The sequence below is a fragment of the Streptomyces sp. BPTC-684 genome, assembly GCF_030028635.1.
Taxonomy (GTDB): domain Bacteria; phylum Actinomycetota; class Actinomycetes; order Streptomycetales; family Streptomycetaceae; genus Streptomyces; species Streptomyces noboritoensis.
This window is the reverse complement of sequence record NZ_CP124863.1, coordinates 171112-284813: the sequence shown is the minus strand read 5'-3', so window position 1 is coordinate 284813 and position 113702 is coordinate 171112. Positions and strand designations below refer to the sequence as shown.

Annotated in this window: 105 protein-coding genes, 1 tRNA gene and 5 pseudogenes (1 of these 111 running past the window's edge); 75 read left to right on the top strand and 36 right to left on the bottom strand. The window is 71.6% G+C overall.

The window, feature by feature from the left end; genetic code table 11:
• Positions 1–104: 104 nt before the first annotated feature.
• Positions 105–589 (bottom strand): annotated as a pseudogene (locus QIY60_RS01285) (hypothetical protein); the annotation flags it as partial.
• A gap of 181 nt (positions 590–770) precedes the next feature.
• Here QIY60_RS01285 and QIY60_RS01280 point away from each other — a divergent pair.
• On the top strand, positions 771–1157 hold the full coding sequence (locus tag QIY60_RS01280; RefSeq protein ID WP_283145783.1) for a nuclear transport factor 2 family protein: 387 nt from the start codon (positions 771–773) through the stop codon (positions 1155–1157).
• Here QIY60_RS01280 and QIY60_RS01275 read toward each other — a convergent pair.
• Positions 1147–1950: a helix-turn-helix transcriptional regulator gene (locus tag QIY60_RS01275; protein WP_283140690.1), complete on the bottom strand. Its 804-nt coding sequence runs from the start codon at positions 1948–1950 to the stop codon at positions 1147–1149. The genes QIY60_RS01280 and QIY60_RS01275 overlap by 11 nt on opposite strands.
• A 3-nt stretch (positions 1951–1953) precedes the next feature.
• Positions 1954–3396 (bottom strand): glycosyltransferase family 87 protein, encoded by a 1443-nt coding sequence (locus QIY60_RS01270; RefSeq protein WP_349253891.1) that lies wholly within the window; start codon positions 3394–3396, stop codon positions 1954–1956.
• 112 nt (positions 3397–3508) lie between these two features.
• Here QIY60_RS01270 and QIY60_RS01265 point away from each other — a divergent pair, with 112 nt between their 5' ends.
• Both QIY60_RS01265 and QIY60_RS01260 read left to right on the top strand, forming a co-directional pair.
• The gene (locus QIY60_RS01265) at positions 3509–4669 is read left to right on the top strand and encodes a molybdopterin-dependent oxidoreductase (protein ID WP_283140689.1); all 1161 of its coding nucleotides are present in this window, start codon (positions 3509–3511) and stop codon (positions 4667–4669) included.
• Positions 4669–5073 (top strand): hypothetical protein, encoded by a 405-nt coding sequence (locus tag QIY60_RS01260; RefSeq protein ID WP_283140688.1) that lies wholly within the window; start codon positions 4669–4671, stop codon positions 5071–5073. Before QIY60_RS01265 ends, QIY60_RS01260 begins: the two co-directional genes overlap by 1 nt.
• A gap of 144 nt (positions 5074–5217) precedes the next feature.
• On the opposite strand, the gene QIY60_RS01255 is transcribed toward QIY60_RS01260, so the two are convergent.
• Complete coding sequence (locus QIY60_RS01255; RefSeq protein ID WP_283140687.1) at positions 5218–6045, bottom strand: helix-turn-helix domain-containing protein; 828 nt, start codon at positions 6043–6045, stop codon at positions 5218–5220.
• A 259-nt stretch (positions 6046–6304) separates the two neighbouring features.
• Between QIY60_RS01255 and QIY60_RS01250 the strand changes: the two genes are divergently transcribed.
• Complete coding sequence (locus QIY60_RS01250; RefSeq protein ID WP_283140686.1) at positions 6305–8338, top strand: putative Ig domain-containing protein; 2034 nt, start codon at positions 6305–6307, stop codon at positions 8336–8338.
• A 63-nt stretch (positions 8339–8401) separates the two neighbouring features.
• Here the strand turns inward: QIY60_RS01250 and QIY60_RS01245 are convergent, their stop codons facing one another.
• Genes QIY60_RS01245 through QIY60_RS01235 form a run of 3 tightly spaced genes read right to left on the bottom strand, consistent with a single transcriptional unit; the run spans position 8402 to position 10421 of the window.
• Complete coding sequence (locus QIY60_RS01245; RefSeq protein ID WP_283140685.1) at positions 8402–9061, bottom strand: methyltransferase domain-containing protein; 660 nt, start codon at positions 9059–9061, stop codon at positions 8402–8404.
• Positions 9058–9723: a TIGR04282 family arsenosugar biosynthesis glycosyltransferase gene (locus QIY60_RS01240; protein WP_283140684.1), complete on the bottom strand. Its 666-nt coding sequence runs from the start codon at positions 9721–9723 to the stop codon at positions 9058–9060. Before QIY60_RS01240 ends, QIY60_RS01245 begins: the two co-directional genes overlap by 4 nt.
• Positions 9720–10421, bottom strand: coding sequence for a glycosyltransferase family 2 protein (locus QIY60_RS01235; protein ID WP_283140683.1), 702 nt, complete (start codon positions 10419–10421; stop codon positions 9720–9722). The genes QIY60_RS01240 and QIY60_RS01235 overlap by 4 nt, the downstream gene beginning before the upstream one ends.
• 125 nt (positions 10422–10546) lie before the next feature.
• Here QIY60_RS01235 and QIY60_RS01230 point away from each other — a divergent pair, with 125 nt between their 5' ends.
• A complete protein-coding gene (locus QIY60_RS01230) occupies positions 10547–11284 on the top strand; it encodes a response regulator transcription factor (protein WP_283140682.1) in 738 nt (245 codons plus the stop codon).
• Position 11285: 1 nt separating this feature from the next.
• Positions 11286–12398, top strand: a complete 1113-nt coding sequence (locus tag QIY60_RS01225) for a HAMP domain-containing sensor histidine kinase (RefSeq protein ID WP_283140681.1) — start codon at positions 11286–11288, stop codon at positions 12396–12398.
• 7 nt (positions 12399–12405) lie between these two features.
• Here the strand turns inward: QIY60_RS01225 and QIY60_RS01220 are convergent, their stop codons facing one another.
• Positions 12406–13419, bottom strand: a complete 1014-nt coding sequence (locus QIY60_RS01220; RefSeq protein WP_283140680.1) for an NAD-dependent epimerase/dehydratase family protein — start codon at positions 13417–13419, stop codon at positions 12406–12408.
• Between the two features lie 78 nt (positions 13420–13497).
• Between QIY60_RS01220 and QIY60_RS01215 the strand changes: the two genes are divergently transcribed.
• Positions 13498–13809: a 4a-hydroxytetrahydrobiopterin dehydratase gene (locus QIY60_RS01215; RefSeq protein ID WP_283140679.1), complete on the top strand. Its 312-nt coding sequence runs from the start codon at positions 13498–13500 to the stop codon at positions 13807–13809.
• A gap of 36 nt (positions 13810–13845) precedes the next feature.
• Here QIY60_RS01215 and QIY60_RS01210 read toward each other — a convergent pair whose 3' ends face one another.
• Together QIY60_RS01210 and QIY60_RS01205 are read right to left on the bottom strand one after the other, a co-directional pair.
• The gene (locus tag QIY60_RS01210) at positions 13846–14724 is read right to left on the bottom strand and encodes a sigma-70 family RNA polymerase sigma factor (RefSeq protein WP_283140678.1); all 879 of its coding nucleotides are present in this window, start codon (positions 14722–14724) and stop codon (positions 13846–13848) included.
• Between the two features lie 178 nt (positions 14725–14902).
• Positions 14903–15775: an NmrA family NAD(P)-binding protein gene (locus QIY60_RS01205; protein WP_283140677.1), complete on the bottom strand. Its 873-nt coding sequence runs from the start codon at positions 15773–15775 to the stop codon at positions 14903–14905.
• 115 nt (positions 15776–15890) lie between these two features.
• On the opposite strand from QIY60_RS01205, the gene QIY60_RS01200 reads away from it, so the two are divergent.
• Both QIY60_RS01200 and QIY60_RS01195 read left to right on the top strand, forming a co-directional pair.
• Positions 15891–16877, top strand: coding sequence for an AraC family transcriptional regulator (locus QIY60_RS01200; protein ID WP_283140676.1), 987 nt, complete (start codon positions 15891–15893; stop codon positions 16875–16877).
• Positions 16874–17836 carry a class I SAM-dependent methyltransferase gene (locus QIY60_RS01195; protein ID WP_283140675.1) on the top strand — a complete coding sequence of 321 codons (963 nt, stop codon included), beginning with the start codon at positions 16874–16876 and terminating at the stop codon, positions 17834–17836. The genes QIY60_RS01200 and QIY60_RS01195 overlap by 4 nt, the downstream gene beginning before the upstream one ends.
• Positions 17837–17980: 144 nt before the next feature.
• On the opposite strand, the gene QIY60_RS01190 is transcribed toward QIY60_RS01195, so the two are convergent.
• Positions 17981–18820 carry an aldo/keto reductase gene (locus QIY60_RS01190; RefSeq protein WP_283140674.1) on the bottom strand — a complete coding sequence of 280 codons (840 nt, stop codon included), beginning with the start codon at positions 18818–18820 and terminating at the stop codon, positions 17981–17983.
• Between the two features lie 296 nt (positions 18821–19116).
• Between QIY60_RS01190 and pqqA the strand changes: the two genes are divergently transcribed.
• The 10 genes from pqqA (at position 19117) to QIY60_RS01140 (ending at position 31228) form a co-directional block, all read left to right on the top strand.
• Complete coding sequence (gene pqqA, locus QIY60_RS01185; protein WP_101390925.1) at positions 19117–19227, top strand: pyrroloquinoline quinone precursor peptide PqqA; 111 nt, start codon at positions 19117–19119, stop codon at positions 19225–19227.
• Positions 19228–19237: 10 nt separating this feature from the next.
• The gene (gene pqqB / locus QIY60_RS01180; protein ID WP_283140673.1) at positions 19238–20143 is read left to right on the top strand and encodes a pyrroloquinoline quinone biosynthesis protein PqqB; all 906 of its coding nucleotides are present in this window, start codon (positions 19238–19240) and stop codon (positions 20141–20143) included.
• Positions 20143–20883: a pyrroloquinoline-quinone synthase PqqC gene (pqqC, locus tag QIY60_RS01175; protein WP_283140672.1), complete on the top strand. Its 741-nt coding sequence runs from the start codon at positions 20143–20145 to the stop codon at positions 20881–20883. The genes pqqB and pqqC overlap by 1 nt, the downstream gene beginning before the upstream one ends.
• Positions 20880–21137 carry a pyrroloquinoline quinone biosynthesis peptide chaperone PqqD gene (pqqD, locus tag QIY60_RS01170; protein WP_283140671.1) on the top strand — a complete coding sequence of 86 codons (258 nt, stop codon included), beginning with the start codon at positions 20880–20882 and terminating at the stop codon, positions 21135–21137. Before pqqC ends, pqqD begins: the two co-directional genes overlap by 4 nt.
• Positions 21134–22237: a pyrroloquinoline quinone biosynthesis protein PqqE gene (pqqE, locus tag QIY60_RS01165; protein WP_283145781.1), complete on the top strand. Its 1104-nt coding sequence runs from the start codon at positions 21134–21136 to the stop codon at positions 22235–22237. The genes pqqD and pqqE overlap by 4 nt, the downstream gene beginning before the upstream one ends.
• A gap of 64 nt (positions 22238–22301) precedes the next feature.
• Positions 22302–23474, top strand: coding sequence for a glycoside hydrolase family 88 protein (locus QIY60_RS01160; RefSeq protein ID WP_283140670.1), 1173 nt, complete (start codon positions 22302–22304; stop codon positions 23472–23474).
• Positions 23471–26701, top strand: coding sequence for a glycosyl hydrolase family 28 protein (locus QIY60_RS01155; RefSeq protein ID WP_283140669.1), 3231 nt, complete (start codon positions 23471–23473; stop codon positions 26699–26701). Before QIY60_RS01160 ends, QIY60_RS01155 begins: the two co-directional genes overlap by 4 nt.
• 154 nt (positions 26702–26855) lie before the next feature.
• The gene (locus QIY60_RS01150; protein ID WP_283140668.1) at positions 26856–27857 is read left to right on the top strand and encodes a chitinase; all 1002 of its coding nucleotides are present in this window, start codon (positions 26856–26858) and stop codon (positions 27855–27857) included.
• 9 nt (positions 27858–27866) lie between these two features.
• On the top strand, positions 27867–29129 hold the full coding sequence (locus tag QIY60_RS01145; RefSeq protein WP_283140667.1) for a glycosyl hydrolase family 8: 1263 nt from the start codon (positions 27867–27869) through the stop codon (positions 29127–29129).
• Between the two features lie 20 nt (positions 29130–29149).
• On the top strand, positions 29150–31228 hold the full coding sequence (locus QIY60_RS01140) for a PQQ-dependent sugar dehydrogenase (RefSeq protein ID WP_283140666.1): 2079 nt from the start codon (positions 29150–29152) through the stop codon (positions 31226–31228).
• A gap of 59 nt (positions 31229–31287) precedes the next feature.
• On the opposite strand, the gene QIY60_RS01135 is transcribed toward QIY60_RS01140, so the two are convergent.
• Positions 31288–33087 carry a long-chain fatty acid--CoA ligase gene (locus tag QIY60_RS01135; protein ID WP_283140665.1) on the bottom strand — a complete coding sequence of 600 codons (1800 nt, stop codon included), beginning with the start codon at positions 33085–33087 and terminating at the stop codon, positions 31288–31290.
• Positions 33088–33329: 242 nt separating this feature from the next.
• Positions 33330–34814, bottom strand: a complete 1485-nt coding sequence (locus tag QIY60_RS01130; RefSeq protein ID WP_283140664.1) for an MFS transporter — start codon at positions 34812–34814, stop codon at positions 33330–33332.
• A gap of 114 nt (positions 34815–34928) precedes the next feature.
• Between QIY60_RS01130 and QIY60_RS01125 the strand changes: the two genes are divergently transcribed.
• Positions 34929–35897, top strand: a complete 969-nt coding sequence (locus QIY60_RS01125; RefSeq protein ID WP_283140663.1) for an AsnC family transcriptional regulator — start codon at positions 34929–34931, stop codon at positions 35895–35897.
• Here QIY60_RS01125 and QIY60_RS01120 read toward each other — a convergent pair.
• Entirely contained in the window at positions 35872–36741 is an 870-nt protein-coding gene (locus tag QIY60_RS01120) for a LysR substrate-binding domain-containing protein (protein WP_283140662.1), read from the bottom strand. The genes QIY60_RS01125 and QIY60_RS01120 overlap by 26 nt on opposite strands.
• Positions 36742–36913: 172 nt before the next feature.
• On the opposite strand from QIY60_RS01120, the gene QIY60_RS01115 reads away from it, so the two are divergent.
• Positions 36914–37957, top strand: coding sequence for a bile acid:sodium symporter family protein (locus tag QIY60_RS01115; RefSeq protein WP_283140661.1), 1044 nt, complete (start codon positions 36914–36916; stop codon positions 37955–37957).
• Here QIY60_RS01115 and QIY60_RS01110 read toward each other — a convergent pair.
• On the bottom strand, positions 37941–38873 hold the full coding sequence (locus QIY60_RS01110) for a zinc-binding dehydrogenase (protein ID WP_283140660.1): 933 nt from the start codon (positions 38871–38873) through the stop codon (positions 37941–37943). The genes QIY60_RS01115 and QIY60_RS01110 overlap by 17 nt on opposite strands.
• A gap of 107 nt (positions 38874–38980) precedes the next feature.
• Here QIY60_RS01110 and QIY60_RS01105 point away from each other — a divergent pair, with 107 nt between their 5' ends.
• Positions 38981–39436, top strand: coding sequence for a MarR family transcriptional regulator (locus tag QIY60_RS01105; protein WP_283140659.1), 456 nt, complete (start codon positions 38981–38983; stop codon positions 39434–39436).
• A gap of 118 nt (positions 39437–39554) precedes the next feature.
• Here QIY60_RS01105 and fdhD read toward each other — a convergent pair whose 3' ends face one another.
• Positions 39555–40403 (bottom strand): formate dehydrogenase accessory sulfurtransferase FdhD, encoded by an 849-nt coding sequence (fdhD, locus tag QIY60_RS01100; protein WP_283140658.1) that lies wholly within the window; start codon positions 40401–40403, stop codon positions 39555–39557.
• Position 40404: 1 nt separating this feature from the next.
• A complete protein-coding gene (locus tag QIY60_RS01095) occupies positions 40405–40605 on the bottom strand; it encodes a hypothetical protein (RefSeq protein ID WP_283140657.1) in 201 nt (66 codons plus the stop codon).
• A 180-nt stretch (positions 40606–40785) separates the two neighbouring features.
• Here QIY60_RS01095 and QIY60_RS01090 point away from each other — a divergent pair, with 180 nt between their 5' ends.
• From QIY60_RS01090 to QIY60_RS01075, 4 genes and pseudogenes are all read left to right on the top strand, one after another.
• Complete coding sequence (locus tag QIY60_RS01090; RefSeq protein WP_283145780.1) at positions 40786–41724, top strand: beta-ketoacyl-ACP synthase III; 939 nt, start codon at positions 40786–40788, stop codon at positions 41722–41724.
• Positions 41725–42089: 365 nt separating this feature from the next.
• Entirely contained in the window at positions 42090–43271 is a 1182-nt protein-coding gene (locus QIY60_RS01085; protein ID WP_283145779.1) for an ROK family protein, read from the top strand.
• A 74-nt stretch (positions 43272–43345) separates the two neighbouring features.
• Positions 43346–43564: pseudogene (locus QIY60_RS01080) on the top strand (ATP-binding cassette domain-containing protein); the annotation flags it as partial.
• 51 nt (positions 43565–43615) lie between these two features.
• A pseudogene (locus tag QIY60_RS01075) lies at positions 43616–43939 on the top strand (sugar phosphate isomerase/epimerase); the annotation flags it as partial.
• A gap of 18 nt (positions 43940–43957) precedes the next feature.
• Here QIY60_RS01075 and QIY60_RS01070 read toward each other — a convergent pair.
• Positions 43958–44182: pseudogene (locus QIY60_RS01070) on the bottom strand (MFS transporter); the annotation flags it as partial.
• Positions 44183–44488: 306 nt separating this feature from the next.
• Between QIY60_RS01070 and QIY60_RS01065 the strand changes: the two are divergent.
• Positions 44489–46024 (top strand): aldehyde dehydrogenase family protein, encoded by a 1536-nt coding sequence (locus tag QIY60_RS01065; protein WP_283140656.1) that lies wholly within the window; start codon positions 44489–44491, stop codon positions 46022–46024.
• A gap of 133 nt (positions 46025–46157) precedes the next feature.
• On the opposite strand, the gene QIY60_RS01060 is transcribed toward QIY60_RS01065, so the two are convergent.
• Positions 46158–46613 carry a peroxiredoxin gene (locus tag QIY60_RS01060; protein ID WP_283140655.1) on the bottom strand — a complete coding sequence of 152 codons (456 nt, stop codon included), beginning with the start codon at positions 46611–46613 and terminating at the stop codon, positions 46158–46160.
• A gap of 65 nt (positions 46614–46678) precedes the next feature.
• Positions 46679–47953, bottom strand: a complete 1275-nt coding sequence (locus QIY60_RS01055; RefSeq protein WP_283145778.1) for a DUF2254 domain-containing protein — start codon at positions 47951–47953, stop codon at positions 46679–46681.
• A 322-nt stretch (positions 47954–48275) separates the two neighbouring features.
• Here QIY60_RS01055 and QIY60_RS01050 point away from each other — a divergent pair.
• A tRNA-Leu gene (locus QIY60_RS01050) sits at positions 48276–48363 on the top strand.
• 88 nt (positions 48364–48451) lie between these two features.
• Here QIY60_RS01050 and QIY60_RS01045 read toward each other — a convergent pair.
• Positions 48452–49498 (bottom strand): tyrosine-type recombinase/integrase, encoded by a 1047-nt coding sequence (locus tag QIY60_RS01045; protein WP_283145777.1) that lies wholly within the window; start codon positions 49496–49498, stop codon positions 48452–48454.
• A 369-nt stretch (positions 49499–49867) separates the two neighbouring features.
• Here QIY60_RS01045 and QIY60_RS01040 point away from each other — a divergent pair, with 369 nt between their 5' ends.
• The 9 genes from QIY60_RS01040 to QIY60_RS01000 all read left to right on the top strand — a co-directional run bounded on the left by QIY60_RS01040 (position 49868) and on the right by QIY60_RS01000 (position 56653).
• Entirely contained in the window at positions 49868–50407 is a 540-nt protein-coding gene (locus tag QIY60_RS01040) for a hypothetical protein (RefSeq protein WP_283140654.1), read from the top strand.
• Between the two features lie 74 nt (positions 50408–50481).
• Positions 50482–51120, top strand: a complete 639-nt coding sequence (locus QIY60_RS01035; RefSeq protein WP_283140653.1) for a hypothetical protein — start codon at positions 50482–50484, stop codon at positions 51118–51120.
• Between the two features lie 16 nt (positions 51121–51136).
• On the top strand, positions 51137–51307 hold the full coding sequence (locus QIY60_RS01030; protein WP_283140652.1) for a helix-turn-helix domain-containing protein: 171 nt from the start codon (positions 51137–51139) through the stop codon (positions 51305–51307).
• Positions 51304–51771, top strand: coding sequence for a helix-turn-helix domain-containing protein (locus QIY60_RS01025; RefSeq protein ID WP_283140651.1), 468 nt, complete (start codon positions 51304–51306; stop codon positions 51769–51771). The genes QIY60_RS01030 and QIY60_RS01025 overlap by 4 nt, the downstream gene beginning before the upstream one ends.
• A gap of 461 nt (positions 51772–52232) precedes the next feature.
• Complete coding sequence (locus tag QIY60_RS01020) at positions 52233–52499, top strand: helix-turn-helix transcriptional regulator (protein WP_283140650.1); 267 nt, start codon at positions 52233–52235, stop codon at positions 52497–52499.
• A gap of 46 nt (positions 52500–52545) precedes the next feature.
• Positions 52546–53451, top strand: coding sequence for a P22 phage major capsid protein family protein (locus tag QIY60_RS01015; RefSeq protein WP_283140649.1), 906 nt, complete (start codon positions 52546–52548; stop codon positions 53449–53451).
• A 116-nt stretch (positions 53452–53567) separates the two neighbouring features.
• Positions 53568–53918, top strand: a complete 351-nt coding sequence (locus QIY60_RS01010) for a hypothetical protein (RefSeq protein WP_283140648.1) — start codon at positions 53568–53570, stop codon at positions 53916–53918.
• Between the two features lie 493 nt (positions 53919–54411).
• On the top strand, positions 54412–55176 hold the full coding sequence (locus QIY60_RS01005; protein ID WP_283140647.1) for a hypothetical protein: 765 nt from the start codon (positions 54412–54414) through the stop codon (positions 55174–55176).
• Positions 55177–55264: 88 nt separating this feature from the next.
• Positions 55265–56653 carry a DUF3987 domain-containing protein gene (locus QIY60_RS01000; protein WP_283140646.1) on the top strand — a complete coding sequence of 463 codons (1389 nt, stop codon included), beginning with the start codon at positions 55265–55267 and terminating at the stop codon, positions 56651–56653.
• Positions 56654–56710: 57 nt separating this feature from the next.
• On the opposite strand, the gene QIY60_RS00995 is transcribed toward QIY60_RS01000, so the two are convergent.
• The 3 genes from QIY60_RS00995 to QIY60_RS00985 form a co-directional block, all read right to left on the bottom strand.
• Positions 56711–57373: a class I SAM-dependent methyltransferase gene (locus tag QIY60_RS00995; RefSeq protein ID WP_283140645.1), complete on the bottom strand. Its 663-nt coding sequence runs from the start codon at positions 57371–57373 to the stop codon at positions 56711–56713.
• A gap of 84 nt (positions 57374–57457) precedes the next feature.
• Positions 57458–57940 carry a hypothetical protein gene (locus QIY60_RS00990; protein ID WP_283140644.1) on the bottom strand — a complete coding sequence of 161 codons (483 nt, stop codon included), beginning with the start codon at positions 57938–57940 and terminating at the stop codon, positions 57458–57460.
• Positions 57941–58215: 275 nt separating this feature from the next.
• Positions 58216–58458 carry a hypothetical protein gene (locus tag QIY60_RS00985; protein WP_283140643.1) on the bottom strand — a complete coding sequence of 81 codons (243 nt, stop codon included), beginning with the start codon at positions 58456–58458 and terminating at the stop codon, positions 58216–58218.
• A gap of 161 nt (positions 58459–58619) precedes the next feature.
• Here QIY60_RS00985 and QIY60_RS00980 point away from each other — a divergent pair, with 161 nt between their 5' ends.
• From QIY60_RS00980 to QIY60_RS00960, 5 genes are all read left to right on the top strand, one after another.
• Positions 58620–59798: a helix-turn-helix transcriptional regulator gene (locus QIY60_RS00980; RefSeq protein ID WP_283140642.1), complete on the top strand. Its 1179-nt coding sequence runs from the start codon at positions 58620–58622 to the stop codon at positions 59796–59798.
• Positions 59799–60084: 286 nt separating this feature from the next.
• A complete protein-coding gene (locus QIY60_RS00975; protein WP_283140641.1) occupies positions 60085–60480 on the top strand; it encodes a hypothetical protein in 396 nt (131 codons plus the stop codon).
• A gap of 255 nt (positions 60481–60735) precedes the next feature.
• A complete protein-coding gene (locus tag QIY60_RS00970; RefSeq protein WP_283140640.1) occupies positions 60736–60858 on the top strand; it encodes a hypothetical protein in 123 nt (40 codons plus the stop codon).
• A 198-nt stretch (positions 60859–61056) separates the two neighbouring features.
• Positions 61057–62766: a cytochrome bc complex cytochrome b subunit gene (locus QIY60_RS00965; RefSeq protein WP_283140639.1), complete on the top strand. Its 1710-nt coding sequence runs from the start codon at positions 61057–61059 to the stop codon at positions 62764–62766.
• 167 nt (positions 62767–62933) lie between these two features.
• Positions 62934–64991 carry a phospholipase C, phosphocholine-specific gene (locus QIY60_RS00960; protein ID WP_283140638.1) on the top strand — a complete coding sequence of 686 codons (2058 nt, stop codon included), beginning with the start codon at positions 62934–62936 and terminating at the stop codon, positions 64989–64991.
• Positions 64992–65055: 64 nt separating this feature from the next.
• Here the strand turns inward: QIY60_RS00960 and QIY60_RS00955 are convergent, their stop codons facing one another.
• Positions 65056–65961 (bottom strand): alpha/beta hydrolase, encoded by a 906-nt coding sequence (locus QIY60_RS00955; RefSeq protein ID WP_283140637.1) that lies wholly within the window; start codon positions 65959–65961, stop codon positions 65056–65058.
• Between the two features lie 123 nt (positions 65962–66084).
• On the opposite strand from QIY60_RS00955, the gene QIY60_RS00950 reads away from it, so the two are divergent.
• Complete coding sequence (locus QIY60_RS00950; RefSeq protein ID WP_283140636.1) at positions 66085–67506, top strand: FAD-dependent monooxygenase; 1422 nt, start codon at positions 66085–66087, stop codon at positions 67504–67506.
• A 99-nt stretch (positions 67507–67605) separates the two neighbouring features.
• On the opposite strand, the gene QIY60_RS00945 is transcribed toward QIY60_RS00950, so the two are convergent.
• Positions 67606–68067, bottom strand: a complete 462-nt coding sequence (locus QIY60_RS00945) for a MarR family transcriptional regulator (RefSeq protein ID WP_283140635.1) — start codon at positions 68065–68067, stop codon at positions 67606–67608.
• A gap of 190 nt (positions 68068–68257) precedes the next feature.
• Here QIY60_RS00945 and QIY60_RS00940 point away from each other — a divergent pair, with 190 nt between their 5' ends.
• From QIY60_RS00940 to pcaD, 5 genes are read left to right on the top strand one after another with little or no spacing between them, the layout of a single operon-like run.
• Positions 68258–69061 (top strand): CoA-transferase, encoded by an 804-nt coding sequence (locus QIY60_RS00940; protein WP_283140634.1) that lies wholly within the window; start codon positions 68258–68260, stop codon positions 69059–69061.
• Positions 69058–69825 carry a CoA-transferase gene (locus QIY60_RS00935; protein ID WP_283140633.1) on the top strand — a complete coding sequence of 256 codons (768 nt, stop codon included), beginning with the start codon at positions 69058–69060 and terminating at the stop codon, positions 69823–69825. Before QIY60_RS00940 ends, QIY60_RS00935 begins: the two co-directional genes overlap by 4 nt.
• Before the next feature lie 11 nt (positions 69826–69836).
• Positions 69837–70601 (top strand): protocatechuate 3,4-dioxygenase subunit beta, encoded by a 765-nt coding sequence (pcaH, locus tag QIY60_RS00930; protein ID WP_283140632.1) that lies wholly within the window; start codon positions 69837–69839, stop codon positions 70599–70601.
• A complete protein-coding gene (gene pcaG, locus QIY60_RS00925) occupies positions 70598–71119 on the top strand; it encodes a protocatechuate 3,4-dioxygenase subunit alpha (RefSeq protein ID WP_283140631.1) in 522 nt (173 codons plus the stop codon). Before pcaH ends, pcaG begins: the two co-directional genes overlap by 4 nt.
• Positions 71106–72251, top strand: coding sequence for a 3-oxoadipate enol-lactonase (gene pcaD / locus QIY60_RS00920; protein WP_283140630.1), 1146 nt, complete (start codon positions 71106–71108; stop codon positions 72249–72251). The genes pcaG and pcaD overlap by 14 nt, the downstream gene beginning before the upstream one ends.
• Before the next feature lie 7 nt (positions 72252–72258).
• On the opposite strand, the gene QIY60_RS00915 is transcribed toward pcaD, so the two are convergent.
• From QIY60_RS00915 to QIY60_RS00905, 3 genes are all read right to left on the bottom strand, one after another.
• Positions 72259–73020 (bottom strand): hypothetical protein, encoded by a 762-nt coding sequence (locus tag QIY60_RS00915; protein ID WP_283140629.1) that lies wholly within the window; start codon positions 73018–73020, stop codon positions 72259–72261.
• Complete coding sequence (locus tag QIY60_RS00910; RefSeq protein ID WP_283140628.1) at positions 73020–74294, bottom strand: VWA domain-containing protein; 1275 nt, start codon at positions 74292–74294, stop codon at positions 73020–73022. Before QIY60_RS00910 ends, QIY60_RS00915 begins: the two co-directional genes overlap by 1 nt.
• Positions 74295–74383: 89 nt before the next feature.
• Positions 74384–75061 carry a helix-turn-helix transcriptional regulator gene (locus QIY60_RS00905; protein ID WP_283140627.1) on the bottom strand — a complete coding sequence of 226 codons (678 nt, stop codon included), beginning with the start codon at positions 75059–75061 and terminating at the stop codon, positions 74384–74386.
• Between the two features lie 288 nt (positions 75062–75349).
• On the opposite strand from QIY60_RS00905, the gene QIY60_RS00900 reads away from it, so the two are divergent.
• The 5 genes from QIY60_RS00900 (at position 75350) to QIY60_RS00880 (ending at position 82721) form a co-directional block, all read left to right on the top strand.
• Positions 75350–76060 (top strand): hypothetical protein, encoded by a 711-nt coding sequence (locus QIY60_RS00900; protein ID WP_349253890.1) that lies wholly within the window; start codon positions 75350–75352, stop codon positions 76058–76060.
• A 40-nt stretch (positions 76061–76100) separates the two neighbouring features.
• A complete protein-coding gene (locus QIY60_RS00895; RefSeq protein WP_283140626.1) occupies positions 76101–79397 on the top strand; it encodes a BTAD domain-containing putative transcriptional regulator in 3297 nt (1098 codons plus the stop codon).
• 172 nt (positions 79398–79569) lie between these two features.
• Positions 79570–80598, top strand: a complete 1029-nt coding sequence (gene tdh / locus QIY60_RS00890) for an L-threonine 3-dehydrogenase (protein ID WP_283140625.1) — start codon at positions 79570–79572, stop codon at positions 80596–80598.
• 30 nt (positions 80599–80628) lie between these two features.
• On the top strand, positions 80629–81810 hold the full coding sequence (locus QIY60_RS00885; RefSeq protein WP_283140624.1) for a glycine C-acetyltransferase: 1182 nt from the start codon (positions 80629–80631) through the stop codon (positions 81808–81810).
• On the top strand, positions 81807–82721 hold the full coding sequence (locus QIY60_RS00880) for a LysR family transcriptional regulator (protein WP_283140623.1): 915 nt from the start codon (positions 81807–81809) through the stop codon (positions 82719–82721). Before QIY60_RS00885 ends, QIY60_RS00880 begins: the two co-directional genes overlap by 4 nt.
• Positions 82722–83060: 339 nt before the next feature.
• Here the strand turns inward: QIY60_RS00880 and QIY60_RS00875 are convergent.
• Positions 83061–83390, bottom strand: a pseudogene (locus QIY60_RS00875) (hypothetical protein); the annotation flags it as partial.
• A 95-nt stretch (positions 83391–83485) separates the two neighbouring features.
• Positions 83486–83950 carry an ATP-binding protein gene (locus QIY60_RS00870; RefSeq protein WP_283140622.1) on the bottom strand — a complete coding sequence of 155 codons (465 nt, stop codon included), beginning with the start codon at positions 83948–83950 and terminating at the stop codon, positions 83486–83488.
• 184 nt (positions 83951–84134) lie between these two features.
• On the opposite strand from QIY60_RS00870, the gene QIY60_RS00865 reads away from it, so the two are divergent.
• Positions 84135–84995 (top strand): helix-turn-helix transcriptional regulator, encoded by an 861-nt coding sequence (locus tag QIY60_RS00865; RefSeq protein ID WP_283140621.1) that lies wholly within the window; start codon positions 84135–84137, stop codon positions 84993–84995.
• Positions 84996–85232, top strand: coding sequence for a DUF397 domain-containing protein (locus tag QIY60_RS00860; protein ID WP_067166531.1), 237 nt, complete (start codon positions 84996–84998; stop codon positions 85230–85232).
• 66 nt (positions 85233–85298) lie between these two features.
• Here the strand turns inward: QIY60_RS00860 and QIY60_RS00855 are convergent, their stop codons facing one another.
• Positions 85299–87107 (bottom strand): FAD-dependent oxidoreductase, encoded by a 1809-nt coding sequence (locus QIY60_RS00855; RefSeq protein WP_283140620.1) that lies wholly within the window; start codon positions 87105–87107, stop codon positions 85299–85301.
• A gap of 166 nt (positions 87108–87273) precedes the next feature.
• On the opposite strand from QIY60_RS00855, the gene QIY60_RS00850 reads away from it, so the two are divergent.
• Both QIY60_RS00850 and phsA read left to right on the top strand, forming a co-directional pair.
• The gene (locus QIY60_RS00850) at positions 87274–87690 is read left to right on the top strand and encodes a YchJ family metal-binding protein (protein ID WP_283140619.1); all 417 of its coding nucleotides are present in this window, start codon (positions 87274–87276) and stop codon (positions 87688–87690) included.
• Positions 87691–87756: 66 nt separating this feature from the next.
• On the top strand, positions 87757–89589 hold the full coding sequence (gene phsA / locus QIY60_RS00845) for an O-aminophenol oxidase PhsA (RefSeq protein ID WP_283140618.1): 1833 nt from the start codon (positions 87757–87759) through the stop codon (positions 89587–89589).
• 32 nt (positions 89590–89621) lie between these two features.
• Here the strand turns inward: phsA and QIY60_RS00840 are convergent, their stop codons facing one another.
• Positions 89622–91700, bottom strand: coding sequence for an MDR family MFS transporter (locus QIY60_RS00840; RefSeq protein ID WP_283140617.1), 2079 nt, complete (start codon positions 91698–91700; stop codon positions 89622–89624).
• A 224-nt stretch (positions 91701–91924) separates the two neighbouring features.
• The gene (locus QIY60_RS00835) at positions 91925–92920 is read right to left on the bottom strand and encodes an urea transporter (protein ID WP_283140616.1); all 996 of its coding nucleotides are present in this window, start codon (positions 92918–92920) and stop codon (positions 91925–91927) included.
• A 238-nt stretch (positions 92921–93158) separates the two neighbouring features.
• On the opposite strand from QIY60_RS00835, the gene QIY60_RS00830 reads away from it, so the two are divergent.
• Positions 93159–95066: a long-chain fatty acid--CoA ligase gene (locus QIY60_RS00830; protein WP_283140615.1), complete on the top strand. Its 1908-nt coding sequence runs from the start codon at positions 93159–93161 to the stop codon at positions 95064–95066.
• Here the strand turns inward: QIY60_RS00830 and QIY60_RS00825 are convergent.
• Positions 95002–96285, bottom strand: a complete 1284-nt coding sequence (locus tag QIY60_RS00825) for a helix-turn-helix domain-containing protein (RefSeq protein WP_283140614.1) — start codon at positions 96283–96285, stop codon at positions 95002–95004. The two genes, QIY60_RS00830 and QIY60_RS00825, sit on opposite strands and share 65 nt — an antisense overlap.
• Before the next feature lie 724 nt (positions 96286–97009).
• On the opposite strand from QIY60_RS00825, the gene QIY60_RS00820 reads away from it, so the two are divergent.
• From QIY60_RS00820 to QIY60_RS00740, 17 genes are all read left to right on the top strand, one after another.
• Positions 97010–98479, top strand: a complete 1470-nt coding sequence (locus QIY60_RS00820) for a DUF6801 domain-containing protein (protein ID WP_283140613.1) — start codon at positions 97010–97012, stop codon at positions 98477–98479.
• A gap of 14 nt (positions 98480–98493) precedes the next feature.
• Entirely contained in the window at positions 98494–99543 is a 1050-nt protein-coding gene (locus QIY60_RS00815) for an ATP-binding cassette domain-containing protein (RefSeq protein WP_283140612.1), read from the top strand.
• Positions 99540–100361, top strand: coding sequence for an ABC transporter permease (locus QIY60_RS00810; protein WP_283140611.1), 822 nt, complete (start codon positions 99540–99542; stop codon positions 100359–100361). Before QIY60_RS00815 ends, QIY60_RS00810 begins: the two co-directional genes overlap by 4 nt.
• Before the next feature lie 73 nt (positions 100362–100434).
• Positions 100435–101232 carry an ABC transporter permease gene (locus tag QIY60_RS00805; RefSeq protein WP_283145775.1) on the top strand — a complete coding sequence of 266 codons (798 nt, stop codon included), beginning with the start codon at positions 100435–100437 and terminating at the stop codon, positions 101230–101232.
• A complete protein-coding gene (locus tag QIY60_RS00800; RefSeq protein ID WP_283140610.1) occupies positions 101229–102545 on the top strand; it encodes an MCE family protein in 1317 nt (438 codons plus the stop codon). The genes QIY60_RS00805 and QIY60_RS00800 overlap by 4 nt, the downstream gene beginning before the upstream one ends.
• Positions 102542–103576, top strand: a complete 1035-nt coding sequence (locus QIY60_RS00795; RefSeq protein WP_283140609.1) for an MCE family protein — start codon at positions 102542–102544, stop codon at positions 103574–103576. Before QIY60_RS00800 ends, QIY60_RS00795 begins: the two co-directional genes overlap by 4 nt.
• Positions 103573–104631 (top strand): MCE family protein, encoded by a 1059-nt coding sequence (locus tag QIY60_RS00790; protein ID WP_283140608.1) that lies wholly within the window; start codon positions 103573–103575, stop codon positions 104629–104631. The genes QIY60_RS00795 and QIY60_RS00790 overlap by 4 nt, the downstream gene beginning before the upstream one ends.
• Before the next feature lie 5 nt (positions 104632–104636).
• Complete coding sequence (locus QIY60_RS00785; RefSeq protein ID WP_283140607.1) at positions 104637–105674, top strand: MCE family protein; 1038 nt, start codon at positions 104637–104639, stop codon at positions 105672–105674.
• Complete coding sequence (locus QIY60_RS00780; RefSeq protein WP_283140606.1) at positions 105671–106816, top strand: MCE family protein; 1146 nt, start codon at positions 105671–105673, stop codon at positions 106814–106816. The genes QIY60_RS00785 and QIY60_RS00780 overlap by 4 nt, the downstream gene beginning before the upstream one ends.
• A complete protein-coding gene (locus QIY60_RS00775) occupies positions 106813–108048 on the top strand; it encodes an MlaD family protein (RefSeq protein ID WP_283140605.1) in 1236 nt (411 codons plus the stop codon). The genes QIY60_RS00780 and QIY60_RS00775 overlap by 4 nt, the downstream gene beginning before the upstream one ends.
• A 4-nt stretch (positions 108049–108052) precedes the next feature.
• A complete protein-coding gene (locus QIY60_RS00770) occupies positions 108053–108556 on the top strand; it encodes a hypothetical protein (RefSeq protein ID WP_283140604.1) in 504 nt (167 codons plus the stop codon).
• Positions 108557–108570: 14 nt separating this feature from the next.
• The gene (locus QIY60_RS00765) at positions 108571–109128 is read left to right on the top strand and encodes a hypothetical protein (RefSeq protein WP_283140603.1); all 558 of its coding nucleotides are present in this window, start codon (positions 108571–108573) and stop codon (positions 109126–109128) included.
• Between the two features lie 27 nt (positions 109129–109155).
• The gene (locus QIY60_RS00760; protein WP_283145774.1) at positions 109156–109731 is read left to right on the top strand and encodes a hypothetical protein; all 576 of its coding nucleotides are present in this window, start codon (positions 109156–109158) and stop codon (positions 109729–109731) included.
• Positions 109732–109745: 14 nt separating this feature from the next.
• Positions 109746–110444 (top strand): nuclear transport factor 2 family protein, encoded by a 699-nt coding sequence (locus QIY60_RS00755; protein ID WP_283140602.1) that lies wholly within the window; start codon positions 109746–109748, stop codon positions 110442–110444.
• Between the two features lie 5 nt (positions 110445–110449).
• Positions 110450–111019, top strand: a complete 570-nt coding sequence (locus QIY60_RS00750) for a hypothetical protein (protein WP_283140601.1) — start codon at positions 110450–110452, stop codon at positions 111017–111019.
• Positions 111009–111668: a DUF5819 family protein gene (locus tag QIY60_RS00745; RefSeq protein WP_283140600.1), complete on the top strand. Its 660-nt coding sequence runs from the start codon at positions 111009–111011 to the stop codon at positions 111666–111668. Before QIY60_RS00750 ends, QIY60_RS00745 begins: the two co-directional genes overlap by 11 nt.
• A complete protein-coding gene (locus tag QIY60_RS00740; RefSeq protein ID WP_283140599.1) occupies positions 111665–112918 on the top strand; it encodes an HTTM domain-containing protein in 1254 nt (417 codons plus the stop codon). Before QIY60_RS00745 ends, QIY60_RS00740 begins: the two co-directional genes overlap by 4 nt.
• On the opposite strand, the gene QIY60_RS00735 is transcribed toward QIY60_RS00740, so the two are convergent.
• On the bottom strand, positions 112890–113702 hold the 3' portion of the coding sequence (locus tag QIY60_RS00735; RefSeq protein ID WP_283140598.1) for a DUF6801 domain-containing protein. It continues 555 nt past the right edge of the window; only the last 813 of its 1368 coding nucleotides appear in the window; the start codon falls outside the window, past its right edge; it ends in the stop codon at positions 112890–112892. The genes QIY60_RS00740 and QIY60_RS00735 overlap by 29 nt on opposite strands.

Here is a 113702-nt window from a genome sequence, read left to right as displayed (position 1 = left end):
GCTGGATGGGGGACGGGAGTGGTCCGGGCGACGGGCAGCCCGCAGGCGCCCCGGAGACTCCCGCGTGCCGTTCTCGTCCGTCCCTGCGGGTCGGTTCGGTCGGCTCAGTCGGCGAGTTCGGAGAAGGTGAAGGTGAACTCGGCTGGTTCCGCGTGCAGTTGGTGCTGTGGCAGCGGACCCTGGCCGCACGACCGGGAGCCGATGCCGTGCTGGCGGTGGTCCAGCGTGACCCGGACCGTGTCGCCCGGGACGAGGTCGGTCAAGTGCCGGGCCGCGTCGAGCTGTTCGGTCGTCCAGCGCCGCGCGGTGAACCAGAACTCCGGGTCGCCCTCGATGCGCAGCCCCCGACCTCGGCCCAACGGACGTCCACCCGGGCCCCGTTCTCCTGCGGCCGGACGTACGGCGTCTGGAGGTCGTCGACGTCCGCCTGCCACCGCCCCACCGCCGACGCGGCCGCCGTGTCCGGGTGCGGCCCCAGCTCGCGCCGGCGCGGCGCGTACCGCAGATCGGGCTGCCGGGCCGCGCCCTCGTCGTTGTCGGTGGGCGCGCGCCACACGTCGAGGCGCAGCCCGGTGACCGCCACGGCACCGAAGGCCACGGGCGCCTCCGTCCGGGCGTGGCATTACCTCGCTGGTAATCGACCCCCACCACCCCCGCCGGGCAAGGTGGAGCCATCGGGTTCCGGGCGGCGCACTCCGGCCGGGGCCCGGGTTCCAGCACCGTGTTCGTCCACCGTGTTCGTCCTTGATCCAGATCCTTTCCGGAGGTTGATTTCCATGTCCGAGAACCGCTACGAGACCGCCGTCGCCCGCTACTTCGAGGCGTGGAACGCCACCGGCTCGGCCGAGGAGCTCGCCAAGGCCGTCGAGGCCGCCTGGAGCGCGGACGGCAGCTACACCGACCCGCTGGCCGACGTCACCGGCTACGAGGCCATAGCCGCGGTGATCGGCGGGGCCCACGCCCAGTTCCCCGGCTTCGAGTTCCGTCTGGACGGGGCCGTCGACGGGCACCACCACCTGGCCCGGTTCCGCTGGGAGCTGGTCTCGGTCGCGGACGGGTCCGCGCCGGTCGCCGGGTCCGATGTGATCACGCTCGCCGAGGACGGCCGGGTCGCCACCGTGGCCGGGTTCCTCGACCGCGTACCGCCTACGGCGTGAGCGACTGGAGGTAGGCGAACGTCTCCGGGTCGGCCGGCAGGAACGTCTCGATGGCCAGCTCGGAGACGGTCACGTCCATCGGTGTGTTGAACGTGGCGATCGTCGATATGAACGACAGGACCGTGCCCCGGTGTTCGACGACCAGCGGGAGCGCGAGCGGGCAGGCGGCCGGGTCGGGGCTGTCGTCCTCCCCCGCCTCGGGCACGGGGTGCGCCGCGACCTCCTCGTACAGCTCGCGCAGCGCGTCCGAGCGCATCAGGGCGATCTGGCGCTCCATCTGTTCCAGCAGATGGCCGCGCCACTGGCGCAGATTGCGGATGCGCGGCGCCAGGCCCTGCGGGTGCAGGGTCAGGCGCATCGCGTTGAGCGGGGGAGTCAGCAGCCGCTCGGGCACGCCTTCGAGGAGCATCGCGATGCCCCGGTTCGCCGCCAGGACCGTGTACGTGCCGTCGACTATCAGCGCCGGGAACGGCTCGTACCCCCGCAGCAGCCGCTCCATGGCCTCGCGCAGGGCGCTGATGGACGGGTCGTCCAGGGACGTCTCCGTGTACTGCGGGGCGTAGCCGGCCGCCAGGAGCAGGGCGTTGCGCTCGCGGACCGGCACCTCCAGGTGTTCCGCGAGGCGCAGGATCATCTCCTGGCTCGGGCGCGACCTGCCGGTCTCGATGAAACTGATGTGCCGCGCGGACGAGTCGGCGCGCAGGGCCAGCTCCAGCTGGCTGATCCTGCGCTGCTCGCGCCAGCCGCGCAGCATCGGCCCTACTCCCGTGTCGATCGCGGCAGTTGTCGTCATACCTCAGACACTAACCCGGGCCACTGACAACGCCCGGCGCCGCACTGCCCACCCGGCCAGCGCGATCGCCGCCGCCACCGCGTACGCACTCGTCCTGACGACGTCGAAGGAGTGCGGCATCGCCCACGCCGTCACGTAGCAGACGGCTCCCGCCGCGGCGACGGCCAGCCACTCCCAGCGGCCGTCCAGGGCCACCAGCGCGACGAGCAGCAGTGCGTACCACGAGTAGCCGGGCGTCATCAGGCAGAACGCCCAGCCGAGCACCAGCAGGGCGCCGCTCCAGGGGCGCTCCGGATCGCCCCGGCGCAGCACGTACAGCACGACCAGCGCCACCAGGGAAAGCGCCGCGGGCAGCGCCCAGGAGTCCGGGAGCACCAGGCGCAGCAGCCCGTACCGGCTGCGGGCGGAGGCGTCGTCGTACCCCTCCTCCTCCGCGTACCCGCCCAGATAGCCGAAGACGGACGCGTGCGAGACGAGGACGTACGGGAGGTAGGAGAGCGCCACGCAGGCGGCGGCCGGGACGAGGACGCCGGCCGCGCGCCGCCAGTCCGGGCGGCGCCCCGCGAGCACGCCCGCGAGGGCGCCCGGCAGCACCACGGCGGGCAGCATCTTCGCCGCGATCCCGGCGCCGATCAGCACGCCCCCGACCGCCCGGCGGCGCACCGCGACCGCGCCGAGCCCGGCCACCGCGAACAGCACCGCCAGCACGTCCACGTGAGCGTTGTTCACCCCCTCGATCGGCACCGCCGGGCACCACGCCCAGTACGCCGCCCGCCCCACGTCGTCCCCGCGCCGCCGCAGGACCAGCACCAGGACGCCCGTGGTGGCGACGGCGAGCACGGCGCCGCCGATCTGCAACGGCTTGTGGCGGGCGGCGGCGGGGGACAACCCGTGGACGCCGAGGAAGTAGGCCTCGGCCACCGGTGGGTAGATGGTGTGCACCTTGGGGCGGTTGAGGCGGGTGCAGCGGTCCGGCTCGCCGAACCGGGCCCGGTCGGGGCCCTCGCACGCCGCGCCCCTGGGGAACAGCCAGTCGTCGCGCAGCCCGGCCAGCTCCCGGTCCGCGGGCGTGTGGTCGTACGGCGAGATCCCGGCCGCCTGCACCCGGCCGTCCCAGGCGTAGCGGAACATGTCCGTGCTGGTGGTCGGCGGCGCCGCCAGGCCGGTCGCGGCGACCAGCACCCCGCCCGCCAGGACCAGACCGGCCCGGTGGCGGGCCGGGACCCGGCGCAGCGACCACGCGGCCGCCGCGAACAGCAGCCAGCAGGCCAGGTACCACCAGGAGAGCGTGCCCGGGTGGAAGTAGTAGCCGTCCTCGACGACCGTCAGGACGAGCACGGCGGCCAGCGCGGCAAGCAGCAGGGCGGTCGGGGCCGTGCGGCGCAGGGCGCCCGGTGCGGCGGTCGGCGGGGCGGCCGGGGCGGTGGCGGTACGCGGAGCGATCACCCGTCCACATTCGCAGGCCGACGGGCGCCCGGACGGCCCAGCGCACCACACGTCCGTGAACCGTAAGGTGTCAGGAGCCCTGTTCAGGGCCTTCCGGGGATGTCATGGAGACATGAAGTCACGACTCCCGCTCCCTCCGCCGCCGTCGGCGCTGCTGCCGTCCTTCCGGGGCGCGCTGCACGACCGGCGCACCGCGACGGCGATCGGCCGGCTGCTCGGTGCGGCCATGCTCATCTGCATGGTCACCGGCGTGCTGAGCCACTACCTCCAGCACCCGCCGAGCTGGCTGGCGAACGAGCTGCCCGCCCGCCCCACCTGGGGGTACCGGCTGAACCAGGGCCTGCACGTGGGGGTGGGCATCGCCGCGATCCCGCTGCTCTTCGGCAAGCTGTGGACCGTCTACCCGAAGCTGTTCGTGTGGCCCGCGCTCAAGGGCGTACGGCACGCGCTTGAGCGGCTCTCGGTGGCGGTGCTCGTCGCGGGCGCGGTCTTCGAGCTGCTGACCGGGCTGCTCAACACCGTGCAGTGGTACCCGTGGCCGTTCAGCTTCGTCCCCGTCCACTTCGCGGTCGGCTGGCTCCTCACCGGCGCGCTGCTGCTGCACCTGGCCGTCAAGTGGCCGGACATCAAGGCGTACTGGTGGCAGCGCTCGGCCGCCACGCGCGCGTTGCCGCAGGAGCCGGAGAACGCGCCCGACCGGCGCTCGCTGCTCACCGGGCTCGCGGTGGCGGTGGGCGCGGTCACCGTGACGACCGTGGGCCAGTCCTTCACCCCGCTCAAGGACGTCGACCTCCTTGCGCCGCGCCACCCCGACCACGGCCCGCTCGGCCTGCCCGTCAACCGCACGGCGGCGGCCGCGGGGACGACCCGGGTGGACACGGCGGCGTGGCGGCTGACGGTGGTGGGGCCGCGCCCGTACGAGCTGACGCTCGACGAACTGGCCGCGCTGCCCCAGTACGAGGTGGAGCTGCCCATCGCGTGCGTCGAGGGGTGGAGCAAGAACGCGCACTGGACCGGCGTACGGATCAAGGACCTGACGGAGCGGGCCGGGGCGCCCGGGGCCGCGCTGCGGGTCGTCTCGCTCGAACAGCACGGCGCGTACCGCGTGATGGACATGGGCCGCACCTACGCGCGCGACCCGCTCACCCTCCTCGCCCTGCGCCTCAACGGCCGGGTCCTCACCCCCGACCACGGCTACCCGGCCCGCATCATCGCCCCCAACCGGCCCGGGGTGCTCCAGACCAAGTGGGTCACGCGACTGGAGGTGCGGTGATGGCGGGCCGGTACGTGGTGGGCGCACTCGGGGTCGCCCTGATGGGCCTCGGGGTGTCGCTGGTGTGGGCGCAGTCGCCGTGGGACGTGGCGGTGTGGCTGGTGGGGTCGATCGTGCTGCACGACGGCTTGATCGCACCGCTGGTGCTGCTGGTGGGCGTGGGGGTTGCGGCGACCCGCCCGGGGTTGCGCGGCCCGCTCCGGGCGGCCCTGGTGACCGCAGGCTGCCTCACGGCAATCGCCCTCCCGGACATCCTGCGCCCGGGCCCGTCGAACAACGCGACGGTGCTGCCGCTGAATTACGTGCGGAACTGGCTGGTGCTGCTGGGGGTGGTCGCGGTGGGGGCGGGCCTGGTTCTGGCCGTCAGGCGCGTACAGGCCGGGCGACGGCGCCGCCGCCTTTAGGGGCGCGGGGCTGTGACATGTGCGGCTCCGCCGCGTGGGCGCGACAAGCCCCCACCGGCCCGCAGACGAACCCCGGGCCAAAGAGGGGCGCGGGGAACTGCGCGACCAGCCACCCATGGTCCGCAGCCGAACACCGCACCGCACCTACAAAGCCGCGCCACCGCGTACGCGCTGAATCGTCTCCGCCCCCTCCCACACCGAAAGAAACGCCAACCGCAAACACGCGGCCAGCGCCGCATGCTCGATGTACAGCGCGGTCGTCGCACCGGTCCCCGCCACCGGATCCGGCATGTCGCACAGCACCAGTGACGCGTCCGCGATCACCAGCTTGAGGGGGAGTTCCTCGGTGAAGCGCGCCTCCTCGCCCGCCTCGCCGAAGCGCGCGACGTTCTCCAGGACCTCCTCGTCGCGGAGCGCGTCGTACGTGTACAGCGCCCGCACCGTGCCCCCGCCCCGCCGCAGTCGCCGCGCGGCCTTGAGCCCGGGGAGGTTGGCGGCGGGCGCGACGAACGGCGGACGGCAGAACGTGAGGAGCTCGCTGTCCGCCTGGTCCTGGATGTCCGCGAACCGCTCGGCGATCGTCTTCGGGTCGCGCAGCACCTCGATGTAGTCGAGCGGGTCGGTGTGCGAGCGCCCGGCCTCCCACAGCGGAAGCAGCGCCGCCGCGAGCCCCGTCGAGACGTGTTCCAGCCGTTCCAGGGACTCTCTCTGACGGGCCATCAGGCGAGTCAGCGCGAGCTCCGGGGCCACCGCCCCGAACGTGGCCACCCGCCCCCGGTGCGCGACCGCCAGCTGCGCCCTGACCAGGCCGTCGAGCACGTCGTAGACCCGCTGGCGGGGCACCTCGGCCTCCCGCGCGACCTCGGCGGCCGTATAGGAGTCGCGCCGCACCAGCGCGAGGTACACGCGCGCCTCGTAACGCGAAAGCCCAAGGGCTACGAGGTTGTTGACCGACTCCTGCTCCGGCTCCATGGTCAACCACGGTATACGCGATCAGTGCGGTGTGATCCAGCCGAACCCCTAGAAGAATCCTGGGAATCCTTGCCTTTCGCTTTGCCCTACCGGAGTTGTCGGCACCCGGCGGCTGTCCTACCTTCAACCGTGCCACCACTCAGCAGGGTGGCACTTTCTCAGAGGCGATCTTGTCATGCACCCGCCATGCAGATCCACTGGCGGTCGCCTTCCGCTCGTCCGCATCCCGGCGAGCCAACCCCCCATGGAGGCCAGTTCCATGTACGCGAAGAGACCCCCGTACGCGAAGAAACCCTCGTACGCGAGGAGACCCCGGGGACTCAGGAAACCGACCGGCAGGGCCGCCGCCGCACTCGTGTCCCTGGTGGCGCTCGCCATCGGCGGGCTCCTGGCAGCCGCCCCGTCCGTCTCCGCCGCCCCCGCGCACGACGCCACCGCCCAGTCCGCCGCCCCCACCGAGCGGCTGTGCGCGCAGGCCACCCAGCCGGGCCGGATGTCCTGCCTGGCCCTGGCCCGTACCGACATGAAGCACCGCCTCGGCGTCGTGCCGGACGCAGCCCCCTCCGGCTACGGCCCCTCCGACCTGCAGAGCGCCTACGCCCTGCCGTCCGGCGGCTCCGGCGCCACCGTGGCGATCATCGACGCCTACGACGACCCCAACGCCGAGTCGGACCTGGCCACTTACCGTTCGCAGTACGGCCTGCCGGCCTGCACCACCGCCAACGGCTGCTTCAAGAAGGTGGACCAGAACGGCGGCACCAACTACCCGACGCCCGACTCCGGCTGGGCCGGTGAGATATCCCTCGACGTCGACATGGTCAGCGCGGTGTGCCCGTCCTGCCACATCCTGCTCGTCGAGGCGAACCAGCCCACCATGGAGGACCTGGGCGCGGCCGTGAACCGCGCGGTCACCATGGGCGCCAAGTACGTCTCCAACAGCTACGGCGGCGGCGAGGACTCCACCGACCCGTCCTCCGACGCCGCGTACTTCAACCACCCCGGCGTCGCCATCACCGTCTCCTCCGGCGACAGCGGCTACGGCGTCGAGTACCCGGCGGCCTCCCAGTACGTGACCTCGGTCGGCGGCACCTCGCTGAGCCGCGCGAGCAACGCGCGCGGCTGGTCCGAGTCGGTCTGGGGCACCAGCTCCGGCGGCCAGGGCGCGGGCTCCGGCTGCTCCGCGTACGACCCGAAGCCCTCCTGGCAGAAGGACACCGGCTGCGCCAAGCGGACCGTCGCCGACGTCTCCGCGGTCGCCGACCCGGCCACCGGCCTCGCGGTGTACGACAGTTACCAGGCCAGCGGCTGGAACGTGTACGGCGGCACCAGCGCCTCCGCGCCGATCATCGCGGGCGTCTACGCCCTGGCGGGCACCCCGGCGGCGGGCAGCTACCCGGCCTCCTACCCGTACGCCCACACCGCGTCGCTGTACGACGTGACGTCCGGCGCCAACGGCTCCTGCGGCACCTACCTCTGCAAGGCGGGCACCGGCTACGACGGCCCGACCGGCCTCGGCACCCCGAACGGCACCGCCGCGTTCACCGGCGGCACCGGCCAGGGCAACACCGTCACCGTGACCAACCCCGGCGACCAGAGCACCCAGATCAACACGGCGGTCTCCCTCCAGATCAAGGCCACCGACTCGGACAGCGGCCAGAGCCTGACGTACAGCGCCACGGGCCTCCCGGCGGGTCTGTCCATCAACTCCTCGACGGGTCTGATCTCCGGCACCCCGACGGCCGTGGGCACCTCCAGCGTGACCGTCACAGCCAAGGACACCACCGCGGCCACCGGCAGTACCTCGTTCAGCTGGAACGTCACCCAGCCCGGCGGCGGCTGCCAGCCCGCCCAGCTGCTCGGCAACCCCGGCTTCGAGACCGGCTCGGCCGCGCCCTGGACGGCCACCGCGGGCGTGATCGACAGCAGCAGCAGCGAGGCCGCGCACTCCGGCTCCTGGAAGGCCTGGCTGGACGGCTACGGGTCGACGCACACCGACTCGCTCTCCCAGACGGTGACCATCCCGCAGGGCTGCCGCGCCACGCTGACGTACTACCTGCACATCGACACCCGCGAGACGACCACCTCCACCGCCTACGACAAGCTGACGGTGACGGCCGGCTCGACCACCCTGGCCAGTTACTCCAACCTCAACAAGAACACCGGCTACGCGCTGAAGACGTTCGACCTGTCGTCGCTCGCCGGGTCGACGGTGACCCTCAAGTTCAACGGCACCGAGGACTCCAGCCTGCAGACGTCGTTCGTCGTCGACGACACGGCGCTGAACATCAGCTGATCCCCCCACGGTGAAAGGGGCCGGGCCCGGACTCCCACCCAGGGTCCGGGCCCGGCCCCGCGCTCACGTCCGGCGCAGCGCGACGAACGGGCGCCCGGCGGCCGTCCACCGCTCGGCCGCCCGCCAGCCGGTGGCGTGCGCGTACCGCAGCAGCGCGGCGGTGCCGAGGCGCGACCAGGGAAAGCCCGCCCCGAAGGCGCCCCGGCCGTCGGCCACCCGCACCTCCACGCGCTCGTCCACGTCGAAGGGCGCCGCCTCCACGAGCAACTGGCCGTCGGGGTCGACCAGTTGGGCCGCCCGTTCCAGCAGGGCGGCCGGGTCGCCGCCGATGCCGACGTTGCCGTCGAGCAGGAGCGCGGTGTGCCAGCGGCCCTCGCCGGGCAGCGGGTCGAAGACCGACCGGCACAGCGCGCTGCCGCCCGTGCGCTGGGTGCGGCGGACGGCCTCGGGGCTGACGTCGACGCCGAGCGCGGCCGTACCGAGCGCGGCGAGCGCCACCACCAGGCGCCCGGGCCCGCACCCGATGTCGAGCACGGCGCCCCGGCACCGCCGCAGCACGGTCAGGTCGGCCGGGTCCGGCGCCGCGCACCATCGCTCCACTTCGAGCGGCAGCAGCCACCCGTCCTGGCGGTGCAGGAACAGCGGACCGCGCCCGCTGCGCAGGGCGGCGGTGTACGGATCGGCCCGCCAGGCGAGCGCGGCGGGCACGGCGGTCGTGGTCATCGCGCGGCGCCCCGCACCCCGGCGACCGCCTTGACGGAGCTTCCCGCGCAAGCGGCCACCGCCCGCGCGAACCGGCCGTCCGGCGCGAGCGCCGCCACTTCGCGCACGTCGGCCGCGGTGTCGACGTCCCGCAGCGGCTCCAGCTCGTGCACGGTGAGCCCCGCGTCGACGAGCCGCCGCCGCTGGACCGCGCCCGTCTCGGGGACGGACATCGGCACCCCAAGCAGCAGCGAAGGGTCGGGGGCGGTCAGGCCGAGCGCCCAGAAGCCGCCGTCGGCCGCCGGGCCGAACCACGCGTCCCCGGGCCCCCAGCCGGTCAAGGCCGGCGCCAGCAGGACCGGGCCCACCTGCGGGGTGTCCATGCCGATGAGCAGGGCCGGGCCCGGATCGAGCGCGAAGGCCGCCGCCAGCCGTTCGTCCAGGCCGCCCGCGCACTGCGGGACGACCTCGATGCCCGGCGGGAGCCACGGGCCGGGCGCCCCGTCGAGGACGAGGACCCGGCGCCGGGCCGGTGCGGCGAGCACCGCGTCCAGCGTGTCGGCGAGCGCCGCCTCGGCGATCCGCGCGGCCTGCTCGGGCGAGTACGGCGGGGTCAGCCGCGTCTTGACCCGGCCGGGCACCGGCGCCTTGGCGATCACAAGGAGGGTGACCGGCGCCGTCACCGGACACCCGCCGCCGTGGCGGACAGCGGCGGCAGGGCCAGCACCGCGCGCATGTCCCGCACGGCGTGCCAGGTGCCCCGCCAGGTGCCGGTCACCTTCGACTTGCCGGTGCGCGGCAGATACGGCACGTCGTGCTCGCGCACCCGCCACCCGGCGTCCGCCGCGCGCACCACCATCTCCAGCGGATAGCCGCTGCGCCGGTCCGCGACGCCGAGCGCGAGCAGCGGCGCGCGCCGGGCCGCCCGCAGCGGGCCCAGGTCGTGCAGGCGCAGCCCGGTGCGGCGGCGCAGCATCCTGGACAGGGCCAGGTTCCCGGCGCGCGCGTGCGGTGGCCAGGCCCCGCGCGCGGTGGGCCTGCGCCGCCCCAGGACGAGGTCGGCACCACCGGCGGCCACCTCCCGTACGAAGGGCGCGAGGAGCGACGGGTCGAGCGAGCCGTCGCAGTCGCAGAAGCAGACGTACTCGGCGCGGGCCGCGAGCAGCCCGGCGTGGCAGGCCGCGCCGAAGCCGCGCCGGGCCTCGTGCACCACGGTCGCGCCGAGCGCGCGGGCGATCTCGGCCGAGCCGTCCGTCGAGCCGTTGTCGACGACGACGGCCCGCCAGCCCTCGGGGATCCTGGCCAGTACCCAGGGCAGCGCCTCTGCCTCGTCGAGGCAGGGCAGTACGACGTCCACCGTCGTGGGGATCGAGTCGGTCACGCCCCTCACGGTACGAAGGCGCAGCGGACAAATCGGGACTTCGGGTTCTTACGAAACACGGACATCGCCCCGGGTCGGCCAATCGGGTGGCGACGCGGGGGCCCGCCGGATGCGACGCTGGGGCCATGCACAACGCCCAGTCCCGCATCCTCGTCGTCGACGACGACCCGACGGTGGCCGAGGTGGTCACCGGCTATCTGGAACGCGCCGGGTACGAGGTCGAGCACGTCGGAGACGGCCCCGCCGCCCTGCGCGCGGCCGGTGCGCGCCGGCCCGACCTCGTCGTCCTCGACCTCATGCTGCCGGGCATGGACGGCTTGGAGGTGTGCCGCACACTGCGGAGCGCCGGTCCCGTACCCGTCATCATGCTCACCGCGCGCGGCGACGAGGACGACCGCGTCCTGGGCCTGGAGATAGGTGCGGACGACTACGTCACCAAGCCGTTCAGCCCGCGCGAGCTGGTGCTGCGCGTCGACTCCGTGCTGCGCCGCAGCCGAGCCGCCGCCCGGCCGGGCCCTCCGGTGCGCCACGCGGGCCTCGTCCTGGACCCGGCCGCCCGCCGCGCCGTCAAACAAGGCGCCGAACTCGCCCTGACCCTGCGGGAGTTCGACCTCCTCGCCTACCTGATGGGCCACCCGGGCGAGGCCGTGACCCGCGAGCGGCTGATGCGTGAGGTGTGGGGCTGGGAGTTCGGCGACCTGTCCACCGTCACCGTCCACGTACGGCGGCTGCGCGGCAAGGTCGAGGACGACCCCGCCAAGCCGCGGCTCATCCAGACGGTGTGGGGCGTCGGGTACCGCTTCGAGGCGGAGGGCGCGGACGCCGGCGCCGACGGTCCGGGCCTCTCCGGAGAGGAGGCCTGACATGAAGGACGTCCTGCTCATCGCGGTGTACGCGTTCCTGGGCGCCGCGGCCGCGGGCCTGCTCGGGGCGCTCGCGCTGCGCCTGCTGCGCCACCGCTCGGTCACCGCCTCGCTCGCCGTGGTGGCCGCCGTCGCGGTCAGCGCGATGCTCGCCGGGACGCTCGCCGTGGCCTGGGAGATGTTCCTGTCCTCGCACGACCTGAAGGTCGTCACCCTGGTCATCGCGATGGCCGCGGCCGTCTCGCTCGCCACCGCCCTCATCCTGGGCCGCCGGGTCGTCGCCAGCAGCCGCCAACTCGCCCTGGCCACCCGCTCGTTCGGTGACGGCGGCAGCTTCGCCGCGCCCGAGGGGCCGGCCACCGCCGAACTCGCCGCGCTCAGCCGCGAGCTGGCCGCCACCAGCGCCAAGCTCTCCGCGTCCCGCGAGCGCGAACGCGCCCTGGAGACCTCCCGACGCGAGCTCGTCGCCTGGATCTCGCACGATCTGCGCACCCCGCTCGCGGGGCTGCGCGCGATGGCCGAGGCCCTGGAGGACGGCATGGCCAAGGACCCCGAGCGCTACTTCCGGCAGATCCGCACCGAGGTCGAGCGCCTCAACGGCATGGTGGGCGACCTCTTCGAGCTCTCCCGCATCCACGCCGGCGCGCTCGCCCTCAACCCGGCCCGGATGTCCGTCCACGACCTGGTCGGCGACGCGCTGGCGGGCGCCGACCCGCTCGCCCGCGAGCACGGCGTACGGCTGGTCGGCGACCGTGTCGAGCCGGTCCCGGTCGAGGTGGACGGCAAGGAGATGACCCGGGTCCTGGCCAACCTGCTGGTCAACGCGATCCGGCACACCCCGGCCGACGGCACGGTCGCGGTCGCGGCCGAGGCGCGCGCGGAGTCCGTGGTGCTCTCGGTGACGGACGGCTGCGGCGGCATCCCCGACGACGATCTGACCCGCGTCTTCGACACCGGCTGGCGCGGCACCGAGGCGCGCACCCCGCCGGGCGGCGCGGGCCTGGGCCTGGCGATCGTGCGGGGCATCGTCGAGGCACACGCGGGCAGCGCCGCCGTCCACAACGTGCACGGCGGCTGCCGCTTCGAGCTGATCCTCCCGGCGGCCCGTTCCTGACGAACCGTCACCCGGCGGCGGGGCGCAGCTCCGCCCGCGCGAACTCCGCCATCCCCTCCGCGAACCCGACCGCCGGCCGCCACCCGAGCTGCTCGCGCAGCCGCGCCGAGTCGGCCGTGATGTGGCGGACGTCCCCGAGCCGGTACTCGCCCGTCACCACCGGCGCGGGCCCGCCGTACGCCCCGGCCAGCGCCTCGGCCATCTCGCCCACCGTGTGCGGGGTCCCGCTGCCCGTGTTGTACGCGGTGAGGGTCCCCGGCGGGCGCTCGCGCAGGGCCTCCAGGGCCAGCGCGTTCGCCTCGGCCACATCGCGTACGTGGACGAAGTCCCGGCGCTGGCGGCCGTCCTCGAAGACCCGGGGCGCCTCGCCGCGCGCCAGGGCCGAGCGGAAGAAGGAGGCGACCCCCGCGTACGGAGTGTCGCGCGGCATCCCCGGCCCGTACACGTTGTGGTAGCGCAGCGACACCGCACGCCCGCCGGTGGCCCGCGCCCAGGCGGCCGTCAGGTGCTCCTGGGCCAGCTTGGTGGTGGCGTACACGTTGCGCGGGTCCGCGGGCGCGTCCTCGGAGACCAGGCCGGGCGTCAGCTCCGCGCCGCAGCGCGGGCACAGCGGCTCGAAGCGCCCGGCCGCCAGCTCCTCGTACGGCCGGGGCCCGGGGCGTACGGGGCCGTGGCGCGGGCACTCGTAGTGCCCCTCCCCGTACACCACCATCGACCCGGCGAGCACCAGGTCCCGCGGGCCCGACTCGGCCATCGCGGCCAGCAGCACCGCCGTGCCGAGGTCGTTGCACGCCACGTAGTCGGGCGCGTCGGAGAAGTCCGTGCCGAGGCCGACCATCGCGGCCTGGTGGCAGACGGCGTCCGCGCCGCGCAGCGCCCGGGCGACGACCTCCCGGTCGCGGACGTCGTCGCCGGGCCGGACCGCGCGGTCGAGGACGACTGGTTCATGGCCCCGGGCGGAGAGGGCCGAGACGATCTGCGAGCCGATGAAGCCCGCGCCTCCCGTGACAAGTACACGCATAGGGGCGACGCTACGGAGACGGAGCCGGAGATGCCGTGTTCCACCCCGTACCGTCACCACCTCGTAAGGAGTCCGGTCATGCCCGTTGAGCCGCTGTCGCAGAAGGACATCGAGGACCGCCTGCGCGAACTGCCGGGCTGGTCGCTCCCGAACGGCGAGGAGCGCCTCGCCCGCACCTACCGGCTGGCCTCGCACTTCGCGGCGACCGCGCTGGTCATCCACATCGCGCAGATCCAGGACGAGCTGAACCACCACTCCGACCTGACGCTCGGCTACAACACGGTGGCGCTCACGGTGAACAGCCACGACGCGGGCGGCCGGGTGACCGAGAAGGACTTCGAACTCGCCCACCGCGTCGAGGCGATCGCCCCCGGCCACGGCGCGGGCTGATCTCCCGGGGCGCGCACACCCCGGGAGGCGCCGGGGTCACGCGTCGAGCGCCGTCACGTCCAGGTCGGCCAGCCGCTCCAGGTCGGCGAGGATGTTGATCTCCACGATGCGGTCGTCCCGGACGGTGAAGCCGAGCACCGCCATCGTCCGGCCCTCCGGGGTGTTGACCATGCCCATGGCGCCGTTGACCAGCGCCGGGCGGGCGAACTGGGCGTACTGGGCGAAGGACAGCGCGTTCTGGACCACGGCGTGGGCGCCGAGCACCGTCTTGGACGGGGTGAGCGAGCCCGGCCCGTAGTCGGCCCGGAGCACGATGTCCGGGTCGAGCGTGGCGAGCAGGCCCTCGAAGTCGCCGCCGCGCGCCGCCGCGAGGAACGCGTCGACGACCTTGCGCTGCCGGTTCAGGTCCGGGTCGGGGACGGCCCGGCCCTGCACCCGGCGGCGGGCCCGGCTGGCCAGCTGCCGGGTCGCCGCCGGGGCGCGGTCCACGATCGGCGCGATCTCCTCGAACGGCACCCCGAACATGTCGTGCAGCACGAACGCCAGCCGCTCCGCCGGGGCCAGCGTGTCGAGCACGACGAGCAGGGCGAGCCCGACCGAGTCGGTGAGCAGCGCCTCGTGCTCGGGGTCCACCCGGTCCGGGCGGTCCACGATCGGGTCGGGCACGTGGACGTCGAGCGGATCCTCCCGCCGGGCCTGGCGCGAGCGCAGCATGTCGAGGCAGACCCGCGAGACGACCGTGGTCAGCCAGCCGCTCAGGTTCTCCACGCCCTCGCTGGAGCTGTCCGCCCGCAACCAGGCCTCCTGGACGGCGTCCTCCGCCTCGCTCAGTGAGCCGAGCATCCGGTAGGCGACCGCCCGCAGGCGCGGGCGGTTCTCCTCGAATCGCTCCGCCAGGGATTCGTTCTCGTCCATCGGTTCAGCTTCCTTCGTCGCGGCGGGTCGTCAATGCGGTGACAGACGAAAACCTAGTCCGAAGGAATGGCGGCTACCCGACGGCAGGCCCCGATTGCCGTAATCGGATGCTCACGGAGGGCGTGGTGTTGGTCACGGCGGGTTTCGGTCACTTGGCCGGAGATCAACGATCGAGGGGTCAGCCCTGCCAGTCGCCGGCCGCCGCCGCGTCCCGCGCGAAGTCCGCGAACGCCTTGGGCTCACGGCCCAGGACGCGCTTGACGCCGTCCGTGGTCGAGGAGTTGTGCCCGTCGAGCAGCGTCGCGAACAGCTCCGCGAGCCATCGCGCCTCCGCCTCCGGGAGCCCGTACCGCCCCAGCAACTCGGCGTACTCGGCGCCGGACACCGGCACGTACCGCACCGCGCGGCCGGTCGCGGCCGACAGCGCCGCCGCGACCTCGGCGAGGGTCAGCAGCTGAGGGCCCGTCAACTCGTGGGTCAGCCCCGCGTGTCCGTCCTCGGTGAGGGCCTTGACCACGACGTCGGCGAGGTCGTCGGCGTCCACCCACGGCTCGGCCGTGTCGCCCGCCGGGAACGGTATCTCGCCCGCGAGCACGCCTTCCGTCAGCGCGCCCTCGCTGAAGTTCTGGGCGAAGAACGCGCCGCGTACGACCGTGAGGTCCGCGCCCGACTCGCGCAGGGCGTCCTCGGCCAGGACCGCCGCCGGTTCGCCGCGCCCGGAGAGCAGCACCAGGCGCCGCACACCGTGCCGGACGGCGAGCCCGCCGAAGGTCCGCATCGCCTCGACCGCGCCGGGCGCCGCGAGGTCCGGGAAGTACGCCACATAGGCGGCGTCCGCACCCGCAAGCGCGGGCCCCCACGTCGACTCGTCCGCCCAGTCGAAGCGCACCTCGCCGCTGCGCGAGCCGGAGCGGACCGGCACGCCGAGCGCGGTGAGCCGCTCGACGACGCGGTGCCCGGTCTTGCCGGTACCACTGGTCACGAGCACGGTGTTCGGCGTGCTCTGCGTGTTCGGCGTGTTCTGATTCGTGTTCAGCTCGGTGTTCGTCATGTGTCCAGCGTCGTGGGCGCGGCCCCGACTCTCCATGCTTCAGGGGCTCATGCGCATACGTCTGCGTCTACGGTCCGCCACCTGCCCCGATCGGGCTCCGACTAGGCTCGCGGCCATGGACGCACTCGCCGGACTGCTCGACGGGCCGCGCGCCCGAGGGGCGTTTCTGCTGCGCATGGTCATGGAGCCGCCGTGGTCCGTACGGATCGAGGACCGGGCGCCCATCTGTCTGATGTCGTCGACGCGGGGCGAGGCGTGGATCGTCCCGGACTCCGGGCCGCCGGTGCCGGCCCGGCCCGGTGACATCGTCGTCGCGCGCGGCCCCGATCCGTACACCGTCGCCCACGCGCCCGACGCCGAGCCGTTCGCCAGGATCGGCCCGGGCGGGGTGTGCACCACGCTGCGCGGCGAGCCGCTGGCGCAGTCGATGGAGCTGGGCGTACGGACCTGGGGCAACGCCGCCGACGGCTCGGCCACCATGCTCGTCGGCACGTATCTGATGGAGGGCGAGATCAGCGGGCGGCTGCTCGACGCGCTGCCGCCGCTGCTCGTGCTCACCGCCGAGGAGTGGAACTGCTCGGTGATGCCGCTCCTCGACGAGGAGATCTCCCGGGACGAGCCCGGCCAGAGCGTCGTCCTGGACCGGCTCCTCGACCTGCTCCTGATCGCGGTGCTGCGGGCCTGGTTCAACCGGCCGGGCGCCGACGCGCCCGCCTGGTACCGGGCGATGGGCGACCCGGTGGTGGGGCCCGCGCTGCGGCTGCTCCAGAACGAGCCCGCGCACCCGTGGACGGTCGCCGCGCTCGCCGCGAAGTGCGGGGTCTCGCGGGCCGGTCTGGCCAGGCGGTTCGGGGAGCTGGTCGGGGAGCCGCCGATGGCGTACCTCACGGGCTGGCGGCTCGCGCTCGCGGCGGACCTGCTGCGCGAGAGCGACGCGACGGTCGAGGCGATCGCACGGCAGGTGGGATACGGGGGCGCGTTCGCGCTGAGCGCCGCGTTCAAACGGGTGCGCGGCGTCAGCCCGCAGGAGCACCGGACGAATTGCCGAAACGGCAAAGGGATTCCCGGCTCGGGGGCGGCCGGGGGCAGGGTGGAGCCATGAGCGACTCGCGCGGCCACGACGGCCGGAACAACCAGCACGACGGCCACCAGGGTCACACCCACGGCCACAACCATGGCCACGGCGACGGCTGGGCGGACCTCGACTGGGAGGCCCTGCTCCCCCTCCTGGTGGGCGAGGCCGAACTGTTCTCCGGGGCGTACCTGGAGGCCGCGGCCTGGATCGGTGGGCAGCGGCCCGGCGCCGAGGTGCGCCGGATCCTCGACATCGGCAGCGGCCCGGGCGTGGTGACGTGTCTGCTCGCACAGGCCTTCCCGGAGGCGGAGGTCGTCGCGGTCGACGGCAACCGGGCGCTCCTCGGCCACGCGCTGGCCCGCGCGGAGCGCCTGGGCCTGGCGGACCGCGTCCGTACGGTCGAGGCGGAACTCCCGGACGACTTCGGCGAGTTGGGCGAGGCCGATCTGATCTGGGCGGGCAACTCGCTGCACCACCTGGGCGATCAGCGGGCCGCGCTCGCCGGGTTCGCGGGCCTGCTGCGCCCGGGCGGCACGGTGGCCCTCGCCGAGGGCGGGCTGCCCACGCGTCGGCTGCCCCGCGACATCGGCATGGGACAGCCGGGCCTGGAGGCCAGGATCGACGTGCTGGTGGACGAGCGGTTCGCCCGGATGCGGGCGGAGCTGCCGGACGCCAAGGAGGAGACCGAGGACTGGGCGGCGCTGCTCACGTCCGTGGGCCTGACGTCCCCGGCCACCCGCACCTTCCTCGTCGACTTCCCGGCGCCGCTGGACCCGGCGGTGCGGGAGGAGGTGGTGTCCGCGTTCACCCGGCATCTGGAGACGGTGGGGGAGCAGCTGTCGCCGGAGGACCGGGCGGTCCTTGGGCGCCTGCTCGACCCGGCCGACGAGGCGGGTCTCGCGCGGCGTCCGGACGTGTTCCTGCTCGCGGCGAGGTCCATCCACACGGCGCGCCACCTTATCGGCCCGGGGTTCGTCTGCGGGTGAGTGGTGGGTTGCTCCGCAGTTCCCCGCGCCCCTGAGAAGCGCCCCGCCGGGGCGCCCAGGGGATGCCGCGCCAGCGGCATTCAAGGGGCGCGGGGAACTGCGCGAGCAACCCCCACCGGGCCGCAGACAAACGGGACCGGCGTCTCAGAAGTCGAAGGCGTCCGGGTCCGGCCCCAGGCGATTCGCCTCGTCGAGGACAGCGATCGCCGTGATGTCCTCCGTGTCGAGCTCGAAGCCGAACACGTCGAAGTTCTCGGCGATGCGCGAGGGCGTCACCGACTTCGGGATGGCGATCGTGCCGAGCTGGAGGTGCCAGCGCAGCACGATCTGCGCCGGGGTCTTCGCGTACTTCTGCGCGATCGCGACGATCGTCGGGACCTCAAGGAGACCCTTGCCCTGGCCCAGCGGCGACCAGGCCTCGGTCGCGATGCCGTGCTCGGCGTGGAAGGCGCGCAGCTCGGGCTGGGCGAGCTGCGGGTGGAGCTCGACCTGGTTGACCGCCGGGACCACGCCCGACTCGTCGATGATCCGGCGCAGCTGCGGCTCCTTGAAGTTGGAGACGCCGATCGCCTTCGCGCGGCCGCTCTTGGCGAGCTCGGCGAACGCGTTCCAGATCGTCACGTAGTCGTCGCGCATCGCGCGCGGCCAGTGGATCAGATACAGGTCGACGTAGTCGAGGCCCAGCTTCGACAGGGAGGCGTCGAACTCGCGCAGGACGCCGTCGCGCGTCCACGTCTCGCTCGCGTTGTTCCACAGCTTCGTGGTGACGAAGAGCTCCTCGCGGGCCACTCCGGACGCCGCGATCGCCTTGCCGGTGCCCACTTCGTTCTCGTAGATCGCGGCCGTGTCGATCGACCGGTACCCGGTCTCGATCGCGGTCGTGACCGCCCGCGCGGCCTCGTCGTCCGGCACCTGCCAGACACCGTAACCGAGCTGCGGCATCTCGACGCCGTTGTTGAGGGTGATGGAGGGGACCTTGCTCACGAGCGGTCGATCCTTACGTCGTCGGTTTGGTACTCGGAGCGTCAACGATCAGGCGGACGGAACCATTCCCAAAGCGGTGCCCCGATCGTGACCGTGGCCGGATTTCTGCGCTACAGATCCGACCTTCTCGGTTCAGACCATTGACCGCGCACCAACAAGACGCGACTCTATGGCACATAACTGAACGCGGTACATCCTTGTGAACGCCGCGTTTGATCCTGCCCCTGCATATGCCGTGCAGAGTTCACTCCTGAACCCCACCCCCCAGGAAGATCTGGAAAGGCAGGTACGACCCTATGAACGACAGCAAGGAAACATCGGAGGAAACGCCGGTCTGGGTGACTCCGGACTATGTGGTCGTCGAGACCGCGCTTGAAGTCACCGCCTACGCCCTCACCGACCGGTAGACCCGCCGCCATGCTGCTGCAGGTGCTGGGCACCGCGGCGGGCGGCGGACTGCCCCAGTGGAACTGCGCGTGCCCCGGCTGTGCCGGGGCACGCGCCCACCCGCACCGGCGCCGCCGCCACGCGTCACTGGCCGTCAGGGCGGCCGATCACCGCTGGTACGTCGTCAACGCGGGCCCCGACCTCACCGACCAGATCGAGGCCGCCCCCGCCCTCCACCCCGGCCCGGGCCTTAGGGACACCCCCGTCGCCGGTGTCGTCCTCACGGATGCCGAACTTGACCACACCCTCGGCATCGCCCGGCTCCGCGAGGCCCGCGCGGGAGTCGAGGTGTGGGCGACCCCACCCGTACGACACGCCCTGCTGAGCGGACTGCACCTCGGGGACGTCCTCGGGCCCTACACCCCCCTGGAATGGCGGGAGTTGGGCCCCGACCCGCGCCCCCTCGGCGACGCCATCGAGATGAGTGCCCTGCCCATCTCGGCCAAACGGCCGCGTTACGCGCACGGACTGCCCCCACTGCCCGGAGCTCGTGACGACCTCTTCTGGGTCGTCGCCCTGCTCCTCCACGAACCCGCCACCGGCGCCCGTGCCGTGTACGCCCCCGCTCTCGCCGCCTGGCCCGACGCCTTGCAAAAGGCTGTCGAGGACGCCGACTGCGTGCTCGTCGACGGCACGTTCTGGGACGACGACGAGCCCGTACGTACGGGAATCTCGTCCCGCACCGCCACCGCCATGGGCCACCTGCCGATCGACGGGCCCGACGGCACCGCCCGTCGGCTCGCCGGGGTGCGCGGCCGGTGCCTCTACACCCACCTCAACAACACCAACCCCCTGACGGACCCCGGCGCGGCCGAGCACACCCGGCTCGCCGCGCTGGGGCTCGAAGTCGCCGCCGAGCGGATGGTGATCGAGTGATGAGCTCCTGTGAAAATCCTGCCGGTGGCACTCAACTTCCCTGGAATGAGGGAGAGTTGGAGTCGCAGCTCCGCGCCGTCGCCGACGCGCGCTACCACGACCGGCACCCCTTCAACGTACGGATGCACAAGGGCGAGCTGAGCCCCGACGAGCTGCGGCGGTGGATCGTCAACCGCTTCCACTACCAGCGGCACATCCCCGTCAAGGACGCCCACATCCTCGCGAAGTTCGACACACCGGGGTTGCGGCGTACGTGGCTGCGGCGCATCCAGGACCACGACGGCGCGCGCGACGGCGAGGGCGGGATCGAGCGCTGGTTGCGGCTGGGGGAGGCCGCCGGGATCGACCGGGAACGGCTCGCCTCGGGCGCCGAAGTGCTTCCCGGCGTACGCCTCGCGGTCGACGGATACGTCAACTTCTGCCGACTGTGGCCGCTGCTCGACGCCGTCGCCGCCTCGCTCACCGAGCTCTCCGCGCCGGGGCTGATGCGCACCCGCATCGACGCGTTCGAGCAGCACTACCCGTGGATCGAGGCCGACGGGCTCGCGTACTTCCGCACCCGGATCGAGCAGGGCGGCCGCGACGGCGGCGAGGCGCTCGCCCTCGTCAAGGCCTGGGCGCGCACCCGTGAGCAGCAGGAACGGGCCGTCGCCGCGCTCGCCTTCAAGTGCGACGTCCTGTGGTCGCTGCTCGACGCGGTGGAGCGCGGCGGCGCCGACGCGTCCGGGGGTGCGCCATGAGCCCCTGGCGGCCGGTGCTCTCCCGGTCCGTGCTGCTGCGCCACGACCGTGTGCGCGGCGCCGATCTGCTCGTGCTGCCCGAACGCGTCGTCGTGCTGCGCGGCCCCGCCGGGCACATCGTGCGGCTGTGCGACGGCCGGCGTGACGTGCAGGGGATCGTCGACGAGCTCGGCGCGCGCTTTCCGGGCGCGCCCGTGGCCGACGAAGTCCCGGTGTTCCTCGGCAGGTTACGGGACGAGGGGTGGCTGAGATGACCGTGGACCCGCCCTGGGCGCTGCTGGCCGAGCTCACCCACGGCTGCCCGCTGCGCTGTGCGTACTGCTCGAACCCGGTGGAGCTGGTGCGCCGCACCCACGAGCTGGACACCGACGGCTGGCGCCGAGTGATGTTCCAGGCGGGTGAGTTGGGCGTCGTGCACACTCACCTGTCCGGTGGTGAACCGCTGCTGCGCCGCGACCTGCCCGAGATCGTCGCCGCCGCCGACGCGGCCGGGATCTACACCCAGCTCGTCACCAGCGGGATCGGTCTGGACGTGGAGCGCCTGGACATCCTGGTACGCGCCGGACTGCGGGCCGTGCAACTGTCGGTGCAGCACGCTGATGCGCGGGCGTCCGAACGCATCGCGGGCCGCCGCCGCTCCTTCGCCGCCAAGGAGCGGGCCGCCGCCCTGGTGCGGGAGGCGGGGCTGCCGCTGGGGCTCAACGTGGTGCTGCACCGCGACAACCTGGACGCCCTGGACGCGATCGTGGAGCTGGGGCTCGGCTGGGGCGTCGACCGCATCGAGCTGGCCAACGCCCAGTTCTACGGGTGGGCCCTGCTCAACCGGGACCACCTCCTGCCCGAACGCGGCCAGTTGGAGCGCGCCCGGGAGGCGGTGGGCCGCTGGAGGGAGCGGCTCGCCGGGCGCGTCGAGCTCGTCTGGGTCGTCCCCGACTACTTCGACGGCACCGCGAAGCCCTGTATGGGCGGCTGGGGCGCGGTCTCGCTCACCGTGGCACCCGACGGCACCGTGCTGCCCTGCCCGGCCGCCGCGTCGCTGCCCGGCCTCGACCCGCCCACCGTCCGGGACCGGTCGCTGGAGTGGATCTGGCGCGAGTCCCCGGCGTTCAACGCCTATCGGGGCACCGCCTGGATGCCCGACCCCTGCCGCGGTTGCGAGCTGCGCACCATCGACTTCGGCGGCTGCCGCTGCCAGGCGTACGCGCTGACCGGCGACCCGGCCCGCACCGACCCGGCCTGCCGCCGCGCCCCCGACCACCACCTCGTCGAGGAGTTCACGCGCCGCACCCCCGCCTCGGCGCCGACCCTTCCCGTACCTCGTTCGTTCCGGTCCTCCCCCCAGCCGTCCTCATGAGGTGACCATGATGAGAATCCGCGGCCCCCACCCCCCTTCCCGCACCTCCCGCCGGGGTCCCCGCTTGCTCACGGCCCTCCTGGCCGCCGCGCTCACGGCGGGCGGGATCGGCGCCACTGCAGGCTCCGCCACGGCCGCCCAGCACCGGTCGGCCCAGCGGTCCGACATCCGGGCCACGGACTGGTCGGTCGCCATGACCAAGTCGACCGCGGCCCGCTTCACCCCGTCGTCGATCGGAGGCTGGTCGTACCCGGTCGGGCTCTACCTCTTCGGCCAGTACCAGGTCTACCAGCGCACCCACGACTCCAAGCTGCTCTCCTACATCAAGAGTTACGTCGACCGGTTCGTGGACAGCTCGGGCAAGATCGGCCAGAGTTTCAACAACCTGGACAGCATGCAAGCGGGCCGACTGCTCGTGATCCTCCACCACGAGACCGGGCAGGACCGCTACCGGATCGCAGCCAAGAAGATCCGCGACCGGCTGAACACCTACCCGCGCACCGCCGACGGCGGCTTCTGGCACGCCGACAGCAGCAGCCGCGCCCACCAGCTGTGGGCGGACGGCGTGTACATGGTCAACCCGTTCCTGGTCGAGTACGGCAAGGAGTTCGGCGACTCCACGTACGCCAATGACGAGGCAGCCAGGCAACTCACCGTCTACGGACGTCACTTGCAGGTGTCCAACGGCCTGCTGAAGCACGCGTACGACGAGTCGCGCACGGCGAGCTGGGCCGACCAGTCCACCGGGCTCGCCCCCGAGCACTGGTGCCGGGCCATCGGCTGGTACTCGATGGCGATCGTCGGCGTCCTGGACGCGATCCCCGCCGGGCACCCCCGGCGCGCCGAGCTCCTGACGTATCTGCGGGGCCTAGCGGGCGGTCTTGAGCGCTACCAGGACCCGAAGACCGGCCGCTGGTTCCAGGTCGTCGACAAGGGAGCCAAGTCCGACAACTGGACCGAGACGTCCTGCTCCAGCATGTTCACCTACGCGCTGGACCGCGCGGTGCGCCAGGGCTATATCGACCCGCACTACGAGGCGGTCGCCCAGCGCGGCTACCAGGGCGTCCTCGCGAAGATCTCGCTCGGCTCGGACGGCCGGACCAACCTCGCCGACATCTCCATCGGCACCAACGTCGGTGACTACGCCTATTACATCGCACGCACCCGGGCCACCAACGACTTCCACGGCCTCGGCGCCTTTCTGATCATGAACGAGCAACTGGAGGAGGACAGGTGAAGAGATGCTCCGCGCTGCTCGGCCTCGTCGTGGCCGCGTTGCTCGCGCTCGTCCAGCCCACCGCCCTCGCGGCACCGTCGGCGTCGCCCGCCCAACCGGCCGCAGCCACAGCCGAGTTCAACGTCAAGAACTACGGAGCCAAGGGCGACGGGTCCGCCAATGACAGTCCGGCCGTCGACAAGGCGATCACGGCGGCGAACGCGGCCGGCGGCGGCACCGTGCGGTTCCCGTCCGGCACCTACAAGTCGCAGAACACGATCCATCTGAAGTCCGACGTCACCCTGCGACTCGACTCCGGGGCCACGCTCAAGGGGTCGAGCGCGGGCAAGTACGACCCGCCCGAGTCCAACCCGTACGACAAGTACCAGGACTACGGCCACAGCCACTTCCACAACGCCATGATCTACGGCGACCGGCTCACCAACATCGGCTTCACCGGCGCCGGGGTCATCGACGGCGGCGGCAACCTCATCACCGGCAACCCCAAGTCCGGCCAGGCCGACAAGATCATCTCGTTGACGCGGTGCGACGGGCTGACCCTGGGCGGCGGGATCACCCTGCGGCGCGGCGGCCACTTCGCCGCCCTGATCAACGGCTGCTCGCACGTCACCTCGGACCGGCTGCACATCGACACCGCGAGCGACCGCGACGGCTGGAACATCATCAGCACCACCCATGTCGCCATCACCAACGCCGACATCGCGGCCAACGACGACGCCCTGGCCTTCAAGAGCGACTACGCGCTCGGCGCCAAGCTGCCCAACGGCCATGTCACCGTCCACGACAGCAAGTTGTCCGCGAAGTGCTGCAACGCGCTGATGTTCGGCTCGGAGACCTGCGGCGACTTCACCGACTACCAGTTCCAGGCGATCACCATCAACGGCGCCAACAAGTCGGGCCTGGGCATGGTGTCGATGGACGGCGCCGACATCAGCGACGTCCACTACCGCGACATCACCATGACCAACGTGCATTCGCCGATCATGCAGAAGATCGGTACGCGTAAACGCTGCGGCAACAACCCCGGCGTGGGGCACATCGCCAACGTCACGTACGACAACATCACGGCGACCGGCAGCAGTCCCTCCTTCAGCCCGACCCTGTGGGGCGAGTCCGGCGCGAACCACATCAACGGGGTGACGTTCACCCACGTCGACCTCACCGTCCCCGGCGGCAGCGGCACCATGTCGACCGGCGTGCCGAGCAACACCTCCACGGACTACAACCCGAAGAGCATCGGCACCCGCCCCGCCTTCGGCTGGTATCTGCACAACGCCGACAACGTCTCCTTCACCGACAGCTCGGTGCGGTTCGCCGCCGATGACGGCCGCCCCGCGGTCATCGCCCACGGCGGCGGCCCGGTGCGGTTCACCCGGTTCACCGCGCAGCGCGGCAGCGGCAGCCCGCACGACCTGGGCTTCCAGAACGTCACCGGCTACTGCGTCGCCGACAGCGTGAACACCTCCGGCGGCGCCCTGCGCGTCGCCAACTCAGGTTCCACCTCCTCATGCACGCCCATCACACCTCGGTACGAGGCGAACCCGCGCCAGGACTTCCTGCGCGCCTCGACCTCAGGGCTCTTCCTGCACTGGGGCGAGCGGACCGCGCCCGCGCACACAAGCTGCTCGGCCTGGGAGTCGGACGTCACCGGCGGCGGCTGGACGCCCGACTACTGGGTGGGCGAGGCGCAGAAGCTGCACGCCCAGTACCTCGTCCTCGCCACCTTCCACAGCCGCCTCGGCTACGCCCGCCCCTGGCCGTCGAAGGTCCCCGGCAGCTGCTCGACCAAGCGGGACTTCCTGGGCGAGCTGATCGCGGCCGCCAAGGCCAAGGGCCTGAAGACCATCCTCTACATGACCGACGACCCCCAGTGGCACAACGAGGGCGGCCATGAGTGGCTGGACTCCGCCGCCTACTCCTCGTACAAGGGCAGCCGTGTCGACCTGACCACCCGCGACGGGTTCGGGCAGTTCAGCTACGACAACTTCTTCGAGGTCATGGACCGCTACCCCGACCTCGGCGGCTTCTGGATCGACAACGACAACGCCTACTGGGAGAGCCACCACCTGTACGAGCAGATCCAGCAGAAACGCCCCTCCTTCACGCTCAGCAACAACAACGAAGACACGCCGGTCATGGATATGATCAGCAATGAGCAGAAGACCGGGATGAGCCCGTCCTACGACTATCCGCAGGCGCTCTACACGGCGCAGCCGAGGCTCACCGAGGCCGACTTCAAACTGCCGTCCACCGGCGCCTGGTGGTACGACGGATCGAATCCGAGCGTCGACAAGAAACTCACCCTGGGACGGCTCGTCACCAACGCCGGGTCGTCGGTGAAAGCCCTCATGGCGGAAACGGCCCAGGTGAACGGGAAGTTCCCGGCCAACCAGGCTTCCTTCAACGACTTCGCCGACGGCTATCTGGGCCCCATCTGGGAGTCGCTGCACGGCGTCGAGGGCGGCGGGTACCTGTACGGCGGGCTCAAGCCCGGGTTCTGGAACGACGGCGCCCACGGCGTCACCACCGTCAGCAAGACCGACCCCGACCGGCAGTACGTCCACGTCATCACCCCGCCCAGCACCTCGGTCCTCAAACTGCGCGACAACGGCTACCGGGTGACCGGGGTGACCAACCTCCGCACCGGCGCGGCCATCCCGTACGGCCAGTCCGGCGGCACGCTCACCCTCAGCGGCCTGGGCGGCTGGGACCCGTACGACACCGTCTTCAAGGTCACCACGGCGGGGCGCACCGGGATCATCCCGGCCGGCACCTACACCATGACCGCCAGTGCCTCGGCGAGCGGACACGGGGCGGCGGCCGCGGCGGACGGCAGCTATCTGACGTACTGGGACAACAACAAGACCCTCCCCGTGCGGCTCGACTACGACCTCGGCTCCGCCAAGAAGGTCCAGTACCTGGGCATCAACCAGCGTGAGGACTCGGTGAGTTACGCGCGCTCCGACACCGAGCAGTCGGCGCGCGTCAAGGGCTACAAGGTGTACGTCAGCGCGGACGGGAGCACCTGGGGGAGCCCGGTGAAGTCCGGCACGCTCCCCAGTGCGCGGGGCGTCGCGATCGTCGACATCCCGGCGACCACGACCCGCCACGTCCGCCTCGAAGTGACCAGCACGTACGCGGCCTCCTCCGACACCGCCCGCCACAAGCGCCTGCGGATCGACGAGACGTGGCTGGGCTCGGCGTACGCCCCCATCGGCCGGGGCTGATCCCGGGCGCTCCCACCGCATATCGCCCAACAGGCCTACCGGAAACGGAAGTTGGGCCTACGCGAGTCATTGACATCAGGCGCTCCAGGCACTGCTATGCAGTGTTGGTTAGGAAGCTTTCCTAACTCACCTTTCCCCCTCGAAAGGACCCCTCATGCACGTTGCCGCTCCCCGGCGCCGCGCCGCCGCGGTCGCCGCCGGCCTCGGCTGTCTCGTCCTGCCGCTGGTGGCGTCCGGGCCCAAGGCCGTCGCCTCCCCGCCGCTCGCCGCGGGCACCATGGCCGCCGCCCCCTACGAGTACCTGGGCTGGGGCAACCCGCAGAAGCCCACCGACGTCATGGCCGCCACCGGCGTCAAGTGGTTCACCCTCGCCTTCATCCTCTCCGACGGCGGCTGCAACCCGAAGTGGGACGGGTCGCGGGCGCTCACCGGCGGCTCGGACCAGTCCGCCATCAACGCCATCCGGGGCGCGGGCGGCGACGTCGTGATCTCCGTCGGCGGCTGGAGCGGCAACAAGCTCGGCGAGAAGTGCTCCAGCGCCTCCGCGCTGGCCGGTGCCTACCAGAAGGTGATCAACGCGTACCACCTGAAGGCGCTGGACATCGACATCGAGAACACCGAGTTCTCCAACGCGACCGTACGCAAGCGGGTCGTCGACGCGCTGAAGATCGTCAAGACGGACAACCCCGGGATCGTCACCTACGTGACCATGGGGACCACGCCCGGCGGGCCGGACGCCAACGGCAAGGACCTCATCAAGAAGGGCGCCGCGGCCGGGCTCGCCAACGACGGCTGGGTGATCATGCCGTTCGACTTCGGCGGCCACAGCGGCTCCATGGGCTCGGCGACCGTGAGCGCCCTGGAAGGGCTGAAGGCCGCGGTGAAGAGCGCGTACGGCTACGGCGACGACACCGCGTACCGGCACATCGGCGTGTCCTCCATGAACGGCAAGACCGACGAGGCGGACGAGACCGTCACCACCGGCGACTTCCGGACCATCCTCGGCTACGCCAGGCAGCACCACATCGCGCGCTTCGCCTTCTGGTCGGTCAACCGGGACCGGCAGTGCGGCTCGGGCGGCAGCGGCGACGCGTGCAGCGGGATCTCCCAGGCGCCTTACGCCTTCACCAAGATCGTCGTCCAGTACACGGGTTGAGGAGTGGCGATGACACAGCAGCAGTCCATACGGCGTCGTGGCTCCGCGGCCGGTGCCCTCGTGGCCGCCGCGGCCCTCCTGACCACCGCGCTCGCCACCACGCAGTCGGCCGCTGCGGCAGGCCCGGCCGTCCCGTTCGGCAGCCACCAATTCCCGTACGCCGCAGGCACATTGAAGCCGAGCGGCACACAGGCGACGGTCGACCAGCAGGTCGTCACCACGTACAAGGCGTGGAAGTCCGCGTTCGTGAAGCAGAACTGCGGCAACGGCTGGTACCAGGTGCTCTCGCCGGACGCCGACCACCCCTATGTCGCCGAGGGGCAGGGGTACGGGATGGTCGTCACCGCCCTGATGGCGGGGGCGGACCCCGACGCGAAGAAGGTCTTCGACGGTCTGGTCAAGTACACCCTGGCCCACCCCTCGGTGAACAACTCCGCTCTGCTCGCCGCCGAGCAGGACTCCTCCTGCAAGAGCGTCGACGGCTCCGACTCGGCCACCGACGGCGATCTCGACGTGGCGTACGGACTGCTGCTCGCCGACAAGCAGTGGGGGAGCGCCGGTACGTACAACTACAAGGAGCTGGCGGTGAAGCACATCGCCGCCATCAAGAAGAGCGAGGTCAATGCCACCACGCACCTGATGCTGCTGGGTGACTGGTCCGGGTCCGGCGAGTCCCACCACTGGATCACCCGCTCCTCGGACTGGCTGATCGACCACTTCCGGGCGTTCCGGACCGCCACCGGCGACAGTTCCTGGGACACGATCCGTACCGCGCACCAGAAGCTGATCACCTCGCAGCAGTCCAAGTACGCCGCTTCCACCGGGCTGCTGGCCGACTTCGTCGTCAACACCAACAGCACGCCCAAGCCCGCCCCGGGCAAGGTGCTCGAAAGCTCCCACGACGGCGACTTCGGCTGGAACGCCTGCCGTGACCCGTGGCGGATCGCCGCGGACGCGGTGACCAGCGGGGACGCCGCCTCGCTCGCCTCCGCGCGCAAGCTCAACGGCTGGATCAAGGCCAGGACCGGCGGCGACCCGAACAAGATCGTCACGGGCTACCACCTCAACGGCTCGGCCTACGAGAACGGCAAGGACATGGCGTTCACCGCCCCGTTCGCCGTCGCGGCGCTCACCGACCCCGGCTCGCAGGCCTGGCTCGACGCGCTCTGGGGCAAGCTCGCCGCCACCCCGGTGGACCCGAAGCTCTACTACGGCGCCAGCGTCCAGCTCCAGTCAATGATCGTCGCATCCGGCAACTACTGGGTGCCATAAAGGGTTTGAAGGAGGATCAGATGCGTCTCGCACAACCCCCACGACCTGCGAGAAGCCTGGCGCGGAAGACGGCCGCGAGCGCCGTGCTGCTGCTCTGCGCGGGTCTGGTGCAGGCGGTGCCGCAGTCCGCGTCCGCCGCCCCCACGCGCTACGAGGCGGAGAAGGGCACCTACTCGGCGGGCTCCACCGTCGACACCAACCACACCGGCTATTCGGGCACCGGATTCGTCAACTCCAACAACGCGGTGGGCGCCTACGTCGAGTTCACCGTCGACGCGGCCGCCGCGGGCAACGCGACGGTGGGCATCCGCTACTCCAACGGCACCACCGCCAACCGCCCCGCCGACATCCTGGTCAACGGCACGGCCGTCGCCACCGGGCGCGCGTTCAACGCCACCGCCGACTGGGACACCTGGGCCACCTCCCCCCTCACCGCGCCGGTGAAGGCGGGCAGCAACAAGATCCGGCTCAGCGCCACCACGGCGGCGGGGCTCGCCAACATCGACTACGTGGACTTCCAGGCCTCCGGCGGCGACGGCCAGGCACCCACCGCGCCCGGCGCGCCCACCTGCTCGGCCGTCACCGAGGACTCGCTCACCCTCAACTGGGGCGCCTCCAGCGACAACGTGGGCGTGGCGATGTACGACGTCTACGAGCACGGCAACAAGATCGGCGAGGTGGCGGGCAACCTCACCTCAGACACCCTCACGGGCCTGACCCCCAACACCACGTACAACCTCACGGTGTTCGCCCGGGACGCGGCCGGAAACGTCTCCCCGGCCAGCGCCGCCGCCGATTGCACCACCCGGCCCAGCAGCGACACCACCCCGCCGGCCAGACCCGGCACGCTCACCTCGTCCAACGTCACCGCCACCAGCGCGGACCTGAAGTGGGGCGCCTCCAGCGACGACAAGGGCGTCACCGCGTACGAGGTGCGCAGCGGCACCAGCGTCTACAAGACCGTCACCGGGAAGCCGCCCGCCACCGGCACCACCGTGACCGGGCTCGCCTGCAACAGCCCGTACACGCTCACCGTGGTCGCCAAGGATGCGGGCGGCAACACCTCCCCGGACAGCAACGCGGTCACCTTCACCACCGGCGCCTGCCAGAGCGACGGCGGTGTGCCGTCCTCCATCAGCACGCTCTCCAGCGGCTGGACGATTCCGTGGGGCACCTTCTGGATGCCGGACGGATCGAGCGCCCTGGTCACCGAGCGGGACAGCTTCAAGGTGTTCAAGATGACCCCGAGCGGCACGAAGACGCAGGTCGGAACCGTGCCGAACTCGGTCACCACCAGTGGTGAAGGCGGTCTGATGGGCGTCGCCGTCGACCCGAAGTGGGCGAGCGACCACTACGTCTACTTCATGCACAGCGCCTCCGAGGGCAACCGGGTGGTGCGCATGACCTACGACGGCAGCACGCTCGCGAACTACACCGTCCTGCTCCAGGGGATCAAGAAGAGCAAGTACCACAACGGCGGACGGCTCGCCTTCGGCCCGGACGGGTATCTGTACGCCTCGACCGGCGAGGCCCAGACCCCCGACCTCGCCCAGGACAAGGGCTCGCTCAACGGCAAGATCCTGCGCATGACCACCGACGGCAAACCGGCCCCCGGCAACCCGTTCGGCACGTACGTCTACAGCTACGGCCACCGCAACCCGCAGGGCCTGGCGTTCGACCGCAACGGGCGGCTGTGGGAGGCCGAGTTCGGCAACAGCTCCAAGGACGAGCTCAACCTCATCAAGCCGGGCGCCAACTACGGCTGGCCGATCTGCGAGGGCTCCTGCTCCACGGCCGGGATGACCAACCCCAAGGCGTCCTGGTCCACCGGTCAGGCCTCGCCCAGCGGCATCGCCATCGTCCGCAACGTCATCTACATGGCGGCGCTCAAGGGCGAGCGGCTGTGGCGCGTCCCGATCAACGGAGACACCGAGAACGTGGGCACACCGACCGCGTACTACGTCGGCTCCTACGGACGGCTGCGCACGGTCACCAAGGTGCCGGGCGAGGACGCGCTGTGGCTGTCGACCACCAACTGCGACAACAACGGCAACGCACCCGACGGCTCGGACAAGGTCTTCAAGGTGCTGATCAAGTGACCTGAACGAGTGGCGAGTTGGTTGGCCTACGGGGATGGCGCGCCCTGTACCGCGACGGCTCAGCGGTACAAGGCGTCCACCTCCACCGTGTAGGCCTCCTCGATGGCCCGCCGCTTGAGCTTGAGCGACGGGGTGAGCAGACCGTGCTCCTCGGTGAACTGATGGGCGAGGATCCGGAAGGTACGGATCTGCTCGGCTTGGGAGACCAGGGTGTTGGCGGCGACCACCGCGCGCCGCACCTCGGTCTCCAGGTCAGGGTCGCGCACGAGCTCGGACGCGGTCATCGACGGTTTGTTGCGCATCGCCAGCCAGTGGTCCACGCCCTCCTGGTCGAGGGTGACCAGGGCCGCGATGTACGGGCGGTCGTTGCCGACGACGATGCACTGGGCCACCAGCGGGTGCGCCCGGACCCGTTCCTCCAGGGCCACCGGCGAGACGCTCTTGCCGCCGGAGGTCACCAGGATCTCCTTCTTGCGGCCGGTGATGGTCAGATAGCCGTCCTCGTCGAGGGCGCCGATGTCGCCGGTGGACAGCCAGCCGTCCTTGAGCACCTTCTCGGTCGCCTTGGGCTCGTTGAGGTAGCCGGAGAAGACCTGGCCGCCGTGGAGCCACACCTCGCCGTCCTCCGCGATGTGCACGGTGGTGCCCGGCACCGGCTGGCCGACCGTGCCGAACCGGGTGCGCTCGGGCGGGTTGGCGGTGGCGGCGGCCGTGGACTCGGTCAGGCCGTACCCCTCGTAGATCGTCACGCCCGCGCCGGCGAAGAAAAGGCCCAGGCGGCGGCCCATGCTGGAGCCGCCGGACATGGCGTGCCGCACCCGCCCGCCCATGGCCTCGCGGACCTTGCCGTACACGACCTTCTCGAAGAACTGGTGCTGCATCCGCAGCGCTGTCGAGGGCCCGGGCCCCAGCCCGAAGGCCTTCTGCTCCATCGCCTCCGCGTACTTCACCGCGATGTCGACGGCCTTGTCGAAGGGGCCCGTCTTCCCGTCCGCCTCGGCGCGCCGGCGGGCGGCGTTGAAGACCTTCTCGAAGATGTACGGGACCGCCAGGATGAAGGTGGGCCGCAACGACTGGAGGTCGGGCAGGAGCGCGGAGGCGGAGAGCGCGGGCTGGTGGCCGAGCTTGACCCGGCCCCGGACCGCGGCGACCTCCACCATCCGGCCGAAGACGTGCGCCAGCGGCAGGAAGAGCAGGGTCGCCGCCTCGTCGCCGGGGCGCGAGTGGAACACCGGCTCCCAGCGGGCCACCATGGTGTCCGCCTCGAACATGAAGTTGGCGTGGGTGATCACACAGCCCTTGGGGCGGCCGGTGGTGCCGGAGGTGTAGATGACGGTCGCGGTGGACTCGGGGGTGACCGCGCGCCGGTGGCGGTGCACCACGTCGTCGTCGATCTGCTCGCCCGCCGCCAGGAGCTCGCCGAGCGCCCCCGCGTCGAGCTGCCAGAGCCGCTTGAGGTGCGGAAGGCGGTCCACGACCGAGCCGATGGTCATGGCGTGGTCCTCGTGCTCGACCACGCACGCGGTGACCTCGGAGTCGTGCAGCATCCAGAAGACCTGCTCGGCGGAGGAGGTCGGGTAGATGGGCACCGGCTGGGCGCCGATGGACCACAGCGCGAAGTCGAAGAGCGTCCACTCATAACGGGTACGGGACATGATCGCGACCCGGTCGCCGAACCGCACACCGTCCGCGATCAGCCCTTTGGCGAGCGCCAGCACCTCGTCGCGAAAGCGTGCCGAGGTCACGTCCTGCCACTGGCCCGCCGCGTCCTTGCGGGCCAGCGCGACCCGGTCGGGATCGTCGAGGGCGTGGTCGAACACGACGTCCGCCAGCCCCCCGACGTGAGGCGCCGTCGCCATGGGCGGGACAGTGAACTCGCGCAATACCTTGCTCCTTGTGGCGCTCCGCACAGCGCCGGTGACGGTACCCCACCCCGGGTCCCGACGGGAGGGGCGTCGAGGAATACGGTCAAGTGCGACGGCGACCGCCATCACCACAGGTCAGCACCGTGAGCGCGGCGGTGCCCGGCCCGCCCGGCCCGCATTCCGACCCCGGAGCCGGATGCGGGCGGTTTTTTCTCCACGGAATCTGTACGACCTGGTCACGCCCGCTCTACGGGGACCGCGGCGTTGGTCCGTACCTGGGCGGGTGCGGCCGTCGGCGTCCGTACCAGCGCGAACACGGCGAGCCCGGCCACCACGGCGAGCGCTCCGGCCGCGACCGCGGCGCCGTTCAGACCCGAGGCGAACGCGGTGTGCAGCGCCTCGTCGGGGACCCGGCCGCGCAGCGAACCCGCCGCGCCGCCCGCGAGCGCCCGGGCCTGCGGCGCGCTGTGCAGCGAGTCGGCCATCCGGGAGGTGGCGAGGGTGCCGAACACCGCGATGCTCACCGCGTAGCCGAGCTGGCGCATGGTGTTCATCGCGCCGGTCGCCATGCCGCTGCTGCGCTGCGGCACCGAGGCGAGCGCCGCGGAGGCGAGCGCCGGGCTGACCAGACCCACGCCGATGCCGGTCACCACGAGTCCGGCCACCAGCGTGGTCCAGTCGGAGCCCGCGTCGAGCAGCGCCTGGCCGAACAGACCGGCCGCGATGAGCAGCAGCCCGAGGCAGATCAGCAGCCGCTGCGAGACGCCGTGCAGGAACCGCCCGCCGAGCGCCGAGGTCACGAAGGACGCAAGGGCCAGCGGCACCAGCGCAAGACCGCCGGTCACCGGGCTCATGTCCAGGAGCGTCTGGAGCCAGATCGAGGTGTACGGGAGCACGCCGAAGGCGGCCGAGTTCAGCGCGAGCGCCGCCACCAGCACGCCGACGAACGCCGGGCGCCGCAGCAGTGACAGATCCATCAGCGGCCGTTCCGTACGGCTCTCCACGACGACGAAGACCAGCAGCGCGGCCGCCGAGGTGGCGAAGGAGAGCAGGGTGCGCGAGGCGCCCCAGCCGTCGGTGCCCGCGTTCACCGCCCCGTAGGTGAGGGTTCCGGCGAAGAGCGCGAACAGGGCCGTGCCCGCCCAGTCGGTGCGGCCGCCCGCCGGGCTCTTGGACTCCGGGACCACCCGGACCGTCAGCCACACCGCGGCCGCGCTCACCGGCAGGTTGACGAAGAATATCCACCGCCAGCCGAAGCCCTCGGTGAGCAGCCCGCCCAGGATCGGGCCGAGGGCCGCGGCCGCGCCGTTGACCGCGCCCCACACACCGAGCGCCACCGAGCGGTCGCGGCCCTGGTAGGCGGCGCCGAGCAGCGGCAGCGTGGTGGCGAACATCGCGGCGGCGCCGATCCCCTGGAGCGCGCGCATCGCGATCAGCGTCCCCGCGTCGCCCGCCAGACCGCAGGCGAGTGAGGCGCCCGCGAAGAGCACCGTGCCCGCCGCGTAGAACTTCCGGCGCCCGGCCTTGTCGGCGCCCGCACCCGCGCCGAGCAGCAGCGCGGCCAGCGCCAGCGCGTACACGTCGATCACCCACTGAAGGCCCGACAGCGAGGCGTCCAGCGAGCTCGCCATGTCCGGGAGAGCCACTGTGACGATGGTGACGTCCAGCAAAAGCATGAACGTCCCCAAGGACACGGCGACCAACGGCCCCCACTTGCGCATTGCATTCCTCCGACCTTGTTCTTTCGACGTCCCGTACGATCGGTCCAGGCCGGACAGAAGTTCCATCCAGTCCGCCTCTCACGCAGGAATCCGACATCGGAAGGGCTCAGGCCGATGGATTCACCCGAGTTCGACGAACTGGACCAGCGGCTTGTGAGCGCGCTCGTCCTGGACGGCCGGGCCTCCTTCAGCAAGATCGCCGCCGTGCTCGGCGTCTCCGACCAGACCGTCGCCCGCCGCTACCGCAGGCTGTACGCGGAGGGCGAGTTGCGGGTCGTCGGGGTCCGCGACACCGAACGGCTCGGCCACACCCGCTGGATGCTGCGGCTGCGCTGCACCCCCGACGCGTCCGTCTCCATCGCCACGGCGCTGGCCCGGCGCCCCGACACCGCCTGGATCGGGCTGACCTCGGGCGGCACCGAGGTGGTGTGCACGACCGCGTCGCGCCGGCCCGAGGACCACGAGGCGCTGCTGCTCGGCAAGCTGCCGCGCACCCCGAGCATCGTGGAGATCGGCGCCCACCAGCTGCTCCACCGTTTCTACGGCGGACCGCTCGGCTGGTTCACCAAGGACTCGGCGCTCACCGCCGAGGAGCGGGCCGCGCTGCTGCCCGCGCCGGTGGAGCCGCCGTCCGGCCCGATCCGGCTCGACGAGGAGGACGAGGCCCTGATCGCCGCGCTCGCGCGCAACGGCCGGGCGGGCTACCCCGAGCTCCAGAAGGCCACCGGGCGCTCGGAGTCCGCCGTCAAACGCCGTCTCGACCAGCTGCTGCGCTGTGGAGCGCTGTTCATCGACGTCGAGTTCGACACGACCCGGTTCGGCTTCCGCAGCAGGGCGCTGCTGTGGATCACGGTGGCGCCCTCGGCGCTGGCCGCCGTGGGCGCGGCCCTCGCCTCGCACGCGGAGGTCGCCTTCGCCGGTGCCACCTCGGGGCCCGCCAACCTCGTCGCGGTCGTCATCTGCCGCGACCCGGCCGGGCTCTACACGTACCTCAGCGAGAAGCTCGGCACCCTGGAAGGGGTCCGGCACGTCGAGACCGCCCCTTTACTGCGCCAGGTCAAGCGGCTGACGTACGCGGGCTGAGGCCGCTCGCCAGGATCGCCGCCGCGAGCGCGTCCGCCGCCTCCTGCGCCGAGGGGCGGCGCCCGCCGTGCAGCAGCACGAAGTCCACCGGCCCGAGCTCGGGCAGCCCCGACCTCGGCGGCAGCGGTACGAGCCCCGGCGGGACCAGACCGCGGGTGTGCGCCATCACACCGAGCCCCGCCCGGGCCGCCGCGACCAGTCCGCTCAGGCTGCCGCTGGTGCAGGCGATCCGCCACGGCCGCCCGTGCTCCTCCAGGACCTCAAGGGCCCGGGCCCGGGTGATGCCCGGCGGCGGGAAGAGGATCAGCGGCACCGGCCGGTCGGGGTCCAGGCGCAGCCCCGGCGCGCCGATCCAGCAGAGGGTGTCCTGCCAGACCCGCTCGCCGTGGGTGTCGCCGGGGCGCCGCTTGGCGAGCACCAGGTCCAGGCGGCCCGCCTCAAGGCGGCGGTGCAGGGTGCCGGAGAGCTCGACCGTCAGCTCCAGGTCGACCTCCGGATGGTCGCGGCGGAAGGACTCCAGGACCTCCGGGAGCCGGGTGAGCACGAAGTCCTCGGAGGCGCCGAACCGCAGCCGCCCGCGCAGCCGGGTCCCGGTGAAGTAGGCGGCCGCCCGCTCGTGCGCGGCCAGGATCGTCCCGGCGAAGCCGAGCATCGCCTCGCCGTCCTCGGTGAGCCGGACGCTGTGCGTGTCCCGGCTGAACAGCGGCCGCCCGGTCGCCTCCTCAAGCCGCCGCACGTGCTGGCTGACCGTCGACTGCCGCAGCCCGAGCCGCCGCGCGGCCTGCGTGAAGCTGAGCGTCTGGGCGACGGCGAGGAAGGTCCGGAGCTGGTGCGGCTCGTACACGGCAGCAGGTTATCGCGGAACGCGATGACAGTCAGAGTGGTGTACGGGATTCCCGATCGGCCCGGAGAGGTGAATGATCGGGAGGGTCCGACCGGGCGCGGCGGGACCCGCCGTACGACCGGCCGCCCGTGAAGACCCGGAAACGCGCCGAGCGAAGAGCCGAGTGGAGCCGATGAACCGCCGCACGCCCCAACTGCCGTCCTGGCTGCCGATCGACCCGTTCATCATGACGCTGATCGGCACGGTGGCCCTGGCGGCGCTGTTCCCGGTCTCCGGCGGCGCCGCGCACGTGGCGAGCGGCGCGTCGACCGGCGCCGTCGCCCTGCTCTTCTTCCTGTACGGGGCCCGGCTCTCCACCCGGGAGGCACTGGACGGGCTGCGCCACTGGCGGCTCCATGTGACGGTCCTGGCCTGTACGTTCGTGCTCTTCCCGCTGCTCGGGCTCGCCGCGCGCGGGCTTGTGCCGCTGGTGCTGACCCCGGACCTCTTCCACGGGCTCCTGTTCCTGTGCCTGGTCCCGTCGACCATCCAGTCCTCGATCGCCTTCACCTCGATCGCGCGCGGAAACGTGCCCGCGGCGATCTGCGCGGGCTCCTTCTCCAGCCTGGCGGGGATCTTCGTGACACCGCTGCTCGCGGCGCTGCTGCTCGGCGGCAGCGCCGGGGGCGTCTCGGCGGACTCGGTGCTGAAGATCGCCCTCCAGCTCCTGGTCCCGTTCGCCTCGGGGCAACTGCTCAGGCGCTGGGTGGGCGGCTTCCTCGCCCGGCACAAGAAGGTGCTGAGCCTGGTGGACCGGGGCTCGATCCTGCTGGTCGTCTACACCGCGTTCAGCGAGGGCATGGTCCGGGGCATCTGGCACCAGGTGAGCCCGGCCCGGCTCGGCGCCCTGCTCGGGGTCGAGGCGGTGCTGCTCGCCACGATGCTCGCGCTGAGCTGGTACGGGGCCAAGCGGCTCGGGTTCGGCCGGGGCGACCGGATCGCGATCCAGTTCGCCGGGTCCAAGAAGAGCCTCGCGGCCGGGCTGCCCATGGCCAGCGTCCTGTTCGGCGCCCAGGCGGCGCTCGCGGTGCTGCCGCTGATGCTCTTCCACCAGATGCAGCTGATGGTCTGCGCGGTGATCGCCAGACGGCGGGCGCGCGACCCGCTGGAGGAGGCCGGGCCCGGCCCGCTCTCCCGGGGCGCCGCGCCGCCCGCCGTCCTCACGCGGCGCCGGTGACGAGCACCACCTTGCCCAAGTTGCGCCGCGAGTCGATCAGTTCATGGGCGCGGGCGGCTTCCTCCAGCGGCAGCTCGGCGTGGACGGCCGCGCGCAGCCTGCCGGCGCGGTGCAGCTCCCACAGCTCGTCGCGCCAGGCCGCGTACAGCTCCGGCTTGCCACGGGCGATCAGCGCCATCTGGAAGGCGATCACCGACTTGCCGCCGACCAGCAGGTCGTAGGCCTCGATGGTGCCGCCGCCGGAGCTGAACGCGACCAGCCGGCCGCCGGGTGCCAGCGCCTTCACCGCCGGCTTGAGCAGCTCGCCGCCGACGCCGTCGAGAACGACGTCGACCGGTTCGCCCCAGGACTCGTCGCCGTAGAGCACGACCTCGTCGGCGCCCGTCTCCCGTACGAAACCGGCCTTCTCGGCCGAGCTCACGGCCGCGACCACCCGGCTCGCGCCGCCCGCCCGGGCCAGCTGGAGCGCGAGCTGTCCGACCGCGCTCGCCGCCGCCGTCACCAGGACCGACTCGCCCGGCCGCGGCCGCGCCGACTCGTAGGCGCCGCGCGCCACCAGACCGCTGCGGACGAGCGCGACCGCCTCGACGGACGAGGCGTGGTCGGGGATGCGGGAGGTCATGGCCTCGTGGAGGAGGGCCAGTTCGGCGTACCCGTGCGAGAAGCAGAGCCCCGTCACGCGGTCGCCCGGGGCGAAGGCGGTGACGCCCTCGCCGACCGCGGCCACCGTGCCCGCGACCTCGCCGCCGAGCGGGAACGGCTCGCTGCCCTCGCGCACCTTGCGGACGACGGGAAGGGTGACGCCGATCGCGTCGGTGCGGATCAGCAGCTCGCCGGGGCCGGGCGCGGGGGCCTCGACGTCCTCGGTGAACAGGACCTCGGGGCCGCCGTTGACCTCGAAGCGAACACGGCGCATGGACCCTCCCGGGGTGAATGAACTGGATTCGTTGGTGCTCCCAACGAGTTCCACGATAGACCGGAAGTCGTTGGGAAGTCCAATGGTTTCTGGGTAAGGTCGACGACGTGACCGAACGTGCCGACTCCCTCCCCGCCCTCCAGCGCATCCAGGCCCTGCCCAGCTGGGTCCTCGGCCGGGCGGCCACCCGGGGCCGCGCTCTCGTGGCGGCGGCCATCGCGCACGAGGGCGCCAAGATGTGGCACCACGCCGTGCTGGCGGCCGTGTCCGAGTACGGGCCGCTCGCCCAGGCCGAGCTCGGGCGCCGGATCTCGCTCGACCCCAAGGACCTGGTCGGCGTCCTCAACGACCTCCAGGCCGACGGGTACGTCGTACGCGAGCCGGACCCCCGCGACCGCCGCAAGAACGCGGTCACGGTCACCCACGAGGGGGAGGCGATGCTGGCGCGCTGCGCGGCGGCGGCCGAGCGGGCCAACGACGAACTCCTGGCGCCGCTGGGCGCGGCCGAGCGCGAGCAGCTGATGGCGCTGCTGCGGCGGATCGGGGCGGAGGAGCCGGAGTAGGGCGGCGGCACCACGGCCTGTTTCCCGCGTGCTCGCTTCCGGCGCACGGCGGGGCCCGGTCGGCGCAGGGGGCGTTTTTTGTTGGCCGGGCCCGGTACCCGTGCGTCGGCCGGGCCCGTCAGCCCCGGGCGGCCGGAGCCTCCAGGGCGATGCGGTGCTCGCCCGCGTACACGTTCATGGAGGCGCCCCGCAGGAAGCCGACCAGGGTCAGCCCCGTCTCGGCGGCCAGGTCCACGGCGAGCGACGAGGGCGCCGAGACGGCGGCGAGCAGCGGGATCCCCGCCATCACGGCCTTCTGGGCCAGCTCGAACGAGGCCCGCCCCGAGACCAGCAGCACCGCCCGCGACAGCGGCAGCCGCCCGTCCCGCAGGGCCCGCCCCACCAGCTTGTCCACCGCGTTGTGCCGCCCCACGTCCTCCCGTACGTCCAGGAGCTCGCCCTCCTCCGAGAAGAGCGCGGCCGCGTGCAGGCCTCCGGTCCGGTCGAAGACCCGCTGGGCTGCCCGCAGCCGGTCGGGGAGGCCCGCGAGCAGCTCCGGGGTGACGCGGACGGGGGGAGCGTCGGCGATCGGGAAGCGCGCCTGCGTACGGACGGCGTCCAGGCTGGCCTTGCCGCACAGGCCGCACGACGACGTGGTGTAGACGTTGCGCTCCAGCGTGATGTCGGGGACCTCGACGCCGGGGGAGAGCTTCACGTCCACCACGTTGTACGTGTTGACCCCCTCGGCGGTCGCCCCGGCGCAGTAGACGATCGACTGCACGTCGTCGGCCGCGGCTATCACGCCCTCGCTGACCAGGAACCCGGCCGCGAGCGCGAAGTCGTCGCCGGGGGTGCGCATGGTGATCGCGAGTGGCTTGCCGTTCAGCCGGATCTCCAGTGGCTCCTCGGCCACCAGCGTGTCCGGCCGGGCGGAGACGACCCCGTCCCGGATGCGGATGACGCGGCGGCGCTCGGTGACCCGTCCCATCTCATTCCCGATTCTGTACGTGCCGGAAGCCGAAGCGGCCCTTGATGCAGAGGTTGCCGTGGGTCACCGGGTTGTCGTGCGGCGGGGTGACCTTGACGACGATCGACGACGCGCTGACGACGACGATCTCATTGTCCTGCACGTGACTCCGCCCGGATGAATCCGGGGGCTTCTCCTGGATCGGGCTTTGGTTTGGGGGCATATGCCCTCAGGGCGGTCAAGGGAGTGGGCGCGAGCGGGGGGCAAGACCCCCGGGAGCTGACACAAGGCTCCAAAGGCGCGCCGGGAAGCCTGTTGGATCTCTTGCCTCTGTACCGGTCGGTAGCCACGAAGACTGGATGGCTCCTGATGTCCTACGAGGGGAAACCGCGGCATGACCGGCATGCGAGGCTCACGCGTCGTCGCGCTCGGGCACTACCAGCCCGCCAAGGTGCTCACCAACGACGAGCTCGCCGCCATGGTCGAGACCAGCGACGAGTGGATCAGCAGCCGGGTCGGCATCCGCACCCGCCACGTCGCCGGACCCGACGAACCCGTCGACGAGCTGGCCGCGCACGCCGGCGCCAAGGCGCTGGCCGCCGCCGGGCTCACCCCCGCCGACATCGACCTGGTCCTGGTCGCCACCTCCACCGCGATCGACCGCTCCCCGAACACCGCGGCCCGGGTCGCCGCCCGCCTCGGCATGGGCGCGCCCGCCGTCATGGACCTCAACGTCGTCTGCGCGGGCTTCACCCACGCCCTGGCCACCGCCGACCACGCCGTCCGGGCCGGCTCGTCCACCCGGGCCCTGGTCATCGGCGCCGACAAGATGACCGGGGTGACCGACTGGACCGACCGCACCACGTGCGTCCTGGTCGGCGACGGCGCGGGGGCCGCTGTGGTGGAGGCCGCGGAGGAGGAGCTGATCGGCCCGGTGCTCTGGGGCTCGGTCCCCGAGATGGGCCACGCCGTACGGATCGAGGGCACCCCGCCCGTCTTCGCCCAGGAGGGCCAGGCCGTCTACCGCTGGGCCACCACCCAGCTGCCGCCCATCGCCCGCCGGGTGTGCGAGCGCGCCGGGGTGACCCCCGAGGAACTGGCCGCCGTCGTACTGCACCAGGCCAATCTCCGCATCATCGAGCCGGTGGCCCGCAAGATCGGCGCGGTGAACGCGGTGATCGCCCGCGATGTGGTGGAGTCCGGCAACACCTCGGCCGCCAGCATCCCGATGGCCCTGTCCAAGCTGGTGGAACGCGGCGAGATCCGCACCGGCGCCCCGGTCCTGCTCTTCGGCTTCGGCGGCAACCTGTCGTACGCGGGGCAGGTCATCCGCTGCCCGTGACGGGCGCGACGGCGACGTGCGGAACCGGCCGCGGCCGCCGGGGGCAGGGCGCACTGGTCCGCACGCGACGAGCGGGCCGCCACCTCGGCCATGCGGGCCCACACCGAGCACACCCGCGCCACGTACCACGACCACGAGCGGGTGCGGCAGGTGTAGGGCCCGGGACCCTCCCCGCGTGGGGCCAAGTCCGGTCGCCCGGAGCACCGCTTTTGAAGGCAAGTCCGGGCGCCCGCCCGGGCTTTGTCCTCGGTGTGGAGAAAGTGGTCATCGATTCCCGCGTAACTTCTTCCCACCCCGGACCGGCGCTGCTACGTTCCCCTCCAAAGCCACACGGCCGCGACGGCAGGGAGGGGCGCGTGAGACGTATGACGGCACGACCCGCCAACGCCCACCAGGCGTTGCTGCTGCGGCTGCTGCGCGACGGTGGGCCCAACTCCCGTGCACAGCTGGGCGATCAGGTCGACCTCTCCCGGTCCAAGCTGGCCGTCGAGGTCGACCGGCTCCTGGAGACCGGTCTCGTCGTGGCCGACGGCCTCGCCGCCTCGCGCGGCGGCCGCCGCTCCCACAACATCCGGCTCGCGCCGAGGCTCCGCTTCCTCGGCGTGGACATCGGCGCCACCTCGGTGGACGTCGCCGTCACCAACGCGGAGCTGGAGGTCCTGGGCCACCTCAACCAGCCCATGGACGTACGCGAGGGACCGGTCGCCGTCTTCGAGCAAGTCCTCGCGCTGGCCGCCAAGTTGAGGTCGTCCGGGCTCGCCGAGGGGTTCGACGGGGCCGGGATCGGTGTCCCCGGACCCGTCCGGTTCCCCGAAGGCGTCCCGGTCGCCCCGCCGATCATGCCGGGCTGGGACGGCTTCCCGGTCCGCGGGGCGCTCAGCCAGGAGCTCGGCTGCCCGGTCATGGTCGACAACGACGTGAACCTGATGGCGATGGGGGAGCAGCACGCGGGTGTGGCGCGCTCGGTGGGCGACTTCCTCTGCGTCAAGATCGGCACGGGCATCGGCTGCGGCATCGTCGTCGGCGGCGAGGTCCACCGGGGCACCACCGGCAGCGCCGGCGACATCGGCCACATCCAGGTGGAACCCGACGGCCGCGCCTGCGCCTGCGGCAACAAGGGCTGTCTGGAAGCCCACTTCAGCGGGGCCGCCCTGGCCCGCGACGCCGAAGCCGCCGCGCACTCCGGACGCTCCGCCGAGCTCGCCGCCCGGCTCGCGGCGGCGGGCCGCCTCACCGCGGCGGACGTGGCGGTGGCCGCGTCCGCCGGGGACGCCGCCTCCCTGGAGCTGATCCGTGCGGGCGGCGACCGCGTCGGCCAGGTCATCGCCGGTCTGGTCTCCTTCTTCAACCCCGGCCTGGTGGTGATCGGCGGCGGGGTGACCGGCCTCGGCCACACCCTCCTCGCCAGCGTCCGCACCCAGGTCTACCGCCAGTCCCTGCCGCTGGCCACCGGCAACCTCCCCATCGTCCTGGGTGAGTTGGGACCGGTCGCCGGTGTCATCGGCGCGGCCCGGCTCATCAGCGACCACCTGTTCTCACCGGCCTGATCCCCACCCCTTCCCACCGCCGGTCCCGCACGTCGTTCTGCCCTGCCCTGCCCTGATTTCCGAGGGGAACCACCATGGCACCAGCGCACGACACACCACCCGCCCCGCCCCCACCCCTGCTCACCATGTCCGGCATCACCAAGTCCTTCCCCGGCGTACGCGCCCTCGACGGCGTCGACCTGGAGGTCCTGCCGGGCGAAACCCACTGCCTGCTCGGCCAGAACGGCGCCGAGAAGTCCACCCTCATCAAGGTCCTCGCCGGGGTCCACCAGCCCGACGGCGGCGAGATCGTCTGACAGGGCGAGCCGGTCTCGCTCAAGTCCCCGATCGCCGCGATGCGGCGCGGGCAGTACCGTTTCTCCCGGCGTCCCGACGGCACCCCGGCCCCGTTCGACCCGCTTGACTACGTACTGCGGCGGCCCGAGCGGTACCCGCTCTTCCACGTCAAGGACGGCGAGCACGACAGCGCCGCCCGCGACGGCTACCGCATGATGGACGTCGGGGACGGCGACATCGACTACCGGCGGTTCATCGGCGCGGTCACCAGGACCCAAAACGGCCGCCGCGACCACCACTGGCAGGTGGAGCACGACAGCCCGGCCGACTCCCTCTCCACGGCCCGCCGCTCCGGGGACTATCTGATGGGGCTGCGCGAGGGACGCCGGTGACGGCGCCCCCGAGCGGCCTCAGACGACCTCCCGGCTGATCGGCAGCGGGTTCGGGGTGATGTCCCGGACCCGCGTCCGGCCGGGCCGGCGCAGCAGCAGGGCGACGCGCGCCGCCGGCATGGAGATGCCTCCGGCGCGCGCGTGGGCGCTGTCGTAGCCCCAGGTGTCGACCACCATCGAGCCGAACCCGCCGCTGACGAGCTTGCCGTTGTAGACCAGGCCGTAGTCGCTGGCGTGGCAGTCAAGCTGGACGGCGAGGCCGGAGTGATCGGGAACGGGGCCGGGCTGGTCATGTCCCCCCTCCACGTGATCGCGGGCTGCGGCGCCCGGCCCGCCGACCTCCTCGACAGCGGAGCGCGGCCGCGCCGTCCTCGACCGCCGCCCCACCGCACCCCGAACAGCCCCCGGCCTCACGTGATGTCACTCATAATTGACCGTGGGTGCGTATCGCGGCAGGTCCCCGAGTCACTAACGTCGCCGTACGGCCGCCCGGTGCGAGGGCGGTCAGCGCCACCTCCTGCCCCGCCCGACCCGAGCGGAGACCCACAGATGGCACCCACCCTCATCCTCAAGCCCGGCACCGCCTGGACCGACGCCTGGCAGCGCTGCCGGGCGATCGCCCCCGAGGCCTTCCGGGACGACCGCGTCCTCAACCTCTGGGGCGGCCAGTGGCAGCCCGACGGACGCGCCCTGCCGGCCACCAGCCCGATCGACGGCAGCCCCATCGCTGGCCCGCCGCGACTCGACGCGCCCACCGCCCAACAGGCGGTCCGCGCCTCCCTCGACCAGCATCGCGCCTGGCGGCACATCCCGCTGCCCGAGCGCCGCGCCCGCGTCGGAGCCACCCTCGACGCGCTCGCCGAACACCGCGAACTCCTCGCCCTGCTCCTCGTCTGGGAGATAGGCAAGCCCTGGAAGCTGGCCCAAGCGGACGTGGACCGGGCCATCGACGGGGTCCGCTGGTACGTGGAGAACATCGACGCGATGCTGGAGGGCCGCACACCCCTCGACGGCCCCGTCTCCAACATCGCGAGCTGGAACTATCCGATGAGCGTGCTCGTTCACGCCATGCTGGTACAGGCACTGGCGGGCAACGCGGTCATCGCCAAGACCCCGACCGACGGCGGCCTTTCCTGCCTCACCCTGGCCAGTGCTTTGGCCGCGCGCGAGGGCATTCCCGTCACCCTCGTCAGCGGCAGCGGCGGCGAGCTCTCCGAGGCCCTGGTGCGCTCGCCGGAGATCGGCTGTGTGTCGTTCGTGGGCGGGCGCGACACCGGCGCGCGCATCGCCACGGCCGTCACCGACATCGGCAAGCGGCACATCCTCGAACAGGAAGGACTCAACACCTGGGGAATCTGGAACTACACGGACTGGGACGCGCTGTCCGCCGTCATTCCTAAGCTGTACGACTACGGCAAGCAGCGGTGCACCGCGTATCCGAGGTTCGTCGTGCAGCGCGCGCTCTTCGACCGGTTCCTCGCCGCGTACCTCCCGGCGGTCCACACCGTCCGCACGGGCCACCCCCTCGCGGTCGAGCACCCCGAAGACGCCCTGCCCGAGCTGGACTTCGGGCCGCTCATCAACGCGGCGAAGGCGAAGGAGCTGGGCGACCAGGTCGCCGAGGCGATCGACCGGGGCGCCGTCCCGCTGCACCGGGGCAGCCTCGCCGACGGCCGGTTCCTGCCGGGCCAGGACACCAGTGCGTATCTGCCGCCGGTGACCCTGCTCAACCCGCCGTCGTCCTCACCGCTGTTCCACGCGGAGCCGTTCGGCCCGGTCGACACCATCGTCCTGGTCGACACGGAGGCGGAGCTCCTGGCCGCCATGAACGCGTCGAACGGGGCACTGGTCGCCAGCCTGTCGACCGACGACCCCGAGACGTACGCGCGCCTTGCGCCGCAGATCCGGGCGTTCAAGGTCGGCCGGGGCAAGCCGCGTTCACGCGGTGACCGCGAGGAGCTGTTCGGCGGCTTCGGCGCCTCGTGGCGCGGCGCCTTCGTCGGCGGCGAGCTGCTCGTACGGGCGGTGACCGAGGGCCCGGCGGGGGAGCGGCTGCCGGGGAACTTCCCGGAGTCGTACGCGTAGGAGGCTCCGGCCTTCTGAATACGCGGACGGCTGCGTACGCGACCGGCTGGCCGGAGTCGGAGCGCTGTCCCGACCCCGGTCGGCCGGCCGGAGCGGCGGCGTGCCCGACTTCTGGGTGACCGGCGCCCGTGACCTACGCGTCGCGCTTCCGCAGGGCGGCGAGGGCGCGGTCGGCGTGGACGCTCATCCGGATCTCGCTCTTGACGACCTCCAGCACCCGGAGGTCGGTGTCGATGACGAAGGTGACGCGCTTGGTCGGGGCGATGCTGATCCCGCGCTTGACGCCGAACAGCTCCCGTACCGTGCCGTCGGAGTCCGAGAGGAGGGGATAGCCGAAGGAGTGCTTCCGCGCGAACTCGGCCTGCCGCTCCACCGCGTCGGCGCTGATGCCGACCGGCTGGGCCCCGAGCGCCCGGAACTCCCCGGCGATGTCGCGGAAGTGGCACGCCTCGGCGGTGCAGCCGGGGGTGAAGGCCGCCGGGTAGAAGAAGAGCACCACCGGGCCCTGGGCCACCAGCTCGGAGAGGGTACGGAGGGTGCCCGTCTCGTCGGGGAGCTTGAAGTCGTCGACCTTGTCGCCAATTCTCATGGGCGCAGTCAACCACTGGCGGCGGGGCGCCCGACGGGGAGGGCGGGGCCCGGGGCGGGCGGGCGCTAGCCGATCCCCTGCCGGTCCGCCTCCAGCGCGAACGCCCGCTCGGCCGCCTCCGGAACATCTCGTTCCACGGCGTGGACGAGCAGGGCCCGGTGCCGGAGGAGCGGCGGGCGCCGCTGCTCGGGAGCCAGCCGCAGCAGCTCGTCCAGAGCCGCGACGATCCGCCGGGTGACCTGCGGGCTGCCGACGGCGTAGACGCGGATCTCGGTGAAGCCGAGGTCGACGAGGTCCTCCCAGGAGGGGACGGGCTGCACCAGCCGTACGGCACCCTGGCGGTCACGGTGTCCCACGGCGCCGAGCGGCCGGTGGGCGAGCTCGGCGAGCAGCTGCACGATCCGGTCGAGGCACTGCACGGCCGTCGTCGGATCGTTCACGGCGGGGGAGAGGGCGCGCAGCGCGATGTCGGCGAGCTGCCGCAGCCCGAACCCGAGGTCCTGGTGGAAGGTGCGCTCCACCCCCACCGACACGGTGTAGCCGAGGGCCCCGCGCGACGGCGCCCGCCCGCCGTGCACCGCGAGCACGGGCGTGCCCGGCACCACGAAGTCCCCGATCCTGGGAATCAGCCGCAGTACGACGCCCTGCCGCCGGGCCGCGCGCACGAGCCGCGCGATGTTCACGTCCCGCAGCACGCCGGCCCGCCCGCTGTGCCCGATCTGCCCGCTCTCCGCCGCCAGCGGCTCGTCGCCCACCTCTCCCCGCGGCATCTTCTGAACCACCCGGAACGCCTCGACGGTGATCCGGTCGACGACGTGCCCGACGCGCATCAGCCGCAGCGTGGCGTTCACGTACGCGATGAAGAGCAGCAGACTCAGCGTGACCATGCCGATCGTGAGCAGGCTCTGCGCGATCGGCACGCTGTCCACGAGCCTGGGATCGGTCTCCCCGCTGTACGAGGTGAGGACGAGCAGCGACAGCGCGAAGGTCGCCAGGAAGACGGCGAAGGTCAGCTTGGTGATCCGGGACCGTACGAAGATCCGCACCACGCGCGGGGTGAACTGCCCGCTCGCCATCTGCACGGCGACCAGCGAGATGCTGAAGACGACACCGATGAAGGTCATCATCGCCGAGCTGACCGTGGTGATCACGGTCTTCAGATCGTCGACGACCCCGATGAGATCGCCGACAGCCTCGTACTCCTGCTGCCGCCGGAGCTCCTCGACGATCGCCGTGTCCAGCCAGTACGCAAGCAGCCACAGCACGCACACCAGCGCCAGCGCCGCGCTCGGCGCGAACCAGAACGTGTCCCGCAGATGCTCCCGCAGCGGCGACAGCATCCGCGGCCGCCGATAACGCTCGCCGTTACCCACACCGAGAGGCTAGGCCCGCACGCCGCGCCCACCCCCGCCCCACGCCCGGCGAGCCCACCGCCGTACCCACATGGTGGCGTGGCGCCGCACCCTGCGGGGTTCACGCTGGGTGTGCACACGACCACCCTCGGCCCCCACCCCGGCGATCAACGGCCGAACAGCCCGAACCGCACCCATGCCAAGGCCCGGCGCTCGCCTGACCACGCAATATGCGGGTGAACACCACCTCAAACCCCTGGTAGAGTTATCTCTGTCGCCGCGGGGAACAAGCCCGCGAGACAAACACCTAGTCCGGGTGGCGGAATGGCAGACGCGCTAGCTTGAGGTGCTAGTGCCCTTTATCGGGCGTGGGGGTTCAAGTCCCCCCTCGGACACCAGCTGAGACCCCACTTCACGTGGGGTTTTCTGCTTTTCTGGGTAGTGGCGTGACCAACCACGTGACCAACGGCCCAGAGATTTACCAGGTCAGACCAGGGATGACAGGCCGAGTCGGCCCGCTCCGGAGGCGGCGAGCTTCCGGGCTCCGTTCTTACGTGAGTGGCCGTAGCGGGCCATGGTGTAGCCGGGCGAGTGGTGCCGGACGTTCGCGGAGACCTCGACGGGGTTCTCCCCGGCCTCCAGATCGTTAGTGACCTTGCTGTGGCGCCAGTCGTGAATCCGGAAGTCCTCGGGCAGGTTCAACCGCATACGCAGCGTCCTCCACCGCGCCGAGACCTTCTCGGGGTCCTGCGGTCCGCCAGCCTCACCCCGGTAGAGCTTGAAGCCGTCGCGGGCGAACACCAGGTCGTGATCCGTCCACGCGGAGCCGAGGCGTTCGTGCTCCGCCTCTTGGCGCTCCTTCTGCCACTTCAAGACGTTCATGACGGACTGGTCCACGTAGATCTTGGCGTTCGAGTCTCCGTCCTTGGTGAGCTTGCGGAGCCGGTAAGTGTTCCCCTCTTCGACCACCACCCAGCCCAGCTCGATGGAGCCCTCCGCCCAGTTCACGAGGGACCACTTCATGCCCAGGGCTTCACTGCGCCGCACCCCGGTAGCCGCGTAGACGGTCCACAGCGGAGCGTCCCGGAGACAGTGGTGCGTCAGGCCGCCGTCACAGGCCCGGTTACCGCAGGGCTCCCACACCGAGGACAGGAACCGTGCGGTCCCGTCGTCGTCCAGGGTGGGGAAGTCGCGTTCCTGGGCCCGGATCTCGCGGCCGGTGGGCGGGTTGGCGGTGGCGGCCGGGTTGGCAGGTATCAGCTTGGGCACGGCTGCACCGAGCGCCCCTGACAGGATGTTGTGGACGTGGCGCACGGACTTGGCACCCAGCGGCTTGTCGTTGTTGGTCGGGCAGGGTGCGGTTTCCAACAGACGGTACAGGTCGTCCAAGGTGTCGTCGGTGACCTCGGTGAGCTTCATGCTGCCGATGTGCGGCTTGATGTGCAGCCGGATCTTGGTTTCGTACCCGGCCACGGTTGTCCCCTCCTTCCTTAGATTGCTATGCCAGCGGTCGAGCCATGCCCCCAGTGTCATGTCCGAGCGAGGTGCGACCTTCCCCGCCTCATAGCCGGTGTGCCAGTCGCGAAGTGCCTTCTCCGCTGCGGTCTTGGTCTTGTAGTCCCTGCCGATCCAATAGCGCTCCTGCTTTCCGGTTGCCTTGTTGAAGTGGAGGGGCGTGCGCACGCCCCAGGTGTTCGGCCGTCCCGTCCGCTTGATCTCCGTTGGGGTGCCGCCGAGTCCGTTTCCGCGCTTTGCCACGGGTGGTGGTGCTCTCTCTGTCGGGTCCGCCGGTCGGCGCGCGCCGTGCCGGGCCGGTGCGTCGCTCCGGCGCCCTCAGTTTGATCACGACCAACCCGGGGTTGTCAACACAGGGTCGACAACCCAGCGTGGTACGGTGCGGGTATGAGAGCAGACGAGAGCGGGTTCGAGATCGCCCAGCGGCAGGGGGCCTGGGTGGTCCGCATGTGGTGGCCGACCGGGCCCATTACCGGGGGGCCGCAGCGTGTCACCGTCGAGAAGGCGGACGACGCTCCCGCCCGCGACGTGGCGCGCGGCATCTCCACCACGGTGTTGCGCAGGCTGGACCTCGCGGGTGCCATGAAGATGGCGGAGGAGCGCGCCCCGAAGGGGCAAGAAGTGATGCAGGCGCTTGCCGAGGCGATGGACCAGGCCAGCGGGACGGCACGTCTCTTGCTGGAGCGTGAGGGTGTGTCGGACGCGTACCTGGCCGTTCTGGCGTCCGTCTACCTGGCCATCTCGGACACCGGCGTGGCGGCTCCCGTTCCGTGGCTGGCACAGCGCATCGACCGCAGCCCCGAGACGGTCAAGGGGCACCTCAAACAGGCACGCCGGGACGGCTTCCTCACCACGGTGGCGGGCAAGGCCGGTGGGGAGCTGACCGATAAGGCCAAGGCCGTACTCGATTCTGCGCCCGCCGAGTAGTAGCGTCCCCAACTTCATATTCCACAAGCCCCCGAGGCCCTCGGGGGTTTCTTATTTCACGAACAGGAGCGATTGTGACGGTGCAATCCGCGACGGAACTGGAAGAGATCGCGCACCGCGCGATAGCACTGGAAAGTGAGGCGGCTGACCTTGTAAATCAGTTGACGGGGATCATTCGGCAGGCGTGGCAGATGCATCAGAATTCGGACGACCGCAGCATGGCGCGTTGGGCTGCGGCCTGGAAGCAGGCACGCGCGTCCTGCACTGGCTACAGCCTTGCTGCATCGGTTCGGAAGGCAATCGTGCAGGAGCTCACCCAGGACGGGATGTCGTCCCGCGCAATGGCTGCCGCACTCGGTATCACCCAGTCCACCGCTAACCGCGACGCTCGTAGCAGCGGTGAGTCATCTGACTCAGTTACCGGCCCGGAGAAGCGCCAGCAACGGAAAATGGCCGCCTCTGTCATGGAGGACGACGTTCCCGATGGCATCGGGGACCGGTTGGCCGAAGTCGCCCGCCTCCCCCGCACCAGGCGCATGTACGAACGGGCCGAAATGGCGATATCCGGACTCCCCGGCGTGGCAGGCGGCCAATTGAAGAGGCTCCTCGACGGCATCGCTGAAATGGTGGAGGGCGACAACCCCAAGCGCGGCACATTGAATTGCCTCGACGCAATTTCAGAACTGGCCGCACAGCTTCAGACGAAGAACTGAACCCACGGGAGGTTAGATGATCAAGCTGATGACCGTTGACGACGTGGCCGAATATCTGGATGTCCCCAAGTCGTGGGTCTATAACAACCACAAGCGGGAGGGCATCCCCTTCAAGAAGGTGGGGCAGCAACTCCGCTGCCGCCCGAATGACCTTGACCGCTGGCTGGATGAGCAGGGGGCGAAGTGACGGCACTGGACGAAAGTCCCTTCGGCGACCTCGACGGGCTACCTCCCTGGGAGCGGATGCGCCAGGAATGGGAAGCGGGGCAGAGTGCATCCCGCACGATGGAGCCGAAGGTGCTTGCGGAAGCGATATCGACCGCTTCAGAGCGTGAGGAGAACGCGGCCGACGAATGGGAGGACCTGACGCACCGCCATTACGACTTCATCGCGCATGTCGTGGCATCCAAACTGCCGCACGCCGACCGGACCTTGGCCACAGCCATGGCCTTGCACTGCGGGCCGAACAGTCACGGGTGTTCGGCCTCAACGGCCACCCTGGCCGCAGAGACGCGCATCGACCGCAGGGACGTTCGCGAACGACTGCGGAAGTTGGAGAAAGCGGGTTTGATCCGGCATGTGAGTTGGACGCCACCACGGGCCGGGGCGACTTCCGGTACCAAGGTCTATCGCATCGGCAGGCCGAAATAGGTAGGGGGCTCCCACCCCTATGGGTGGGGGTGTCTCAACACTTGGGTAGGGGGATTCAACCTCCCTGGGTAGGGGCGAGAAGCCCCTCCAAACATCCAATAGAACATCTCATTAAACATTCCAGAGAACATGCCCAGGGCTCCTGAGAGTCCTGGGCTGTCTCATTGGCTGATTAGGTCGAGACTTTGAGGAGTCTCAACCAGTCCAGGCCATCGAGTTAGGCCCTGACGAGCGAAGCGACAGAAGGGCCAACGAGATACAGCATTCTGTGCCACCCGCCCCGTGACGGGCGTCTCATTTTCTCGCAGATGTGTCCCCTGCCCCTTACAGGGACACCGACATTATTAGTGAGAGGGAAAGTTCCTCATGGCGCCTTCAGTCCCGGCCACCCATGTAAGTGGCCGGGGTCTTCCTTTTGCCCGCAGAGTCGCGGTTCAGCTACCAACTGCTAGGAGTTCCTTATGTTCGATCGTCACGCTTTCACTGCCCGTCGCGTCACCCTTGGCCTGTCCGTTGAGGAACTGGCCGACGAAATGATGGTTGCCCGCTCCACCGTCTACCGGTGGGAGAACGGGGATACCAGCCCCAGCCTGCGGATGCTCGTCCAGGCGTCCCGGCACCTGTGCGTGCCGCTGCTGTCGCTCATGAACGATGACGACACCGAGCAGCGTCGCAAGGCCACGGCCGTTGACGCCCTGCTTCGCGAGGGCTATTCCACGACTCACTGATGACGTGCCCATAGGCCACAGTTTTATTTGATTATTAGGAGTGAGCATGACCGATCAGAAGCCTATGACTGTTCAGGAAGCCGTTAAGTCCGAGAATCGATTTGCTATCTCGCAGATCGTTGCGTCAACAGCCCTTGACATGCTGGTGGGGTTCAAGGGCCTGGCGCACACGGTGCACCGAGACGCGGAGGAGGATTTCCGGGGCGGTGTCGGCACCAAGGTGCGCATCCGGCGCCCCGAGGTACTGAAGGCCGCTAACTTCAACGGCTCGGTTAATTCGATGGTCCAGCCGGTCAAGGACACCACCATCGAGCTGGAGATCACTGACCATGCCCTGTCGGCGGTCGAGATCACCGACAAAGAAATGCGCTTCGACCTCTACACCTTCGAGCGGCAGATCACGCTTCCCCAGTCCGCGGGAGTCGGTGACTACCTGGAACAGAACATCGCCAACACGATGAACCAGAGGACTGCCGAGGGCGCTTCGGGCCTGATCACGATGAAGGCCACTCAGCCCCGGCACGCGATCATTGACGCGGGCACGGTCCTGGACAAGAGCCGCACGGCGGGCCGCCGTTGGCTGGCTGTCTCCCCGGACGTGAAGAACGTCCTGCTGAAGGACGACAACTTCTCTCAGGTCGCCCAAGCCGGTTCGGATGAGACGCTGCGCGGCGGCATCATCGGTGAGGCGTACGGCTTCACGGTCGTCTACTCGCCCTACCTGGCCGACAACACCGCCGTTGCCTACGTCGGGTCCGCCTTCGCCCTGGCCGTCTGCTCCCCGCCCGTGGTGCGGAGCGAGTTCTCTGCCACGGCTGGGCATCAGGGCTACTCGATGCGCTGGCTGATGACCTTCAACGACGACTCCCTGAACCAGCGCTCCATCATGGACGCCTACGTCGGCTCGACCGTTCTGGACGAGCGGCGCTCGGTCGGTATCAAGCTCGCCTGACCCTGAATTAGTTCGGGCCCTTGCCGACAGGTGGGGGCCCGTTCCGTTAACGCTGCGTCGAGCAGCCGGCGCGCCGCCCGGTCACACTCTGCCGAGATAAAAAGGAGGACATTTTCATGCCCAAGATGCGTAATCCCAATTCTCCGCACTCCCGCTTTAAGGGTTTGATAGAGCTGCCGTGGGATCATGGCCTTCCGGTTCCAGATCTGCCTGCAAATCGGGAGTGGTCCGATTCTGAGCGTGACCAATGGCGGCAGTGGTGGGAGGCTCCGCAAGCCACCATGTGGGATGAGTCATTCATCCCGACCGTGGCTGTGATGCTGACGTATTTCGGAAAGATCCTTGACAGCTCGGCGAATGCCAATCATCAGATGGAGTTCCGCCACCTGGCCACCTCACTCGGGCTCACCGCAGACGGAATGAAACGCCTCGGATGGACCTTCCAGAACGAGGGCGGTGACCAGTGAGTGCCCGCAGGGCCGCCAAGGCCGGGGCCGCAGTCACTCACGACGGAACGCATCGCCCCGGCATCGAATGCCCCTGGTCAGAGCGGCAGTGTTCCGGCTGTGTGCAGGAGTTCGCCATCCACACCGGCTGGGAGCTGACCGGCCTGACGCGACCTTGGGGCGACGGCTTGGAGCACGATCCGAAACGCTGCTTCACCTGCCGTGGAATGAAATGAGAACGGTGAGCCAGTGCGGCTCACCGTTCCCCATATTTTGATTGGCAAACGCGGTCGAAGGAGGGCACCCCTGGTGGGTCCTCTCCGGATAACTAAAGCCATTACCCCCGTTATTGAATTCACGAGAGTAATGCTCTAGATATCTGTTCGTTACTGTTCCGTGATAGATGTCGGGCAGGGTTGATCTCGAACCGCAAGACTGAATGTGGTGGCCGTCAGAGACTCACTCCGGCCGACTCTGAGACTTTCCAGTCCCGCCCAATCTAAGGATCAGCGCCGTGCGCAAGACCGTTCTTGTTCCCGTTGTGAAGACGCTTTGTGATGCTCACCTGTCCAAGGACACCAGCGAGGTAGAGGCGACGGACACGCTGACCCTGGGAGCCCGCACGTGGGACCTGTGCGAGGGCCACGCCCAGAAATTCGCTGGCTTCCTCGTGGATGCTCTGGGAGACGCTGGTGAGCCTGCCCCTGATGAGTCGGAGCCTGAGTCCGTGCCGGTCGTCGGTGGACCGACGACCGTGGTCGAGTCGCCCGCCGTGGTCGAGCCCGGCCTCAACGCCGAGGATGAGAGCAAGGAAGCGGCAGCGCCTGAACCTGTGCGGTCCGTCATGGTGGCCGGAGAGATCGACCGCTACGACTGGCAGGCAGCGCGGGACGCGCTGCGGAACGCGGGCTACGAGGTAGTAGGCCGCGCCGACGACTCCACCGTGTTGCTCATCCTGGGGGAGGGCGGAGAGCGCAACGGGCACAAGGTGAGGGACGCCCGGGAGCGTGGCATCCCGTGCATGGACGTGCGCGCTCCCGGCCGCTTCAAGTCGGCCGTTCTCTCCGGTGAGTTCATTGGTGGCGACCCGCTTCCCGAGCCTGCCAAGGTGGACCGTTCGGGGATGAGCGATCGGCAGCGGAACCGTGTGATCCGGGCGTGGGCCCGCGAGAACGGTTGGCCCAGCCTGCCCGTGCAGGGGCGTGTCCCGATGCAGGTCCGCTACGCGTACGAACTGGCCCACCGGGACGCATCCGAGGGAAAAGCGGCAGCGGCCTGAGCGCCGCCCCCGCTGTGCCGGGCGCCAAGTGCGCCCGGCCTCCCCGGCCAGAGGCCACCCAAGCAACCCTCTTTGAGATTGAGGCAGCATGAGCACCCCCGTTCTGTACGGTCCCATCGGTCGCGCGGTCCGCAAGATCGCCCCGTTCCTGGAAGCCGATGCGCTCGGGGTGTACGTGGCCGCTCTGTCGATGTGGTCGGCCGCCATCGGAGGAACCGTCACGGTGTCATCCCGTGGCAACACCCGTCCGGTGCTGATCTGGAGTGCGTTGGTGGCTGGCACAGGCAGGGGGAAAGGCTCCGCGCTCCGGGCAGCGCTTCACGTCCTGGACTCTTCCCTTGGCCGCTTCCTGGCCACGCACACCACCTCCGGGATCACCTCCGGCGCGAGCATGGTCAACCACCTGTGGGAGCAGCAAGAGGCCACGGTCGAGACCGAACGCGGCCGGGACGTGCGGACGTTGGTGGTCGAGGAGGAGTGGTCGGAAGTGCTCCGCAGGGTCAAGCGGGACGCGTCGTTCACCACCAAGCTCCGCGCCGCCTGGGACGGCGCGACTTTGAGGAACACGACGAAGGACGATGCGCAGGAAGTACGCGACCCCGCCATGGTGCTCCACGCTCACGTGACGCCCTCAGACTGGGCCAAGTACGTAGGCCAGTCCGAAGCGGCCGGAGGCAGCTACAACAGGATCTTGCCGTTCCTGCTCGGCTCGGTTCCGATGCTCGATGACGACCGCGTGAGCCTGCCCAAGGTGGACGGCTCCGAACTATCCGACGCTTACGGGTGGGCCACCGCCCGCCCCCGCGTGATCACTCTCTCCGAGGATGCCCGGCCGCTGTGGCGGACCGTACGCCGGTATGCCCGCATCCTGGGCGAGACGCTGCCGGAAGCTCAGGCCGTGTTCATCGAACGCACAGCAGAGCAGACACTCAGGGTTGCGGCCTGTCTGGCAGCGTCGGAGTTTTCCGACATCATCACGACAGAGATTCTGTCGGCAGCGTTCACGCTCGTCCGCCGTTCCGTTCAGGACGCCGTACGCATCGCCGCAGGCCGGACCGTAAACGGTGGCGTCACCTTTCACGGCAAGCGGCAGCCACTCAGCCTCGCCGACAAGGTCCGCGCCCGGATTGAGATGCACGGCGGTCGGGCCACGTCCAGTCAGGTGCTCCCCTTCGTGGGAGCGACCGCAGCGGAGGTCAAGGCACTGCCCGAAATCGCGGTGACTGTGGAACGGGAAGGGAAGACCGGTCGGCCGAAGACGGTCTTCACACTCTGCGGTGACACTCCCGTTCACGCAGAGCAGCCAAACCCGGCCCCCGGCCCTCAGCCGGCCAGCGCGGAGCGTGAGGACGTGAACCGCGCCACGGTCGTGCAGATGGACGCTTACCGCCCGGCACCCAAGCAAGCCCCGGAGGTGCGGCCGGTGAAGCGGCTGGAACCGCTCGCCGACTCCAATCCCTTCCTTGCCCTGCTCTAACCGACCAACGAAACGCCCCGGCCCGAATAGGCCGGGGCGTTCTTGCTTTGCTTCGGTTCAGCTCACTACTGCGCGAGCGATCAAGGTTCCGATGTGGTCTTGCTTCGGGGCTTCTAGTACCTGCACTTCCGCCTCCTCGAACCCGGCTTTGAGCAGGAGGCTTTCCCACTTCCGGGGTGTGTAGCTGTACCGGTATGTGTACATGGCCTTGCCCGCGAATCCGCCCTTGTACATGCCCTGCGGTCCGTAGGCGCCGGGGATGGCCGGGGGGTGGGAGAACGTGAGCACACCGCCAGGGTTCAGCCGCTCGGCAATCAAAGGAAGCAACTTGGCGGGATCGGTGAACCATGCCGCCCCGAAGATCGAGTAGACGGCGTCGTACGTCTCCGTCGTGCTGCTCAAGTGGCCCAGCACCTCAGCACAGACGAACCGCGCTCCCAACGGGCCCCACCGTTTTGTGGTGTTCGCGACCATGACGGGCGAGAGGTCCACACCGGTTGCCTTCACGCCTTTCTGTGCAAGGTAGGCGAGCGCTCGCCCCGTGCCGCATCCGATTTCCAGTGCGGTTGCCGGATCTCCCAGCAGTTCGGGGCCGGGCCCATGCCCGGCGTACTGCGTCCAGCAGAAGACGGGATCGGATTCGAACACCTTGTCCTTGGTGCTCTCCGCAAAGGTGTCCCAGAGTTCGCGTTCGCTGTCGATGTCGTGTCGTGCAGGCAACGGGGCTTCCTCTGTGTCAGGGCGGGCAAGAGGGTGCCCCCGCCCCTCGTGCGGAGTTGGGGGCGAGGGCACTCTAGTCCCGTGTCAGTGGCTGTCGGGGACCTTGTTGTCACACGGCGAGCAGTCGGACGCGTCCACCTCCCACAGCTCGTCATCGACGGTGAATCCGTTCTTGCGCAGCAGTTCGGCCGTGCGCATCACGGTGCCGTCCCGGCGTCGCTCGATCAGCGGGGCGTGGTGCTTGTACCGCCCGCCGTTGTACTCCTCGCACAGCGCGAAGTAGAGCGGCGTGTCGAGGATGAGCTGATGAACGCCTACGTCCACGGTCTTGCCGACGCCCATATCCACGCCGGGGCATTCCATGGCGGTGATCAGGTACGCGATCCCCTGGCCAAGGATGCGCTCGGCCAGGCTGCGAACGGCCACGCTGTCACGCAGCAGAAGCGCGACTTCTCGCTCCCACAGGTCGGCCACGCCCACGTCTGCGACCAGATGCGGCACGCGTTCCTGTACCGCGTTGAGGATGATGCGCGGATCACGGGTCCGCGTCTGAACTGCTGTGCTCATCGTGCGTCTCCTCCTGCTGTGGAGTGGTGCACTGCACTTGCTGACCCGGCCGGTCGACTCCGCTTCACGGTGGCGTGCGACCGGTCGGGCATTGTTCCCCGTTCTCAACCGGGCCCTTCACCGGTCGGGAACGGGAGCTCATCGGTACGTCGAGCCGAGCTTCCCGGCAGCCGCCATGACCAGGAGCGCTACGGCTGTCCCCCAGGTCAGGAGGGCCAAAATCCCGCCCCAGAACGACCCATCGCGGCTGACTTTCCAGCCCCGTAATCGGCGGCTCATCTCCCGCCCCTGATGGACGCGAGGCCACGCACGTTGCGGTTGTGCCTGGCGAGGGCCGCGAGCTGGATCTTCTCTCGGCCGTTCGCTTCACGGACGGCCACGACGCGGGTATCCCACCTCAGTCCGGAGGGCCGTTTCAGGGTCAGCTTCGTTCCGCGCTGCTCCTGGACGATCCCGACCATCTGTGAGCCGCTGTCGAACACGGCCGTACCGGGCTTCCACTCCGTTGCCTGTCTCATCACGCCCGCCTTGTCACTCCGTCGTTGGCTGACCTGTACAGCCAGTCAACGCCCGCATACGCAGCGGAACTTGCACAGAGTTTGCACAACGGGCATGCGGGCACCCGTGTCGCCTGTGACGATGGCTGACAGGACCCGTATCCGCGAGGAAGACTGAGCCCATGAGCACTGATCTCGCCCCCGGCGCCAATCTGGCGGCGCTCCGAAAGGAACGCGGCTGGTCGCAGGCACATCTGGCTAAGCAAGCGAACATCTCGGTCTCCCTCCTGTCCAAGATCGAGGTAGGAGACCGAGCCCTGACACCTGCCGTTGCGGCTGCGGTCGGCAAACCCATGGGACTGTCCATGGCCGAGGTACTGGGGACCTCAGCGGTTGCACGACGGGCGAAGCAACCGTTGGAGGGCTTGCGTGCGGCCATAAGGGACTACGACCTGCCTGACCGGGGGACGGTCGAAGAGAGCAGGCTGAGCGCCGACATGGGCACGGCGGACAGGTACCGCAAGAAGGTCGATGTCGCCAAGCTGCTACCCATGCTCCCCAAACTGTTGAGGGACGCCACGACGCACGCGCACACCGCGAACACAGCCGAGGCTTGGATGGTGCTGGCGGACGTCTACAGCACCGTCTACTGGATCGCCGCGCGGCATCGCTGGATGGATATGGCAGAGCTGGCCGTGACTCGGCAACGGTGGGCAGTCGAGCAGCAGCCGAACCCGCTGGGAGAGGCCGTAGCGGCTCGGGACCGTGCAGGCACGTACCTGAACTTCGGCGACGTTGAGCGCGGACTCAGCCTCGTAGACAGGGCCATTGCCGAGGCTCAGGGGGCTCTCGACACCACGGACCGCGACCTTGCCGTATGCATCCTCAACCTTCGTGGCATGACCCTGGCGGGCAGGCTCAAAGACAAGAAGGATGCGAAACGGGAAGCGGAACGGCACATCAGGTCGGCCCTGGCTACTTCCCAGGGCATGAACCGCGAACTGGACGTGCACGGCCTGACGGTCGGCCCACAGAACGTGTTCACACACCGATTGGCTACCTGCGTGGATCTCGGCAGGCCGCGTGAAGCCCTGGCCCTGACAGACGACCTGTCCGCCGCTCTGGCGGGGATGCCACCCACCCGTGTGGCACCGACGTACATCAACGCGGCACGCGCACAGCTCGACACGGGGGACCGTGACGGGGCCTTGGAGAATCTTTCGATCGCGTGGAATGTAGCCCCGCAGTTCGCCCGTATCCACCCGATGGGCCGGGAGGTGTTCCGTGTGCTGTCGTCCCTGCACCGCAGGAGCAACCCACAACTGCTGAGGCTGTCGAAGATGTCGGGGATCAAGGTCTGATCCCAGGCTGGTCACGTGACCAACGCATGACCAACAGCGGTCCGAAACGGCCCGAAACAGGGGGAATGCATGACCAACGACAGACGTCAACTCTAAGGTGTGTCGCGTGTGTTCTCGCAGGTCAGCTAGCTAATATGCTGGTGCCCGAGTGGAGAGTTCAAGTCCCCCCTCGGACACCAGCGAAAACCCCAGTTGATCTGGGGTTTTCTGCGTTTCTGGGGGACAGCGCGTGCGGCTCGCGCCCCCTCGCGACCCCCGCTATAGCCGCATGCGATACACACGCCCCATGTCTGTAGTGAGCGTCTTCCTGACCCGTCTCGATGTGCGGGACGCCGTGTGCGCCCTGCTCGTACCGCCCGCCGGAACGGCGGAGGCCGCCACCGAGTCCGCCCTGAAGGCCGAATTCAACGGCAGGCCGGTCAAGGCCGCCTTGGAACGCGTTCATCGGTACGTCGACGAGCAGCTCGGCGACGCCAGGGCGTGGGGCGTGCGCGAGCAGTCCGTGCGGGATGAGCTGGTCGGGCTTCTTGCTGCGGGTTCCGACGCGGACGGGGAAGGGCCGGCACTCGAAGAGGCCGACCCGGAGGGCGATCGGGACGTGGCCCATCAGATCATCGTTGCCCTCGCCCAGGCGTACCCGCTCCCACGCGAGCTGCGGGACGCGCTGTCCGTCGCGGAGTGAGTGAAGACGGGCTCGGAGGGGAGGGGCGCTGGAAGCAGACCGGTGTGCCTGGTTTCGGTCGGGTGGAAGATCCCGTTCGTTGGGGCTCTATGGCATTTGAGGCTTTGTTGAGCTTGTGCTGCGGCTGGCAAAATGAACCGCTCGGTAGGTATTCTTAGGCGTTCCGTCGTGAGCCGCCGTCGTCGCGGCATCGCCGGAACCGCCATCCCCGCCGTCACCCCCCACCCCACCGAACACCTCGCAGGGGAGCAGCACTTGAACACCACAGCCATAGCCGCAGCCACAGTCGCAACCGCAGCGACAGTCATCGCCACCGTCACCGCCATGTCCGAGCCCACCTGGGAATTCGTCGCGCGCGAAGTCCCGCTCGGCGGCTGACTCGCGGGCGTCCGCCGGGCGTGTCCCAGGCGCCCGGCGGGCATCCGGCGGACGCCGCAGTCGACCCCACCAGGAACGCAGCGTCACCACGTGGCCCGGGTCACTGAACTCGCGGCCGGGTAGGGGCTGTTGGCCCGGGTGTTCGGATGTCTACCCTGTTACAGGCCTTGAGGGATGGAACGCCTGAGGGGGAGACGCATGAGCACGGATATCAGGAGCGGCACCGAGGACACAGCGCGACCCGAAGAGCCGGCCAAGGGCGAGAAGCTCGCCGACTGGGCGGACGGGCGTCTTGGCATCTACTCGATCGCCCGGACCCAGATGCGCAAGATCTTCCCGGACCACTGGTCCTTCATGTTCGGCGAGATCTGCCTCTACAGCTTTCTCGTCCTCATTCTCACCGGTATCTATCTGACGCTCTTCTTCGAGCCCAGCGGCGTGGAGGTCGTCTACAACGGCTCGTACACCCCGCTGAGCGGCATCCGCATGACCAGGGCCTACGAGTCCACCATCGACATCAGCTTCGACGTGCGCGGCGGGCTGCTGATACGTCAGGTCCACCACTGGGCCGCGCTGGTCTTCTGCGCCGGGCTGCTCGTGCACATGATGCGGGTGTTCTTCACCGGGGCCTACCGCAAGCCGCGCGAGCTGAACTGGCTGTTCGGCTGGACCATCCTCTTCACGGCCCTCATCACCGGCCTCACCGGCTACTCGCTCCCGGACGACCTGCTCTCCGGCACCGGCATCCGGTTCGCCGACGGCGCCATCCTCTCCATCCCGGTGGTCGGTACGTACATCTCCTTCTTCCTCTTCGGCGGAGAGTTCCCCGGGCACGACATCATTCCCCGGCTCTACTCGGCGCACGTGCTCCTGCTGCCGGGCCTCATCCTGGGGCTGGTCGTCACCCACCTGATCCTGGTCTTCTACCACAAACACACCCAATTCGCCGGTCCTGGGCGGACCGAGAAGAACGTGGTGGGTGCTCCTCTGATGCCCGTCTACACCGCCAAGGCGGGCGGGTTCTTCTTCCTGGTCTTCGGGCTGCTGACGATCATGGGTGCGGTGGCGACCATCAACCCCGTCTGGGCGATGGGGCCCTACCGGCCGGACCTCGTCTCGACCGGTGCCCAACCCGACTGGTACCTGGGCTTCTCGGAGGGCCTGATCCGGGTGATGCCCGGCTGGGAGATCAACGCCTGGGGCCATACGCTCGCCCTCGGCGTCCTCATCCCGTTCATGCTCTTCCCGGTGCTGCTCGCCGCGATCGGCGCCTATCCGTTCATCGAGGCGTGGATCACCGGGGACAAGCGCGAGCACCACATCGCGGACCGGCCGCGCAACCACCCCGTCCGCACCGGTCTCGGCACGGCCTGGCTGGCCATGTACTTCGTGTGTCTGATCGGCGGCGGCAACGACCTGTGGGCCACCCACTTCCACCTCTCGATCAACTCGATCACCTGGTTCGTACGGATCTCCTTCTTCGCCGGACCGGTGCTCACCTTCATCGTCACCAAGCGCATCTGCCACGGACTCCAGCTCCGCGACCGCGACAAGGCGCTGCACGGCCGGGAGAGCGGCATCATCAAGCGGCTGCCGCACGGTGAGTACGTGGAGGTGCACGAGCCGCTCGACCAGGGCCAGCTCTACAAGCTCACCCAGCACGAGCAGCCCGTGCCCTTCGAACTGGGCCCGGAGGTCGACGGGAACGGCGTACGGCGCAAGGTCCCCCGCTCCCAGCGGCTGCGCGCCAAGCTCGCCAAGGCCCTGTACGGGCCCGGCTCGCACGTCCCCAAGGCCACCGTCGAGGAGTACAAGCAGATCCAGAGCTCGGGCCACGGCGACGGCCACGGCGACGGTCACGGCCACGAGCAGGTGGAGGAGCAGGAGCAGGAGCGCCAGCCGCGTTAGCGGCACCGTACGGAACATGGGCCCCGCCGGTCGTCTCGGCGGGGCCTTGTTCGTCTTCCGTACCGCCGCTCGACACGGATACGCCACTGGGTCTTCCGTATTGCTCGCTGTTCTTGGAACACTCCAGTCGCTTCTGTCCCCACACCCTTGCAGAGGTCACCTCACTCATGGCTGAACTCAATCGGCGCCGGTTCATGCAGCTCGCCGGCGGCACCGCGGCCCTCACCATGCTGTCCGACAGCATCGCCCGCGCCGCCGCCATCCCGGCGCAGGGCAGCACCGGCAGCATCCAGGACGTCGAGCACGTCGTCGTCCTGATGCAGGAGAACCGTTCCTTCGACCACTACTTCGGCTCGCTCAAGGGCGTGCGCGGCTTCGGCGACCCGCGCCCGGTCACGCTCCCCAGCGGCAAGTCGGTCTGGCACCAGGAGGGCGGCGGCAAGGAAGTGCTGCCGTTCCGGCCCAAGGCGGACAACCTCGGTCTCCAGTTCATCCAGGACCTCAACCACGACTGGGCCGGCGGCCACAAGGCGTTCAACAACGGCAAGTACGACCAGTGGGTGCCCGCCAAGACGTCCACCACGATGGCGTACCTCACCCGTGAGGACATCCCGTTCCACTACGCGCTCGCCGACGCCTTCACCATCTGCGACGCGTACCACTGCTCGTTCATCGGCTCCACCGACCCGAACCGCTACTACATGTGGACCGGGTACACCGGCAACGACGGCACCGGCGGCGGGCCCGTCCTCGGCAACGACGAGAAGGGGTACGGCTGGACGACGTACCCCGAGCGCCTGGAGAAGGCCGGGGTGTCCTGGAAGATCTACCAGGACATCGGCGACGGTCTGGACGCGGCCGGCGGCTGGGGCTGGATCAACGACGCCTACCGCGGCAACTACGGCGACAACTCGCTGCTGTACTTCAACAGCTACCGCAACGCCAAGCCGGGCGACGCGCTGTACGAGAAGGCGCGCACCGGCACCAACGCCAAGGCGGGCGAGGGCTTCTTCGACATCCTCAAGGCCGACGTGAAGGCCGGGAAGCTGCCGCAGGTCTCCTGGATCGCCGCGCCCGAGGCGTTCACCGAGCACCCCAACTGGCCCGCCAACTACGGCGCCTGGTACATCGCCCAGGTGCTCGACGCGCTGACCTCCAACCCCGATGTGTGGGCGAAGACCGCGCTGTTCATCACGTACGACGAGAACGACGGCTTCTTCGACCACATAGTGCCGCCGTTCCCGCCCTCCTCGGCAAACCAGGGCCTGTCCACGGTCTCGACCTCGGCCGACTACTACGCCGGTGACATCAGCCACGGCGCCGGTGCCTACGGGCTCGGCCAGCGCGTCCCGATGCTCGTCGTCTCGCCCTGGTCCACCGGCGGCTACAGCTGCTCCGAGACCTTCGACCACACCTCGATCATCCGCTTCATGGAGCGCCGGTTCGGGGTTCAGGAGCCCAACATCTCGCCCTGGCGGCGGGCCATCTGCGGCGACCTGACCTCGGCGTTCGACTTCGGCAAGTCCAACACCGCGCCCGCCTCGCTGCCCTCGACGGCCGCCTATGTGCCGCCGGACCACAACCGGCACCCGGACTTCGTGCCGGTGCCGCCCGCGACCGGAAGCGTGCCCAAGCAGGAGCCGGGCTCGCGCCGGACCCGGCCGCTGCGGTACGCGCCGTACGTGGACGGCTCGGCGAACGTGTCCACCGGCAAGTTCACGCTGACCTTCGGCGCCGGTGCCTCGGCGGGGTCCCAGTTCTTCGTGACCTCCCCGAACCGCACCGACGGGCCGTGGACGTACACCACCGAGGCGGGCAAGACGCTCTCCGACACGTGGAACACCGCGTACTCCAAGGGCACCACCGACCTCACGGTCTTCGGCCCCAACGGGTTCCTGCGCACCTTCCGCAACCCCGGCAAGACCGCGGGTCCCGAGGTGACCGCCCGGCACAACGCGGCCACCGGCAACCTCGACCTGACCCTGACCAACGCGGGCACGTCGAGCGCGCGCCTCACGGTCACCAACGGGTACGGCGGCGCCTCCCAGGCGCTCACGGTCCAGCCGGGCGCCACCGTCAAGTACACGGTCGACCTGACGGCGAGCAAGCGCTGGTACGACGTGTCGGTGGTCTCCAGCACCGTCTCCACGTTCCTGCGCCGGTTCGCCGGACACGTGGAGACCGGCACGGAGGGCGTCAGCGACCCGGCGATCCTGACCGCCTGACGGATCCGAAGCACTGCGGCCGGGCCGTCCCCCCAGGGGCGGCCCGGCTCGCGTGTACGGGGTGTCAGCGCGCCAGGAGCTCGCGCAGGACCGCCACCACCTCCGCCGGGGCCTCCTCCGCCATGAAGTGGCCGCAGGAGACGGTCCGGTGGACCAGGTCGGGGGCCCAGGTGCGCCACAGCTCGGCCGTCCCGGCGTCGGGGGCGGCGCCCCAGTCCTGCTGGAGGACGGTCACCGGCATGCGCAGCCGGTTGCCGGAGCGGCGGTCGGCCGTGTCGTGCTCGACGTCGATGCGGGCCGAGGCGCGGTAGTCGGCGACGATCGAGGGGACGGCCGCGCGGCAGGCCCGCAGATACGCGGCGCGCACCTCGGCGGGGATCGCGTCCGGGTCGCGGGTCCACAGGTCGAGGAAGTGGCCGAAGAACTCGTCGGCGGTGGCGGAGATCATCCGCTCCGGCAGGCCCGGCGGCTGGGCCATCAGATAGAGCGGGAACCCGGCGGCGCCGCACGTTCCGCGCAGCACGTCCCAGGTGTCCAGGGTCGGCACCACTTCGAGGGACGCGAGGTGCGTGACGGCGTGCGGGTGGTCGAGCCCGGCGCGGATCGCGACCAGCGCGCCCCGGTCGTGCCCGACGAGCGCGAACTCCTCGTGGCCCAGCGCACGGGCGAGGGCGACGACGTCGGCGGCCATGGTCCGCTTCGCGTACACCGAGCCGTCGGTGTCCACCGGCTTGTCGCTGTCGCCGTAGCCGCGCAGATCCGGGCAGACGACCGTGTGGTCGGCGGCGAGTTCGGCGGCGACGTGGCGCCACATCAGATGCGTCTGCGGAAAGCCGTGCAGCAGCACCACGGGCGGGCCCGAGCCGCCCACGGCCACCTGGAGCGCCACCGCTCGTGCGACCGGCACGCGGCGGTAGGCGAAGCCGCCGATCCCGGGGACCGGGGAAGCGGTGCGGTCGGTGCGTTCCATGGGGCCTGACCTTTGCCGAGCGAGCGGTCGGATCGGGCCAAATCGTATGACTCCGGCAGGTCGCGGGCGTCGCGGCGCGTCATACTGGTCGGCCACGGATCGCGGCGGACAAGGGGACGTACGTTGTTGGAGACGGTGAACGGGACGGGCGCGTCCCGGGGCGGGGGGCGGCACGCCGTCGTCATCGGGGCGAGCCTGGCCGGGCTGCTCGCGGCCCATGTGCTCGCGGACCACGCCGACCGGGTCACGGTGATCGAGCGCGACCGGCTGCCCGACGGGCCCGAGCCGCGCGGCGGCGTGCCGCAGAGCCGCCACACCCATGTCCTGCTGACGGCCGGTCAGCGGGCCTTCGACGAGCTGCTGCCGGGCATCACGGACGAGCTGCGCGAACACGGCGCGCCCCGCATCGGCATGCCGAGCGACATAGCGCAGTGGCAGGCCGGAAGCTGGTACCGCCGCACCGAAGCCACGGCCCACATCTTCTCCCCCTCGCGGCCCCTCCTGGAGTGGCTGGTGCGCCGTCGGGTTCTGGCCAATCCGCGCATCGAGACCGTGCAGGGCACCGAGGCGGTGGGGCTGCTCGGCGACGCCCGTCGGGTGCGCGGGGTGCTGCTGCGCGAGCGGGGAGCGGCGGCCGCCGCCGTGGGCCGCGAGCCGCAGCCGCTCGCCGCCGACCTCGTGGTGGACGCCTCCGGCCGTGGCAGCCGGGCCCCCGAGTGGCTCACCGCGCTGGGCGCGGAGCGGCCCGAGGAGGAGACGCTGGACACCGGGCTCGCCTATGCGACGCGGGTGTACCGGAGCCCGGCGGAGGGGTCGGACTACGACGACATGGACGGCCACTTCATCGTCCCCAACGCCGGCCAGACGTACGGGGCGGTGGTCATGCCGGCCGAGGGCGACCGGTGGATGGTCACGCTCTCCGGGCTGCGCGGCGCCGAACCGCCCACGGACGACCGGGGGTTCACCGAGTTCGCCGACCGGCTGCCGCACCCGATCGTGCGCCGCTGGCTCGACGGGGCGAAGCCCGAGTCCGCCGCGCTCTCCTACCGCACCACCGCGAACGTGCGCCGCCGCTACGACCGCCCCGGCCGCCGCCCGGCCGGGTTCCTGGCCACCGGCGACGCCCAGTGCGTGTTCAACCCGATCTACGGGCAGGGCATGACGGTCGCGGCCCTGTGCGCCGTCGCCCTGCGCGACGCGCTCGGCGACACCCGGCGTACGCCGACGACCCGCCGCGTGCAGAAGGCGCTGTTCGCGGCGGCGCGCCAGGCGTGGGACATCTCGGCCGGGTCGGACAAGGGCATGCCGGGCGCCGAGGGCAGCGCGGCGGGCGGCACGGCGGCCGACCGGATCTCGGGCTGGTATTTGGAGCGCGTCCAGCTGCGGGCCACCGGCGACCCGGTCGTGGGCGCGGCCTTCCGCGAAGTCCTGTTCCTGACGGCCCCGGTGACGTCGCTGTTCGCGCCGCGCATCGCGAAGGCGGTGCTGTTCGGCCCGGTACGGCCGGCGCCGCAGGAGCCGCCGTTGCGGCGGGAGGGCAACTGAACGGCCCCGCTTAAGGGGCGCGGGGAACTGCGCGGCCGGCCACGCACGGTCCGCAGTCGAACCACGGCGTCCGAAAGGGGGCGGCGGGAGCCTCGCCCGTCAGCTCGCCTCCGCCTCCTCGCTCGCTCCGCCCAGGCCCTCCGCCGCGTCCGCGACCCGGCGCAGCAGGTCGAGGAAGACGGTCTGCTCGGCGGGGGCCAGCGGGGCGAGGAAGACCTCGTTCATCCGGGCCGTGCGGACGGTGAGTTCGCGGTGCACCGCGCGGCCCTCGTCGGTGACGGCGAGCTGGGAGCGGCGGCCGTCGCGCGGGTCGCGCGTCTTGCGCAGCAGGCCGCGCCGGGTGAGCCGGCTGATGACCTCCGCGATCGTCGACCGGTCCAGGCCCACGCGCTCGCCGACGGTCCGCTGGTCCAGGCCCGGCGAGGCGACCAGGGTGTTGAGGACGGCGAACTGGGGGGACGTGGTCTGCTCGGAGACCATGGTGTTCCAGAGCAGATAGTGGACCTGCTGGAGCCGCCGGGCCAGATGTCCGGGGTGGCCGCTCAAGTCGACTGCGGACACGGCGCGTTCCTCTCGTGCTGCCGCTCAAAAGCGAGCGCTTTCGGTCAACCGCGTACGGTCAAGTGTTCAGCACACTGAGGGTGTTGACCCGTCCGACTCGTCCCGTTAGCTTCGGAAGGTGGTAAGTGCTCAGTGCACTGACTAAACACTGAGCCTACCGCTACGGGGAAGCGAAGGGCAGGGGGAAGCAATGGCCGAAATTCGAGGGCTGCGCGAGGCGGTGGCCGACCTGATCCGCGACGGGGACACGGTCGCCATGGAGGGGTTCACCCATCTCATTCCGTTCGCGGCGGCCCATGAGGTCATCCGGCAGGGCATCACCGATCTCACGCTGGTGCGGATGACCCCGGACGTGATCTACGACCAGCTCATCGGGGCGGGGCTGGCCAGGAAACTGGTGTTCTCCTGGGGCGGCAACCCGGGCGTCGGCTCGCTCCACCGGTTCCGCGACGCGGTCGAGAACGGCTGGCCGCGGCCGCTGGAGCTGGACGAGCACAGCCACGCGGGCATGGCCAACCGCTATGCGGCGGGCGCCTCCCGGCTGCCGTTCGCGCTCCTCAACGGCTACCGGGGCAGCGATCTGGGACGCCGTACGACAACGCTGTCAACGGTCGACTGCCCCTTCACCGGGCAGGAGCTGGCGGCGGTCGCCGCGGTCAACCCGGACGTCACGGTCATCCACGCCCAGCAGGCCGACCGGGACGGCAACGTCCAGCTGTGGGGGCTCGCCGGGGTGCAGAAGGAGGCGGTCCTCGCGGCCGAGCGGGTGCTCGTCACCGTCGAGGAGCTCGTCGAGGTGCTGGAGCCGCGCCCGGGCGGCGTGGTGCTGCCGGGCTGGGTCGTCGACGCCGTCGCCTGGGTGCCGGGCGGCGCCCATCCCTCGTACGCCGCCGGGTACTCGGAACGGGACAACGACTACTACCGGGAGTGGGACCGCGTCTCGCGGGACCGGGACGTGTTCCAGCAGTGGCTCAAGGAGTGCGTGACCGGATGAGCGACGGGCCGGGCCGGGGCCGCGTCGGCAGCGACGTACTGATGGAGGTAGGCGCGGCGCGGGCCCTCGCAGGCGCGCGGACGTGCTTCGTGGGCATCGGACTGCCGTCCACGGCCGCCAACCTCGCCCGCCGCGTGCACAACCCCGGCCTGGTCCTGATCTACGAGTCCGGGGCCATCGGCGCCAAGCCGTCCCGGCTGCCGCTCTCCATCGGCGACGGCGAACTCGCCGACACCGCCGACGCGCTGGTCCCGGTGGCCGAGATGTTCACCTACTGGCTCCAGGGCGGCCGTATCGACGTCGGCTTCCTGGGCGCCGCCCAGCTGGACCGGCACGCCAACATCAACACGACCGAGGTGGACCGGGGTTCCGGCCGCCCGCGCGGGCGGCTGCCCGGCGCGGGCGGCGCCCCCGAGATCGCCGCGCACTGCGGCGAGGTGCTGATCGCGCTGCGCCACTCGCCGCGCACCCTGGTCCGGCGCCTCGACTTCGTCACCACCCTGGGCCACGGGAGCGGCCCCGGCGACCGCGCCCGGCACGGGCTGCGCGGCCGGGGCCCGGTCGCCGTCATCACCGACCTCGGTGTGCTGCGCCCGGACCCGGAGACCGCCGAGCTGGTCCTGACCGAGGTGCACCCCGGCGTCACCGTCGGCCAGGTGCGGGAGGCGACCGGGTGGCCGCTGCGGACCGCGGACCGGGTGGGGGTGACCCCACCGCCCAGCGAAGTGGAGCTGAGGGAGCTGAGCACCCTCAAATCAGCCTGAAAGGGGTACGGATGACAGCTCGTCAGCAGTACGGGGCTCCGCCCGACGGTCTCGGTCGGCAGGTCGTCGACACCGAGGCGGCCGACGTCCGGGCCGCGGACCATCCACCCCGCGACTTCCCGCCGTACGCGGGCAGTCGGCTGCGCCACCCGCGGCGCCCGCCGCTCCCGGTGCGCGACCCGGAGGCCGTCGAGCTGCGCGGGCCGGTCTTCGGCGCCACCGACGTCGGCCCGCTCGACCACGATCTGACCGCGCACCACCGGGGCGAGCCGCTGGGCGAGCGCATCACGGTCAGCGGCCGGATCCTGGACCGCCGGGGGCGGCCGGTGGCCGGGCAGCTGACCGAGATCTGGCAGGCCAACGCGGCCGGACGGTACGCCCACCAGCTCGACCGGCACCGCGCGCCCCTCGACCCCCACTTCACCGGATTCGGCCGCTGCCTCACCGACGCGGACGGGCGGTACTCCTTCACCACCGTCAAGCCGGGCGCCTACCCCTGGGAGAACCACGAGAACGCCTGGCGGCCCGCCCACATCCACTTCTCGCTCTTCGGGACCGCCTTCACCCAGCGGCTGATCACCCAGATGTACTTCCCGGGCGACCCGCTGCTGAACTACGACCCGATCCTGCTCTCGGTCCCGGACGAGGCCGCGCGGAGCCGTCTGGTCGCGGCGTACGACCCCCGACTCTCCGTCCCCGACTGGTCGTTGGGCTACCGCTGGGACATCGTGCTCGACGGGCCGTCGGCCACCTCGTTCGAGGAGGGGGAGCGGTGAGGCAGCCCACGCCGTCGCAGACCATCGGCCCGTTCTACGGCCACGCCCTGCCCTTCGCGGGCGGCGAGGCGATGGCTCCGCCGGGCCACCCGGACACCCTCACGCTGCACGGCCACGTCTACGACGGCGAGGGCGAGCCGGTGCCCGACGCCCTCCTGGAGTTCTGGCAGCCGGGACCCGACGGCTCCCGGACCGGGAAACCCGGCTCGCTGGGCCGCAACGGCGTCGACTTCACCGGTTTCGGCCGCGTCCCCACCGACGCGTCCGGCCACTGGACCCTCCGCACGCTGGCGCCCGGCGGGGTCCCGTACCTCTGTGTCGCGGTCTTCGCGCGGGGCCTGCTGCACCACCTCTTCACCCGGGTGTATCTGACCGGGGCGCCGGACCCGCTGCTCGACTCCCTGGAGCCGGAGCTGCGCCGCACGCTGGTGGCGGTGCCCGATCCCGCCGCGCGCGGCCACCGCTTCGACGTCCACCTCCAGGGCGCGAAGGAGACGGTGTTCCTTGAGTTCCGCTGACCTCGGGGACGCCGGGCTCCTCCACCACCGCCGCGAAGGCCCGGCGGGCGGCCCGGCGCTGTTCCTCGGGCCCGCGCTCGGGACCTCCACCGCCGTGTGGGACGGCGTCGCCCCCGGCCTCGCCGCCACCCACCGGGTCGTCCGGTGGGACCTGCCCGGCCACGGAGGCTCGTCCACCGCGCTGATCGGGCCCGGCGCCGACGTCGGCGACCTCGCCCGCCTCGTGCTCCGGCTCGCCGACTCCCTGGGGGTGCGCGGTTTCTCGTACGCGGGGGTCTCGCTCGGCGGGGCGGTCGGGATGTGGCTCGCCGCGCACCATCCGGACCGCGTGGACCGGCTCGCCGTGGTCTGCGCCTCGGCGGACTTCGGCGGCCCGGAACCCTGGCGCGAGCGCGCCGCCGTCGTACGCCGGGAGGGGATGGAGCCGGTCGCGGCGGGCGCGGCCGGGCGGTGGTTCACGCCCGGGTTCGAGGCGCCGGGGCCGCTCGCGGACCTGCGCGCCGCCGACCCGCGCGGCTACGCGGCGGCGTGCGACGCCCTGGCCGGGTACGACCTGCGCACCGAGCTGAAGAAGATCGCGGCGCCGACGCTGGTGGTCGCCGGGCGGGCCGACCCGGTCACCCCGCCCGCGCACGCGCGCGAACTCGCGGACGCCGTCCCGGGGGCCTCGCTCGTCGAGATCGCGGGCGCCTCCCACCTCGCTCCGGTGGAGCGCCCCGAAGCCGTACTGGCCGCTCTGCGCGGCCACTTCGCGCCGCCCGCGCCCGGGGGAGCCGCGATCCGCCGCGAGGTCCTCGGGGATGCGTACGTCGACCGGGCCGAGGCTCGCACCGACGCCTTCACCGCCCGCTTCCAGGACCTCGTCACCCGGTACGCCTGGGGCGAGGTCTGGGGCGATCCGACGCTCACCCGGCGCGAGCGCAGCCTGATCACGCTGACCGCGCTCGTGGCCCGAGGGCACCTGGACGAGCTGGCCCTCCATGTGCGGGCCGCCCGGCGCGGCGGGCTCACCCCGGACGAGATCGGCGCGGCCCTGCTGCAGACCGCCGTCTACTGCGGGGTGCCCGCCGCCAACTCCGCCTTCGCCGTGGCCCAGCGCGTGCTGGCCGAGCCGACGGCGCAGGCGGAGTGACGGGCCGTCAGCCCTGCGGGACGTACGACGGACGGCCCCGGCCGCGCGTCAGCGCGTACCCGGCGACACCGGCGAGCGCGGCAAGGACACCGCCGACGGCCGTCCAGATCCAGCGGTCGGTCCACCAGCCGGACGACCAGCCGTCCTCCGGCTCGGCCTTCGGGCCGTCCGCACCCAGCGGGGTGGACAGGCTCCCGTCCACCGCGTGGGCGCCGCCCGTGTCCTTGGCGGTCGGCTTCATCTCCGCCTTGACGGGCAGACCCCGCTCGGAGGCGGGCAGCCCGACGGCCGTCAGCCGTACGAAGTAGCTGCCCGGCAGCGGGTCGTTCGACCAGCCGTCGGCCCAGGCCCGCACCGGGCGCAGCGTGCAGGAGAGCGTCACGCTGGTGGCGTCGGGCGCGGCCGCGCGGGACTGCGCCCCGTACATGCACGGCTGGCGGCGGCGCAGCCCGTCGTACACGTCGATCCGCCAGGTCGTCGCGGCCTGGCGGCCGGCCGACGGCAGCGTCACCGTGGCGTCGACGGTGGGGCGCTGCCCCGCGTCGGCGGGGAAGACCCAGTAGAGGTAGTCACCGCTCGAAGCCGTCGCGGTGGCCTGCTGGCCCTGCTTGACCGGCGTCGCGGTACGGAACGTGGTGCCCGCCTCCGTCGGCGCGCCGGAGGACTTGCTCGGGCTCGGCGACGGCGTGTCGGCCAAAGCCGGGGCCGCCGGGGCGAGCAGCGCGGCGCCGGTGAGCAGCGCCGCGGCCAGCATCCTTGTGGTACGCATCAGTTGGTCCTCCAGACAGCCACGCGCCAGCGCGAGATCCAGCCCCACAGCAGACCGGCGAGGAGGCCGGTGAGCACCAGGACGCCGAGCAGCCACCAGCCGCGGCCGAGGCCGAAGGCGGCCACGTCGGACGGCTGGTCGGGGCCGTCGACGACGTCCACGGTCAGCTCGACGGGCATGCCGGGCGTGGTCTTCACCGAAGCGGGCGCCGAGAAGGAGTTGCTGACCTGGAGGCAGACGGTCTCCACGGCGTCCTTGTCGGAGTCGTCCTTCGCCTTCGGCTTCGGATAGCGCAGACCCGTCGAGATCAGGTCGGTGCGGCCGTCGCCCGCCTCGGAGCCGCGGACGATCTCCCGGCCGTGCCGGGTGACGGCCCGCATCAGGACGCCGTAGTCGTTGTTGACGGCGCGGTCGGCGCCGATGCTGACGGCGGCGCGCAGCTCCTGGCCGGGCTTGACGTCGACCTTGTACCAGCGGTGCTCGCCGAACGTCTCGCGGTCGGTGTACAGGCCGGGCTTGAGCTGGGGCGCGCTCTCGCAGCTCGCGGCGCCGTTGGTGGCGACCGGGACCACCACCGGGTCGGCGGCGCGGTCCACGGACTGCTTGACGCGGTCCTTGAGCTCGTCCTTGTGCTTCACCGAGGTGTACGTGCCGCCGGTCGCCTGCGCGATGCAGGTCAGCTGGTCACGCGTCTTGGCGTCCGGGTTGAGGCCGAGGGTGTCGATGACCAGGTGGATGCCCTGGGCGGCGATGTCGCGGGCCACCTCGCACGGGTCGAGCGGGGCACAGGTGTCCTCGCCGTCCGTGATGAGTACGATCCGGCGGGTCGACTCGCCGCCCTTGAGGTCCTGCGCGGCGCCCTGGAGGGCGGGGCCGATCGGCGTCCAGCCGGTCGGGGCGAGGGTGGCGACGGCGGTCTTCGCCTCGGTGCGGTCGAGCGGGCCGACCGGGTACAGCTGGCGGGTGTCCTTGCAGCCGACCTGGCGGTCGTTGCCCGGGTAGTTGGCGCCGAGCGTGCGTATGCCGAGCTGGACCTCCGGCGGGACCGTGTCCAGTACGTCGTTGAAGGCCTGCTTGGCGACGACCATCCGGGACTGGCCGTCGATGTCGCGGGCCCGCATGGAGCCGCTGACGTCGAGCACCAGCTCGACCTTGGGTGCGGCCTTCTGCGCGGGCGGTCCGTCGGCCGCGACCGCGTCGGCCGGGAGGATACCGGTGGCGAGGGTGGCGAGCAGCGCGCCCACCCCGGCCGCCAGCCGTTTTCTGGTGATCATCGCCGGATCCTATGGAAGATCGTATCCCCGCCCAAATCCAGCGACGCGGCGGCCGGTTCCGCCGAGAAGCGGGCCGAAGGCCCACCGGGTCAGGGATCCGCCCGCTTCACGCTCTCCAGGAGCATGTCCAGCCACTCGGTGACCTTGTCCCGGTGCTTGTCCGTGGGGAGCTGGGCGGCCCGCCAGGCGATGCCGCGCACCCCGTGGTCCTGCAGCAGGCGCTCCAGCGGGTCCTGTCCGGCCGGGGCGAGCGCGTCGAGCTCGCGCTCCCGGTCGTGCTCGCGGGCGGCGAAGGCGTGCAGCAGCTCCTGCTCGGTACGGAGCAGGGCGTCGCCCAGGGCCTCGCTGTCCTCGGCGGTGAGATAGCCGGCGTGGACCTTGAAGAAGCGCTGGATGGCGTCGCAGTGCTCCATGGTCGGGCGCCGGTCGCCGTTGATGAGGGCGCCCGCCTGCTGCCGGGACATCCCGGCGCCGTCGGCGATCTCCTGCTGGGTGTAGGGGCGGCCGTTGGGTTTCAGCCGGGAGCGGCGCAGCGCCCCGAACCGCTGGAGGAACCGGGCCTGGACGTCCGGCTCGCCGGCCGGACGGCCCTCCAGCAGGGCCTGGACGACGTCGGCCGGAACACCCGAGGCGTCGGAGAGCTGGTGGACGTCGAAGACCTCTGCCTGGCTCATTCCGAGCTTGCGGGCCAGTTCGTCGACGCGGGCGGCGATGTCCCCCAGGGGGCCCGCGGCCGCCGGTCCCGGATCCGAGAAGCCGTCCGTCACCAGTAATTCTCCTAGATCACACGAGTTGCTCCGCACAGCTCGAACACAGAGTGAAGATGTCCGGAGGCTACTTGCTCACGCCGTGGAGAACCAGAACTTGCCACAGCTGTGGCGTATTTGAGGCGTTCTCGGGCCGGAATGCCACGATGGTTGACATTGTCTTGTCGGCGGGAGCAGGATCGCACCACGGTGCGAAGATCGACCTCTGTGCGATGAGGACGTGGAGGACGGCAGGCGCACCGCGTGCCTGCAAGAGGAGTCGCGTTCTCGATGGTGAAAGAACCGTTGGTGAACAGGTCAGCCGGTCCCGTGCCGGAGAACGTACGGGGCGCCACCGCCACCGACCAGTGGGACGCCGAGGCGCGTGCCTACGTCGACGACCACATCGCGATGATGGACGCCACGGACTTACCGTCGTTCCTCGTCGACCGCGGCTGGAACGTCGTCCACGCCAACACCGCGTACGACACGCTGTTCCGGGCCGTGGGCCCCCACCCCACCGCGATGCCGCGCGACAACTTCCTGCGTTTCGTCCTCTTCCACCCCCACGCGGGCTCCGTGCTCGCCCAGCACGAGACGGGTTGGTGCCTCCCCATGCTCGCGCACCTCTCGTCCGCCCTGGAGCGGGACCCGCACGACCCCGAACTGCGGGCCGTGCGCCGCGAGATCGCCGACGACCCGCTGATGAGCGCGGCCTACCAGCAGGGCCTGCCGCACTGGATGCGCATGGTCGGCCCGGCCGCCGTGCACCACGACGGGACCGTACGGGCCGTGCGCCACCCCGACCCCGGCTGGGACGCCGTGGAGTGCCGCGTCCTGGACGAGTCCTCCGGCACGCTGGGCGAGCTGGGGCTGCGCCGGGTCACCCTGGTCCTGCGCCGCGAGCCCGCCGAGCCCCGCGCGCACACGCCCAAGAGCGCGCCGAGGAACGTCGTGATCACCCGGCGCCGGGGCCATCTGAGCGTCGTCCGCCCGGACCCGGCCCCCGTCGAGAGCTGACCGGGAACCACCCGTCGCGGTTGCCGTAGACAATGGGCGGGTGACACTCCGCTACCGCGTACTCGGACCGACGCGAGCCCTGTGCCCCGACGGCAGCGAGGTGCCGCTCGGCGGCGCCCGGCTGCGGGCCCTGCTCGCCGCCCTTGCGGCGGGCGCCGGACGCGCGGTGCCGGTACCGGAGCTGGCCGCCCGGGTCTGGGGCGACGACGACACCGCGCCCGCCGACACGGCCGCGGCGGTGCAGGCGCTGGTCGGACGGCTGCGGCGGGCACTCGGCCGGGACGCCGTGGAGTCCGCGCCGGGCGGCTACCGGCTGGCCGCCGACCCCGACGACGTCGACGTGTTCCGCTTCGAACGGCTGGCCAGGCAGGGCGCGGACGCGCTGGCGGACGGGGACGCGCAGCGGGCGGCACGGCTGCTCGACGAGGCCCTCGCGCTGTGGCGGGGGCCGGTCCTGGCCGACCTTCCGCTACGGGAGCGGGACCCGCTCGTCGTCCGGGCCGAGCGCCGCCACGCCGAGGCGCGCCGGGCCCGCCTCGCCGCCGAGACCGCGCTCGGCCGAGCCGAGCACACCCTGCCGGAACTGGCCGCCCTGGTCGCGGCGACGCCCCTGGACGAGCCGCTGCGGGTCCTGCACATCCGCGCGCTGACGGCGGCGGGCCGCCGGGCCGAGGCACTGGTGGCGTACGAGTCGGCCCGGGTGGCCCTCGACGACGCGCTGGGCACGGCTCCGGGGCCCGAACTGCGGGCGCTGCACGCCGAGTTGCTGCGGAACGACCCCTCGGTGGACCCGGCTGCCCGGGCCGCGTCGGCCCGGCACGCGGAGAGCGCCACCCGCCCCGGCAACCTCCGCGCCCGCCTCACCTCCTTCGTCGGACGCGAGCCGGAACTCCTCGCCCTGCGCGCGGACTTGGCCGACGGCAGGCTCGTCACCCTCACCGGGCCCGGCGGCGCGGGCAAGACCCGGCTCGCCCTGGAGGCCGCCGAGGCCGTCGCCCAGGAGTGGGCCGACGGCGTCTGGCTGGCCGAGCTCGCGCCCGTACGGGAGGCGGCGCAGCTGCCGCAGGCCCTGCTCACCGCGCTCGGGGCGCGCGAGAGCGTACTGCTCACCGCGGCCGAGGCCGGACCCCGCGACCCGCTGGAACGGCTCGTCGCGCACTGCGGCCACCGCCGGATGCTGCTCGTCCTCGACAACTGCGAGCAGATCGCCGCCGGGGCGGCCGAGCTGGCGCACGAACTGCTCACCGGCTGCCCCGGCGTCACCGTCCTCGCCACCAGCAGGGAACCCCTCGGCGTCCCGGGGGAGCGGGTGCGCGGGGTGGGACCGCTGCCGCTGGACACCGCCCTGCGGCTGTTCGGTGAGCGGGGCGCGGCGGCCCGGGCGGGCTTCAGCGTGTCCGACGACCCGGAGGCCGCCGCCGAGGTCTGCCGCCGCCTCGACGGGCTGCCGCTCGCCCTCGAACTCGCCGCCGCCCGGCTGCGGATGCTCACCCCGCGCCAGCTCGCGGACCGCCTCGACGACCGGTTCCGCCTCCTCGGCGACGGCGCCCGCACCAGCCGGACGCTGCGGCCCCGGCAGCAGACCCTGCGGGCCGTGGTCGACTGGTCCTGGGAGCTCCTGGACGCGCGCGAGCGGGCTCTGCTGCGCCGCCTCGCCGTCTTCTCCGGCGGCTTCGCGCTGCCGGAGGCGGAGGCGGTCTGCGCCGATCCCGCCGACCCGGCGCACCCCGCCGACGTACTCGGCCTGCTCGCCTCCCTCGTCGACAAGTCCCTGGTCGTGGCCGCCCCGGACGGCGGCGCGATGCGCTACCGGCTGCTTGAGACCGTCGCGGAGTACGCCGCCGAACGGCTCGCCGAGTCGGGCGAGCGCACGGCGGTCGAGCTGCGCCACCTGGTCGCGTACCGCGAACTCGCCCGCACCGGCGAGGCCGTACTGCGCGGGCCCCGGCAGGCCGACGGGATGCGGCGGTTCGAGACGGAGCACGGGAACGTGCGGACCGCGCTCGGCCGGGCCGTCGAGCACGGCCGCGAGCAGGACGCGCTCTGTCTGACCCTCTCCATGAGCTGGTTCTGGCAGCTGCGCGGCCACCAGAGCGACGCCCGCGCCTGGTCGCTCGCCGCGACCGGGATGGGGCCCGACCCGTTCGCGGAGCCGGTGCGCCGCGCCGTGCCGCTCACGGCCCGCTGCACCGACGCGCCGCCGCCGTGGTCCGAGGAGCAGCTGTGGGAGGCCCGGCGCGGGGTGCGGATGACGCTCTTCGCGGGCGGCGGCGACGGCGAGGGCGCGGAGTTCGCCAACCCCGCGACCGGGCCGTATCTGCGCCGGATCGTGGCCGCGTACGGCTCCGCGATGCCGCAGAACTGCCGCCAGCCCGGCTCCGTCTGGTACTTCGCCCGGATGCTCACCCGTGAGTTCGCCGGGTTCCCGCAGGCCGTCGACGCGATGGTCGAGGACTGCCGGGCGCACGGCGAGCCGTGGGACCTCGCCTTCGCGCTGCTCCTTCGGGCCAAGCTGGTCGGCGGCCCCGACGCGGACGAGGCGCTGGCCCTGTTCGAACGGCTCGGGGACCCGTGGGCCATCGCGGAGACGCTCTCGGCGCGCGGCGAGGACCACTCGCGGCAGGGCCGGTACGAAGAGGCCGCCGCCGACTTCGAGCGCGCCATGGAGTCCACCACCTGGACCGGCGCGTACGCCCAGGGTCCGATGTTCAAGGCGCGCCTCGCCACGGTCCGCCTCGCCGTCGCCCGGACGGACGAGGAGAGCGGGCGGGCCGAGCGGCTGCTGCTCGACGCCGTCGAGGAGTCGCGCCACTACGCGGGCGAGGGCGTCGGCACCGCCCGGATGCTGCTCGCCCACCACTACGCGGCCACCGGCCGCGTCGCCCTGGCCCGCGAGCAACTGCGCCTGATGGAGGCCGAGTTCATCAAGAACGTGCCGGAGATGTTCCGCGGTCTGGTCGCCGGGGTGGACGGCTGGCTGGACTGCCTCGGCGGCGCGTACGCCGACGCGCTCGGGAGGGTGCGCGAGGCGGTGCGGCGGTTGGAGGCCCAGGCGTATCTGGTCGCGCCCAACCTGATCACCAGCCAGTTCCTCGTCGCCGCCTGGGCGAAGGCGCACCTCGGCGCCGCCGAGGAGGGCGCCCGGCTGCTCGGCGCGTACGACCGGCACGCCGACGGGCGCCACGGCGGCTTCGGGCTGCGCCCGCTGCCGTCCGAGCCCGCCGTCCGGCGCCGCGCCGAGGCCGAACTGCGCGCCGTGCTCGACGACACGGCGTACCGCCGCTCGTACGAGGAGGGGCACGGGCTCGCGGTGGAGGAGGCCGCGGCACTGGTGTGAGGTGCGGTGGTGAGCCGAGTGACGGGGGAGTGCGCCAGGGGCGCGTGAAGCTCGGCTGTTGGCCCGCTTAAGAAAACCTCGATGGACGCGAGCGGCTCTTGCTCGGCAGATTAGTGATCAGCCATGGAACCATGGCTTTCGCCCCTCTTTGCACGTCCCGGGAGCCGCCCCCATGAAGGCCCTTGTCAAGCAGCACGCCGAACCCGGACTGTGGCTCATGGACGTCCCGGAGCCGGAGACCGGCCCCGGCGACGTGCTGATCAAGGTGCTGCGCACCGGCATCTGCGGCACCGACCTTCACATCCGGTCCTGGGACGGCTGGGCGCAGGGCGCGGTGCAGACCCCCCTCGTCCTCGGCCACGAGTTCGTCGGCGAGGTCGCGGCGGTCGGCGCGGACGTCCGGGACATCGCGGTCGGCGACCTGGTCAGCGGCGAGGGCCATCTGGTCTGCGGCAAGTGCCGCAACTGCCTGGCGGGCCGCCGTCACCTGTGCCGCTCCACGATCGGCCTCGGCGTGGGGCGCGACGGCGCCTTCGCGGAGTACGTGGCGCTGCCCGCCGCCAACGTGTGGGTGCACCGCACCCCGGTCCCCCTCGACGTCGCCGCGATCTTCGACCCGTTCGGCAACGCCGTGCACACCGCGCTGTCCTTCCCGCTGGTCGGCGAGGACGTCCTGATCACCGGCGCGGGCCCGATCGGCATCATGGCGGCGGCCGTCGCCAAGCACGCGGGCGCCCGCAACGTCGTGATCACCGACGTCAGCCCCGAGCGCCTGGAGCTGGCCCGCAAGGCGGGCGCGACGCTCGCGGTGAACGTGGCGCAGTCCTCGATCGCGGACGCGCAGCGCCGGCTCGGTCTGCGCGAGGGCTTCGACGTCGGCCTGGAGATGTCGGGCCGCGCCGAGGCCATGCGCGACATGATCGACAACATGACGCACGGCGGCAAGATCGCGATGCTCGGACTGCCCGCGCAGGAGTTCGCCGTCGACTGGTCGAAGATCGTCACCTCGATGATCACGGTCAAGGGCATCTACGGCCGTGAGATGTTCGAGACGTGGTACGCGATGACGGTGCTGCTCGAAGGCGGCCTCGACCTCTCCCCGGTGATCACCGGCAGCTACTCCTACCGGGACTTCGACGCGGCCTTCGACGAGGCCGCCACCGCCCGCAGCGGCAAGATCATCCTCGACTGGACCGCCTGAGTCCCCCTCCCGGTATCTAGGAGCCTGAGCATGTACGCGTCCGTCCGCGACGACCTCCAGAAGACCCTCGACGAGATCCGCGAGGCCGGTCTCTTCAAGCCCGAGCGGGTGATCTCCACCCCGCAGAACGCCTCGGTCGCCGTCCCCACCGGCGAGGTACTGAACTTCTGCGCCAACAACTACCTGGGCCTCGCCGACCACCCCGAGGTGATCGCCGCCGCCAAGGAGGCGCTCGACCGCTGGGGCTACGGCATGGCCTCGGTCCGCTTCATCTGCGGCACCCAGGACGTCCACAAGGAGCTGGAGGCCCGGCTGTCGGCGTTCCTCGGCCAGGAGGACACGATCCTCTACTCGTCCTGCTTCGACGCCAACGGCGGTGTCTTCGAGACCCTGCTCGGCGCCGAGGACGCGGTGATCTCCGACGCCCTCAACCACGCCTCGATCATCGACGGCATCCGGCTCTCCAAGGCCGCCCGCTACCGGTACGCCAACCGCGACATGGCCGAGCTCGAAGCGAAGCTCAAGGAGGCCGCCGGTGCGCGCCGCCGCCTCATCGTCACCGACGGTGTCTTCTCCATGGACGGCTACGTCGCCCCGCTCCAGGAGATCTGCGACCTCGCCGACCGCTACGACGCGATGGTCATGGTCGACGACTCGCACGCCGTCGGCTTCGTCGGCCCGGGCGGGCGCGGCACGCCCGAGCTGCACGGCGTCATGGACCGGGTCGACATCATCACCGGCACCCTCGGCAAGGCCCTGGGCGGCGCCTCCGGCGGCTACGTCGCGGCCCGCGCCGAGATCGTCGCCCTGCTGCGCCAGCGCTCGCGCCCGTACCTCTTCTCCAACTCGCTGGCCCCGGTGATCGCCGCGGCCTCCCTGAAGGTCCTGGACCTGCTGGAGTCGGCGGGCGACCTGCGCGACAAGCTCGCCGCCAACACCTCGCTCTTCCGTACGAAGATGACCGAGGCGGGCTTCGAGATCCTGCCCGGCGACCACGCCATCGCCCCGGTCATGATCGGCGACGCCGCCGAGGCCGCCCGCATGGCCGAGCTGCTCCTTGAGCGCGGTGTGTACGTGATCGGCTTCTCCTACCCGGTGGTCCCGATGGGCCAGGCCCGCATCCGGGTCCAGCTCTCCGCGGCGCACTCCACGGCCGACGTGGAGCGGGCCGTTGCGGCGTTCATCGACGCCCGGGCGACAATGGCCGGGTGATCGACCCGCGCCGGCTCCGCATCCTGCGCGCCGCGGCGGACCACCGTACGGTGACCGCCGCGGCCGCAGCGCTCTATCTGACCCCCTCCGCCGTCTCCCAGCAGCTCGCCGCCCTGGAGCAGGAGACCGGCCACACGCTGCTGACCCGCAGCGGCAAGGGCGTACGGCTCACCGCGGCCGGCGAGATCCTCCTGGAGCACGCCAACGCGGTCCTCGCCCAGCTGGAGCGGGCCGAGGCGGAGCTGGCGGCGTACGCGGGCGGCGCGGCCGGCGACGTGACGGTGGCGGCGTTCGCCACCGGCATCGCGGAGGTGCTCGCCCCGGCCGTGGCCCTGCTGCGCGGGACGCACCCCACGATCCGGGTCCGGGTGCGCGACGCCGAGGGCGACGAGTCGCTGCCCATGGTCCTGGACGGCGAGGCGGACGTGGCGCTGGCGGTCGAGTACCGGGGCGCCCCCAGGGAGGACGACCGGCGCCTGGCCCGGGTCGCGCTCTACGCGGAGCCCTTCGACGCGGTGCTCCCGGCCGGACACCCGCTGACGCACGCGCCGGAGGTGCGGCTGTCCGCGCTGTCCGAGGACGACTGGATCGGCCCGTACCCCGGCAACCCCTGCCACGACGTGGTCTTCCTCGCCTGTGAGCTGGCGGGCTTCGAGCCGCGGCTGATCCACTCCTCGGACGACTTCCGCGCCGTGGTGGCCCTTGCGGGCGCTGGGGCGGGCGTGGCGCTTGTACCGCGCTCGGCGCTGCGCGGCATGGAGCAGAAGAACACGGTGGTGCGCCCGGTGGCGGGCCCCGCCGCCACCCGCCGCGTCTTCGCGGCGGTCCGCAGCGGCGCCGAGCACCACCCGCTGATCAGCCCGGTCCTGGACGCCCTGGCCCGGGCGGCGCGAGGTCTGCCGACGGGCTGAGCCCGTGGGCGGGGAGGTCCGGTCCGCAGGGGCGGGGAGCGACGTCCCACCCCGGGTCGGCGCGAAGGGCGAGCGAACAGGCTAGGGCCTGTCCGGTGGGTCCGGTTGGCCTCAGCACGGGGTGCCCCTTTCGGTGCTGGTGAGCGGGGGTCTGGCGCGTCCAGCTGCAAGGCGGAGGAGGGCGTCGACGCGATGGGGGTCCCCCCTGCTCGAACGGAGTTGAGAGCTTGGGGGAGTCGGCAACCGACGACAACGCCGCTGGGGGTCCCCCCTGGCCCTTTAGGCCTTGGGGGAGGGCGTGCCAACCCCCGCGTGCCGACCGGACCCACCGGACAGGCCCTAGGTCCATGCCGGTGCCGTTCCAGTCAGCTGGCATACCACCAGGTACAGCGGGATGGGCGGGGTGTACGGGCCGGTGCCCTCGGGGCAGTGGATCATCCGCCGTCCCGGGTTCTCCGGAACGCGGGCGTCCGGGGCGTAGCGGGCCGGGTGCGGCCAGGCCAGGTCGTGGTCCGAGTCCGCCGGGACGATCCACCACCAGCAGTCGGCGTCGGCGAAGACACAGCCCGAGCGGGGCAGCCGGGACAGCACCCGGAAGCCGTAGGACGCGGGCACCGCGACCGCGTCGCAGCCCAGAGACGCCGGGAGCGCCGGCGGCAGCACCAGTCTGCCGCCGGTCGCTCCGGCGCCCCCTTGCGAGCCGGGCCCCCGAGGCCCCCCAGCCTCATCCCGGCCGCCTCTGGACAGAAGTGTGCGTGGGCCCCTCAGCATGCGGGGACCGCCCCGAGCCGGGCCCAGACGATCCGGCCGGTGCCGTGCGGCACGTCGTGGGCGCCCCAGGCGACGCTCAGCGCGTCGACGAGCAGCAGCCCGCGGCCGCCCTCCTCGCCGTCGGCCGCGTCGCACAGCGCGGGCCCGCCCGTGCCGTACCCCTGGTCCTTGACGGCGACCGTCAAGTGCCCGGTGGAGAAGGAGAGTTCGCAGGACACCCGGGTGCCCGCGGTGTGCACGACGGCGTTGGTGACGAGCTCGGAGATCACCAGTGCGGCCGCGTCGCCGAGCTCCTCGCACAGCCCCCACCGGACGGTGACCTCGGCGGTGTGGCGGCGGGCGGCGGCCGCGGACTCCGGTCGGGCGGACAGGTCGAACGCGTACCGGCGGACGTCGGCGACGGACACCGTGGAGGCCGCGCCTATGAGCTGCGGGACGAGCGCATTAACAGGGGCCACGACCGGGTCCTCACAGTGGGGAAGCGGTGTCGCACGCGACAGCCGCAGGTGCGGGCGTTCACCGACCTACCTTCCACCCATCCGTGACACTTGGCAAGGGGCACTCTGAAAATTGCAGAGTGCTGTGTTCTGGGCTGAGGTGGCATGGCACACTGCTCGGCAACAGGGTTAGGGGAGGTCTGACGTGAGTGAACCCCGGTCCGCCCCGACCGTGGGGCAGGTCGTGCTGGGCAAACGCCTGCAGGACCTGCGCGAGCGGGCCGGCCTCAAGCGCGAAGAGGCGGCGAAGGTGCTCCGCGTCGCTCCCGCCACGATCCGCCGCATGGAGACGGCCGAGGTCGCGCTGAAGATCCCGTACGTACAGCTGCTGCTCAAGGCGTACGGCATCGGGGACGAGGAGACGGACCGTTTCATCGAGCTCGCGGAGGAGGCCAACAAGCCGGGGTGGTGGCAGCGCTTCCACGACATCCTGCCCGACTGGTTCAGCATGTACGTCAGCCTGGAGGGGGCGGCCTCGCTCATCCGGACGTACGAGCCGCACTTCGTTCCCGGACTGCTGCAGACCGAGGAGTACGCGCGCTCGGTGATGGTCAGCGGCGCGCTCGGGCAGACCAGGGCCGCCGACATCGAGCGGCACGTGGCGCTGCGCATGGAGCGCCAGTCGCTGCTCACCCGGGCCGACGCACCGCGGTTCTGGGTGATCATGGACGAGACCGTGCTGCGCCGCCCGGTGGGCGGCCCCGAGGTCATGCGCGGCCAGCTCGACCGGCTCCTGGAGGCGGCCGAGCTGCCCCATGTGACGATCCAGCTGGCGGAGTTCGCGACGGGGCACCACCCGGGGACGTACGGCCCGTTCGTCCTGTTCAGATTTGCCGTGCCGGAACTCCCGGACATGGTCTACAGCGAGTACCTGACCGGCGCGGTCTATCTCGACGCGCGTCCCGAGGTCGACACCCACCTCGAAGTCATGGATCGCATGGCGGCCCAGGCCGCGACTGCACGACGCACGAAGGAGATCCTGGCGGATCTCCGCGAGGAGCTGTGAATGGATCACATATACAACGGCATGCCAGCCCGCGAGCTCGGGACCGAGGGCTGGCACAAGCCGTGGAGCGGTGGCAACGGCGGCAACTGCGTCGAGGCCATGAAGCTGGCCGACGGCCGGGTCGCGGTGCGCCAGTCGGCCGACCCGGAGGGCCCCGCTCTGATCTACACCAGCAACGAGATCGCCGCGTTCATCCTCGGCGCCAAGTCGGGCCAGGCCGACTTCCTGCTGACGTGATCCTGACGGCCGCCGCCCGGCACCCCTCGACGGGGGTGCCGGGCGGCGGCCGTGTCATGTGCTCGCTCAGCCCACGTCGAAGGCGTTGGGCAGGCCGAGCCGGTAGCGCAACCGGTCGTCGGCCTTGAGCAGTGCCAGCTCGGGCGGGCTGTAGAGGGGCGTGATCGTGCAGCGCGGGGCCGTCGAACCGACCCGGTCCAGCAGGGCGTTGGCGGCGAGCCGCCCCGAGGTGTTGGCGCCCTCCATCGTCGCCAGGTCGATGGGGACGGCCACGTAGTCGCCCGCCAGATAGAAGTTGGGGATCTTCGTGCCCGCCGAGGGGCGGTTGTGGAACGTGCCGGTCGGGTGGATGAGCAGCTCGTCCTCGTTGCGCGGGCTCGGCGTGCCGATGCCGGAGACGCCCGGGTCGAGGAACCAGGAGTGCACCTTGCCGTCGCTCAGGACCGTCTTGCCGGTGTCGTTGAGCGCCGCCTTGAGCTGCGCCCAGACCTCGCGCGACACCTCCTCGCGGGTGCACTGCTTCGCCGTCTTCCCGTACAGGATGCCGGGCTTGTCCCACTCGGAGATGTCCACCGAGAGGCAGTCCACGACGGTGCCGTCGCCGAAGTCGGCCGCGAAGTCGTGGTGCGCCCAGTGCTCGGCCTGGGCGATCGCGGTGAGCGACCAGGGCGAGTCGATGCAGTTGAGATGGCCGTGCACGATGTCCGGGCGGGCCGTCAGATAGAACTGGATGCCGGTCATCCAGTCGGTCCTGAGCTTGTCGCAGCGCGCCAGCTGGGGGTCGGCCGCGCGCATCGCCGCGTTCCAGGTGAGCCGTGCGTGCTCGACCGGAAGCGCCGAGACGTAGTGGTCGGCGGTGACCGTCTGCTGTGCGCCCGCCGGGTCCTCGACCACGGCCGCCGTCACCCTGGCGCCGTCGTACGAGAACGAGCGCAGGGTCCAGCCGATCTTGAACTCCACGCCCAGGGTGCGCAGATGGGCCACCCACGGGTCGATCCACGCCTCGTTGGTGGGGGTGTTGAGGATGCGGTCGGGCGGGCCGTCGGCGCCCCGGCCGAGCGCGTTCATCACGAACGCCTCGCCCAGCGTGCCGACCGTGCGGGTGCTCGCCTCCTCGGCCTTGGTCGCCACGATGTTGCGGGTGATGCCGACGGCGAGGACGCGCTGGTACTCGTTGGACATCTGGGCGGCCCGGGTGAAGGTCCACCAAGGGGTGCTCTCCCACTGACCGTTGCGGCGCTCCTCGCAGCTGGTGAGGAAGACGAGGCAGCGGTCCACGAAGTACGCGAGCTCGCGCGTGGGCAGCCGCTGGAACATCCCCAGGATCCCGGTGATCGCCCGCCGCAGATCGTCGAGGGTGAGCGGCTGGGGCGTCCCCGACCACGGGATCGGCGCCCGCAGGTCCTCCAGGCCGGTGCGGGCGAACATCATCTCCCTGGGCGCGACCAGGTTGTCCCAGACGCCGTGCGGGTTGCCCGGGAAGGGGATCCGCCGCATCGTGTCCGGCAGGTTGTGGTAGATCCCGGGGATGAACCGGAAGCCGTGCTCGGCCGGGAGCGGGCCGCGCCCGCCGCGGGCGCTGTCCGGCACGTCCATGCTGCGGGCCTTGCCGCCGAGCGCCCGGCGCTCGTAGAGCGTGACGCGGAAGCCGCGTTCGGCCAGCTCGTGGGCGGCGGTCAGGCCGGCGACCCCGCCGCCGAGCACGACCACCGACTGCCCGGCCGCCGGGGCGGCCCCCGGGCGGGCCGCGGCCGCGGCGGGTGCCGCCGCTTCGAGCCCCAGGGCGGTCGCCGCGCCCGCCACCGCCGTCCCCGCGACGAACGTGCGTCTCGTACTGCCCGCAGTGGTGCCCGAAGTGCTGCCCGTACGCTCCATGGTGCCCCCTATTACCGGTGGTAACGGTCACGTCGGCGGATGAGCATACGGATGTGGCGGTCAGGCCGGAAGGGGCATTCGCGCCCAGTGTTCCGCGTGCGCACGGCAGTTGCGGCTGATACCGACCGTGCCGTGCGCAGCCGAGGGGATGTGGTCAGATAGGGGCATGGCTCGACGCACCCCCCGACCCGCCCGCCCCCAGGCCCCCGAGGACTGCCCCTGCGGGCTGCCCGCGCCGTACGCCGAGTGCTGCGGCCGCTACCACGCCGGGCAGGCGGCGCCCACCGCCGAGGCCCTGATGCGCTCCCGCTTCAGCGCCTTCGCGGTGCACGACGAGCCGTATCTGCTGCGCACCTGGCACCCCGACCACCGGCCCGCCGGGGTCGACTTCGACCCGGGGATGTGCTGGACCCGCCTGGAGGTCCTGGACACCAAGGACGGCAGCGCCTTCCACACCACCGGCGAGGTCACCTTCCGCGCCCACTACACCGAAGGCGGCGGCGAGGGCTCGCTGTACGAGCGGAGCCGTTTCGTCCGGTACGAGGGTGCCTGGGTGTATCTGGACGCGGTCTTCACGGAGTGAACCGGATCGGGGATTTATACGTCCTCTCTCATGAACGGTCGTTACTGTCCGGATCAGGGGGAAAAGATGTCCGACACCGCCGGGGACGAACTCGTCCCGTACACCGACCGGTTACCGATTCCCGCAGTGCTGCGGCCCGCCAAGGCCGATGTGCGCCGTGAGACCGAGATCGCCGTCCGTCCCACCTGGGTGAGGCTGCACAGCCAGCTGCCGCCCACCTTGATGTGGGGCTACAACGGCACCGTGCCCGGCCCCACCATCGAGGTGCGGCGCGGCGAGCGGGTGCGGATCGCCTGGACCAACCGGGTGCCGCGCGGCAGCGAGTACCCGGTCACCGCCGTCGAGGTGCCGCGCCGCCCGCTGGGCACCCCGCCCGCCACCACCGAGGCCGGGCGCGGGGGCGTCGAGCCCAACGCGGACGTGGCCGCGCTGCCCGCCTGGACCGTCACGCATCTGCACGGCGCCCAGACCGGCGGCGGCAACGACGGCTGGGCCGACAACGCGGTGGCCCAGGGCGACGCCCAGCTCTCCGAGTACCCGAACGACCACCAGGCCGTGCAGTGGTGGTACCACGACCACGCCATGAACATCACCCGGTTCAACGTGTACGCCGGGCTCGTCGGCACGTATCTGGTGCGCGACGACGAGGAGGACGCGCTGCGGCTGCCGCGCGGGGAGCGGGAGATGCCGCTGATCCTCGCCGACCGCAACCTCGACACCGACGAGGACGGGCGCCTCAACGGGCGGCTGCTGCACAAGACGTTCGTCATCGACCCGAAGAACGCCGAGACGGGCCGGCCGGTCTCGGCCCCCTTCACCGGCCCGTTCACCACGGTCAACGGAGTCATCTGGCCCTACCTCGACACCGACGCGGCCTGGTACCGCTTCCGGCTCGTCAACGCCTCCAACGCGCGGATCTACGACCTGGTGCTCCTCGACGAGGAGGACAACCCGGTGCCCGGCGTGCTCCACCAGATCGGCAGCGACGGCGGACTGCTGCCCGCCCCGGTGACGGTCGATTTCGACGCGGCGCTGCCGACGCTGACCGTGGCGCCCGCCGAGCGCATGGACCTGCTCGTCGACTTCCGGGAGCTCGCGGGCCGCAGCCTGCGCCTGGTCGACAAGGGCGCGGGCAAGCCCGCCGGGGTGCCCGACCCGGTGAACGACGTGCGCTATCCGCAGGTGATGGAGTTCCGGGTGCGCGAGTGCCCCGAGCCCGACGCCTTCGTCCTGCCGCAGGTGCTCTCCGGCTCCTTCCGGCGGTACGAGCACGGGCAGGTGCACCACGGCCACCGGCTGATCGTGCTCACCCCGCCCGGCACCGTCGGGGGCGGCGGCCACCCGGAGATCTGGGAGATGGCCGAGGTCACCGAAGGCCCGACCGGGCCGGCGGACGGGGTGATCCAGGTCCAGGGCGCCGACGGCAAGGTGAAGACGTACCGGCGGATCTCCCGCACCTTCAACGACGGGCTCGGGTTCACCGTCGCCGAGGGCACTTTCGAGCAGTGGAGCTTCCTGAACCTCGGCGGCCCGGTCCACCCGATGCACATCCACCTCGCCGACTTCCAGCTGATGGGCCGGGACGCGTACACCGTGGACGGCTTCGACGCGAAGCTGGGCGGCACCCGCAAGCCGGTGGCCTACGACGCGAGCCGGCCCATCCCGGTCGCGCCCAACGAGCGCGGGCTCAAGGACGTCTTCCGGGTCCCGGCGGGGCAGCTGGTGCGGGTGCTCGGCCGCTTCGACGGCGCGTACGGGCGGTTCATGTACCACTGCCATCTGCTGGAGCACGAAGACATGGGCATGATGCGGCCGTACGTGGTGGCGCCGCCGGAGGCGCTCAAGTTCGACCACGCCGGGCACGGCGGCCACGACGGCCACGGGGGACATACGGGCTGAGGCACGGGGGCTCCTCGGGTCGCGGGGTGCGGTCAGGACCTGGCCGCACCCACCGTCGTACGGTCGGCCGGGGGCAGGCCGTTGGCCAGGTCCTCGGCGAGCAGCCGCTTGGCGATGGCGTCGGCGGCGGCCCGCAGCTCGGCGCTGCGCGGCCGGCCCCGGTCTCGCTCCAGCTGCTCGTTGAGCCAGTCCGACCAGGACGCGCTGATCGCGTCGACCTCGCGCCGGCCGCCCTCGGTGAGCGAGAAGTAGGTGCCCTCGCGGGTCAGGAACCCTTCGTCGACCATCCGTTGGAAGACCGGCACCAGCACCTCCGGCGGCACGTGGCGGCGGGCCGCGATCAGACCGAGGCTCGCGTGCCCGACCGTCCTGGTGAACAGCTCCACCTGCATCACCGCCCACGCGCCCGCCATGTCGAGCCGGGAGTCGGAGCGGGTCACGATGTGGCGCGCGGTGTCGATGCCCGTACTGCGGACGATCTTGCCGACCGACAGCTCCAGGAGCTTCTGCGAGTCGCCGGTCGACGGCTGCGCGAAGCCCTCGCCCATGTCGGTGGAGGCGGAGCGGGCGGTGTCGCGCAGCTCGACCTGCTTGAGGAGGAGCGCCACCAGGAACCCGACGACCGCCACCGGCACGGTCCACAGGAAGACGGTGTGCAGCGAGTCCGCGTACGCCTGGACGATCGGCTCGGCCGTCGCAGTGGGCAGCGACTTGAGGCCCTCGGGGGACTGCGCGGCCTTGGCGAGCGCCGCCGGGTCGGCCCCGCCCGCCTTCGCCGCGGCCGCGATCCCGTCCGTCAGGTTCGGCTTGAGGGTGTTGGCGTAGATGGTGCCGAAGACCGCGGTGCCGAACGAGCTGCCCAGCGTACGGAAGAAGGTCACGCCCGATGTCGCGGTGCCGAGGTCGGCGTAGTCGACGGTGTTCTGCACGGCGATCGTCAGCACCTGCATGCACAGTCCGATGCCGAGGCCGAGGACGAACATGTACAGCGACTCCAGCCAGGCGCCGCTGTCCGGGCCCATCAGCGACAGCAGATAGAGCCCCACGCCCATCACCAGGGCGCCCACGATGGGGAAGATGCGGTACTGGCCGGTCTTGCTGACCACGTTGCCGCTGAAGACCGAGGCGATCAGCAGCCCGACCACCATCGGCAGGGTGCGCACGCCCGAGACGGTCGCCGAGTCGCCGTCGACGTACTGCAGGTAGGTCGGCAGGAACGTCATCGCGCCCAGCATCGCGAAGCCGACGATGAAGCTGAGGACCGAGCAGACCGTGAAGACGGGGTTGCGGAACAGCCGCATCGGCAGCATCGGCTCGACGGCCCGGGTCTCGGCCCAGCAGAACAGGGCCAGTGCCGCCAGCCCGCCCGCGAAGAGCGCGAGGATGGTGGGCGAGGACCAGGCGTACTCGTTGCCGCCCCAGCTCGTCGCCAGGATCAGGGCGCTCGCCCCGGCCGCGATCAGGCCGATGCCGAGGTAGTCGATCACCGGTTTGGCGACCGACCGGATCGAGGGGATGGTGCGGGCGGCGGCGATGACCACCAGGACCGCGATGGGCACGTTCACGTAGAACGCCCAGCGCCAGCTCAGATGGTCGGTGAACAGCCCGCCGAGCAGCGGCCCGATGACCGTCGCGACGCCGAACACCGCGCCGATCGCGCCCTGGTACTTGCCGCGCTCGCGCAGCGGGATGACATCCGCGATCAGCGCCATCGCGGTGACCATCAGACCGCCCGCGCCGATGCCCTGGAGCGCCCGCCAGGCGATGAGCAGCGACATGTTGGTCGCCAGGCCGCACAGGAACGAGCCGGTGATGAAGACGACCGCCGAGACCTGGAAGACCACCTTGCGGCCGAAGAGGTCGCCGAACTTGCCGACCAGCGCGGTCGCGACGGTCTCCGCGAGCAGGTACGAGGTGACCACCCAGGACATGTGGGCGGCGCCGCCGAGGTCCGAGACGATCGTCGGCAGCGCGGTGCCCACGATCGTCTGGTCCAGCGCGGCCAGCAGCATCCCGAGCATGATCGTGCCGAAGACGATGTTGCGCTGGCGGACGTCCAGCACGGGCGGCGCGGTGGGTGCCGCGGGTGCGGTGTCGCTGGCTGTGGTCACACTGGCACCCTCACACCGCCGCAGGTGGGGCGCATGCCCTGTAGGCCGTGCGGGTGAGCCCGGGGGCGCTAGGGCCTGTCGTCACATTCCCGTCTGCCCGGCGACGCCTGGCACGCTCCCCCAAGCTCTTCGAGCAGGGGGGACCCCCAGAGCACGCACCAGACGCCGCCGGGCCGCCCTTCGGGCGACGACGGGAATGTGACGACAGGCCCTAGCGCGGCGGGTCAGCCGGGCAGTGCCGCGCGGCTCGCGTCCGGCTCGGCGGGCACCGGCGCGCCCGTGCGCCGCAGCCTCGGCAGCGCCGGGACCGACGCCAGGAAGACCAGGGTGGTCAGGACGAACGGCCAGGTGAACGGGCGGCCCCCGGCCGGGGCGAGGAGCGCGCTCAGCGCCGGGCCCAGGACGGTCGCGGCCGCCGCCCCCACCACCGCGAAGCCGAGGCTCCACCGGTCGGCGGCGAGCAGCACCCCGCACAGCGCCATCGCCACCAGCACCGCGTTGTACCCCGTCGTCCCGTCCGCGATCCGCTCCGCCGGTGCGCCCAGAGCCCAGGCCGTGAGGATTCCGACGGCGCTGCCCGCGCAGGCCATCGCACCCGCCAGCCGGTCGGCCGCGAAGATCCCGGCGAGGAAGATCAGCCCTACGTACCACTGCGGCACCAGGAAGATCTGGGCGACGTTGGCGAAGAAGCCGTGCACCACGTCGCGCAGGCCCAGGGCGACCGGCCCCTCGGCGGCGCGGGCGAGCGCGGCCGGTCCTTCGCCCTGGTGCCACACCTTGCTGAAGCCCGGCGCCGCGATCGTCATGGCGCTCGCCGTCAGGCAGAAGGGGAGCGTCAGGGTCGGCAGCCCCCAGGTGCGCAGCACGGTGGCGGTGGCCCCGGCGACCACGGTGACCACCGCGCAGCCGCCCGCCGCGAGCAGCGCGGTGGACAGGTGCCCGGCTCCCAGGACCACCGCGAAGCCCACGGCGACCAGACAGGCGTTGAACCCTTCGAGCCCGGCCGCGACCCGCCCCCGCTCCACACCGAGGAGCTGGGCGGTGCCGGTGCCCACGGCCGTGCCGAGCAGCCCGTACAGGCCGTAGTGCCAGCCCGCCACGAACAGCCCGACGGAGAAGACCGCGCCGGTCACGGCGCTCGGCACGAAGTCGACCTGTGCCTGCCCCCGCAGGACGTGGACGGCGAACCGCCCCCACCGCGCGGCGCGCGAGTGCCCCACCTGAATCCCTCCCGTCCGACGGGCTCCCGACGGCCCAGGGCACTGTAAGGGGCGCGGGCCAGGCCGGGGCAAGAGGTGCGCTCTGGTCGGAACCTCCCACAATCGTCCGTCCGGCTCGGCGGATCCGGTGGGATTGATTTCTCGTTACGCGACGGTAAGTTGACCAGTCAGTCATTTCTCGTACCACCGGTAAGTGCTCCGTACCACTCCGCCCCGAGCCGAGCAGAGGAGTCGTTGCATGGGCGTACGGAAGGATCTGAGGACGGCCGTGCGGCGCGGAGGTCTCACCGGGCGGGCCTGGGTGGAACTCGTGCGCGAGGGTGGTGAGGTGCGCGAGGCGCGGGTCGCTCCGCTCGCCGCCGGGCCCGGGCCGGGCAGCGTCGCCGACATCCCGTTCGCGAACGCCGCAGAGGCGCCGGACGCGGTGGTGCTGCGCCGCAAGCGCGGTGGGCGCTGGCAGCCGGTCACCGCGGCCGCCTTCGCCCGTGAAGTCGCCGACACCGCCAAGGGGCTGGTCGCTTCCGGGCTCGAACCCGGCGGGCGCGTCGCGCTGATGTCGCGCACCCGCTACGAGTGGGCCGTCCTCGACTTCGCGATCTGGGCGGCGGGCGGGGTGAGCGTCCCCGTCTACGCCACCTCCTCGGCCGAGCAGATCGACTGGATCCTCGCGGACTCCGGCGCCCGGATGCTGATCGCGGAGAGCGGGGCCGAGGTGCGGACGGCCGGGGCGGCCGCCGATGGCCGCCGGGTGTTCGTCATCGAAGACGGCGCTCTGGCCCAACTCGCCGTCAGCGGGCGGGAGACGAGCGACGAGGAGCTCCACAGACGGCGCGCCGCGCTCGGCCCCGACACCGTCGCCACCCTCTGCTACACCTCCGGCACCACCGGAAAGCCGAAGGGGTGCGTGCTCACCCACGGCAACCTGTACGCCGAGGCCACCAACACCGTCGAGCTGATGCACCCCGTCTTCCGGGAAGTCAGCAAGCAAACCGCCTCCACCTTGCTCTTCCTGCCGCTCGCCCACATCCTCGGCCGCACCCTCCAGCTCGCCTGCATGCTGGCGCGCATCGAGCTCGGCCACTGGCCCAGCCTCAAACCCGACGAACTCCGCCCCGAATTACGGGAGTTCAGGCCCACCTTCGTCGTCGGTGTCCCGTACCTCTTCGAGAAGATCCACGACACCGGGCGGGCCACCGCCGAGCGGATCGGCCGCGGCGCCTCCTTCGACCGCGCCGACCGGATCGCCGTGCGCTACGGCGAGGCGGCACTGAACCACTTCCTCGGCAAGGGAAAGGGGCCCGGCCCCGCACTCCGCCTCGGCCATGCGCTCTACGACCTGCTGGTCTACCGGCGCGTGCGCAAGGAGCTCGGCGGGCGGCTGCGGTACGCGCTCTGCGGCGGCTCGCCCCTCGACCCCGAGCTGAACCTCTTCTTCTACGCCGCCGGCATCCTCGTCTTCGAGGGCTACGGGCTCACCGAGACCTCCGCGGCCGCCGCCCTCACCCCGCCGCTCGGCCCGCGCCCCGGCACGGTCGGCCGGCCGGTGCCCGGCACCTCGGTCCGCATCGCCGACGACGGCGAGGTCCTGGTGAAGGGGCCGATCGTCTTCGGCGGCTACTGGAACAACCCCGAGGCCACCGACGGTGTCCTGGCCGACGGCTGGTTCGCGACCGGTGACCTCGGGCGGCTCGACGACGACGGCTATCTGACCATCACCGGCCGCAAGAAGGACATCCTGGTCACCTCCGGCGGCAAGAACGTCTCGCCCGGCGTCCTGGAGGACCGGCTGCGCAGCCGTCCGCCGGTCGGCCAGTGCATCGTCGTGGGCGACAACCGCTCGTACGTCGCCGCGCTGGTCACGCTCGACCCCGAGGCGCTCCAGCACTGGCTGGCGGTGCGCGGGCGGCCCACGGACACCCCCGTCGAGGAGTTGGTCGACGACCGGGAGCTCGTCGCGGACGTCCAGAAGGCCGTGGACCACGCCAACGAGGCGGTCTCCCAGGCCGAGTCGATCCGCCGGTTCCGGCTGGTGGCGGGCGAGTTCACCGAGGAGAACGGACTGCTCACCCCGTCCCTGAAGGTCAAGCGGCGGGCGGTGGCCGCCGCGTACGCCCACGAGATCGAGGAGCTGTACGGGCCGAGGTGACCGAGGAGGCGGGCAGCGCATCGGCCCGCTCGCGCAGATGCATCGCGCGCAGCACGACCTCGGTGGCGAAGCGGTGCTCGGGGTCGGCCAGCCGGCGCCCGAAGGCCGCGTCGAGGTTGCGCATCCGGTAGCGGACGGTCTGCGGGTGGATGTGCAGCACCTCGCCGATCTGGGCGGCGGTGCCACGGGTGGCGAGCCACGCCCGCAACGTCTCGATCAGGCGCTCCCGGCGGGTCGCCGTGTGGCCCTGGAGCGGGGCCAGTTCACGGGCCGCGAGCAGTTCCAGGAGCGCCGGGTCCGACATGAGCAGCAGGGTGACCAGGTGGTCCGCGCTGTGGACGACGGGCGCCTCGGTGATGATCCCGGACAGCGCGAGGCCGAGCGCCTGGCGGGCCCAGCGCAGCGAGTCGGCCGCCCCGGCCAGGGACACCGTGGGCCCGGCCGCCGCGCGCGCCCCGCCGAGCGCCTGGGCGAGGGCCGTGCGGCGCTCCGCGTCCAGGGCGCCCGGCACCAGCAGATACGGCTGCGGGTCCCCGAGGTCCATCAGCACGTCGCCCCGCAGCGCGGTGCGCGCCGGGTGGGCGCCGGCACTCAGCGCGACCAGGGTCAGTTCTTCCGGGAGCTGCCAGCCCGCCCGTTCGGCCAGCTCGACGAGGGTGGCCCGGGGCGTGCCGCTGCCCGACGCGATCAGCCGCAGGATCTTTCTTCGTAACTCGTCCTGGTTGTCCTCGGCCGACGACCTGGCCTCCAGATAGCCCTCGCTGGCCAGCCCCTCCAACTGGTCCATGTACGCGAACAGGGTGTCCGCGAACGACAGCATGAAGACGGGGGAGAGGTTGTAGCGCTTGCCCACCTTCTTGGTGTGGCGCAGCGCGACCCGGGCGCCGACGCGGAAGGTGCCGCGCAGGGTGTCCAGACTGCGGCCGTGGGCGGCGGCGAACCGGCCGAACGTACGGATCATCTCGTCCCGCAGCGGCGAGGGCACCGAGGGCCGCACCACCTGGTCCACGAAGATGGTCAGGCTCTGCTCGATCGCCGAGTGCACGAACCGGCCGTGCGGGCCCGCGAAGACGTCCGCGAACTCCGGGTACGCGCGGATGACCTCGGCCTTGATCTCGTCGAGCAGCGGCGGGAGCTCGGGCCACATGATGGTGGCGAGCTCCCGGGGGATCGGTCCCAGCTGCTCCGAGGAGGCCGATGCGTGGAGGGCGTTCGGCATGCGCTGTCCCTTTCACTGGCCGGGACGTACGGCTCGACGTTCGGCTCGGGTGGGCGACGCACCGTGGGCCTGCTGCGGGGCCGACGTCAACTCACAACGTCTGCAACATAGACCAGCCCGCGCCCGAAGGCACCAGTGCGTACGGAGGAAATGTGTGTCCCGCGACGGGTTCTCGTACCGGCCGGACACAAAGATGCTCGCCCCGGCGCGGAAGCGGCAATGGGATTGCCCGAACATGAGCGAAAACGTTGACCTGTGTACGAATTTCCGGGGTGGGGTTGGCCAACGCGCAATAACATGTGTGCGCGTGGCGGCCGGGCGGCCGGCGGCCGGATTCGGCCGTCGGGTATTGCACGGCCCGATTCCCCGCGCGTAGCGTCCTCGGTGCCCCGGGGTCGACGGCTCTCGCCGCCCCTCACGGCGGGCCGCCGCCCGCACCCCGGCGGCGCGGCCCACGCCCCAGGGCTGCGGATCCCGGCGGGGCCCCGCGATCCGTCCCCCCGGATCGCGGGGCCCCGCTCTGCGTGTGCCCGGGATGTGTGCCGCCGTTGATAAGGCGACCGCCCGGAATTGTGGCGCCGGTGACAAATAACCACCGGCGGGCGAGGAGATCGGAGATTCGCGCGGAAGCGGTATTGCGGCACTGGGTTACCCGTACGTAACGTCACGGCGACATCGGCCGTTCCCGGCGCCCGTAGAACCGCTATTCCACAGGAGCAGAGCCATGGGCGGTGCATTCGACCGGCGTGGTGCCGCTATCGCCGCTGCGCTCGGCGTGATCGCGCTTCTCCTCGGCCTTGTTCCGGCGTCGGGGACAATTGCGCGGGACCGCGAGACGGGCGTTCAGGCCATTTACGACTGCGCGGCGGGCTCGGTACACCGGGCCGTCACCGTCGGTTTCACCGGCGTCTATCCGACGGGAGGCCGCCCCGGACAGCCGCTGCGGGCCGAGCGGTTCGCCGTACGCCCCGAACTGACCCCGGACGCGGTCACCGCGCTCCTGCCCCCGGGCACCACCGAGGTCTCCGGCACCGCCCGCCTCGCCGTCGAGGTCGCCCAGAACGGGGCGTCGGCCCGCGCCGACTGGGCAGGGCTCACCGCGCCCGCCGACACGGGGGCCGATGGGCTGCGGCCCGTGTTCACGGGGGAGGTCCCGGCGATCACGCTGGGCTCCTCGGGTGAAGTGACGCTCACGGCGGGGGAGTTGACGCTGATGCTCCAGGCGGCACCGGCTCCTCCGTCGGGACCGGCTACGGCTCCGGCCTCGGGAACATCGGCGTCGCCTGGTGCGTCGGGCGCGGCCCAACCGCCCACCCCTGCAGCCCCGTTGGAGCTGCGCTGCCTCCCCGCGGCAGCCCCCGGCCCGCGGCTCGCCGCCTGGACGGTGACCGAGCCCTCGGCCCCGAGCACTGCCCCCGCCTCCCCGGCCCCCTCCACGCCCGCGGACAGCCGGACGCGCCGGCCCGCGATCCAGGTCGGACCCGGCCCGCTCGCCCCCGCGCCCGTCTGCCCGGCGGACCCGCCCGCCGGGGAGCTCGACCCGAGCAGGCTGCCCAAGCCCCCGCCGGGCGCGGTCGAGGGCCGCCTGGGCGCCTCGCTCTGCGTGGTGGCCGTCGGCTACGTCACCGTCCACAAGCTCGGCGGCGCGATGGTCGTCAACGATCCGCACGACAGCCCCGGCCCGATGTACCTGAACCTCGGCAAGCGCACGGTCAGCGCCCCCGATTACGACGAGTCGGACTCGGTGGGGCTGCTGCGCTTCCCCGACGCCCCGTCCACGTTCCTCACCTTCGGCTTCCAGCCCATCAGCGCGAAGGTGAGCTTCGAGCCGGAGCCGGTCACCGTCGTCAACATCCGGCGCGGCGAGACGTTCACCACCACCATCGCCTACCGGCAGTACCTGCGCATCCACGACGTACGAGTCAACGGCGTGCCCATGGACGTCGGGCCGCGCTGCCGTACCGCGCGGCCGTTCGACACGGTGCTGAGCGGTGCGTACAACTTCCTGACCGGCGGGATCCTCGACGGGGAGATCGCCATCCCGCCGTTCGCCGGCTGCGGCAGCCGGGGCGAGGACCTGTCGCCGCTGTTCACCGCCGCCGTCTCCGGCCCGGGCAACGCCGTCCGGATCCGGCAGGGGCAGCTCGCGGGGGCCGGCAGCGCCCCGCCCGTCCCCGAACTGCCCCCACGCTGAGGAGCCGCGAAGCCATGGGAATCGACGTGGTCGTCGAGGGGCTGACCAAGACCTTCGGACGGCAGACCATCTGGCAGGACGTCACGCTCACCCTGCCCGCGGGCGAGATCAGCGTGATGCTCGGCCCCTCCGGCACCGGCAAGACCGTGTTCCTGAAGGCGATCGTCGGACTGCTCCGGCCGGACCGGGGCCGGGTCCTCGTCGACGGCGTCGACATGGCCAACAGCCGCGAGAGGGACATCTACGAGGCCCGCAAGCTCTTCGGGCTGCTCTTCCAGGACGGGGCGCTGTTCGGCTCGATGAGCCTCTTCGACAACATCGCCTTCCCGCTGCGCGAGCACACCCGCAAGAAGGAGTCGGAGATCCGCCGGATCGTCATGGAGCGCATGGAGGTGGTGGGCCTGGCGGGCGCCGAGCGGAAGCTGCCCGGCGAGATCTCCGGCGGGATGCGCAAACGGGCCGGTCTCGCGCGGGCGCTCGTCCTCGACCCGCAGATCATCCTCTGCGACGAGCCGGACTCCGGCCTCGACCCGGTGCGCACCTCGTACCTCTCCCAACTGCTCATCGACATCAACACCCAGCTCGACGCGACCATGCTGATCGTCACCCACAACATCGACATCGCGACCACAGTCCCGGACAACATGGGGATGCTGTTCCGCCGCGAGCTGGTCGCCTTCGGGCCCCGCGAGGTGCTGCTGACCAGCGAGGAGCCGGTCGTCGAGCAGTTCCTCAACGGGCGCCGGGCCGGGCCCATCGGCATGTCGGAGGAGAAGGACCGGGCGACCATCGCCGAGGAGGCCTCGCACGGCCTCGTCGTCGGCCCGCCCACCCGGCGCACCCTCGCCCCGCAGCTGAAACCCACCCCCGGCCTGCCGGTCCGCCGCGCGGTGCAGCGACGCCGCGCCCGGGTGCGCGAGCTGCTCGACGAGCTGCCGCCCGCCGCCCGCGCGGCCGTGGAGGCGGATCTGCGGGACGCGGCGGAAGCTCTTACCCCGAACGGCGCCGACACGCTCGTACGGACCAGACCCCTGCACACCTATGAGGGCGGGGGTCCGGCATGAGCGCGCCCTCCGAGTCGGCCCCCGAGAGGGCCGTCGGGGCGCGGCCGCCGCTGCGCGTCCTCAACCCCCTGCGCGAGACGGGCAGGCTGTTCGCCCTTGGCTGGACGGTCGTACGGCTCACTTTCCGGCGGCCGTTCCAGGTGCGGGAGTTCGTCGAGCAGTTCTGGTTCATCGCCAGTGTCACCATCCTGCCCGCGATGCTGGTGACGATCCCGTTCGGCGCGGTCATCGCCCTCCAAGTGGGCTCCCTCATCCAGCAGTTCGGCGCCCAGTCCTTCACCGGCGGCGCGAGCGTGCTCGTGCTCGTCCAGCAGGCCAGCCCGCTCATCGTGTCGCTGCTGATCTCGGGGGTCGCGGGCTCGGCGATCTGCGCGGACCTCGGCGCCCGGACGATCCGCGAGGAGCTGGAGGCCATGGAGGTCATGGGCGTCTCGCCGGTGCAACGGCTCGTCGTGCCCAGGGTCCTCGCGGTCATGTCGGTCGGGCTGCTGCTCAACGGACTGGTCTCGGTGGTCGGGACGCTCGGCGGCTACTTCTTCGCCGTGATCGTGCAGCACGGCACCCCCGGCGCGTACCTCGCCAGCTTCTCCGCCCTCGCCCAGCTCTCCGACCTGCTGATCGGCGAACTCAAGGCGGTGCTCTTCGGGTTCATCGCCGGAGTGGTCGCCGCCCACCGGGGCCTGAACCCCAAGGGCGGGCCGAAGGGGGTGGGGGACGCGGTGAACCAGTCCGTCGTCTTCACCTTCCTGATCCTGTTCTTCGTCAACATGGTGCTCACCGCCCTCTACCTCCAGCTCGTCCCGGCGAAGGGGCTGTGACATGGCGCTCCTGGACCGGGCCCGCGGCCGCACCGCTGAGGACACCGACACAGGAACACGCGAGCCGAGCCGGCTGTTCGCCTGGCTGGACCGCCCCGGCGACGAGCTCCTGTTCTATCTGCGCGCCCTGCTCTGGATCCCGCGCGCGGTCCGCCGCTACCCCAAGGAGGTCCAGCGCATCCTCGCCGAGGTCTCCTTCGGCAGCGGCGGGCTGAGCGTCATCGGCGGCACGGTCGGCGTGATGATCGGCATCACCGTCTTCACCGGAACCGTCGTCGGCCTCCAGGGGTACGCGGCGCTCAGCCAGATCGGCACCGACGCCTTCACCGGCTTCGTCTCCGCGTACTTCAACACCCGCGAGATCGCCCCGCTGGTCGCCGCGCTCTCCCTCTCCACCACGGTGGGCGCGGGCTTCACCGCCCAGCTCGGCGCGATGCGCATCAACGAGGAGATCGACGCCCTGGAGAGCATGGGCGTGCGCTCGATGCCGTATCTCGTCTCGACGCGGATCGTGGCGGGCGCGGTGGCGATCGTCCCGCTGTACGGGATCGGGCTGCTCGGCTCGTTCCTGGCGTCCCGGATGGTCACGGTGCTCTTCAACAACCAGTCCACCGGCACCTACGACCACTACTTCCACCTCTTCCTCGCCCCCACCGACGTCCTGCTCTCCTTCCTCAAGGTGCTGGTCTTCAGCGTGCTGGTGATCATGGCGCACTGCTATTACGGCTACCGCGCCACCGGCGGACCGGCGGGCGTCGGCGTGGCCGTGGGCCGGTCGGTGCGGACGGCGATCGTGCTGATCAGCGTCACGGACTTCTTCCTCAGCCTGGCGCTGTGGGGCGCCACGACCACGGTCAAGGTGGCAGGATGAGCGCGCCCGTGCGGGAGAGGCCGACGAGGGTCCGGGCGAAGGCGCGCCCGGCGGACACCGTGCTCGCGCGCCGCCGCAGGCTGGCCGGGCTGGTGTATCTGCTGCTGCCGATCCCGCTGGTCTGGCTGTCGCTCGCCTTCTACCACCACGACTTCGAGTCCACCGCCCGGGTGGTCGTGGAGGCCGGATCGGTCGGCAACGAGATGCGCCCGCAGGCCGACGTGAAGCTGCGGGGCGTGGTGATCGGGCGCGTCGAGAAGATCGACACGGACGGCGAGACCGCCCGGCTCACCCTCGCCATGCAGCCGGGCCAACTGCGCCGGGTGCCCTCCGACGTATCGGCCCAACTGCTGCCCACCACGCTCTTCGGCCAGCGGTACGTGGCGCTCGTGCCGCCCGCACGGCCCTCCGCGCGGCCGCTGGCGCCCGGCAGCGTCATCCCGAAGGACCGCAGCCGCAAGGCCGTCGAACTGGAGACGGCGCTCAACCACCTGCTTCCGCTGCTCACCGCCGTACAGCCGCAGAAGCTCTCCGCGACCCTCACGGCCGTCTCGGACGCGCTGCGCGGACGCGGCGACAAGATCGGCGCCTCGCTGGCCCAACTCGACGCGTATCTGGGCAAGTTCAACCCCCAGCTGCCCGTCCTCAACCGGGACATCAAGGAGTTCGTGCGGGTGAGCGAGGGGTACGCGCAGGCGGCGCCCGACATCGTCGACGCGCTCTACGACGCGACCACCACCAGCGCCACGCTCGCCGCCGAGCAGCACCGACTGGCGACGGTGTACGCGTCGGTGACCACCTCGTCCCGGGACCTCACCACCTGGATCCGGCAGAACCGGGCCAACCTCATCCGGGTCACGGCCGCGAGCCGCCCCTCCCTCCAGATCTTCGGCCGGTACGCCCCGGCCTTCCCCTGCACCCTGAAGACCCTGGCCGACTTCGTCCCCGCGATGGACCGCGCCCTCGGCAAGGGCACCGACGAGCCGGGGCTGCACGTCGACGTGACGGTGGTCCGGGACCGGGGCGCCTACCGGCCGGGCCACGACGCCCCGCGCTACACCGCCACCGGCGGCCCGGCCTGCTACCCGGTCCCCTACGGCGGCGGCCCGGCGTCCGGGCGGGCCCCGACGAGTGCTGCCCCGGCGCTCGCCACGGTCGGCGGCGGGCTCGGCGTGGCCAACTCGCCGCAGGAGAACACCCTGGTGAACGAGGTGCTCGCGGCCGGGGACCGGCGGACGCCCGACGCGCTGCCCGACTGGTCGAGCGTGCTCGCCGGGCCGGTGCTGCGCGGCGCGGAGGTGAGGCTGAAGTGAACCGGGCCCCCCTCACCGGACCGCTCCTCAAGTCGGCGGTCTTCGTCCTGGTCACCGTGCTGGCCACCACCGTGCTCGCGCTGAGCATCAGCAACACGGGCCTGGGCGACAAGGACACGTACAAGGCGTGGTTCACCGACGCCACCGGGCTCACCGAGGGCGACTCGATCCGGATCGCGGGCGTCAAGGTCGGCCAGGTCGAGTCGGTCGACATCGTCCAACGGCGGTACGCGGAGGTGAAGTTCTCGGTGCAGCGGGGCCGGGTCCTGCCCGCCTCCAGCACCGCCTCGATCAAATACCTCAACATGGTCGGCCAGCGGTACGTCGCCCTGGAGCGCGGCACCGGCCCGCTGGGGCAGCCGCCGATGCGGCCGGGCGGGACCATTCCGCTGCGCCGCACCTCGCCCGCGCTCGACCTCACCCAGTTGTTCAACGGCTTCCAGCCGCTCTTCCAGGGGCTCTCCCCGGCCGAGACCAACAAGCTGGCCGGGTCCGTCGTCCAGGTCCTCCAGGGCGAGGGGCCCACCGTGGAGAGCCTGGTCACCACCATCGGGTCGGTCACCAGCACGCTCGCCGCCAAGGACACGGTGATCGGGTCGGTCGTCGACGGCCTCAACACCGTGCTGCGGACGGTCAACACCCGCGAGACCCGGCTGACCGGTCTGATCGACACCCTCGACGAGCTGGTGGCGGGCCTCTCCGGCGACCGCAAACCCATCGGGCAGGCGATCAGCTCCCTGTCGGCGCTGACCACCAGCACGGCGGGACTGCTCGACGAGGGCCGGGCGCCGCTGCGCGCCGGCATCGACCAGCTCGGGCGGGTCTCCGCCAACCTCGCGGACGGCGGGCCGCTGCTCGAACAGTTCCTGCGGCGCACCCCCGCCAAGATGCAGACCCTCACCCGCCTTGCTTCGTACGGGAGTTGGCTCAACCTGTACCTCTGCGAGGCGAGGGTGACGGGGGTGGCCACCGACGACGGCAGTCCGCCCCCCACCGGCATCGCGATCAAGGACCAGAGGTGCCGCCGATGACACGCTTACGCATCCGGCGCGTCCGCAGGCAGGCGCGCAGACCGCTCGCCGAGCGGCACCCCGTGGCGATCGCCGTCGTCGGTCTGCTCTCCATGACCCTGATCGGGCTGCTCGTCTACAACGTCAAGGCGCTGCCGTTCGTCGGCGGCGGGACCCGCTACACCGCCGACTTCAAGGAGTCGGCCGGGCTCCACCCCGGCGACGAGGTCCGCATCGCGGGCGTGAAGGTCGGCGAGGTGAACGCGGTCGGGCTCGACGGGCCCAAGGTGAAGGTGGCCTTCACCGTGAAGGACGCCTGGGTCGGCGACGCCAGTACGGTCGGCATCGCCATCAGGACGCTCCTAGGCTCCAAGTACCTGGCGGTCGACCCGCGCGGCACCGCCGCCCAGAACCCGCACCGGCGCATCCCGATCACCCGCACGACCTCCCCGTACGACGTTCTCGACGCGCTCAACGGACTCGGCGAGACCGTCGGCGAGCTCGACACGCGGTCGCTCGCCAAGAGCTTCGAGACGCTCTCGGCCACCTTCAGGAACACCCCGCCGGGCGTGCACAAGGCCGTCACCGGACTGGCCGACCTGTCGCTGACCATCGCGAGCCGCGACGAGCAGATCACCCGGCTGCTCAAGGGCACCGACCAGGTCACCAGGACGCTGGACGGCAAGAAGGACCGGGTGCGCAGCCTCCTCGCCAACGGCGGTCAGCTCCTCGCCGAGGTCGGCTACCGCAGGGACGCCATCCACGGGCTGCTCGCCGGCGCGCGGAACCTGAGCACCCAGCTCAGCGGGGTCGTCGCGGACAACCGGGCCAGGCTCGGGCCCGCGCTGGACTCGCTCGACCGCGTCACGGCGGTCCTCGCCAGGAACAAGGCGGGCCTCGACAGGATCCTGGCCCAGGCGGGCCCGTACTACCGCCTGGTCGGCAACACCCTGGGCAACGGCCACTGGATGGACAGCTATCTGTGCGGCCTCGTCCCCAAGACGTATCTGCCCCCGGGCAGCCCGCCGTCGAACGGCTGCATGCCCCCGAAACCAGGGAAGGGGAGCCGGAGTTGAGGCCCTTGCGATTCACGCTGCCCCGGCCGCGCAAGCTCCTCGCGCTTGGCATCGCCTTCGCGCTGCTGGTCGCGGCCACCGTCTCGGCCGTCGCCGTGCGCGTCCTGGGCGACGACGGCGCCCTGCACATCACCGCGTACTTCGACCGGACGGTCGGTGTGCACGAAGGGTCGGACCTGCGCGTCCTGGGCGTACGCGTCGGCAGTGTCGGCCGTATCCGGCCCGAGGGCAGACAGGTGCGCGTCAGTCTGAGCGTCAGGAAGGGCGTACGGATTCCGCGGCTCGTGCAGGCGGTCGTCGTCGCCCCGAGCGTCGTCTCCGGCCGCTTCGTGCAGCTCAGCCCCGCCTACAGCGGCAGCGGACCGACCCTGCCGGACGGGGCGGTCATCCCGCGCGAGCGGACCGCGACCCCGATGGAGGTCGACGACCTGGCCAAGAGCGTGAGCGGCCTCGTCGAGGCGCTCGGCCCCGACGGCGCCAACAGGAAGGGCGCGCTCTCGGACCTCATCGACACCGGCGCCAAGAACCTCAAGGGCAACGGCGACGCCGTCGGCCGTACCGTCCAGCAGCTCGGCGGCGCCGCCAAAGTGCTCGGCGGATCCAGCGCCGACCTGGTCAGGACGGTGCGCCAACTCCAGTCGTTCGTCACGATGCTGAAGGAGAACGACGGCACGGTCCGCACCACCGAACAGCAGCTCGGCGACGTCACCACCTTCCTCGCGGGCGAGAAGGACGACCTCGCGGCCGCCCTGAGACAGCTCGGGACCGCCCTGGGCCAGGTGAAGACCTTCATCCGCGACAACCGGGGCAAGCTGAAGAAGGACGTCGACCGGCTCGCCACGCTCACCCAGTCGCTCGTCGACCAACGGGCCTCCCTGGGCGAGGCGTTGGACACGCTGCCGCTCGCCGCCTCCAACCTGGAGAACGCGTACGACCCGGCGACCCGCACCATCGACGGCCGCGCCGACCTCAACGAGCTCGGTCTGCTGCCGCTGCCCGCCGCCGAGACGTACGGGCGGAGCACGCCGGGGGCCGGGCGATGAGGCGCGCCGTCGCGCGGGGCGGGCTCGCGCTGTGCGCCGCGGCCGTCGTCACCGGGCTCGCGATGGTGCCGGGCGGGTTCGGTGTGCCGTCGTTCCACGGCATCGAGGACCTGCCGCTGCCCGGCGGCGCCGACCTCGGCAGCCATCCGTACCGGGTCACCGCCGTGTTCAAGGACGTGACCAGCCTCTTCCCGCAGTCGTCGGTCAAGGTCAACGACGTCGCGGTGGGCCGGGTCGAGAAGATCACGGTGAGCGGGGACGACTGGCTGGCCAGGGTGACCATGAAGGTCAACGGCAAGGTGCGCCTCCCCGCCGACGCCTACGCCAACCTGGAGCAGTCCAGCCTGCTCGGCGAGAAGTACGTCCAGCTCGTCGCACCCGGGGACCTGGCGTCGCGCCCCGACCTCAACGACACCTCGGGCCTGCGCAACGCCGCCGCGCGTGACGTCGGGCCGCTGGCGGACGGCGCGGTGATCCCGCTGGCGCGCACCAACCGCAACGCCGAGGTCGAGGAGGTCTTCGGCGCCCTGTCGATGCTGCTCAACGGCGGCGGGGTGCAGCAGATCAACACCATCACGCGCGAGCTGAACCGCGCCCTGGACGGCCGGCAGTCCTCGGCCCGTTCCGTACTCACCCGGATCTCCACCTTCGCCAAGGACCTCGACGCGCACCGCGGTGACATCACGGACGCGCTCGGCGCCCTCGACCGGCTGTCGTCCACCGTGGCCGCCCGGGATACCGAGGTCGGCACGGTACTGGACCGGCTCGGCCCCGGCCTCAAGGTGCTCCGGGACCAGCGCGGCTCGCTCGTCACCATGCTGAAGTCCCTGGACACGCTGTCGACGGCGGCCGTCGGCACGGTCGAGCGCACCCGGGCCGACATCGTCGCCGACCTGCGGGCGCTCGCGCCCACCCTGAAGGGCCTGGCCGACGCGGGCCGGAACCTGCCCGCCTCGCTCCAGGTGCTGATGACGTACCCGTTCACCGACGAGGTGCTCACCGGCGTCAAGGGCGACTACCTCAACGTCTATCTCAAGGTCGCCGCGGCCCCCGGCACCGTGGTCCTCCCCGCGCACGGCGGATCCGCGCCGCCCGGGGGCGCGCTGCCGCTGCCGTCCGTCGGGGGAGGCGGTGCCCGGTGATCACCCTCGGCACGCACCTCAAGAACCTCGCCTTCCTGCTGCTCGGGGCGCTGGTGCTCGGCTACATCGCGGTGACGTACGCGGACCTGGGCCGCTTCGTCGGCGCGCCGGGCTCGTACACCGTACGCGTCCAACTCGCCGAGACCGGCGGCCTGTTCACCGGATCCGACGTCACCTACCGGGGCGTCGACGTCGGCCGGGTCCGCAGTATCGCGCTGACCCGCGACGGCGTGGAGGCGCGCCTCGCCATCGACGACGGCACTCCGCCGATCCCCGCCGACCTGGACGCGAAGGTGGCCGGTCTTTCGGCGGTGGGCGAGCAGTACCTCGACCTCGCGCCCCGCACCGACAAGGGGCCCTACCTCCACGACGGCGACACGGTCGCCCGCGAGGACACCAGCACGCCCGCCCCGATCACCCGACTCCTCACCGGAGTCGACTCCTTGGCGGCGTCGGTGCCGACCGACGAGCTGCGCACGGCCGTCGACGAGCTCGGCAAGGCGTTCGCCAACCAGGGCTCCAACCTCCAGGTGCTCCTGGACGCGGGCAGCCAGTTCCTCAACGCCGCCGACCAGGCGCTGCCCGCCACCAGCAAACTGCTCGCCGACGGGGAGACCGTGCTGAAGACCCAGGCCGACAGCACCCGGGCCCTCACCTCCTTCGCCACCGGCGCCCGGCAGCTCGCCCGGCAGCTGAAGGACTCCGACTCCGACCTCCGCCGCGTCATCGACGAAACCCCGGGCACGGCCGACGAGTTCACCGCGCTGCTGCGCGACACCGACCCCGGTCTGAGCGTGCTTCTGGCCAACCTCACCACCACCTCCGAGCTCCTGGTCACCCGCCAGCGCGGCACCGAGGAGCTGATGGTGCGGCTGCCCCGGGTGGCGGCCGCGGGTTCCACCGCCGTCGGGCCGGGCGGAGTGGACTTCGGCATGGTCACCACCTTCTTCAAGCCACTGCCCTGCACGACGGGCTACGAGGGCACCCCCTACCGCAACGGCCTCGACACCTCCGGGAGTACGCACGTGAACACCTCGGCGCGCTGCACCGCCCCGGCCGCGAGCGGCCAGAACGTCCGCGGCTCGGGCAACGCGCCCAAGGGGCCGCTGCCCACCCCGGCCGTACCGGGCTCGCTGTCCGGCTCCGGCGGGGGAGTCGGCGTGCTGGGCGCGCCCTCCGTACCGCCGCAGAGCCCGACGAGCCTCGCCGGTCTGCTGGGACTGGGGGAGTGACGGTATGAGGCGTCGGCGGCTGGTTCCGGTCCTGGGGCTCGTGCTCGCCCTGGCCCTGTGCGGTGTGTCCGGATGGTCGTACGCACGGGCCCGGGGCGACGGCGATCTGGCGTACGCGCAGAGCCGCGACGCGGCGCTCGCCGCCGGGCGCCGCCACATCGCCCGGCTGAACTCCTTCGACGCCCGCGACGTCGACACGGGCCTGGCCGCGTGGCTCGACGCGACGACCGGCCCGCTCCGGGACGAGCTGCGCACGACCCGCGCCAAGAGCGCCCAAGTCCTCAAGGAGCAGGGCGCCACGGCCCGCGCCGAGGTCACCGACGCGGCCGTCACCGAACTCGACGACCGGTCCGGCACGGCCCGGCTGATCGCGACCGTACGGATCGAGGCCCAGCCGCGCACGGGCGCCACGACCACCGACCGCAAACGCTTCGAGGCGGGCCTCACGCGCACCGGCGGCGGCTGGAAGCTCACCTCCCTGACCGCCGTCGCGGTCGGGACGGGCTGAAGGGAGGGGACACCATGACCGCGATCGAAGAGAGGGGCACCACGGCCCGCGCCACCGGGGAACCGGCCGCCCGCGAACGCCTGCGCCGCTTCCTGCTGCCGCTGCTCATCGCGGCCCTGGTGGCGGTGAGCGGCGTCCTCCTGCTGCTCGCCGGGCAGGCGAAGCACTCCCCGGCCGCCGCCAACCGCGCGCTGACCGACCGTACGGCGACCGACGAGGTGCTCGACGAGGTGGGTGCGGCGGTGAGCCGCGTGTTCAGCTACGGGCCGCAGACCCTGACCCGCACCCGCGCCGACGCCCACGCGCTGCTGCGGGGACAGGCGGCGAAGGAGTACGAAGCGCTCTTCGCGCAGGTCCAACAGCGCGTAACAGAGCAGGAGTTGACGCTCACCACGCGAGTCGCCCGCGCCGGGGTCGCCCGGCTCACCGGCACCCGCGCGGAGCTGCTGCTCTTCCTCGACCAGACCAGTGTGCGGCGCGGCGCCAAGGCGACCACGGTGGCCGCGCAGCTCTCGGTGACCGCCGGGCGCGACGGCGGGCGCTGGCGGATCACAGCGATCGAGGCCCGCTAGGGCCAGAGGGGAGGTGCCATGGCACGGATGACACCGACGGTGCGCAGACGGCCGTCACGTACCGCGGCGACCGGGCTCGCGGCCGCGCTGGCCTGCGCGTTCGCCGTCTGGACGGGCGGATCCTGGTACGCGGTCGCGCACGACGAGCGGGCCGCGTTCGCCCGCACCAGGGACGAGGTGCTCCAGGCGGGCGAGCAGGGCGTGCAGAACATGAACACCCTCGACCACGGCGACCTGGCGCACGGCCTCGACCTCTGGGAGGAGTCGGCCACCGGCGACCTGCTCAAGGAACTCAAGGACAGCAGGAAGCAGTTCGCGCAGCAGGTCGAGAGCGCCGGGACCACGACCACCGCAAAGGTGCTCTCCGGCGCGGTCACCGAACTCGACGAACGGGCGGGCCGGGCACGGGTGATGGTCGCGATCCGGATCACCGTCGTCGCGGCGGACCGCAGGAGCAGCACCAAGGACAGCCGGATGCTCGGCGAACTGACCCGCACCCCGGCGGGCTGGAAGCTCAGCCGACTGGGCCAGGCACCGGTCGGCGACGCGGCCGGTCCGACCGCCACCCCGTCCGGCGGTACGCCCACCCCCAGCGGCAGCTGACCCGGAGGCCCGCGATGTCGACCACCCGCCACCTCGTCAACCGGCAGCGCCGCCTGGCCGCGGCGCGCCCGCCCGCGCCACGGCCGACCGATCCCGAGCAACGCCGGACGCCCCCGTTCCGCCACGCCGCACCCGCCGCCCGCCGGAAACCCGCGTCCGCCCGCCCTGCCAGGAGTCTCCCGCCCTGGCCGCTGGTGCTCGCCGCCCTGACCGTGCTGCTCGCCGCGTTCTCCGTCCTCGCGTACGTCCAGAGCGGGCACAGGGACACCGCCGGGAGCAACACCGCACTGGCCGACACCGCCCGTACCAGCGAGGTCAAGGGCGTCGTCGACGAGGCCGTGCAGGGCATCTTCTCGTACGACCACACCGACCCGGCCAGGACCGAGGCGGCGGCCGCGCGCCGGCTCACCGGTGCGGCCGTCGCGCAGTACCGGACCTTGATGGGGCCGGTCCGCGAACAGGGGCCGCAGCAGAAGCTCGTGCTGACCACCACCGTCACCGACAGCGGCGTCGAGGTCATCGACGGCGACCGCGCCCGGGTCCTGGTCTTCGCCGACCAGAGCAGCACCCGCACCGGCAAGGGCGGCGGCACCACCGTCGCCGCCGCGATGTTCGCGGTCGACGCGGTCCGCCAGGACGGCACCTGGCGGATCGCCGCCCTCGACACCTTCCGGCGCGCCCCCGGCACCCCGACCGACCAGGGCAAGGAGTGAGAGCCGTGCTTCCTCGACAGGTGAACCGGACCGCGGTGCTGCTCGCCGCCGTCGCCCTGGCGGCCGCCGCGTGCGGCTCCTCGGCGCAGCCGCCGCCGGAGGTGGACTGGGCGGGCGGAGTCTGCGCGCACCTGGCGGACAGCGGGGCCGGGCTCGCGGTGCCCACGGTCGACAAGACACAGCCGGTGCGGGCCAAGGGGCAGATGGTCACCTTCCTCACCGCGCTCTCCCAGCGGCTCGGGGCGCTGCGCGCGGACATGCAGCAGGACGGGGCGCCGCCGGTCGACGGCGGCGCGGCCGCCTTCGGCACGGCCCTGGACCATCTGGACAAGGCCCGTACGTCGGTGGGCGACGCGGTCGCCACGCTCTCCAAGGCCGAGGTCACCGACCAGAAGTCGCTGAAGTCGGCGCTGGACGCGGCGGGTTCGTCCCTGAAGGCGGTGAGCGCGTACAAGGGCCCCGCCGACGACCTGCGGGCGGATCCGAAGCTGCGGAAGGCGTTCGACGACAACCCGGACTGCGCCGCGGCCGTCACCGCGGCCGGGGGCGGACGGGGGCCGGGCGATGGATCCTGAACCCGAACGCCACGAGAGCCTGCGGGAGCTGTCGCGGGGGCAGCGGCTGGCCGTCGTCGCCGCCGCGGCCGCCGTCGCCGCGGGCCTGCTCGTCCACACCGGCGCCACCTTCCTGCACCTCGCGCCGCGCAACGCGGCCACCGACGCCATCGGTGACACCGTCAACTCCTATATGGCGCCCGAGTTCTCGCAGAGCTGGCAGCTCTTCGCGCCCGACATCACCCGGACCATGACGGCGGTCGGCGCCCGCGTCGAACTGCGCGCTGCGGACGGCACCACCCGGACCGGCCCCTGGCGCGACCTCACCGCACAGGACCTGGCCGAGCTGCGCGGCAACCCGCTGCCGAGCCGGATCCGCCAGCAACTCGCCACCGCCTGGAGCACGATGCTCGCCTCGCACGACGCCCAGCAGCGGCCCGTCGGCCCGGTCGGCCTCGACAGCGAGCAGTACCTCAAACGCCTCGCCCTGTCCCGGATGCCCGCCACCCCGCGCGGCGCGCGCATCGAACGGATCCAGTTCCGCTCCACCGACACCACCGTCCCGCCCCCGCCGTGGAAGACGGGCGCCACCCGCACCGCCCCGGTGGTGCGCACCTATCCGTGGTGGCCGGTGGGCCCCGACGACTTCGCCCAGGGGCGTACGTCATGAAGCCACAACCAGCCGTCGAGAGCGGCGAGTCGAGGCTCGACCGGGTGCTCGGGCGGGCGTGCGACGCGCGCGTGTGGGCCCATCAGAGCGCGGCGGTACGGATCGGCATGGCCGGGGTCTGGCTGCTGCTCCTCGTCCACGAGTTCTGGCGGCGCGAGCGGATCTGGGGGCCGGACGCCCCGTGGAGCTGGCGGCTCGCGGAGCACTCGCTCGACCGGAGCCATGCGTTCAGCGTGCTGCGCTGGTCGAGCGGCGAGCTGTGGTTCGAGGTCTTCTACGTGCTCTCGGCGGCCGTCGCGGTGGCGCTCCTGCTCGGCTGGCGCACCCGGACGACCTCCCTGCTGTTCCTCATCAGCGTGCTCTCCCTCGACCACCGCAACGAGAACGCGCTCAACGCGGGCGACACCATCTTCCGCATCACCGCCGTCTACCTCGTCTTCACCCGGTGCGCCCAGGTGTGGTCACTGGACGCGCGCCGGCGCGGGCGCGCCCCGGACACGCGCGACCGCACGGGCGTGGTGCTGTGGTCCGTCTGCGGCCTGGTCCTCGCCTGGGCGACGCTGCTCGCGCTGCTCACCGGCGGCTGGGCGCTGCTGCTGTGGGGCTGCTGGGCGGGCCAGGCGCTGTGGCGCGGGCTGCGCGGCCGTCCGGGAGCGCGCCGCACCCTGGAGCTGATCGGCCATCTGCTGCACAACGGCGCGGTGGCGATGATGATGATCCAGCTGTGCCTGCTGTACGGGTCGGCCGGCTGGTACAAGATCCAGGGCGCGCCCTGGCAGGACGGCACCGCCGTGTACTGGTCGGCCGGGCTCGACTGGCTGGAACCGTACCCCGAGCTCTCGCACGCCCTCTCCTCGCACGCGCTGACCGTGCTCGCGCTGACGTACGGAACCGTGCTCGTCCAGGTCGCCTTCCCGTTCAGCCTCCTCGACCGGCGGGTCAAGAACGTCCTGCTCGCGCTGCTGTTCGCCGAGCACATCGGCATCGGGCTGCTGCTCGGGCTGCCGTACTTCTCGCTCTCGATGATCGCGGCCGACCTGGTGTTCCTGCCGACCGGGTTCCTGGTGGCGGCGGGGGAGCGGGTCGTCGGACTGCGGCGGCGTCTGACCGGTGGGACGGGTGCCGGTGGGGCGGGTGGCGGACGACCGGCCCCCGACGCCCGGGGCGCGGAGGCCGGTCTGGCGGCCCGCTCGGAGGAACGCTCGGAGGAAGGGAAAGGGGTCACCCCTTCTTGGCGAGCGTCATGGTGATCGTGTTGCCCGGGCCCGAGGTGAAGGCACTGAGGATGTCGTTGAACGCGCCGCAGCCCTTGAGGGGCGGCAGGGTGTACGTGCCCTTGAGCTTGCCGCCGCCGAGCGGGTCGAACCTGCCGTCCGAGGTGAGGCCGACGTCGGCGGGGGTGCCGGTCTTGCAGTCCGCGCCGCCGCCCAGCGGGATGCCGAAGACGGCGATCTCGGGGAGCTTCACGTACATGCTGGACTTGGCGGTGAGGTCACCGGCGGTGTTGAGCGTGCCGTTCGTCCGGCCCACCTGCTGGAACTCGATCTTCGCGGTCGCGGGGAGGAAACCGAGGATCGAGAACTTGCCCGAGGTGGGGTTCAGCGTCAGATCGGCGTTGTACGTGCCCGAGGCGAGGTCGAAGTCGGCCTCGATGCCACCGGCCAGCGCGGCGGTCCCGTTCGCGGCCTTGATGGTCGAGCTTCCGGTGAGGCCGTAGCTCAGGTGGATGGGCGGGTTGGGGTTGGTGGGGTTGGTCGGATTGGTGGGGTTCGTTGGGTTCGTTGGGTTCGTTGGGTTCGTGGGATTGGTGGGGCTAGTTGGGTTGGTCGGGCTTGTTGGGTTGGTGGGGTTCGTTGGATTGGTGGGGCTGGTCGGGTTCGTAGGGTTGGTCGGATTCGTGGGGTTGGTTGGGTTGGTTGGATTGGTTGGGCTCGTGGGGTTCGTCGGGTTGTTGTCCACGACCTTGAAGCGGTGCAGGGTCTTGTCCGTCGACGTCAGGGTGCACGCGGCGTCGAACGTGTCCTTGCCCGTGAC

Excerpts from the sequence above, each read along its gene's own strand:
- QIY60_RS00915 (WP_283140629.1), bottom strand. The coding sequence starts at position 73,020 with ATGCGTACCACAAGGATGCTGGCCGCGGCGCTGCTCACCGGCGCCGCG.
- QIY60_RS00980 (WP_283140642.1), top strand. The coding sequence starts at position 58,620 with ATGAGCACTGATCTCGCCCCCGGCGCCAATCTGGCGGCGCTCCGAAAG.
- QIY60_RS00745 (WP_283140600.1), top strand. The coding sequence starts at position 111,009 with ATGGATCCTGAACCCGAACGCCACGAGAGCCTGCGGGAGCTGTCGCGG.
- QIY60_RS00760 (WP_283145774.1), top strand. The coding sequence starts at position 109,156 with ATGACACCGACGGTGCGCAGACGGCCGTCACGTACCGCGGCGACCGGG.
- QIY60_RS00765 (WP_283140603.1), top strand. The coding sequence starts at position 108,571 with ATGACCGCGATCGAAGAGAGGGGCACCACGGCCCGCGCCACCGGGGAA.
- QIY60_RS01055 (WP_283145778.1), bottom strand. The coding sequence starts at position 47,953 with ATGCTGTCGCCGCTGCGGGAGCATCTGCGGGACACGTTCTGGTTCGCG.
- QIY60_RS01125 (WP_283140663.1), top strand. The coding sequence starts at position 34,929 with ATGGATTCACCCGAGTTCGACGAACTGGACCAGCGGCTTGTGAGCGCG.
- QIY60_RS01150 (WP_283140668.1), top strand. The coding sequence starts at position 26,856 with ATGCACGTTGCCGCTCCCCGGCGCCGCGCCGCCGCGGTCGCCGCCGGC.
- QIY60_RS00850 (WP_283140619.1), top strand. The coding sequence starts at position 87,274 with ATGGCTCGACGCACCCCCCGACCCGCCCGCCCCCAGGCCCCCGAGGAC.
- QIY60_RS01020 (WP_283140650.1), top strand. The coding sequence starts at position 52,233 with ATGTTCGATCGTCACGCTTTCACTGCCCGTCGCGTCACCCTTGGCCTG.
- QIY60_RS00955 (WP_283140637.1), bottom strand. The coding sequence starts at position 65,961 with ATGGAACGCACCGACCGCACCGCTTCCCCGGTCCCCGGGATCGGCGGC.
- QIY60_RS01250 (WP_283140686.1), top strand. The coding sequence starts at position 6,305 with ATGTACGCGAAGAGACCCCCGTACGCGAAGAAACCCTCGTACGCGAGG.
- QIY60_RS01275 (WP_283140690.1), bottom strand. The coding sequence starts at position 1,950 with ATGACGACAACTGCCGCGATCGACACGGGAGTAGGGCCGATGCTGCGC.
- QIY60_RS01040 (WP_283140654.1), top strand. The coding sequence starts at position 49,868 with ATGAGAGCAGACGAGAGCGGGTTCGAGATCGCCCAGCGGCAGGGGGCC.
- QIY60_RS01205 (WP_283140677.1), bottom strand. The coding sequence starts at position 15,775 with ATGACGAACACCGAGCTGAACACGAATCAGAACACGCCGAACACGCAG.
- fdhD (WP_283140658.1), bottom strand. The coding sequence starts at position 40,403 with ATGGGACGGGTCACCGAGCGCCGCCGCGTCATCCGCATCCGGGACGGG.
- QIY60_RS01060 (WP_283140655.1), bottom strand. The coding sequence starts at position 46,613 with ATGAGAATTGGCGACAAGGTCGACGACTTCAAGCTCCCCGACGAGACG.
- QIY60_RS00985 (WP_283140643.1), bottom strand. The coding sequence starts at position 58,458 with ATGAGACAGGCAACGGAGTGGAAGCCCGGTACGGCCGTGTTCGACAGC.
- QIY60_RS00990 (WP_283140644.1), bottom strand. The coding sequence starts at position 57,940 with ATGAGCACAGCAGTTCAGACGCGGACCCGTGATCCGCGCATCATCCTC.
- QIY60_RS01255 (WP_283140687.1), bottom strand. The coding sequence starts at position 6,045 with ATGGAGCCGGAGCAGGAGTCGGTCAACAACCTCGTAGCCCTTGGGCTT.
- QIY60_RS00780 (WP_283140606.1), top strand. The coding sequence starts at position 105,671 with ATGAGGCGCGCCGTCGCGCGGGGCGGGCTCGCGCTGTGCGCCGCGGCC.
- QIY60_RS01030 (WP_283140652.1), top strand. The coding sequence starts at position 51,137 with ATGATCAAGCTGATGACCGTTGACGACGTGGCCGAATATCTGGATGTC.
- pqqB (WP_283140673.1), top strand. The coding sequence starts at position 19,238 with ATGCTGCTGCAGGTGCTGGGCACCGCGGCGGGCGGCGGACTGCCCCAG.
- QIY60_RS00815 (WP_283140612.1), top strand. The coding sequence starts at position 98,494 with ATGGGAATCGACGTGGTCGTCGAGGGGCTGACCAAGACCTTCGGACGG.
- QIY60_RS00855 (WP_283140620.1), bottom strand. The coding sequence starts at position 87,107 with ATGGAGCGTACGGGCAGCACTTCGGGCACCACTGCGGGCAGTACGAGA.
- QIY60_RS01085 (WP_283145779.1), top strand. The coding sequence starts at position 42,090 with ATGACGGCACGACCCGCCAACGCCCACCAGGCGTTGCTGCTGCGGCTG.
- QIY60_RS01260 (WP_283140688.1), top strand. The coding sequence starts at position 4,669 with ATGGCGGGCCGGTACGTGGTGGGCGCACTCGGGGTCGCCCTGATGGGC.
- QIY60_RS01220 (WP_283140680.1), bottom strand. The coding sequence starts at position 13,419 with ATGCGTGTACTTGTCACGGGAGGCGCGGGCTTCATCGGCTCGCAGATC.
- phsA (WP_283140618.1), top strand. The coding sequence starts at position 87,757 with ATGTCCGACACCGCCGGGGACGAACTCGTCCCGTACACCGACCGGTTA.
- QIY60_RS00960 (WP_283140638.1), top strand. The coding sequence starts at position 62,934 with ATGGCTGAACTCAATCGGCGCCGGTTCATGCAGCTCGCCGGCGGCACC.
- QIY60_RS01095 (WP_283140657.1), bottom strand. The coding sequence starts at position 40,605 with ATGCCCCCAAACCAAAGCCCGATCCAGGAGAAGCCCCCGGATTCATCC.
- QIY60_RS01015 (WP_283140649.1), top strand. The coding sequence starts at position 52,546 with ATGACCGATCAGAAGCCTATGACTGTTCAGGAAGCCGTTAAGTCCGAG.
- pqqC (WP_283140672.1), top strand. The coding sequence starts at position 20,143 with ATGAGCTCCTGTGAAAATCCTGCCGGTGGCACTCAACTTCCCTGGAAT.
- QIY60_RS00910 (WP_283140628.1), bottom strand. The coding sequence starts at position 74,294 with ATGATCACCAGAAAACGGCTGGCGGCCGGGGTGGGCGCGCTGCTCGCC.
- QIY60_RS01135 (WP_283140665.1), bottom strand. The coding sequence starts at position 33,087 with ATGGCGACGGCGCCTCACGTCGGGGGGCTGGCGGACGTCGTGTTCGAC.
- QIY60_RS01000 (WP_283140646.1), top strand. The coding sequence starts at position 55,265 with ATGAGCACCCCCGTTCTGTACGGTCCCATCGGTCGCGCGGTCCGCAAG.
- QIY60_RS01065 (WP_283140656.1), top strand. The coding sequence starts at position 44,489 with ATGGCACCCACCCTCATCCTCAAGCCCGGCACCGCCTGGACCGACGCC.
- QIY60_RS00800 (WP_283140610.1), top strand. The coding sequence starts at position 101,229 with ATGAGCGCGCCCGTGCGGGAGAGGCCGACGAGGGTCCGGGCGAAGGCG.
- QIY60_RS00740 (WP_283140599.1), top strand. The coding sequence starts at position 111,665 with ATGAAGCCACAACCAGCCGTCGAGAGCGGCGAGTCGAGGCTCGACCGG.
- QIY60_RS01200 (WP_283140676.1), top strand. The coding sequence starts at position 15,891 with ATGGACGCACTCGCCGGACTGCTCGACGGGCCGCGCGCCCGAGGGGCG.
- QIY60_RS00770 (WP_283140604.1), top strand. The coding sequence starts at position 108,053 with ATGAGGCGTCGGCGGCTGGTTCCGGTCCTGGGGCTCGTGCTCGCCCTG.
- QIY60_RS01225 (WP_283140681.1), top strand. The coding sequence starts at position 11,286 with ATGAAGGACGTCCTGCTCATCGCGGTGTACGCGTTCCTGGGCGCCGCG.
- QIY60_RS00860 (WP_067166531.1), top strand. The coding sequence starts at position 84,996 with ATGGATCACATATACAACGGCATGCCAGCCCGCGAGCTCGGGACCGAG.
- QIY60_RS00825 (WP_283140614.1), bottom strand. The coding sequence starts at position 96,285 with ATGCCGAACGCCCTCCACGCATCGGCCTCCTCGGAGCAGCTGGGACCG.
- QIY60_RS01140 (WP_283140666.1), top strand. The coding sequence starts at position 29,150 with ATGCGTCTCGCACAACCCCCACGACCTGCGAGAAGCCTGGCGCGGAAG.
- pqqD (WP_283140671.1), top strand. The coding sequence starts at position 20,880 with ATGAGCCCCTGGCGGCCGGTGCTCTCCCGGTCCGTGCTGCTGCGCCAC.
- QIY60_RS01230 (WP_283140682.1), top strand. The coding sequence starts at position 10,547 with ATGCACAACGCCCAGTCCCGCATCCTCGTCGTCGACGACGACCCGACG.
- pqqA (WP_101390925.1), top strand. The coding sequence starts at position 19,117 with ATGAACGACAGCAAGGAAACATCGGAGGAAACGCCGGTCTGGGTGACT.
- QIY60_RS00810 (WP_283140611.1), top strand. The coding sequence starts at position 99,540 with ATGAGCGCGCCCTCCGAGTCGGCCCCCGAGAGGGCCGTCGGGGCGCGG.
- QIY60_RS01215 (WP_283140679.1), top strand. The coding sequence starts at position 13,498 with ATGCCCGTTGAGCCGCTGTCGCAGAAGGACATCGAGGACCGCCTGCGC.
- QIY60_RS00820 (WP_283140613.1), top strand. The coding sequence starts at position 97,010 with ATGGGCGGTGCATTCGACCGGCGTGGTGCCGCTATCGCCGCTGCGCTC.
- QIY60_RS01210 (WP_283140678.1), bottom strand. The coding sequence starts at position 14,724 with ATGGACGAGAACGAATCCCTGGCGGAGCGATTCGAGGAGAACCGCCCG.
- QIY60_RS01265 (WP_283140689.1), top strand. The coding sequence starts at position 3,509 with ATGAAGTCACGACTCCCGCTCCCTCCGCCGCCGTCGGCGCTGCTGCCG.
- tdh (WP_283140625.1), top strand. The coding sequence starts at position 79,570 with ATGAAGGCCCTTGTCAAGCAGCACGCCGAACCCGGACTGTGGCTCATG.
- QIY60_RS01045 (WP_283145777.1), bottom strand. The coding sequence starts at position 49,498 with ATGACACTGGGGGCATGGCTCGACCGCTGGCATAGCAATCTAAGGAAG.
- QIY60_RS01245 (WP_283140685.1), bottom strand. The coding sequence starts at position 9,061 with ATGACCACGACCGCCGTGCCCGCCGCGCTCGCCTGGCGGGCCGATCCG.
- QIY60_RS00790 (WP_283140608.1), top strand. The coding sequence starts at position 103,573 with ATGACACGCTTACGCATCCGGCGCGTCCGCAGGCAGGCGCGCAGACCG.
- QIY60_RS01010 (WP_283140648.1), top strand. The coding sequence starts at position 53,568 with ATGCCCAAGATGCGTAATCCCAATTCTCCGCACTCCCGCTTTAAGGGT.
- QIY60_RS00935 (WP_283140633.1), top strand. The coding sequence starts at position 69,058 with ATGAGCGACGGGCCGGGCCGGGGCCGCGTCGGCAGCGACGTACTGATG.
- QIY60_RS00975 (WP_283140641.1), top strand. The coding sequence starts at position 60,085 with ATGTCTGTAGTGAGCGTCTTCCTGACCCGTCTCGATGTGCGGGACGCC.
- pcaH (WP_283140632.1), top strand. The coding sequence starts at position 69,837 with ATGACAGCTCGTCAGCAGTACGGGGCTCCGCCCGACGGTCTCGGTCGG.
- QIY60_RS01145 (WP_283140667.1), top strand. The coding sequence starts at position 27,867 with ATGACACAGCAGCAGTCCATACGGCGTCGTGGCTCCGCGGCCGGTGCC.
- pqqE (WP_283145781.1), top strand. The coding sequence starts at position 21,134 with ATGACCGTGGACCCGCCCTGGGCGCTGCTGGCCGAGCTCACCCACGGC.
- QIY60_RS01195 (WP_283140675.1), top strand. The coding sequence starts at position 16,874 with ATGAGCGACTCGCGCGGCCACGACGGCCGGAACAACCAGCACGACGGC.
- QIY60_RS01130 (WP_283140664.1), bottom strand. The coding sequence starts at position 34,814 with ATGCGCAAGTGGGGGCCGTTGGTCGCCGTGTCCTTGGGGACGTTCATG.
- QIY60_RS01090 (WP_283145780.1), top strand. The coding sequence starts at position 40,786 with ATGCGAGGCTCACGCGTCGTCGCGCTCGGGCACTACCAGCCCGCCAAG.
- QIY60_RS01110 (WP_283140660.1), bottom strand. The coding sequence starts at position 38,873 with ATGCGCCGTGTTCGCTTCGAGGTCAACGGCGGCCCCGAGGTCCTGTTC.
- QIY60_RS00940 (WP_283140634.1), top strand. The coding sequence starts at position 68,258 with ATGGCCGAAATTCGAGGGCTGCGCGAGGCGGTGGCCGACCTGATCCGC.
- QIY60_RS01115 (WP_283140661.1), top strand. The coding sequence starts at position 36,914 with ATGAACCGCCGCACGCCCCAACTGCCGTCCTGGCTGCCGATCGACCCG.
- QIY60_RS00830 (WP_283140615.1), top strand. The coding sequence starts at position 93,159 with ATGGGCGTACGGAAGGATCTGAGGACGGCCGTGCGGCGCGGAGGTCTC.
- QIY60_RS00965 (WP_283140639.1), top strand. The coding sequence starts at position 61,057 with ATGAGCACGGATATCAGGAGCGGCACCGAGGACACAGCGCGACCCGAA.
- QIY60_RS00885 (WP_283140624.1), top strand. The coding sequence starts at position 80,629 with ATGTACGCGTCCGTCCGCGACGACCTCCAGAAGACCCTCGACGAGATC.
- QIY60_RS00755 (WP_283140602.1), top strand. The coding sequence starts at position 109,746 with ATGTCGACCACCCGCCACCTCGTCAACCGGCAGCGCCGCCTGGCCGCG.